Annotated in this window: 84 protein-coding genes and 2 tRNA genes (2 of these 86 cut by a window edge); 56 read left to right on the top strand and 30 right to left on the bottom strand. The window is 33.6% G+C overall.

Translation table 11 applies throughout. The features are described 5' to 3' along the window. The 4 genes in view from ACWNT5_RS14200 to ACWNT5_RS14185 are tightly spaced (at most 34 nt apart) and all read left to right on the top strand, a layout consistent with a single transcriptional unit that may run on beyond the window. Positions 1-3,252, top strand: partial view of a VCBS repeat-containing protein gene (locus tag ACWNT5_RS14200; RefSeq protein ID WP_456517699.1) — the 3' portion only. Its footprint begins 57 nt before the window's first position; the window shows 3,252 of its 3,309 coding nt (coding positions 58-3,309); its start codon lies off the left edge, out of view; the stop codon is at positions 3,250-3,252. Positions 3,253-3,274: 22 nt separating this feature from the next. Beyond that, positions 3,275-6,538, top strand: coding sequence for a VCBS repeat-containing protein (locus ACWNT5_RS14195; protein WP_456517698.1), 3,264 nt, complete (start codon positions 3,275-3,277; stop codon positions 6,536-6,538). Positions 6,539-6,572: 34 nt separating this feature from the next. Next, the gene (locus tag ACWNT5_RS14190) at positions 6,573-7,922 is read left to right on the top strand and encodes a vanadium-dependent haloperoxidase (RefSeq protein WP_456517697.1); all 1,350 of its coding nucleotides are present in this window, start codon (positions 6,573-6,575) and stop codon (positions 7,920-7,922) included. A 1-nt stretch (position 7,923) separates the two neighbouring features. Continuing rightward, the gene (locus ACWNT5_RS14185; protein WP_456517696.1) at positions 7,924-8,826 is read left to right on the top strand and encodes a GyrI-like domain-containing protein; all 903 of its coding nucleotides are present in this window, start codon (positions 7,924-7,926) and stop codon (positions 8,824-8,826) included. Between the two features lie 36 nt (positions 8,827-8,862). Here the strand turns inward: ACWNT5_RS14185 and ACWNT5_RS14180 are convergent, their stop codons facing one another. Continuing rightward, on the bottom strand, positions 8,863-9,753 hold the full coding sequence (locus ACWNT5_RS14180) for a phosphatase PAP2 family protein (protein ID WP_456517695.1): 891 nt from the start codon (positions 9,751-9,753) through the stop codon (positions 8,863-8,865). 138 nt (positions 9,754-9,891) lie between these two features. Continuing rightward, positions 9,892-9,964 (bottom strand) — tRNA-Phe (locus ACWNT5_RS14175). A gap of 205 nt (positions 9,965-10,169) precedes the next feature. Between ACWNT5_RS14175 and ACWNT5_RS14170 the strand changes: the two genes are divergently transcribed. The 7 genes from ACWNT5_RS14170 (at position 10,170) to ACWNT5_RS14140 (ending at position 17,919) form a co-directional block, all read left to right on the top strand. Further along, entirely contained in the window at positions 10,170-10,901 is a 732-nt protein-coding gene (locus ACWNT5_RS14170) for a type III pantothenate kinase (protein WP_299605727.1), read from the top strand. Continuing rightward, positions 10,898-12,145: a hypothetical protein gene (locus tag ACWNT5_RS14165; RefSeq protein ID WP_299605729.1), complete on the top strand. Its 1,248-nt coding sequence runs from the start codon at positions 10,898-10,900 to the stop codon at positions 12,143-12,145. Before ACWNT5_RS14170 ends, ACWNT5_RS14165 begins: the two co-directional genes overlap by 4 nt. A 16-nt stretch (positions 12,146-12,161) precedes the next feature. After that, a complete protein-coding gene (locus ACWNT5_RS14160) occupies positions 12,162-13,532 on the top strand; it encodes a tetratricopeptide repeat protein (protein ID WP_299605732.1) in 1,371 nt (456 codons plus the stop codon). Beyond that, on the top strand, positions 13,532-14,089 hold the full coding sequence (gene lptC / locus ACWNT5_RS14155; protein WP_299898253.1) for an LPS export ABC transporter periplasmic protein LptC: 558 nt from the start codon (positions 13,532-13,534) through the stop codon (positions 14,087-14,089). Before ACWNT5_RS14160 ends, lptC begins: the two co-directional genes overlap by 1 nt. A gap of 9 nt (positions 14,090-14,098) precedes the next feature. Then, the gene (locus ACWNT5_RS14150) at positions 14,099-14,299 is read left to right on the top strand and encodes a hypothetical protein (RefSeq protein WP_456517694.1); all 201 of its coding nucleotides are present in this window, start codon (positions 14,099-14,101) and stop codon (positions 14,297-14,299) included. After that, positions 14,299-15,567, top strand: coding sequence for a hemolysin family protein (locus ACWNT5_RS14145; RefSeq protein WP_299605737.1), 1,269 nt, complete (start codon positions 14,299-14,301; stop codon positions 15,565-15,567). The genes ACWNT5_RS14150 and ACWNT5_RS14145 overlap by 1 nt, the downstream gene beginning before the upstream one ends. Positions 15,568-15,846: 279 nt before the next feature. Further along, complete coding sequence (locus ACWNT5_RS14140) at positions 15,847-17,919, top strand: peptidylprolyl isomerase (RefSeq protein ID WP_456517693.1); 2,073 nt, start codon at positions 15,847-15,849, stop codon at positions 17,917-17,919. 80 nt (positions 17,920-17,999) lie between these two features. On the opposite strand, the gene galE is transcribed toward ACWNT5_RS14140, so the two are convergent. The 9 genes from galE to ACWNT5_RS14095 all read right to left on the bottom strand — a co-directional run bounded on the left by galE (position 18,000) and on the right by ACWNT5_RS14095 (position 36,086). Beyond that, a complete protein-coding gene (gene galE, locus ACWNT5_RS14135) occupies positions 18,000-19,016 on the bottom strand; it encodes a UDP-glucose 4-epimerase GalE (RefSeq protein WP_456517692.1) in 1,017 nt (338 codons plus the stop codon). Between the two features lie 96 nt (positions 19,017-19,112). Further along, positions 19,113-20,759, bottom strand: a complete 1,647-nt coding sequence (locus ACWNT5_RS14130) for a solute:sodium symporter family transporter (RefSeq protein ID WP_456517691.1) — start codon at positions 20,757-20,759, stop codon at positions 19,113-19,115. A 52-nt stretch (positions 20,760-20,811) separates the two neighbouring features. Continuing rightward, positions 20,812-23,991 (bottom strand): glycerol kinase GlpK, encoded by a 3,180-nt coding sequence (gene glpK / locus ACWNT5_RS14125; RefSeq protein ID WP_456517690.1) that lies wholly within the window; start codon positions 23,989-23,991, stop codon positions 20,812-20,814. A 229-nt stretch (positions 23,992-24,220) separates the two neighbouring features. After that, a complete protein-coding gene (locus tag ACWNT5_RS14120; RefSeq protein ID WP_456517689.1) occupies positions 24,221-25,981 on the bottom strand; it encodes a glycoside hydrolase family 36 protein in 1,761 nt (586 codons plus the stop codon). Positions 25,982-25,988: 7 nt separating this feature from the next. Beyond that, positions 25,989-29,372, bottom strand: a complete 3,384-nt coding sequence (locus ACWNT5_RS14115; protein ID WP_456517688.1) for a VCBS repeat-containing protein — start codon at positions 29,370-29,372, stop codon at positions 25,989-25,991. A gap of 106 nt (positions 29,373-29,478) precedes the next feature. Further along, positions 29,479-31,068 carry a RagB/SusD family nutrient uptake outer membrane protein gene (locus ACWNT5_RS14110; protein WP_299605755.1) on the bottom strand — a complete coding sequence of 530 codons (1,590 nt, stop codon included), beginning with the start codon at positions 31,066-31,068 and terminating at the stop codon, positions 29,479-29,481. Positions 31,069-31,088: 20 nt separating this feature from the next. Next, on the bottom strand, positions 31,089-34,160 hold the full coding sequence (locus tag ACWNT5_RS14105) for a SusC/RagA family TonB-linked outer membrane protein (protein ID WP_456517687.1): 3,072 nt from the start codon (positions 34,158-34,160) through the stop codon (positions 31,089-31,091). Positions 34,161-34,447: 287 nt separating this feature from the next. Further along, entirely contained in the window at positions 34,448-35,464 is a 1,017-nt protein-coding gene (locus ACWNT5_RS14100; protein WP_456517686.1) for a GntR family transcriptional regulator, read from the bottom strand. Between the two features lie 166 nt (positions 35,465-35,630). Then, entirely contained in the window at positions 35,631-36,086 is a 456-nt protein-coding gene (locus ACWNT5_RS14095; RefSeq protein WP_299605761.1) for a GAF domain-containing protein, read from the bottom strand. A 140-nt stretch (positions 36,087-36,226) separates the two neighbouring features. Between ACWNT5_RS14095 and ACWNT5_RS14090 the strand changes: the two genes are divergently transcribed. The 8 genes from ACWNT5_RS14090 to ACWNT5_RS14055 all read left to right on the top strand — a co-directional run bounded on the left by ACWNT5_RS14090 (position 36,227) and on the right by ACWNT5_RS14055 (position 46,536). After that, the gene (locus ACWNT5_RS14090; protein ID WP_456517685.1) at positions 36,227-36,643 is read left to right on the top strand and encodes an HYC_CC_PP family protein; all 417 of its coding nucleotides are present in this window, start codon (positions 36,227-36,229) and stop codon (positions 36,641-36,643) included. Positions 36,644-36,750: 107 nt separating this feature from the next. Beyond that, positions 36,751-40,449: an efflux RND transporter permease subunit gene (locus ACWNT5_RS14085; protein WP_456517684.1), complete on the top strand. Its 3,699-nt coding sequence runs from the start codon at positions 36,751-36,753 to the stop codon at positions 40,447-40,449. Beyond that, a complete protein-coding gene (locus ACWNT5_RS14080; RefSeq protein ID WP_456517683.1) occupies positions 40,433-41,725 on the top strand; it encodes a TolC family protein in 1,293 nt (430 codons plus the stop codon). The genes ACWNT5_RS14085 and ACWNT5_RS14080 overlap by 17 nt, the downstream gene beginning before the upstream one ends. A 27-nt stretch (positions 41,726-41,752) precedes the next feature. Continuing rightward, positions 41,753-42,325: a DUF3347 domain-containing protein gene (locus tag ACWNT5_RS14075; protein ID WP_299605769.1), complete on the top strand. Its 573-nt coding sequence runs from the start codon at positions 41,753-41,755 to the stop codon at positions 42,323-42,325. Between the two features lie 68 nt (positions 42,326-42,393). Beyond that, positions 42,394-43,113 (top strand): heavy-metal-associated domain-containing protein, encoded by a 720-nt coding sequence (locus tag ACWNT5_RS14070; protein WP_456517682.1) that lies wholly within the window; start codon positions 42,394-42,396, stop codon positions 43,111-43,113. Between the two features lie 3 nt (positions 43,114-43,116). After that, positions 43,117-43,815, top strand: coding sequence for a PepSY domain-containing protein (locus tag ACWNT5_RS14065; RefSeq protein WP_456517681.1), 699 nt, complete (start codon positions 43,117-43,119; stop codon positions 43,813-43,815). A gap of 2 nt (positions 43,816-43,817) precedes the next feature. Continuing rightward, positions 43,818-45,545, top strand: a complete 1,728-nt coding sequence (locus ACWNT5_RS14060) for an efflux RND transporter periplasmic adaptor subunit (protein ID WP_456517680.1) — start codon at positions 43,818-43,820, stop codon at positions 45,543-45,545. Positions 45,546-45,777: 232 nt separating this feature from the next. Further along, positions 45,778-46,536, top strand: a complete 759-nt coding sequence (locus tag ACWNT5_RS14055; protein WP_456517679.1) for a M15 family metallopeptidase — start codon at positions 45,778-45,780, stop codon at positions 46,534-46,536. A gap of 31 nt (positions 46,537-46,567) precedes the next feature. Here the strand turns inward: ACWNT5_RS14055 and ACWNT5_RS14050 are convergent, their stop codons facing one another. Continuing rightward, entirely contained in the window at positions 46,568-47,866 is a 1,299-nt protein-coding gene (locus ACWNT5_RS14050) for a hypothetical protein (protein WP_456517678.1), read from the bottom strand. Positions 47,867-48,248: 382 nt separating this feature from the next. Next, positions 48,249-49,847, bottom strand: a complete 1,599-nt coding sequence (aceB, locus tag ACWNT5_RS14045) for a malate synthase A (protein WP_456517677.1) — start codon at positions 49,845-49,847, stop codon at positions 48,249-48,251. A gap of 119 nt (positions 49,848-49,966) precedes the next feature. On the opposite strand from aceB, the gene ACWNT5_RS14040 reads away from it, so the two are divergent. Continuing rightward, positions 49,967-51,448, top strand: coding sequence for a helix-turn-helix domain-containing protein (locus ACWNT5_RS14040; RefSeq protein WP_456517770.1), 1,482 nt, complete (start codon positions 49,967-49,969; stop codon positions 51,446-51,448). Between the two features lie 18 nt (positions 51,449-51,466). Then, the gene (locus tag ACWNT5_RS14035; protein WP_456517676.1) at positions 51,467-52,333 is read left to right on the top strand and encodes an alpha/beta fold hydrolase; all 867 of its coding nucleotides are present in this window, start codon (positions 51,467-51,469) and stop codon (positions 52,331-52,333) included. 10 nt (positions 52,334-52,343) lie between these two features. Here ACWNT5_RS14035 and ACWNT5_RS14030 read toward each other — a convergent pair whose 3' ends face one another. The 8 genes from ACWNT5_RS14030 to miaB all read right to left on the bottom strand — a co-directional run bounded on the left by ACWNT5_RS14030 (position 52,344) and on the right by miaB (position 60,036). Then, a complete protein-coding gene (locus tag ACWNT5_RS14030; protein ID WP_456517675.1) occupies positions 52,344-53,117 on the bottom strand; it encodes a hypothetical protein in 774 nt (257 codons plus the stop codon). A gap of 167 nt (positions 53,118-53,284) precedes the next feature. Then, the gene (groL, locus tag ACWNT5_RS14025) at positions 53,285-54,922 is read right to left on the bottom strand and encodes a chaperonin GroEL (protein ID WP_299605790.1); all 1,638 of its coding nucleotides are present in this window, start codon (positions 54,920-54,922) and stop codon (positions 53,285-53,287) included. 83 nt (positions 54,923-55,005) lie between these two features. After that, positions 55,006-55,281, bottom strand: coding sequence for a co-chaperone GroES (locus ACWNT5_RS14020; RefSeq protein WP_219007873.1), 276 nt, complete (start codon positions 55,279-55,281; stop codon positions 55,006-55,008). A gap of 148 nt (positions 55,282-55,429) precedes the next feature. Continuing rightward, a complete protein-coding gene (gene secG, locus ACWNT5_RS14015) occupies positions 55,430-55,762 on the bottom strand; it encodes a preprotein translocase subunit SecG (protein WP_299605792.1) in 333 nt (110 codons plus the stop codon). A 9-nt stretch (positions 55,763-55,771) separates the two neighbouring features. Then, on the bottom strand, positions 55,772-56,719 hold the full coding sequence (locus ACWNT5_RS14010) for a hypothetical protein (protein WP_456517674.1): 948 nt from the start codon (positions 56,717-56,719) through the stop codon (positions 55,772-55,774). 18 nt (positions 56,720-56,737) lie between these two features. Beyond that, on the bottom strand, positions 56,738-57,247 hold the full coding sequence (locus ACWNT5_RS14005; protein ID WP_456517673.1) for an LptE family protein: 510 nt from the start codon (positions 57,245-57,247) through the stop codon (positions 56,738-56,740). Between the two features lie 42 nt (positions 57,248-57,289). Continuing rightward, positions 57,290-58,558, bottom strand: coding sequence for a sigma-54 interaction domain-containing protein (locus ACWNT5_RS14000; RefSeq protein WP_456517672.1), 1,269 nt, complete (start codon positions 58,556-58,558; stop codon positions 57,290-57,292). Between the two features lie 32 nt (positions 58,559-58,590). Continuing rightward, positions 58,591-60,036 (bottom strand): tRNA (N6-isopentenyl adenosine(37)-C2)-methylthiotransferase MiaB, encoded by a 1,446-nt coding sequence (gene miaB, locus ACWNT5_RS13995; protein WP_299605800.1) that lies wholly within the window; start codon positions 60,034-60,036, stop codon positions 58,591-58,593. A 139-nt stretch (positions 60,037-60,175) separates the two neighbouring features. On the opposite strand from miaB, the gene ACWNT5_RS13990 reads away from it, so the two are divergent. The 8 genes from ACWNT5_RS13990 to ACWNT5_RS13955 all read left to right on the top strand — a co-directional run bounded on the left by ACWNT5_RS13990 (position 60,176) and on the right by ACWNT5_RS13955 (position 70,626). Beyond that, positions 60,176-60,958, top strand: a complete 783-nt coding sequence (locus ACWNT5_RS13990) for a hypothetical protein (protein WP_456517671.1) — start codon at positions 60,176-60,178, stop codon at positions 60,956-60,958. A 196-nt stretch (positions 60,959-61,154) separates the two neighbouring features. After that, positions 61,155-63,653 (top strand): type I DNA topoisomerase, encoded by a 2,499-nt coding sequence (topA, locus tag ACWNT5_RS13985; RefSeq protein WP_299605805.1) that lies wholly within the window; start codon positions 61,155-61,157, stop codon positions 63,651-63,653. Between the two features lie 8 nt (positions 63,654-63,661). Then, positions 63,662-64,825 carry a formimidoylglutamase gene (locus ACWNT5_RS13980; RefSeq protein ID WP_299605807.1) on the top strand — a complete coding sequence of 388 codons (1,164 nt, stop codon included), beginning with the start codon at positions 63,662-63,664 and terminating at the stop codon, positions 64,823-64,825. Positions 64,826-64,935: 110 nt separating this feature from the next. Then, positions 64,936-66,303, top strand: coding sequence for a T9SS ring complex lipoprotein PorK/GldK (gene porK / locus ACWNT5_RS13975; RefSeq protein ID WP_219007881.1), 1,368 nt, complete (start codon positions 64,936-64,938; stop codon positions 66,301-66,303). A 93-nt stretch (positions 66,304-66,396) separates the two neighbouring features. Beyond that, positions 66,397-67,023 (top strand): type IX secretion system motor protein PorL/GldL, encoded by a 627-nt coding sequence (gene porL / locus ACWNT5_RS13970; RefSeq protein WP_299605814.1) that lies wholly within the window; start codon positions 66,397-66,399, stop codon positions 67,021-67,023. Between the two features lie 43 nt (positions 67,024-67,066). Next, complete coding sequence (gene porM / locus ACWNT5_RS13965; RefSeq protein WP_456517670.1) at positions 67,067-68,614, top strand: type IX secretion system motor protein PorM/GldM; 1,548 nt, start codon at positions 67,067-67,069, stop codon at positions 68,612-68,614. Between the two features lie 16 nt (positions 68,615-68,630). Next, positions 68,631-69,521 carry a type IX secretion system ring subunit PorN/GldN gene (porN, locus tag ACWNT5_RS13960; RefSeq protein ID WP_299605820.1) on the top strand — a complete coding sequence of 297 codons (891 nt, stop codon included), beginning with the start codon at positions 68,631-68,633 and terminating at the stop codon, positions 69,519-69,521. 67 nt (positions 69,522-69,588) lie between these two features. Further along, a complete protein-coding gene (locus tag ACWNT5_RS13955) occupies positions 69,589-70,626 on the top strand; it encodes an NAD(P)/FAD-dependent oxidoreductase (RefSeq protein WP_456517669.1) in 1,038 nt (345 codons plus the stop codon). Here ACWNT5_RS13955 and ACWNT5_RS13950 read toward each other — a convergent pair. Beyond that, positions 70,623-71,009 (bottom strand): DUF983 domain-containing protein, encoded by a 387-nt coding sequence (locus ACWNT5_RS13950; protein ID WP_456517668.1) that lies wholly within the window; start codon positions 71,007-71,009, stop codon positions 70,623-70,625. The genes ACWNT5_RS13955 and ACWNT5_RS13950 overlap by 4 nt on opposite strands. 56 nt (positions 71,010-71,065) lie before the next feature. Between ACWNT5_RS13950 and ACWNT5_RS13945 the strand changes: the two genes are divergently transcribed. From ACWNT5_RS13945 to ACWNT5_RS13860, 18 genes are all read left to right on the top strand, one after another. Then, a complete protein-coding gene (locus ACWNT5_RS13945) occupies positions 71,066-72,982 on the top strand; it encodes an ABC-F family ATP-binding cassette domain-containing protein (protein ID WP_456517667.1) in 1,917 nt (638 codons plus the stop codon). Between the two features lie 224 nt (positions 72,983-73,206). Continuing rightward, complete coding sequence (locus tag ACWNT5_RS13940) at positions 73,207-73,662, top strand: MarR family winged helix-turn-helix transcriptional regulator (protein WP_456517666.1); 456 nt, start codon at positions 73,207-73,209, stop codon at positions 73,660-73,662. Positions 73,663-73,829: 167 nt separating this feature from the next. Continuing rightward, positions 73,830-74,996 (top strand): efflux RND transporter periplasmic adaptor subunit, encoded by a 1,167-nt coding sequence (locus ACWNT5_RS13935; RefSeq protein ID WP_456517665.1) that lies wholly within the window; start codon positions 73,830-73,832, stop codon positions 74,994-74,996. Between the two features lie 2 nt (positions 74,997-74,998). Next, on the top strand, positions 74,999-78,223 hold the full coding sequence (locus ACWNT5_RS13930) for an efflux RND transporter permease subunit (protein ID WP_299605836.1): 3,225 nt from the start codon (positions 74,999-75,001) through the stop codon (positions 78,221-78,223). Next, positions 78,207-79,562 (top strand): TolC family protein, encoded by a 1,356-nt coding sequence (locus ACWNT5_RS13925; protein ID WP_299605838.1) that lies wholly within the window; start codon positions 78,207-78,209, stop codon positions 79,560-79,562. Before ACWNT5_RS13930 ends, ACWNT5_RS13925 begins: the two co-directional genes overlap by 17 nt. 55 nt (positions 79,563-79,617) lie before the next feature. Further along, the gene (locus ACWNT5_RS13920) at positions 79,618-79,800 is read left to right on the top strand and encodes a CPXCG motif-containing cysteine-rich protein (protein WP_299605840.1); all 183 of its coding nucleotides are present in this window, start codon (positions 79,618-79,620) and stop codon (positions 79,798-79,800) included. A gap of 194 nt (positions 79,801-79,994) precedes the next feature. Then, the gene (locus tag ACWNT5_RS13915) at positions 79,995-80,501 is read left to right on the top strand and encodes a DUF3124 domain-containing protein (RefSeq protein ID WP_299605842.1); all 507 of its coding nucleotides are present in this window, start codon (positions 79,995-79,997) and stop codon (positions 80,499-80,501) included. 316 nt (positions 80,502-80,817) lie between these two features. Beyond that, positions 80,818-81,228 carry a response regulator gene (locus ACWNT5_RS13910; RefSeq protein WP_299605844.1) on the top strand — a complete coding sequence of 137 codons (411 nt, stop codon included), beginning with the start codon at positions 80,818-80,820 and terminating at the stop codon, positions 81,226-81,228. A gap of 45 nt (positions 81,229-81,273) precedes the next feature. Further along, the gene (locus tag ACWNT5_RS13905) at positions 81,274-81,819 is read left to right on the top strand and encodes a heme NO-binding domain-containing protein (RefSeq protein ID WP_299605846.1); all 546 of its coding nucleotides are present in this window, start codon (positions 81,274-81,276) and stop codon (positions 81,817-81,819) included. Beyond that, positions 81,812-83,035: a sensor histidine kinase gene (locus tag ACWNT5_RS13900; RefSeq protein ID WP_456517664.1), complete on the top strand. Its 1,224-nt coding sequence runs from the start codon at positions 81,812-81,814 to the stop codon at positions 83,033-83,035. Before ACWNT5_RS13905 ends, ACWNT5_RS13900 begins: the two co-directional genes overlap by 8 nt. Then, positions 83,032-84,165: an FIST signal transduction protein gene (locus ACWNT5_RS13895; RefSeq protein WP_456517663.1), complete on the top strand. Its 1,134-nt coding sequence runs from the start codon at positions 83,032-83,034 to the stop codon at positions 84,163-84,165. The genes ACWNT5_RS13900 and ACWNT5_RS13895 overlap by 4 nt, the downstream gene beginning before the upstream one ends. A gap of 2 nt (positions 84,166-84,167) precedes the next feature. Further along, positions 84,168-85,211, top strand: coding sequence for a sensor histidine kinase (locus ACWNT5_RS13890; RefSeq protein ID WP_456517662.1), 1,044 nt, complete (start codon positions 84,168-84,170; stop codon positions 85,209-85,211). Between the two features lie 7 nt (positions 85,212-85,218). Further along, entirely contained in the window at positions 85,219-86,319 is a 1,101-nt protein-coding gene (locus ACWNT5_RS13885) for an FIST signal transduction protein (protein WP_456517661.1), read from the top strand. Next, complete coding sequence (locus ACWNT5_RS13880) at positions 86,316-87,485, top strand: sensor histidine kinase (RefSeq protein ID WP_456517660.1); 1,170 nt, start codon at positions 86,316-86,318, stop codon at positions 87,483-87,485. Before ACWNT5_RS13885 ends, ACWNT5_RS13880 begins: the two co-directional genes overlap by 4 nt. 3 nt (positions 87,486-87,488) lie before the next feature. Next, positions 87,489-87,809 carry an Hpt domain-containing protein gene (locus ACWNT5_RS13875; protein ID WP_456517659.1) on the top strand — a complete coding sequence of 107 codons (321 nt, stop codon included), beginning with the start codon at positions 87,489-87,491 and terminating at the stop codon, positions 87,807-87,809. Between the two features lie 5 nt (positions 87,810-87,814). Further along, entirely contained in the window at positions 87,815-88,537 is a 723-nt protein-coding gene (locus tag ACWNT5_RS13870; protein WP_456517658.1) for a LytR/AlgR family response regulator transcription factor, read from the top strand. A gap of 730 nt (positions 88,538-89,267) precedes the next feature. Next, the gene (locus ACWNT5_RS13865; protein WP_456517657.1) at positions 89,268-89,873 is read left to right on the top strand and encodes a matrixin family metalloprotease; all 606 of its coding nucleotides are present in this window, start codon (positions 89,268-89,270) and stop codon (positions 89,871-89,873) included. 259 nt (positions 89,874-90,132) lie between these two features. Then, positions 90,133-94,092, top strand: a complete 3,960-nt coding sequence (locus tag ACWNT5_RS13860; RefSeq protein ID WP_456517656.1) for a DUF6923 family protein — start codon at positions 90,133-90,135, stop codon at positions 94,090-94,092. A 129-nt stretch (positions 94,093-94,221) separates the two neighbouring features. Here ACWNT5_RS13860 and ACWNT5_RS13855 read toward each other — a convergent pair whose 3' ends face one another. Continuing rightward, a complete protein-coding gene (locus ACWNT5_RS13855; RefSeq protein WP_456517655.1) occupies positions 94,222-96,294 on the bottom strand; it encodes a tetratricopeptide repeat protein in 2,073 nt (690 codons plus the stop codon). Between the two features lie 870 nt (positions 96,295-97,164). On the opposite strand from ACWNT5_RS13855, the gene ACWNT5_RS13850 reads away from it, so the two are divergent. The 4 genes from ACWNT5_RS13850 (at position 97,165) to ACWNT5_RS13835 (ending at position 100,353) form a co-directional block, all read left to right on the top strand. Then, positions 97,165-97,461 (top strand): STAS domain-containing protein, encoded by a 297-nt coding sequence (locus ACWNT5_RS13850; RefSeq protein ID WP_299898335.1) that lies wholly within the window; start codon positions 97,165-97,167, stop codon positions 97,459-97,461. Between the two features lie 28 nt (positions 97,462-97,489). After that, the gene (locus tag ACWNT5_RS13845) at positions 97,490-97,789 is read left to right on the top strand and encodes an STAS domain-containing protein (RefSeq protein ID WP_299605881.1); all 300 of its coding nucleotides are present in this window, start codon (positions 97,490-97,492) and stop codon (positions 97,787-97,789) included. Continuing rightward, positions 97,779-99,008, top strand: coding sequence for a sugar isomerase (locus ACWNT5_RS13840; protein WP_456517654.1), 1,230 nt, complete (start codon positions 97,779-97,781; stop codon positions 99,006-99,008). The genes ACWNT5_RS13845 and ACWNT5_RS13840 overlap by 11 nt, the downstream gene beginning before the upstream one ends. A gap of 121 nt (positions 99,009-99,129) precedes the next feature. After that, a complete protein-coding gene (locus ACWNT5_RS13835) occupies positions 99,130-100,353 on the top strand; it encodes a glycosyltransferase (RefSeq protein ID WP_456517653.1) in 1,224 nt (407 codons plus the stop codon). A 77-nt stretch (positions 100,354-100,430) separates the two neighbouring features. Here ACWNT5_RS13835 and ACWNT5_RS13830 read toward each other — a convergent pair whose 3' ends face one another. The 3 genes from ACWNT5_RS13830 to ACWNT5_RS13820 are packed head-to-tail and all read right to left on the bottom strand — an operon-like array spanning position 100,431 to position 106,290. Beyond that, entirely contained in the window at positions 100,431-101,957 is a 1,527-nt protein-coding gene (locus ACWNT5_RS13830) for a glycoside hydrolase family 2 TIM barrel-domain containing protein (protein ID WP_299605887.1), read from the bottom strand. Positions 101,958-101,971: 14 nt separating this feature from the next. Next, positions 101,972-103,204: an Ig-like domain-containing protein gene (locus tag ACWNT5_RS13825; protein ID WP_299605889.1), complete on the bottom strand. Its 1,233-nt coding sequence runs from the start codon at positions 103,202-103,204 to the stop codon at positions 101,972-101,974. Beyond that, positions 103,204-106,290 carry a hypothetical protein gene (locus tag ACWNT5_RS13820; protein ID WP_456517652.1) on the bottom strand — a complete coding sequence of 1,029 codons (3,087 nt, stop codon included), beginning with the start codon at positions 106,288-106,290 and terminating at the stop codon, positions 103,204-103,206. The genes ACWNT5_RS13825 and ACWNT5_RS13820 overlap by 1 nt, the downstream gene beginning before the upstream one ends. A 203-nt stretch (positions 106,291-106,493) precedes the next feature. Here ACWNT5_RS13820 and ACWNT5_RS13815 point away from each other — a divergent pair, with 203 nt between their 5' ends. Further along, a complete protein-coding gene (locus ACWNT5_RS13815; protein WP_456517651.1) occupies positions 106,494-107,312 on the top strand; it encodes a dolichyl-phosphate beta-glucosyltransferase in 819 nt (272 codons plus the stop codon). A gap of 219 nt (positions 107,313-107,531) precedes the next feature. Here the strand turns inward: ACWNT5_RS13815 and leuB are convergent, their stop codons facing one another. The 4 genes from leuB to leuC all read right to left on the bottom strand — a co-directional run bounded on the left by leuB (position 107,532) and on the right by leuC (position 112,424). Then, the gene (gene leuB, locus ACWNT5_RS13810) at positions 107,532-108,590 is read right to left on the bottom strand and encodes a 3-isopropylmalate dehydrogenase (RefSeq protein ID WP_299605895.1); all 1,059 of its coding nucleotides are present in this window, start codon (positions 108,588-108,590) and stop codon (positions 107,532-107,534) included. A gap of 121 nt (positions 108,591-108,711) precedes the next feature. Continuing rightward, positions 108,712-110,235, bottom strand: a complete 1,524-nt coding sequence (locus ACWNT5_RS13805) for an alpha-isopropylmalate synthase regulatory domain-containing protein (RefSeq protein WP_456517650.1) — start codon at positions 110,233-110,235, stop codon at positions 108,712-108,714. 138 nt (positions 110,236-110,373) lie between these two features. Beyond that, positions 110,374-110,970, bottom strand: coding sequence for a 3-isopropylmalate dehydratase small subunit (gene leuD, locus ACWNT5_RS13800; RefSeq protein ID WP_299898368.1), 597 nt, complete (start codon positions 110,968-110,970; stop codon positions 110,374-110,376). 41 nt (positions 110,971-111,011) lie between these two features. Beyond that, on the bottom strand, positions 111,012-112,424 hold the full coding sequence (gene leuC / locus ACWNT5_RS13795) for a 3-isopropylmalate dehydratase large subunit (RefSeq protein WP_456517649.1): 1,413 nt from the start codon (positions 112,422-112,424) through the stop codon (positions 111,012-111,014). Positions 112,425-112,746: 322 nt separating this feature from the next. Between leuC and ACWNT5_RS13790 the strand changes: the two genes are divergently transcribed. The 4 genes from ACWNT5_RS13790 to ACWNT5_RS13775 all read left to right on the top strand — a co-directional run. Then, a tRNA-Met gene (locus ACWNT5_RS13790) sits at positions 112,747-112,819 on the top strand. A 1,466-nt stretch (positions 112,820-114,285) separates the two neighbouring features. Next, positions 114,286-114,534 carry a cold-shock protein gene (locus tag ACWNT5_RS13785; RefSeq protein WP_343909296.1) on the top strand — a complete coding sequence of 83 codons (249 nt, stop codon included), beginning with the start codon at positions 114,286-114,288 and terminating at the stop codon, positions 114,532-114,534. 195 nt (positions 114,535-114,729) lie between these two features. Further along, positions 114,730-115,077 (top strand): hypothetical protein, encoded by a 348-nt coding sequence (locus tag ACWNT5_RS13780; RefSeq protein WP_299605903.1) that lies wholly within the window; start codon positions 114,730-114,732, stop codon positions 115,075-115,077. A gap of 85 nt (positions 115,078-115,162) precedes the next feature. Then, on the top strand, positions 115,163-115,343 hold the 5' end (the start) of the coding sequence (locus tag ACWNT5_RS13775) for a helix-turn-helix domain-containing protein (RefSeq protein ID WP_299606361.1). 359 nt of this gene lie beyond the right edge of the window; 181 of the gene's 540 nt are visible here — the first part of the coding sequence; the start codon lies at positions 115,163-115,165; its stop codon lies beyond the right edge, outside the window.

Below are 115,343 nucleotides of genomic sequence, written 5' to 3'. Positions count from 1 at the left end.
AATCTGGAGAAGGAAAATATTATTGCAAAAAAAGAAACCTTATTTAATAAACTTACTCCACAGAAAACGAATATTCATTTTATTAATGAAGTAGATAATGAGAAAAACCTGAACATTTTTACTTATAGGAATTTTTATAATGGCGGAGGAGTCGCGATTGGGGATATTAATAATGATGGCTTACCCGATATCTACCTTACAGCAAATAAACAAGAAAACAAACTGTATTTAAACAAAGGTGATTTTGTTTTTGAAGATATTTCAAAATCATCAAAAACAATGGGAAAAAATGCTTGGTCTACAGGAGTAGTGATGGTAGATATTAATGCGGATGGTTTGTTGGATATTTATGTTTGTAATGCAGGAAATGTAGAAGGTGATGATCAAAAGAATGAGCTTTTTATTAATAATGGTGATTTAACGTTTACAGAAAGAGCAGAAGATTATAACCTTGCCGATAGTGGTTTTACTACGCATGCAGCTTTTTTTGATTATGATAAGGATGGAGACTTAGATGTGTATATTCTTAATAACAGCTTTATTCCTGTAAGTAGTTTAGGGTATGTAAATAAAAGAAATTTAAGAGCAAAAGACTGGGATATTCCGGAAATTCTAAAGGGAGGAGGAGACAAGCTATTAAGAAATGATGATGGAATGTTTACAGATGTGAGTGAAGAAGCTGGGATATTAGGTAGTCTTATTGGGTTTGGATTAGGGGTTACTATAGGAGATGTTAATGAAGATCTTCTTCCTGATATTTATGTGTCTAATGATTTCTATGAAAGAGATTATCTATACATAAATCAAGGAAATGGAACTTTTAATGAAGAAATTAAAGATTGGGTAAAACATCTTAGTCTTTCCTCGATGGGAGCGGATATGGCGGATATTAACAACGATGGGCGTCCTGAAATTTTTGTGACCGATATGCTTCCGGAAGATGATAAACGATTAAAAGAAACAAGTTCTTTTGAGAGTTATGATGTGTATAAATTGAAGAAAAGTAGGGACTTCTATAATCAATATATGCAGAATTCTCTTCAGCTCAATAATGGAGATAATACTTTTTCTGAAATAGCTTTTTACAGCGGTGTTGCTAAAACAGATTGGAGTTGGGGAGCTTTGTTGTTTGATATGGATAATGACGGTTATCGAGATATCTATGTAAGCAACGGGATTTACCATGATCTTACAGATCAAGATTTTATGAACTTTTTTGCGAATGATATCATACAAAAGATGACATTGACAGGTAAAAAAGAGGAAGTGGACTCTATCATTAATAAAATGCCCTCTACGCCAATACCTAATTATTCGTTTAAAAACAATGGAGATTTAAGTTTTACAGATGTTACAGAAAAATGGGGTTTTGATGAACCAACTTTTTCTAATGGTTCAGCCTATGGAGATTTGGATAATGACGGGGATTTAGATCTGGTAGTTAATAATCTAAATATGCCAGTCGGAATCTATGAAAATAATAGTCAGCAAAAAGGGAATAACTATTTGAAAATTAAAGTCTCTGGAAGTGAGAAAAACACCTTTGCTATTGGAAGTGTTGTAGAGGCGTATTTCAATAATCAGGTAATTAGGCAAGAGCTAATACCTACTCGAGGTTTTCAATCTTCGATAGACTATATAATGACCATTGGAATTGGAGAGAGTGATAAAATAGATTCACTACGAGTTATTTATCCAGATGGGAAATCACAATTATTGGATCAAGTAGCTCTGAATAAACAAATAAACCTAAATTATAAGGATGCCGATCAGCAATTTCAATATGTTTCTAAAAAAGAAAATCCTTATTTTGTCGAAATATCGCATAGTCTTAATGCGCATAAAGAAGATCCATATGTAGATTTTGATTATGAAGGGTTGATCTATAAGATGCAATCTAGAGAAGGCCCTGCTTTAGCCATTGCAGATGTAAATAATGATGGGAATGATGATGTGTTTATTGGAGGAGCCTATGGTCAAAAAGGAAAGTTGTATACTCAAAACACTTCTGGAAAACTAAAAGAAACTCAATTTGAAACCGAGGAGTTTTTTGAGGATGTTACAGCTATTTTTGAAGATATTGACGGAGATAAAGATTTGGATTTGGTGATAGGATCAGGAGGTAATTTTAAAGGAGCTAGAACTGGAGTTAGAAGTTATATAAATGATGGGAACGGAAATTTCTCTAGAGGTAATGTGATTAAGCCTACAAATACTAACATTTCTGTTTTAAAAGCGTATGATTACGATCAGGATGGAGATATAGATATTTTTGTTGGAAGTCATAGTGTTATCGGAGTATATGGTGTTTCCCCGGAAAGTTACCTTTTAGAAAATGATGGAAACGGAAACTTTGTAGATATCACAAGTGCAAAAGCGGCTGACATCAAAACTATTGGAATGATTACAGATGCAAGTTGGCAGGATGTCAATAAAGATGGTAAAAAAGATTTGGTTTTAGTAGGTGAATGGATGTCTCCTAAGATACTGATAAATGATGGTCAGAATTTAACCGTAGCTGCTACTGATTTAGATAAAATTTCGGGTTGGTTTAATACTGTTGAAGCAACAGATATAGATAAGGATGGGGATATCGATCTTGTATTAGGAAATAGAGGTTTAAATTCTATTTACCAAAGTGATGAAGAAAATCCAACTAAGATGTATATCAATGACTTTGATAATAATGGAACAGTAGAACAAATTGTTACCCAAACAATCAATGGTAAGGATATTCCGATTCATCTAAAAAAGGAGATTACAGGACAAATAAATGTATTGAAAAAGCAAAACCTGAAGTTTTCAGAATACGCGACTAAAGCTATTGATGAACTTTTTTCAAAAGAGATTTTAGAAAGTTCGACAGTAAAAATTGTAAACAATTTTTCAAGTTTGATCGCTTATAACGAGGGAGATTTGTCTTTTAAAATCAAAGAATTACCAAGAGAAGTACAATTATCCTGTGTCTGTGATATAGAAACAGAGGATATTAATAATGATGGTTTTTTAGATCTTATTTTAGCAGGTAATAATTACAATTTTAAACCTCAGTTTTCAAGATTAGATGCAAGTCGGGGTAATGTTTTATTTGGAAACAAAAATGGAAGTTTTACCAATCAACAAAATACTGGATTTTTGGTAGAGGATGAGGTAAGAGCGATGCGATGGATGAAAAATAAATCTGGAGAAAAGTATCTACTAGTTGGGGTTAATAACCAAATGCCAAAGCTTTTTAAAATAAACACAAAATAAGTTCTAGATTCGAATTCAGGAGATGACCAATAAAGTATTCATATTAGTATTCGGATTATCGTTTTTGTTTGCATGTAAAAAGCAACAAATTGAGCAAAGTAGTTTATTTGAAAAAATGACTTCGAAAACTACAAATGTTACATTTCAGAATACATTAAACCCAACCGATAAGCTTAATATCTTAGATTATCTTTATTACTATAATGGAGCTGGTGTAGCAGTTGGAGATATAAATAAAGATGATTTGCCAGATGTGTTTTTTACAGCCAATCAAGGAAATAACAAGTTGTATTTGAACAAAGGAAATTTTCAGTTCGAGGATATAACAGATGCGGCAGGAGTTGCGGGAAACTCTGATTGGAATACAGGAACAGTAATGGCAGACATTAATGGAGATGGATATTTAGATATATATGTTTGTGCTGTTGTTGGTTTACAGGGTTTAAAAGGAAAAAACGAACTGTTCATTAATAACGGTGATAATACATTTACCGAAAAAGCAGCTTCCTATAAATTAGATTTTGAGAATTACACTACATCTGCAACTTTTTTCGATTATGATAATGATGGAGATTTAGATATGTATTTGCTTAACCATGCAGTGCATACACAGAATTCGTTTGGTAGTGCAAAGCTTAGAAATAAAAGGAGTAATGAGAGTGGAGATAAGTTATTGCGCAATGATGGAGAAGTGTTTACAGATGTTAGTGAAGAGGCGGGTATTTTTGGAGGGGGAAATGGGTATGGACTTGGAGTAGCTACTGCCGATTTTAATAATGATGGGTATACAGATATTTATGTAAGTAACGATTTTCATGAAGACGATTATTATTATCTAAACAATGGAAATGGAACTTTTACGGAGTCATTAAAGAAAAACTTCGGTCATACAAGCCGATTCTCTATGGGTAGCGATGTAGCAGATATAAATCATGATGGATTTACTGATATTATGACTTTAGATATGACTCCAGAAGATGAAACAGTATTAAAAGCTTCAGCGGGAGACGAAACGGTAGATATGCTTCAGATGCGAATTAAAAGACTCGGATACCATTATCAGTACGCCAGAAATATGCTTCAGGTTAATAGAGGAGATCATTTTGAAGAAACGGCTTTACTTAGTGGAGTTGCAGCTACAGATTGGAGTTGGTCAGCCTTGTTTGCAGATTATGATCAAGATGGAGAACAAGACATTTTTATATCCAATGGGATTCCTAAAAGACCAAATGATTTAGATTACATAAAATATATTTCTAACGAGAAGATTCAGGAGAAGCTAAATGCCAATAAATTGGTAGATAATGATGCTCTGAATATTATGCCGTCAGGCGAGGTGCCAAATTATATGTTTCGTGGAGATAAAGGAATTACTTTTTCCAATGAATCTTCCAGCTGGTTACCACAAGAAAATACGGCTTCTACAGGAAGTGCTTATGCAGATTTTGATAATGATGGAGATCTGGATATTGTCACTAATAATATTAATGCACCGGTTTCTTTCTACAAAAATACAACAGATCAAAAATCCAATTTTTTAAAGCTTAAATTCAATTTTAAAGACAATAATAAATTTGGAATTGGAACTAAAGTAATATCTTATCATAAAGGTATTGCGCAATACAAACAATTATTTACGTCTAAGGGGTTTCAGTCTTCTTCAGAACCTATAGTCCATTTTGGATACGATACCATAGCCACCATAGACTCGTTGAAAATTATATGGCCAGATAACACAATTCAAATCGCTGAAAATATTGCAACTAACCAAAGTCTGACTATTAGATTGGTGTACAAAAGAATTGGGGTTGATTATGAGAATTTATTTCCAAAGACTAAAAAATGGTTCCGAAAAATTGATTCAGTTCCTGGATTAAATTATGAGCATAAAGAAAATAATTATACGGATTTTAATCGTCAAAAACTCATTCCTTATAAGATTTCTGATCGAGGGCCAGCAACTTCAATAGGGGACTTGAATGGAGATGGAAAAGATGATGTCTTCTTTGGTAGTTCTAAGTTGGAACCTTCAAAAATATACTTGCAAAACGATACAGGTTTTGAAGAGCAACAATCAGAAATTTTAGAAAAAGATAAAAAGAAAGAAGATGTAGTTGCAATTATTGCTGATGTAAATGGAGATACTAAAAATGATCTTCTCGTTTCTTCTGCAGGAGGCGAGTTTTATGGAAACTCTAAAGAGCTAATAGATCGATTATATTTAAATTCAGATACGGGATTGTCAAAAACAGATTTCCCTGAATTATTTGATCATGAATCGGTGATAAAAATTAATGATGTAGATGGAGATGGAGATTTGGATATATTTATTGGAGGGTATTCGGTTTCTAATGACTTTGGAAAAATACCAAATTCCTATTTGCTTATTAACCAACAAGGGAGTTTCAGTATAAAACCAAACAACAGTTTACAAGAAGTAGGAATGATAACTGATGCTGTTTGGAGTGACTTTGATAATGATGGTATAAAAGATTTAATTGTCGTTGGAGAATGGATGTCACCACATTTTTTTAAGAATACGAATGGTGATTTGGTAGATGTAACAAACAGTATGTATCAACAAAAGCTAAATGGTTTATGGCAATCCATTATTGATTTCGATATTGATGATGATGGTGATAGGGATTATGTACTCGGAAATTTTGGATTAAATACAAAACTAAATGCATCATCAGAAAACCCTTTAAAAATGTATTATGCTGATTTTGATAATAACAGCACCACAGAAACAATTTTAGCATTACCTAAGGAGGGAAAATATTATACAGCATTAGGTTTGGATGAATTATCAAGTCAATTAAATTTTCTGAAGAAAAAATTTACAACATATACTAGTTTCGCAGGAAAAACGGTAGAAGAGATTTTTGGAGAGGATGTTTTAGAAAAAGCTAAATCATTTTATGTGCATCAACTTGCATCAGGATATCTTAGAAATGATAACGGTAAGTTTTCTTTTGTGTCTTTCGAAAAGGAACTTCAATTAGCTCCTATAATGTCCATGCTAAAATTTGATTTTGATAAAGATGGAAAACAAGAAGTTTTATTGGCTGGAAATTATTTTGGAGTGATTCCATATCATGGTAGATTTGATGCATTTGCAGGAGCTGTATTGCAAGAAGGTAATACTGTGGTAAAGGCTTCAGAATTGGGGATTAATTTGAGTCAGAAATCAGTAAGAGGGCTAAATATTATTAATTTTGCAAATAAGGATTATTTGCTCATCACACTAAACAATGAAAAAGCAGAGGTTTATGAGATACTTTGATCAATCTATAAGAATAGGTAATCTATTAAAAAGTATGAAGATAGTTGTATTCGTTTCTTCCGTAATGCTTTTAAACTCTTGTCAAAAAGAAGAAAAAGAGATTCAAATTACTGCTGATGATTATCATAGGGCAGTAGATAAGATTACTGAAGTTATGGTGCATGATATTTTCTCACCACCAGTAGCCAGTAGAATATATAACTATTCCAATATTGCTGCTTATGAAGTGATTAGCCAAGAAGGGGGAAATTATAAAACCTTATCTAACCAGTTGCATGATTTGAAATCAGTTCCAGCTATCGACACTACAAAAAGCGTAAATCATAAAATAGCGGCTTTGGTAGCGTATTTAGAAGTAGGAAAATCATTGCTTTTTTCAGAGGATAGAGTTGAAGTGTATAGAGATAGCTTGTATAATTCATGGCAACTTCAAAATGAAAAAATGTTCAATGATTCTAAAGAGTATGGATTAAAAGTTGCAGAACATATAAAAACTTGGTATGCCACCGATAATTATGCGCAAACCAGAACAATGCCAAAGTTTTCTGTAAATACCGAAGACCCTTCGAGATGGCAACCTACTCCACCAGACTATATGGATGGAATAGAACCACATTGGAAAAAAATTAGACCTTCGATTATAGATTCATCCTCTCAGTTTAAACCTGCAAGATATCCTGATTTCTCTTTGGAAAAGGATACACCGTTTTATAAAGAATTGATGGAAACCTATGAAGTAGGAAATTTGATTAAAGAAGAAGGTGAAAAATCTGAAAAATTAGAAATAGCACAGTTTTGGGATTGTAATCCTTACGTATCAACCCATAAAGGACATTTAATGTTTGCTACTAAAAAGATTACACCTGGAGCTCATTGGATTGGAATATGTAAAATAGCTTGTAAAAAGACAAATTCTGATTTTGCAAAAACTGTTTTTGCTTATACCAAAACATCCATTGCCATTGCAGATGCCTTTATAAGCTGTTGGGATGAGAAATATAGAAGTAATCTAATTCGTCCTGAAACATTAATCAATCAGCATATCGATGAGAACTGGACTCCTGTTTTACAAACGCCTCCGTTTCCTGAATATACTAGTGGACATTCTGTAGTATCTGGTGCCGCATCTACTGTATTAACCAATATTTTTGGAGATAATTTTCGTTTTGAGGATGATACTGAACTTCAGTATGGACTGCCGGTACGTTCTTTTACTTCTTTTAATCAGGCAGCAGATGAAGCAGCGATTAGTAGATTGTATGGAGGAATTCATTACAGAGCCGCTATTGATTTAGGATTGGATCAAGGGCGTTCTTTAGGAGCTTTTGTAATTGGTAAGTTAAAAATGAATACTCCAAATTCTGAAGTAGTAAGTGCAAATTAGAATGAAGAAAGTTATTATTTTCTGTTTTACTATTCTGATGGTATTGGGGATATGGTATTTATTTATTAAAGAATATGACTATCAGATTACTTTTACGGCCAAAGGAACTCCAGGGAGTATATATCATCAGATCGTAGGATGGGAATCTTGGGGTAAGGATGTAAAAGCCAAAAATATTACTACCGTAGATACTGTATTGTATAGAGAAATAAAGCAAAAGGTGAATCTACCTGATACTATTTTAAATTTGAAGTGGGATATAACAAGTGTGAATGATTCAATATCAAAGATAAAAGTAGGAGTTTTTTTAGAAAATCAATCTTTGATGAATCGGCTAAGTATTCTTACTGGAGAAACTATTTTTACAAGGTCACTAAAAAAAGAATTTAAAATATTTGGGAAAGGTTTAAATAATTTTGCTAAAACTTTTAGAATAAAAATTGAAGGTGCATCGGAAATACCAGTGCTTGAATATCTCTATATTTCTTCTAATGCTAATCGATCTGGTAAAGCCGGAATGATGCTAAGAACTAATGCAGATATTTTTCCTAAAATAAAGGAAAACAATTTGAAAATAAATGGTTTACCATTTGTAAAAGTTAAAGAATGGAATGAAATAAATGATAAGATTCAATTTGATTTTGGGTTTCCAATAAAGTATAAGGACTCGTTACCAGTTAGTTCTATAATTAAGTATGCTAAAGTAGCATCTCAAAAAGCTATAAAAGCAACGTTTTATGGCAACTATAGACATAGCGATCAAGCATGGTTCGCTATTATGGAATATGCCAAAAGAAGAAATATTCTTATTGAAAAAAAACCTTTAGAGATATTTTATAACAATCCGATGCAAGAAGGAGATGCTTCGAAATGGAAGGCCGAAATTTTTATGCCTTTAAAATAAAAAAGAATTGAGTGAGAATTTTCTATTATTAATTTTTTAGAACCTGCCAATTACTCCTAGTTGTCCAGGCCCGATCGCAAGATCCCATTTAATTTTATTTTTTTTGTTGTTATAAGCATAACGTTGCTTTCTGTTCAGATAATTATCAATACCATCTACCATAACAACACTTAATACAATGCCGAGAGTGACATCAGTTAACCAATGCGCTCCTGCCCATAATCTAGAAACAGGAGAAACGAGTCCAAGTGCATAGACACCGCCTCTGACATAAGGGTTTTCAAATTGTTTTCCTATCGCATATGCTGTGGTAAAAGACAATATAGCGTGCCCAGAAGGGAAAGAGTGATAGTCTGCTTCGCTGCTGTAAAACTTGAATGCATCTTTGCCTTTTCCAGTATAAGGTCTGGCACGACCAGCAAGAGTTTTGCTTACAGTTTGTATAATTCCTCCTGCAGTGGCAGAGGCAATTAGTAATACTCCTGTTTTTCTAACTTTTTCATTTTTTGTAATAAGTCCAAAGGCATATATTCCTGTAGTTAATCCATAATTTACTAGAGGTTTTCCAAAGCGGAATCCGGCTTCTTTAACAAAGCCTGGAATATCTTCTTCCTGATCAGTGAAAAAATCATTAGCAGGTTCATCAATTAAATAAATTAGGGCAGATCCCGCAACAATACCACCAAATGTAGCCCAATCTTTTCTTTTCCATCTCAAAGGTTGAGTATATGCATTGGTTATTCCTCCAAATGCGGAAACACCATCATATTTAAGCATTTGCCAGCGAGTCATTTCTAAAGCGGATTCTTCAGTATTAGAGGAGATAGAATCTTTTTCTTTAGACGTATCTAGTTGTTCTTGGGAAAAAATACTTGTTGAAAATATAAATAAGAGGATACAATGGGATAAAGTGTATAAGCGTTGCATACTATGAGGTTTGTAAACAAAAATAATAACTTATTGGCAAAGAAGGACTAAATATTCAGAATTGCTTGTTCATTATTGATTAACGAAGTTTGATAAGGATCAAAAAAAACCCGAACGAAGTTGTTCGGGTTTTCAAGGTGGTGCCTCCAGGAATCGAACCAGGGACACAAGGATTTTCAGTCCTTTGCTCTACCAACTGAGCTAAGGCACCTTGCTGTAAGCGGATGCAAATATAGAACGCTTTTTTTAATACTCAAAAGAAAAATTTAAAAAAATCGTTTTGTATTTTTGCAAACTTATAAAATAAACTCGTAATCCGCTGTAATCTAGAAGATGTGAGGGAAGAATATTCTTAGAAAAAATATTTGGCTTCCTATAAAAATGTCTGATTACGTCGTACTATAAAAAATACATACATGAATTTAGTGATTGATGTAGGAAACACATCTATAAAAGTAGGTGTTTTTGAAAAAGACATAATGATACATAGGGAAAATCTGAAATTGAATGATTTTCAGAAGTGTATTGAGAAATTACATCAAGACTATTCATCTATAAATAAAGCTATTTTATCTTCTGTGGCTAATTTTCAAGAAAAAGAAATAGCATTTTTAAAAAATAAGTTTAATACTCTTATTTTGGATCATACTCTAAAGATGCCTTTCCAGAATTTATATGCTACTCCAACAACGTTGGGAGTAGATAGATTAGCTCTAGTGGCAGCAGCGGTTTGTCAGTTTCCTAAAAAGGATACATTGATTATAGATGCTGGTACTTGTATTACCTATGATTTTAAAAATAAAGACGAATGTTATCTTGGAGGGGCAATCGCACCTGGGATTGGATTACGATATGCTAGTCTCAATAACTACACTTCAAAATTACCATTGTTAAGTCTAGAGGTACCAAAAAATCATATAGGGGATAGTACAAATCAGTCAATTCATTCAGGTGTTGTAAATGGTATTTTATACGAAATTGAAGGAGCAATTGCCGAATATTGCAACACTTACCCTGATTTAACAGTTATTTTAACCGGTGGAGATGCACATTTTTTGTCTAAAAGATTAAAAAATAGCATATTTGCCACCTCTAATTTTTTATTGGAGGGACTAAATTACATTTTAGCTTTTAATAATAGTCAATGATAAAAAAGATTTTAGTAGTTGTTTTGGTAGTAATTACCGGTGTATCTAATGCTCAAGAAGGAACATCGTCGCCCTATTCTTTTTATGGTGTAGGATTACAGAAGTTCAAGGGGACAGTGGAAAATAAATCGATGGGAGGATTGGGTATACTTGCAGATAGTATTCACTTAAATCTTCAGAATCCAGCATCTTATGGAGAGTTGAGGCTAACTACGTATACGTTAGGAGCTAATTATAATGGATTAAACCTGGATAATGCCGCAGGAGACGATTCTTACAAGGATAATGCATCTTTAGATTATCTAGCAATCGGAATCCCAGCAGGAAGATTTGGTTTTGGTTTTGGGGTACTTCCAGTAAGTTCGGTAGGATATCAAACAAACACTTTTAATAGTGATGGTTCTGAAAGTCAGTTTTTTGGAACCGGAGGCTTGAATAAAGTGTTCATAGCTACAGGTTTTAAAGTTAACGAGAATTTAAGTGTTGGTTTAGATATTAATTATAACTTTGGAAACATTGAGAATAAAGCTATTCTGAGACGTCCCGAGTTGCAATTTGATACCAGAGAGATTGATAATTCCGATCTTTCTGGAGTAAGTTTATCTTTTGGTTTGGTCTACAAGCGACTGCTTACCGAAAAACTGGAGTTAACAACATCTTTTGTATCTACTCCATCATTTAAGCTAGCTTCAGAAAATTCTATTGAGCTTGCTACGATACAGATATTAACTAATGGATCTGAATTGGTTGTGGAAAGACAGGACTTGGAAGTAGAAGATAGGGATCTTGATCTTCCAGCAGAATTGAAATTTGGCGCAGGAATAGGAGAGCCTAAAAAATGGTTTGTAGGGGCAGAGTATACTTATTTGGATGCTAAAGATTTTGATAATAGATCTTTTACTGCGGATAATGTGGTTTACGAAAATGCATCAAAATTTAGATTAGGAGGTTATTATATTCCAAAATATAACTCCCTTACTAGTTATCTGAACAGGATAGTTTACCGTACAGGATTGAGATATGAAGAGACTGGGTTGAATATTAATGGACAAGCGATTAATGAGTTTGGCATATCTTTTGGGGTAGGTCTACCAGTAGGAAACTTATTCTCAAATGCTAATGTAGGTTTTGAGTTCGGTACACGCGGAACAACAGACGCTGGATTAGTACGAGAAGAGTTCTTTAATCTATCATTAAGTTTATCACTAAATGATAGATGGTTTAGAAAAGTGAAATTTAATTAACTACAATTATACAGCTATGAATACTAAAGTTTTATTTACGATAGCAGCAGGATTAGTTCTAGGCACTTCTAGTGTAAGTGCACAGGCTACAGACTGTGCAACTACGGCTTCTATAGCCTATGAGCATGCTAAAGTAAAAAATTGGGAGGCTGCAGAAGCACCTTTATGGAAAGTAAGAAAAGAATGCCCTACGCACAGTGTTGCTACTTTCCAATTCGGAAAAAAATTGTTAGAAGCAAAATATAAAAAGGCAACTGGTGCTGATAAAACAGCTATTGCAAATGAAATGATTGCCTTATGGAAAGAGCGTCAACAATATTTCCCAGCAAAAGTGGAATTAGGAGATATGCATTCTGATATTGGTCAGATCATGTATGATAATAATATTGGTACTAAGGAAAGTCAGTTTGCCGAGTTTAATAAGGCTTGGACAGAGGATAAAAAGAACTTTTCTAGTCCTAAAAAGGTATATACCTACTTTTATTTATTGGTAGAGCTTCAGGCTGCTGGAAAGAAAGAACTTCAGGATGTGTTCGATTTATATGATGATGTAATCGAAAAAATTGAGGATGAAGAAAGTAATAAAGCGAAAATAGTTTCTGAATTAACAGAAAAAGAAGAATCTGGAGCTGCTCTTTCTAGTAAAGAAAAGAAAAGATTAAAAACGTACGATAAAATCCTTAATAATTACAGTAAGGTAAAAGCAGGTGTGAACCAGAAACTTGGAGAGCTTGCAGATTGTAAAAACTTGATTCCTTTATATAATGGACAATTTGATAGTAAGAAAAATGATATTAACTGGTTAAAAAGTGCTGCAAGCAGAATGTCTGCAAAAGAATGTACTGATGATCCATTATTTTTCAAAATGGTGGAAGCATTACACAAAGCAGATCCATCTGCTAAGTCAGCGCTTTACCTAGGAATACTTGCGCTTAAGGATAAAAATACTTCTAAAGCGTTAGAATATTATAATCAGTCTGCTCAGTTAGAAACCAAAGCAAGTGATAAAGCAAAAGTATATTACAAGATTGCTGAGGTGTACAGAAAAAAAGGTAGCTACAGTAAAGCGAGAGCTAATTATAAGAAAGCACTAGCTAACAAGCCTTCTTTAGGACAAGCGTATTTAAAAATAGCAAATATGGTTGCAAAGAGTGCTAATGATTGTGGTACTGATGTATTTAGCAAAAGAGCGGTATATTGGTTAGCAGAGCGATATGCTTTAAAAGCCGGTAAAGTTGATGCTAGTTTAAAGAAAACTGCTGCAGGAACTGCCGCAAATTATAGAGCAAAAGCACCTTCCAAAACGGATATCTTTAATAATCCAGAGATTAAGTCTGTAAAGATTGGATGTTGGATCGGAGAAACGGTTAAGGTACCGAAACTATAATGCAAAAGAGAATTTTATATATATTAGGAAACCTTGTCACAGCTTTTGCTGTGACATTGTTTTTTTCATGTCAATCTAAAACGTCCCAAACGAATTCATATCGTATTGATGATGATGCACCTATAGCAGAGGCTTTTGAGGTTAATCTTAAATATACCGATTCTGGTAGGCTTACAGCAGTTCTTAGAACTCCAAAAATAAAAGATTACACAAATAAAGGTTTTGGATATCGTGAGTTTCCAGAAGGTATTGTTTTAGATATTATTGATAAGGATGGGAAAGTAAGTGTGGTAACATCAGATTACGCTATTTCTTATGTAGAAACAGGACTTATCGATATGCGAGGAAATGTAGATATCAAAACAGCAGATAGTACACATCTTATGGCTAAACAGCTCTATTGGGATCAAAGCATCAACTGGGTTTTTACAGATCAGCCTTATAAAAGTATACTCCCAGATGGTAATGTCAATGAAGCAGATGGTTTTGATGCTAATCAGGATTTTACTATATTGAATTCTCGCATTAATGAAGGAATAATGTTCATCGAAGAGTAAATGAATATGATGAAAATTTTTAGATTTTTTGAATTTGCTTATCTAGCTATTACTTGTTTTTTTCTATATCAAGCATATGAGGAATGGGGACAACAAGATAGTAGAAGTATTTTGTATCTCTGTTTCGCTGGAGTAGCTGTTTTTATGTTCTTCTTTAAGAGAAATTTCCGTAAAAGAATTGATGCCAATAGTAACCAGGATAACAAATAATGGAGCTACAAATTGTTGTAATTGTACTTTCTGTTATTCTCTCTGCCTTTTTTTCTGGGATGGAGATTGCTTATGTGTCTTCGAATAAGATTCATATCGAGATAGAAAAAAAACAAGATGGTTTTCTTGCTACGATTTTATCTCGATTAACAAAAAAACCTTCCAAATTTATTGCTACCATGTTAGTGGGTAATAACATCGCACTGGTAGTTTATGGATTCTACATGGGAGAGCTGTTAATGGGATTCATAAAAGGGTATTATCCGGATTTGGCAGGAAGTGTTAATTTATTGCTACAGACAATTATATCTACTTTTGTAATATTAGTCACAGCAGAGTTTTTACCAAAGGTGTTTTTTCAGATCTATGCCAATACCTTATTAAAGGTGTTTGCTGTGCCAGCCTATTTTTTTTATGTGATCTTTTGGTTTATCTCCTCTTTTGTTATCTGGATTTCTGACTTTGTTTTAAAAAAGTTTTTGAAAACTGACGGTGATGAGGTACAACTTGCTTTTACCAAAACTGAGCTTGGAGATTATATTACAGAGCAAATGGAAACTGTAGAGGAGCATGATGAAATAGATAGTGAAATTCAAATTTTTCAAAATGCGCTCGATTTTTCAGATGTAAAGTCCAGAGAGGTAATGATTCCTAGAACCGAGATCATTGCAATAGAGAAGTCAAGACCATTAGAAGAAGTAACCCAGCTGTTCATTGATACGGGATTGTCTAAGATATTGGTGTATAATAATACTATTGATGATATCATAGGGTATATGCATTCATTTGAACTGTTTAAAAAGCCGAAGTCAATCAGATCTATTTTACTTCCCGTAGTATTTGTACCTGAAACCATGTACGTAAAGGACGTTTTAAATTTGCTTACTAAAAAACACAAGAGTGTAGCTGTAGTTATAGATGAATATGGAGGTACTAGTGGGATTATTACAGTAGAAGATATCGTAGAAGAACTTTTTGGAGAAATAGAGGATGAGCACGATTCTGTAGATTTGATAGAAGATAAATTGGCAGAAAATCATTATCGTTTCTCGGCTAGAATGGAAGTAGATTATATCAATGAAACCTATAAACTAAATCTACCTGAAAGTGAATATTATGAAACCTTAGGTGGAATGATTGTAAATCATACAGAAGAAATTCCAGAGCAAGGTGATGTTGTGAATATCGACTCGGTAACGGTAAATATTATAGAAACCTCTAATACCAAAATAGAAATCGTAGAATTAAAGCTTAAGGAAGAAGACTGATTTCTATAAAACAAAATTCCTCTGGTGTAAAAATCATGTAACTTTTCTTTTTTTATTCAGAAAGCTTGTTCCAGTTGATGACTCCTTTTTTATTTGTTATATGTTTTAAAATCAGTTAATTGAATTATGTTTTTTGTGGGATTAATCTGTAATTTTTTACGGTAAAATTTCATGAAAAATAAAATGTAAAAAAAGTTGTAAAGACTTTCTGTCTTTAATTGGTAATATTCTAAGAAAATGGTATTTTCGCCCACTATATTTCAATAAATTAAACTTAAAATGGCAGTTTTAAATAAAATCAGACAACGTTCCGTTTTCTTAATTGTGATTATCGCATTAGCGCTTTTCTCATTTGTATTGGCGGATTTGATTCGAAATGGAGGAGCTATTTCTCAAAAAGCAGCAAATACTATTGCTACTATAAATGGGAAAGAAATTGATAGAACTGATTTTGCACAGAAGGTAGAAGCAGCTTCTAGAAATTTTGGTGGTGGATCTAACCTACAAACTGTAAACTATGTTTGGAATCAAGAAGTAAGACAAATAGTTTTTGATGGTCAGTTCGAAGAGCTTGGTATTAGAGCTGGTGCTGATGAAGTAAATCAGTTATTAGAAGAAGGATTAGCTAATAACCCTACCTTTCAAAACGAAGCAGGAGTTTTTGATAAAGCAAAAATGCAAGAATATGTGGCAAGTATTAAAGCCAATCCTGTAGCATACCAACAATGGATTGATTATAAGAGATCTTTAGGAAAAGGAGCTTTAGAGCAAACATATCTTAATATGATTAAGGCTGGAGTAGGAGCTACTCTTAAAGAAGGTGAGTTGGCATACAAAATGGAAAATGATGTAGTGGATATTAAATATGTTCAATTGCCTTTTACAAGTATTCCTGATACAGACGTAACAGTATCTGATGCAGAAATTCAATCGTATATAGATAAGCATCCTGATTTATATCAGGCAGAAGCGTCTAGAAATATGAGATATGTGTTCTTTAAAGAAGAACCAAGTAAAGAAGACGAAGAGCGTTTAACTGCTGAAGTGGCAGAACAAGTGGAAGCACTTAAGAAAGCAGAAAATATTGAAGAATTTATCAATGTTGATCAAAGTTCTGCTTTAAAATATAATGATCGTTTCTTGTTTAAAAAAGACTTACCTACTTCAGTTGCTGATACGTTATATAACGTACCAGTTGGAGAAGTTTATGGACCATATAAGGATGGGAAATATATTAAAATATCTAAAGTAATTGCGAATAAGCAATTACACGATTCATTAAAAGCAAGTCATATCCTAGTTTCTTGGAAAGGTTTAGGTACTGCGGGAGATACAGAGCGTACTAAAGAAGAAGCAAAAACATTGGCAGATAGCTTACTTGCTGTGGTTAAAACGGATAAGGCTAAATTTGAAACACTTGCAAAAGATTTTTCTGCAGATAATTCTAATAAGGATAAAGGTGGAGACCTAGGATATTTTGCTCCTGGTAGAATGGTTCCAGCATTTAACGATTATATCGTTGATAACAATGTTGGTGATATGGGAGTTGTAGAAACACAGTTTGGATATCATATCATTAATATCGAAGACAAGAAAAATGAGCAAAAGGCTGTAAAAGTTGGAACGATTGCTAGAGAAATTGAAGCAAGTGAGAAAACTATTAACGATATATTTACCGAAACTACAAAGTTTCAGATAGCTACTAAGGATGGAGACTTCGCTGAGAAGGCAAAAGAAAGTGAGTATAACGTTCGTCCTGTAAACAAGATTAGTGAATTAGCAGAAAATATTGCTGGACTTGGAGCTCAAAGATCTATTGTGCAATGGGCTTTTAATGAAGAGACAAAAGTAGGAGATGTGAAACGTTTTGATGTAACTGATGGATATGCGGTTGTGCAGCTGACTGGAAAAGCATCTAAAGGACTTCAAAAGGTAGAAGATGCAAGTGCTACTGTTAAGCCAATACTTATCAAGGAGAAGAAAGCGGAAATGTTGAAGAATAAAATTTCTGGTACAAGTTTGGATGAAATCGCTAAGAGTCAATCACAAGTTGTTAAAACAGCTTCTGCACTTAATATGAAGACTCCAACAATTAGTGGTGCTGGAACAGAGCCTAAAGTAGTAGGAGCAGCTTTCGCTTTAGAAAGTGGTCAAATTTCTGAACCAGTTGTTGGTAATAATGGAGTATACGTTGTAGAAGTTACTAAGAAAACACCTGCTAGCGGTTTAGATACTTATATGAGTTATGCCGCCCAAGAATCTAAAACACAAGCAAACGCTGTTAATACAAGAGTTTTTAATGCGTTGAAAGAAGCAGCAGATATCGAAGATAAAAGAGCAAACTTCTACTAGTAGAAGTATCTAACAGATAATAAAAAATCCTGAAGCATGCTTCAGGATTTTTTTATTTATACGATATAGAAAAAGGTATTTTATGCTCTAACCTTTTGTTCCCATTTCCAGGCAGATGATAATGCTTCATCTAAGCTGCTTTTAGCTTTCCAGCCTAACTCATTATTAGCTTTGTCAGTGTTCGCATAAGCTGATGTAATATCGCCTTCTCTTCGGTCTACCACTTTATAATTTAGTTTTTGATCAGAAACCTTTTCAAAAGATTGTATCACCTCTAATACCGAACTACCAGTTCCTGTCCCTACATTAAACACCTCATAATTAGAAACATTATTGTTTTTAAGTAAACGCTGCAATGCTACTACGTGTGCTTTTGCAAGATCAACAACATGGATATAGTCTCTAATACAAGTGCCATCTTCTGTAGGATAGTCATCACCAAAAACAGAAAGCTGCTCTCTTAGTCCAATAGCAGTTTGTGTAATAAATGGAACCAAATTTTGTGGAACACCTATGGGTAATTCTCCTATTTCTGCGGATGGATGTGCACCAATAGGATTAAAATAGCGCAAAGCAATAGCATTTAGATTGGGTTGTACCTTGCAGGTATCTCTGATGATTTCTTCTCCTATTTGCTTGGTGTTACCATATGGTGATTCTGCTACTTTTACAGGTGCATTTTCGGTAATGGGAAGCTCATCAGCTTGTCCATATACAGTACATGAAGAACTAAAGATAAAACTAGTTTTGTCTTTTTTCTGTAATTCTTGAAGGATATATACAAGAACACTAATATTGTTTTCGTAGTATAACAGAGGTTTTTCAACACTTTCTCCCACTGCTTTTGATGCCGCAAAATGGATAACTCCTTCAATATCATGATGACGTTTAAAAAAGTCCTGGACTTTTTCTTTTTCTCTTAGATCAAAGTTTTCAAAAATTGGTTGTTTTCCAGTAATTGCTTCAATCCCTTTTAAAACATCTGGAGAAGAATTAGAACAGTTATCTACAATAACAACTTCGTACCCTTCATTTTGTAGTTCTACCGCTGTATGCGATCCGATAAACCCTAATCCACCGGTTACTAATATTTTCATTTTTTTGTTTTCAAGAGTTTTTATTAGAACGAGTTGTAAAGTTAATACAATACACTTTATAACCGAAAGCAGATAGCAAATAAGTTTATATAATGGTTAGAATATTAGATAGGTGCTCAATACTAGTAGTGTAATCAGTCCCCCAACAGCAAAAGCATATTTCCAAGGGGTAGTGTCAATAACTTCTGTAGTTATAGGTGTATAGATATCTTTTTTGGGTTTCCACATTCCTACAATGAGCATGATAGCAACATTAATGACAAACAAAATACCCATAACATGCAAGAAGTGTGGATAGGCTTCAGCTTTTATAATAGCTAATTGATCAGAGTCTGTAATACCATTGGTAGCAGCTTCTAATAACGCCTCATTTGTGAAATGAGGTCCCAAAATAAGTAAGCTTACTAAATACATCAGTACACCGCCGATTAATACTATTTTAGCCCCAATTGCGGGCACTTTCTTAGTTAAAATTCCAATGATAACCACAGCCAGAATAGGTACACTTAAGCTTCCTAATGCTTGTTGGATATAAGAAAAAAGACCTGCTGGAGCATTGGCGATAAAAGGAGCGATGGTCATAGAAATCATGGCTACAATAAAGCCAAATAATTTACCCGCTTTTACCGTTTGGAGTTCGCTTGCATTTCGATTAAAAAATTTCTTATACAAGTCAAATCCAAAAAGTGTAGCACTACTATTTAATAGACTATTAAAAGAACTCAATACAGCTCCAAATAATACTGCTGCAAAAAAACCAAGTAATGCGGGTGGAAGCACTTTACGAACTAGTTCTGGATACGCTCGATCTGCCGAACTAAGTTCTCCATTAAATACGTTCCATGCAATAATTCCTGGGAGTACAACGATTACAGGTATTAGAAATTTTACAAATGCTGCGAGCATCATACCTTTTTGTCCTTCTTTTAAACTTTTGGCACCAAAAACACGTTGCAGTATGGATTGATTCGTACCCCAATAATACATCTGAGCAATCATCATTCCTGTAAATATAGTTCCTACGGGAATAGAGGAAGTAACCCCTCCGGTAACGTTAAATTTATTCTGATTTTCGGTCCACAAGGTATTCATACCGTCCATCATGCTACCATCTCCAATCAGCTTTAAACCAAAATAAGGGATGAGTAGTCCTCCGATTAATAATCCAATTGCATTTATAAGATCTGATACAGCAACAGCTTTTAAACCTCCAAAAATGGCATAGATGATACCTATTAAGCCTATACTCCAAACACAAAGCCAGATTGATGCAGATTGAGACCAACCTAATAAAGATGGTAAGTCAAACATGGTACTAAAGGCTAATGATCCTGAGTAAAGGATGGTAGGTAATAATACAATACTAAAAGCGATTAGAAATAAAACGGATAATATTGCTTTAGTATTTTCATCGAAACGTTTTTCTATAAATTCTGGAATTGTGGTGATACCACCCTTCATATATTTTGGTAATAACCATATAGCGGTAAGCACCATAGCAATAGCTGCCAGTGTTTCCCACGCCATTACAAGAATACCTTCGGAAAAAGCTTGTCCATTTAAGCCTACAATTTGTTCTGCGGATAGATTTGTAAGTAATAAAGAACCTGCAATCGTAATAGCTCCGAGGCTTCTTCCTCCAAGATAATATCCATCAGCAGATTTTTCATCTGTACTTCTTGTTTTCCACCAGGCATATACTGCTACTAATAATGTAAATCCAATAAATGAAAGTATTCCCATATGTTTTGTTTTTAATAGAGTTTAGAAAGCCAAGTGAGCTCTTTATTTACATTTATACAATTTCATATTCGTAATAGGTAGATGCATCTAATAATAAGAGATCTAAATATTGATTTTCTCGTTCCAGACGTTCTTCGTCCCAACCAAGATATTTTACTAGATCTTCTTGTACTACAGATCTGTATTGATGTACACTGCCAATATCAAAATATAATCTTCCTGTTCTACGAACAAAAAAGTCAGCCAGGCCATTTACCATCTCATGATGTACTCCATACCAAACTTCTGATCGTATTAATTTTTCTTCAATAGTATCATTTAAGAAATAAGAGATTTTATCTATAATAATAGTTGCCTGTTTACCATAGGTGGTAGCTAGATACCAGCCATAGTGCTCATCATTCAGACCTTTATCTTTTAACTGTTGATTAATTTCTTCTAGATATTGGTTAACTTCAGCAGTGTCCTCCAACGGGTCACTTGTTAGTTGAATATTCTGGGTGTAGGATTTAGAAAATTGCTCTCTTCTTTTACTACTCATAGTTTTTAGCACTGCATCAATGACCCGTTGCGCCATTTTACGATATCCTGTAAGTTTTCCTCCTGCAATAGAGATTAACCCTGTTTTAGAAATAAAAATTTCATCCTTTCTGGATAGTTCTGAAGGATCTTTCCCATCCTCATGAATTAAAGGTCGTAATCCAGCCCAATTAGATTCAATATCCTCTATGGTTAGATGTAGCGTTGAGAACATATTGTTTACGGCATCTAGTAGATACTGAGCGTCTTCTTTTGTCGCTACAACTCGATTTAAATTGGCACTGTAATTAGTGTCTGTGGTACCTACATAGGTAGCTCTACCACGTGGAATTGCAAAAATCATCCTTCCGTCGGGTACATCAAAATAGATAGACTGTGTAAGTGGAAACTTCTCTCTGGAAAAAACTATATGTACTCCTTTGGTAAGATGTAGATGTTTATTATTCATAGAATCATCTTTTTCTCTTAACAAATCAACCCAAGGTCCGGCTGCAGAGACGTAGTTTCTGGATTTTATAGTAAAACTTTTTCCAGTATTATGATCTAAGCATTGTAGACTTTTTATTTTACCTTCGTCATTATAGTTAAATGTTTTCATTTCACAATAATTGATGATATTCGCACCATAGGATGCTGCCTTTTTAAGAAGCTCAATAGTTAGTCTCGCATCATCGGTTCTGTATTCTGCATAATACCCGCCTCCAGTAAGTCCATTTTTATTCAGTAAAGGTTCTTTGGCTATTGTTTCTTCTATACTCAACATCTTTCGTTTATCATCTCCTTCTACATTGGCTAAAAAATCATAGACTTTTAGTCCAATAGCAGTCATCATTTTACCATAAGTTCCACCTTCTATTAGGGGAAGTAACATTTTTTCAGGAACAACCAGATGCGGCGCTAATTTATGAACGGTAGCTCGTTCGCTTCCTGATTCTTTTACTAAAGCTATTTCCATTTGCTTTAGGTATCGTAATCCCCCATGAATGAGTTTAGTAGACTTGTTGCTGGTTCCCGAAGCAAAATCATTTTTCTCTACCAAACATACTTTTAGACCTCTGGAGGAAGCATCTAATGCTATTCCTGCTCCAGTAACTCCACCGCCAATAATAATTAAATCATATTTTGTAGTTTGAGCTTGTAATAATTGTCTGTTTCTGTCCAGAATTGAAAAACGTATGGCTCCTTGTTCTTTAGCGGCAACCATTTTGGCATTCGCAGATTTCGTACGCTCCACAGCATCTTTCCAACCTGTATACTTCCGATTTCTTTCATGTTCAGAAATCTGGGGTTTGAACGTGGTATCTACAATTCTAATTTTTGATATATCTTTTTTTGTCCAAACCCCAGCTTTTATTCCTGCCAGGAATGCTGCACCTAGTGCGGTTACTTCTAACATTGCTGGGCGATCCACATCTACATTAAGAATATCCGACTGAAATTGCATTAAATAATTATTGGCAGATGCCCCTCCGTCTACCTTAAGTTCTCTCATTAATTTACCACTATCTTCTACCATAGCATCCAATACATCCCTAGTTTGGTATGCTAGGGCTTCTACAGTAGCTTTTATAATTTCGTTTTTACCAGAATCTAACGTGAGGCCATAAATTGCTCCTTTCGCATTCATGTCCCAATGAGGTGCTCCTAAACCTGCAAATGCAGGTACTACATATAGATCCTTTGCTGTAGGAGTAGATTTGCAAATCTCCTCTGTTTCTGATGCTTTGTCTATTACTTGTAATTTATCTCGTAACCACTGTACAGAAGCTCCTCCTACGAATACACTTCCTTCTAAGGCGTATTTTATGTTATCTCCAGGAAGACTGCAACATAAGGTAGTAAGTAATCCATTTTTAGATTGATAGGGTTTCTTTCCCGTATTTAGTAATAAAAAACAACCGGTTCCATAAGTGTTTTTAGCAATTCCAGATTTGTAACCTCCTTGTCCAAAAAGAGAGGCTTGCTGATCACCAGCTACTCCGTATATTGGAATTTCTTTTCCTTGATAATTGATACTGCCAAAATCTGACGAAGAATATAAAACTTCGGGAAGCATTGAATTTGGAATATTTAACTCAGAGAGCATTTTTGAATCCCATTCTAAGTTCAAAATATTATATAGCATGGTTCTAGATGCATTAGAATGATCCGTAACATGTCTCTTGCCATTGGTGAATTTCCAAATAAGCCAAGTATCAATCGTTCCGAATAATAAATCTCCTTTTGACGCTTTTTCTCTAGCACCTTCTACATGGTCTAATATCCATTTTAATTTTGTGCCTGAGAAATAAGAGTCAATTACTAAACCCGTGTTTTTGGAGACGTATTCTTCCAAACCTTTTTCTTTTAAGTTTTTACAGATATTAGAAGTTCTTTTGTCTAACCATACAATAGCTTTATGGATAGGCTCACCAGTATTTTTATCCCATACTACTGTGGTTTCTCTTTGATTTGTGATACCAATTCCTGCAATTTGGTCTACTGGTATTTTAGATTCAGATAATACCTCTTCGAATACTTCTTTTTGATGCCTAAAAATTTCTTGTGGATCATGCTCTACCCATCCTGATTGTGGATAATATTGCGTTAGTTCTTTCTGAGAGATGCCACAAATAACACCATTTGTGTTAAAAATAATGGCTCGTGTGCTAGTAGTTCCTTGGTCAAAGGCTATGATATATTTCTTATCCATTAGGCAATAGTTAGCTTTATTTATATCCGTTTTGTTTTAGTTGATTATTAGATAATCATCTTAAAAAGCTGATATTTTTACAGAAGATCAATCGGTTGATTATAAATATCTGAATTATTATATCAATTGAAAAGAGAATCATCAATTAAAAAAAATGTAATCGTTTGTATTATGTTTTATGCGTCATTTTTCTTTTCTGTTTGTTTTTGGAGGGCTAATACTGATAGTTTTAGACTTTTTCTAATCTGATTAATCCACAAACGGGAACTTTTATTTGCGACACTCCAATTGATATCATTAACTTACTTTTGCTAATTTTTTTACCAGTACAATCATAAATTTTGCAATTATAGGCGCCATAATCTCGCTCACTACTTAAAACTATTTTAGTTTCAAACTGGCCATTTATAATATCAACTTTATTAGTGTTTTCAGAAAAATCAATAGTATAATTGTCAAATACTCCAATAATGGTATGTGTTTCAGTAGCTGATTTTAGTATTGGATAATTAGCCAAAGGTCTTTGAGGAGTAAATCTGCCATTTAAGAAAATCTCCTTATGATTTCTCCAGTAGTGTGTGTAAAAGTGTATCATGGAAAGTTCTTCAGGAGACGCATCTTTAAGTAAAATAGATAGTTGCGGAACTCCAAATAAGGTATTTACTAGTTGCAAAGCCTTTATCTCCAAAGGTTCTTCCTTATGATAGGTAAACATATCACTATGTACCGCAGTATCTCCACATAACATTTTGATATCTGTAATTCGTACTCTATTCATCACAGAGTCTCCTGGACAATCGAAAGCTCTAAACATGTTTCCATATTTACGCATTGCGGGGCCAGTATATTTCTGTCGAAATTCGATGACAACTTCAGGATTTATAGCATGAAGAGAACTAATAATATCGGTCATAAGTCTATCTACAGCAATATTTACCGATGAATAATCACGTCCATTTTCTTTAGTGAGTTTTGTACTTGGATACACCTTAAATTCATCTATAAAGTCAAGTTTGAAACCATCAATTTTCCAAGCTACTAAAGCATTTACATATAAGCTAATGAGGTATGCTCTTACTTCTGGATATCTGGGATCAAAAACAGGAGCCCAACGATGTTCTTCGGTTAAAAACTTACCTTTAAACTTTTGATAAGCTTTTGATTTTTTACCACAAAATGGAACAGAGTACCATAATGCTGATTTCATACCTGTTTTATGAATGTCTTGTATGAACTTTTCCATTTCAGGAATTCGTTCTGGAAGCCAATCACCCGTATAGTCATACCCTCGATTTTCATCTTTTGTTTGCCATCCATCATCTAAGATTATCAATTCATATCCTAATGTACTTGCTATTTTACATTCCTCGATAAGATCTATAGTGTCTAATTTTTGATGATATTGATACCAGGTGGAATAAACGGGTACTTTGGCTAATTCTGGAACATTTGCTGGGATGAGATTTTGAAAACCTTCCCACCATTTTCCTACACTTTTTAGCGATGCTGAAAAATGTTGTTGACTTTGATCAATTCTTAGCTGTGCATTATAATCGGTAATTTTATGATGCCTCTCTGTAAAGAATGAGATATGACAATACATGCAATTATCCTCTTCTCGATATAATGCATTTAGTTTTTTTGTGTTTATGGCATCCGAGCATGCAAAAGTCATAACATTGCTATCATCATGCCCAAATAATGAAATGACTGGTGAGTCTACGGAAATTCTCGATTCCATATGATCTAATTCCCAGTCGTCCATAATTCTTTTGGCAAAATCAGTAGTAGGTTTCCATACTCCTTTTACATTTACTGCAGGAATTTTCCATCTAAGGGTTACTTCTTGAGGTTGAAATTCGGATGCTGAAGAGAAATTAATATTGTAAATGGTAACGTTATTTTGTTCTTCAAGTAAATGAATACTGACCTTAAAATCCTTAGATTTTTGTTGTATTTCTATAGTATGAGTAGTAATTACTTCTTTCATGTTTCCTCTATTCGTTGATATCCAAGTGTGGTTGTTTAATTGCCAGAGAGTTTCTCTTTTGATTGTTTAAGCGGTGTACTACAACACTATCATTGTTCTGGGTAGCTATAATTAGTTTCTCCTCATTTTTATTTTGGACAGAAATAATATGATTAGACTGTTTGGATACCACAAATCCACTTTCAGTATTGTGTATAGGAACGAATCCTTTGTTAGTGCCTTTTAGGTATATGCCAATGATAGCATCGTGTCTTCCGTAATTAGCCTCTGCCGAGTAGTTGTTTCCCACAATGAGAACATCTTTGTAGCCATCTTTATCAAAATCATCTACCAGAAAATCGTTTATAGGAGATTGCTGGCAGACATTCGGTAAGTAAGAAACTCTAAAAGTATTATTCCCTATGTTTTCCGCATAAATAGATTGAAATATGTTGGCATGGAACGTTTCTTCTTCTAGGTTTTCTATGCTTAATAATTCTTGAAAGCTTGTTTTTGCAAAATCATTGTAAGTAGGATATTTTTTTTTCAGGCTAACAATCTGTTTCATAATATCATCTCTGGTATGAACAGGTTTAAGAGAAATACCATCAGGAGTTTCAAAGTATTGGGCTAATAGCGGATCAATGCTTCCGTTTTGATCAAAATCTTTTTTGTAGACATACAATGGCTGATCAAAAGTAGGTTGTATGAAGCTATTCATTCCTTGATTTCCAGCAAGTATGTCCAAATCACCGTCGTTATCAAAATCTTCTAGAGCAATAGCATTCCACCATCCTGATAACTCTATAACTTCTCCATCTTTATTTTCCCATTGTACAGGGATTTCTTCTACTTTCTCGTCTTGGATATGATACATCATAATAGGCATCCATTGTCCCACTACAATTAATTCCTTGTTTTTATTATTATTTATATCTGCCCATATCGCATCAGTAACAATTCCAGTATTTGAAAATGCTGTACTGTGGACTTTTGTTAAAGTACCATTCTTGTTTGTTACTAAAAAACTAGGGGTAGAGAGCGGATATTTTCCCGGTTGCACACCTCCACCAATAAAAATATGTTGTAATCCATTTGTTACATTATTAGAGGCAATGCAGCTAGTGTTGGTTTGTATTTCTGAAAGCACGTTATATTGTTTTTCTGAAAATGAACCATTTCCATTATTTAGGTATATTCGATCCTTAAGGAGTTTTGTGCTATTTCCAGCATCACTACCACCACTACCTACATATAAATCATTATCTCCATCTTGATCTATATCTATAAATATCGAGGCTGTATCTTCATAATCCGTTTCAAATTGTTGAATAGGTTGGTATATTCCATTTTGATTTTCCTTAAAGAGAACACCTGATTTTCCTTTGCTTCCGCCAATAAAAATCTCATCACCTTTTTGAGTATCTATATTTGCTGAGCTCAAACAAGGGCCGAATGAATTAAATTGATGACTTAGTAATGATTGCTGTAGATAATCATTTAAGTAATTTTCTTCATGTAAATAAGGAAAGATAGTAAGATCCTTTTCGAAGTTTAAAAATTCTTCTTTAATAGGACGCTTATATGAGCTTTTTTTATAGTCGATAGATAAGGTTTGATTAGTGCCTATATCTTTGATCGTTTGTGAACTTTGATCTGGCCAAATTACCTGTATCGAATCTATTTTTTCTGAAGAAATCCCAAAATGTAGGATAGGTTCTACAGATGATAAATATCCTTTAACTACCGATTGATACTGTGTCTGTTTCTGTTCTTTTTCCCATAATATAATTTTGGATCCAATGCCATGCTTGTTGTTAGAAGTTCCTTTAAGTTGTATTCTAAGGAACTTTTTATTCTTTTCTGAAGTGTGGTTTTCTAGTATAGACGCGGTACTATTAATATTGTTAACGATTAGATCCAAGTCTCCATCTAAATCTAAATCCGCATAAGCAGAACCATTAGAATAGGTTTTTATACTTTTTGTCCATTGTGAAGATACATCTGTAAATTTTGTACTCCCATTATTTTGATAAAATACGTTCGAAAGGTGAATCCCAGGTAATTGATCTACTAGAGTTTTAAATTTTTCCTTGCGTGCGTTTGGTGTCCCAAAAATATTATTGTTTTCAGAGTAGTTGATAAAGTCTAAATCCGTGATATCTTTCACATAACCGTTAGTGATGTAGATATCTTTATCTCCATCATTATTATAATCTGCTATTAGCGGAGCCCAGCTCCAATCGGTACTTGCTATTCCAGAGGCAAAACCAATTTCGGAAGTTGGTAATATTTTATTCGAAACGGTTCCATTATGAAGTTGTAATGTGTTATGGACATATTGCGGTGTATATCCATTCCTTTGGGAAAGGAGATATTTATCATAATTGTTAGCTGCCAACATTTTTTTCTGCCTTTCATAATCATTTGGAAGCATGTCTAATACCAATATATCGGGTAAAGCATCATTATTAATATCTCCTACATCTACACCCATGGCATTATACGTTTGCTTAGATAGTACTTGTTGATTTATTTCATGAAATCCAAGGTGTATTCCTTGCTTATTAACACCTTTATTTAAGTAGAGTAGATCATTAGTTATAAAATCATTACTTACATATATGTCTGGCCAATGATCATTGTTAAGATCATTGATAGCCACACCAAGGCCGAATCCTTTATGAGTAATTCCTAGACTGTCAGAGATATTGTGGAAATAGATTTGATTGGTATTTGGATCTGTTGTGTTCTCTAAAAGATAATCAGACAAATGATCGGGTAGATATTTTTTGGGTATAGGTGTGTTTCTATCCCTTTTCGTATTACCATTATGTACTATGTAAGCATCTAAATCTCCATCATAATCATAATCAAAGAAAATAGTTTGTTGACTATAGTTGCCATCATCTAAGCCAAAAATTTTAGCTTGTTCTTCAAAACTTGGAATTCCTTTTTGATTTATGCCTTTGTTAATGTAAAGAAGGTTGTTACAATTATTATTACAATCAGAGCCTCCAACGTTCAAATAAATATCATCCCATCCATCAGAGTTGATATCTACAATACTAACACCAGTTATCCAAGAAGAGGTAGAGAAATTAGATACTTCGGAAATATCTTGGAATTTCATATTTCCAAGATTAAGATAAATTTTACTAGATACTTGATTTCCTGTAAAAACGATATCAGGTAATCCATCATTATTAAAGTCTCCAATACCTACACCACCACCATTATAGCAATACTGAAAATCTATGGCGTTGATCTTATCATCTTCGATAATAGTATTTTGAAACTGGATGCTTGTTTTTGATGCAGGTAGTTGTGTAAATAAATAATCCTGATTGGTTTTATTTTTACAACTAAAAAACAAAACGATAATGCAGATATGTAAGAGGATGTTTTTCAAGGAATGTTTCTGAATTTTTAAAAACCAAGCAAACTTGTGGTTAAGGTTTGCTTGGTTAACTAAAACAATTAAATATTACAATCAAACTGTGGTTTACGTATTACGGTTAGTATCCATCGTTTTGGTTTAAATTTGGATTAGCTTGTATTTCGGATAGTGGGATCCATAAAAGCTCATCCTGTCCTGTTGTAAATACTGCAGCTGGTCCAGCTAATGATTTTGGATGACGTCCTCCAGCAACTGTAGAACCTGGTCCTAAAATATCATCGGCTAATTCCCAACGAACTAAATCAAAAAATCGATGTCCTTCTCCAGTTAATTCCATGATACGTTCATCAATAATGGCTTGTTCTACTTCTTCTTTAGATAGGGTATTAGGTAATAAAGAGATTTGTGCACGTTCTCTAACTTGATTAATAAAGGGAATAGCATCTGGTGTAGCTCCATTTTCGTTTAGCGCTTCAGCGAGCATTAATAACACATCAGCATAGCGTATAATTCTCCAGTTGGTTCCCAACGTATGTCCAAAACCAGGAATTTCTGCACTAGACAAGCCTTCATCTAAACCAGCATATTTTCTGGAGAATAATGCAGGAACTCCAAGATTTTGTGCTACTTCTATACTTGGAGCAAAGTCTTCTGTAAAAGGGGCTCCACCATATCCAGTGGCTCCAGGATAGTCAAAGGCAATCGTTCTATTTCGTCTGATCACATCTCCGTTGTCTTCGAAAACTTGAAGTATGTGTGGGTTGATTACATGTCCTTGATCTAAACTTACGTGTGGAGGAGAATAGTCAATATGCCAATTAGACTGAGATCCAGTAAGTGGCGCGTCTGCTCCCCATACAAAATTGTCTTGCGCCACATACTGAAGCTCATATACTGATTCTGAATTGTTTTCTAACGTTGGGTTTGATGAAAAGTTATCCCCATAATTATCAGATGGAAGTAGAGAGTATCCTAAAGTGGTTACTTCTGTGAAATCTGCAATAGCATTTGTCCAATTTTCTAAATATAAATATGTTTTACCACGCAAAGCCAGTGCTGATCCTCTAGTAGGTCGTCCTATGTCGTTTTCTCCCCAGGACTGAGGTAGCCTATTAATAGCTTCGGTTAGGTCTGCAATGATTGCATCATTGAACATAGCAGGTGTTGCATTCGATGGGAAGAATTCTTCAGGGTTTTGAGGATCTGGTGTTTTCATGACCAGTGGTGCGGTTCCAAATAGGTTTAGTAAGTACCAATTGCAAAATGCGCGTTGAAAATGTGCTTGTCCTAATATTTCATTTTGTACATCACCCGACAACACGTTATTACTGGCATCTTCTTCAATAATTTTATTCGCTCTTGCAATAGATTGATATAACTGTGGATATAAATCCACTGCCCATCTCGAAATACCGGGTTGTCCTTCTAAAGTAGACATAGTGGTATTTTGTTGAAACGGAATCACATTATAAGCATCTGATCTAAGCATAGCACCTGTATGAATTACACGGCCCCAGAATAAAACAGCAGTAATAGGGTGGTACATTCCGTTAACAGCTAACCTAAAATCATTTTCCGTTTGGAAAAACTCTGGTTCTGCTACGTTGTTTGGATTCGAAATATTAAGATCTTCTTCATCACAACTATAATAGAATGCGACAAAAAGTAGCAACATTATAAGAGGTAGTATTTTTTTAATCGTTTTCATTAGTATATTTTTTTATTTTTTTAAAAAGACATTTGTAAACCAAAAGTAAAAGTACGTGGTCTAGGCTGTGCTCTTACGTCTAATCCTCTGTCAAAAACAGAGTCAGCACTCGTTAAAGGTGTAAAACCAAAGAATCCTCTATTGGTTCCTAATCCACTATTGTTGGATCCAATTTCGGGGTCATAACCTGAGTAATCGGTAATAGTAAATAAGTTTTGAACATTTACGAATGCTCTGGCATTAGAAACCCATTTCTTTCCAACAAGACCGGTTAAATTATACCCTATTTCTAAGGTTTTAAGACGGAAAAAAGAACCATCCTCAACAAAGAAATCTGAAGGAAGCTGATTCCCTGCAGTATCCTGTGTGGTTACTCTAGGGAGATTGGTATTAGGATTTTCTGGAGTATAAGCATCCCTTACAATTCCTAGTTTATTGTCATCTAGGAAGAAGTATCCAAAGAATTTGGTAACATTATAAATTTCATTTCCCTGAACACCATTAAAGAAAGCGCCAAGATCCCAATTTTTATAATTTACAGAAAGATTAATACCATATGCAAAGTCTGGAGTTGGATCTCCTAAATATGTTTGATCTTCATCGTTTATAATTCCATCGTTGTTAATATCAACTCTTCTAAAATCTCCAGGTTGTAATAAAGCTCTACGATCTGGATCGTTTGCTAAAAAAGGATCATTGTCGATTTCTGCTTGGTTATTATAGATTCCATCTGTTCTGAACCCAAAGAAAAACCCAAGTGGTTGTCCAACTTCAAAACGGTTTGCTCTTAATCCTTCTTCATTATAGGATGGTCCAACAATAGGATTTGGAGAATCAGTTAGTTCATTGTCAATAGCAGAAATATTAAAGCCTACATTAAAAGTTAAATCACCACCAGTATCGTAATTATACGCAGCTTCAAATTCGAAACCTTTATTATTAATAGAAGATGCGTTCTGGAATACAGGATTCACGGATCCGTTGGAATCGGGAATTGCAACTGCTTGTATAACATCTTCATTATCTCTATTAAAGTAATCTAAACTTAATTTTAAAGCATTGTTTAATAATGAGGTATCAATACCGAAATTAATGGTTGTTGAAGTTTCAAAACTTAGTGTAGGATCTACCAAGCTCGTAATAGCAAATCCAGGAATTTGTCCTGCTGCGCCGCCAACTGTAATTGGGGAATTGGGCTCTACTACAGATTGATTAGAAAAAGGATCAACATTTTGAGATCCTAATTCTCCATATCCAGCTCTTACTTTTAGGTAATTAAAAAGCCCTTCTTGATTAAAGAAATTTTCATCACTTACGACCCATCCTGCGGAGAAGGAAGGGAAGGTCCCAGTATTAAAACCATCTGCAAATAACGAAGTTTCATCGCGTCTTACGATAGCCGTAAGTAAATACTTTTGTTTGTAATTGTAGTTAACACGTCCAAAAACGGAGAACAATTTATTATCAAAACGTCCACCACCTGAATTTATAATATTATCAGTAAACTGTGCGATATTGGTTATGTTGTTACTTGGTAGTCCTTCCGCATAAATTGCCAGTGTGTTTGTTGTAATATCTTGGCGAGCACCTCCAGCAAGAAGGTCAAAGTTATGATCACCAATACTTTTTTTGTAATTCAGTGTTGGTTCTACGTTAGTGGCATAGCGTTCTCCTCGCACTTCGGTAAGGTCATTGAGGGGATTTGCATTAACTTCACTATCTATATTACTCTGAAAAAATGTAGGTTGGAAAGTGTTTCGATAAAAACTTGTATACTCAGTTCCGAAATTAAGTTTTGCAGTAAGTCCTTCTATGATTTCATAGGAAATATTTATGTTGCCTAAGAAATTGCGTTCGATATTTTGATCGTCAACTAATTGTGCATTAGCAAATTTGTTAGTTCCTCCAATTCCAAATACGGGATCACTAATCGCTTCAAAACCTCCATCGTTTTCTGAGGCAAAAGGACGAATTATAGGAACTGTTCCTCCTTGATTTCCGAAGGCATTATTTCGCGTAAATCGGTTTTCAGAAAAACCAAATGATTCTTGGATTTTTAGTTGACCTAATTTGAATTCACTATTTAAGCGAGCGTTCTTTCGATTAAACTCCTCACTTATAAGAAGTCCTTCTTCATCATAATAATTGGCACTAAAAAAGTACTTAGAATTCTCACCACCTCCAGAGATATTGAAACCAAAATCTTGAATGGTTCCCATATTGATGGTTAGATCTTGAAAATCTGTATTGATGCCTGGATCAGGAATATCACCTGGTTGGCCGTCATTAATTCTTCGTTGATTTAGAAAAGCAATATACTCTGGACCATTAAGTAGATCCAATCTTTTGGATTGTGTGTTAACACCACTTCTTACATCTATATTTACTGTAGGACTGGCATTTTGTTTCCCTCTATTGGTAGTTACGATAATAACTCCATTAGCAGCTCTGGATCCATAGATTGCTGCAGAAGTTGCATCTTTTAATACTTGAAGATTGACAATATCTTTAGAATTTAGATAGTTGATATTGTCTGTAATAGTACCATCAACAACATACAAGGGAAAAGAATTGGTTAAAGAACTAACACCTCTAACAAATACATTGGCTGGACTACCAGGAGCACCACCGGCAGTTTCGACCTGTACTCCTGCAAGTTTTCCTTGCAAAGCTGCAGTTGGGTTGGCAGTTACTACTTGGTTGATGTCTTCAGATTTAATCTGAGATATTGCTCCCGTAACATCTCTTTTGGATTGTGACCCGTATCCTACAATAACCACTTCGTCCAATGCTGCAGCATCTTCTTGTAATAAAGCATCTATTGTCGTTTGACCATTTACAGGAATTTCCTGAGCGATAAAACCAACATAGCTGAAGATAAGTATAGCATCAGGAGCTACATTGTCTAAAGTGTATTTTCCGTCAAAATCTGAAGTTGTTCCATTGGTGGTTCCTTTTACCAAGATATTTGCTCCCGGCAAAGGACCGTTAGGTTCTGTTACTGTTCCAGAAACAGTTTGTTGCGCATACATTAAGGTAGTACTTAATCCAAGCAGCAACATCATTATACGATTACATATTTTTTGCCTCATATGATTTGTGTGTTTGTTAATGATTTTCTGTCTTTTCGACAAAATTTGAGTAAAGAATACACTATGCTATGATACTCTATGCTACTTTACAAAAGTAGAATATTTATTTTTATATCAAAATTTTATTGCGCTATATTTTGAATTATTCGTAATTAAACATGTAAAAAATTAGATATATGAAATAGTTTAAGTTGATGTTTAATAAGACATGCTAAATTTAAAAGAGAGGTGTATTCCCTTTGTAGTATGGTTCGAAAAGGAAGGTAAAACTAAAATAGATTATGGATCTATAAAGAGTTTCTTTGTCTTAAATAGGTTGGTGTAATTTCTTTGATAGGATTGCCTTCTTTTACAAAATGAGCAGCTTTTTTGGCCATTAGCGTAAAATCGGTGGAGATCGTAGTGATACCTCCAAAGGCAATTTCTTTCACAATATTATCATCATGAGCAAGAATACCAATATCTGCTCCAATTCGATACTCCATTTTTCGAGCATCTTTTAAAACCTTCCACAGTTGAGTATCACTGATAGAAAAGTAGGCAGTACTTTTCTTAAGTGTATTCGGTTCATAACTATCCAATACAATTCCATTGATTTGATAATTATCAACATATCTATTAAAAGCTGCTAAAATCTCTGGAGGGAAGTCAGAATTTTTTTTAAAGAATAACACAAATCTGTCATACTTTTTTATCTGTGGAGTAAGTTCTTCTAATTTTTGATAGGTAATATCTTCAAATTCCTGCGAAACATAAGAATAGTCTTTAGGCATTTTTAGGTAACGATCCACAATTAATAATCGATCTGATGGAATCTGCTTTAGCATGGCAGGAACTTCTTTTTCTTGTATCGGGGCGATTACATACATTCCGTATTTACGAGATATATTGTCTAAGATTGTTTTAAATAAACTAAGATTATTATGATGAAAGAAGACATCAATATGGTATTTTTTACCAAGTTCTTTTCTAAAGGTATTGTAAAAATCTTCTTGAAAACTATGAAATGCAAATAAAATCAATGCTACTTTTAGGGTAACATTCGTTTCTTCACTAATAATATAATAACCTTTTAGATTTTTGGATTCTACAAGCCCTCTTTCCTTTAGCTCAGTATATGCTTTTACAAAAGTTTTTCGTGCATATCCGACTTCTGCAACCATTTCATTAATAGAAGGAAGTTTATCTCCTACTTTCAATACCCTAGCATCAATTGCATCTATAATACCGTTCACAATTTGCTCGTGTTTTGATAAGCTATTGATATCTTGTAGATCGTATATTTTTTGAAGTAATGGAGACATAATTATAGTAAGCTTCTGATACGTATAAAATTAAACTTAATTCATAGATTCCAAAAATTTTACTTGTTGGATTAGTTTTTGTTATAGGTATCTAAGCTTCATTACTTCTCACTTACAAGAAGAATTGATTATTGAAGTTTATGTATCTAGAAAGTAAAAACTACTATTATAAAATTTTAGCAACCTCTTGATTTACAAACTCAAGAAATCTTTCGTCTTTTTCTGTAAACGGATCTGGAGTTTCCGAATCGATATCTATTTGACCAATATTTTCACCATCCTTAAACAGGGGAATTACGATTTCGGATTTTACTGTAAAGCTACAAGCAATATAATTATCCTGAGCTTGAACATCGGGAACAACAAAATTCTCATTCGATACTGCTACTTGTCCACAGATTCCTTTTCCAAAAGGTATTATTTCATGATCTGTTGGCTCACCAACATAGGTACGAAGCTTTAATTCCTCCTTATCACCATTTCTAAAATAGAAACCAACCCAATCATAATAATCAATATGATCATTCAGTAATTTACATACTTCATGAAGGCGATCGGTTACATTTTTTTCTGAATTATCAAGTATATTAACAACTTCTGGCTTTAATTTTTCAAATGGCATTCCTTACAATTTTTCCGGCTAAAATATCTAAAATATTTAAGATTGACAGATTTTTAGAATGGTATTGTTTTGTTAAAAGTTTCTAAGGGAAATGTAAAAAAACAGCAATTCTTTAAATATTATGTATTTTTGTTTTATCAATGAAAAATATTTTTCAGAAAATATCATCTCTTTTATTAGCATCTTTAGTGCTTATTTCTACGTTTTCTTTTACTGTAGAGAAACACTATTGCGGTCGTTTCTTAGTGGATGTAGCAGTATATTCAAAAGCCAAAGATTGTGGTATGGATATGATGAACCATGACGATTCATCAGATGATCATGTGAAAAAAAAATCCTGTTGTAAAGACGAAATAATAGTTTTAGAAGGTCAGGATGAACTCAAAGTATCATTTGATCAATTAGAATTTTCTGATCAATTATTTATAACTTCTTTCTTTTATTCTTTTGCAGATCTTTTCCTTTTGCAAAAGGAAAAAGCATTTATTCCAAAAGAGTATTCTCCTCCCGAAAGGTATAAGGACATACAAATCTTATTCGAGACTTTTTTAATTTGATTTAGACTGTTATTGTTTGTTGGACAAAACTAGGTTTTGTTTGATACGAATCTTTGGTTGTTTTATAGCAAGCAAATAAAACTGATAATAGACTAAATTATATATGTATGCTTAACAAATGGATTAAGTTTTTTATAGAAAATAAATTTATAGCGTTACTACTTCTGTTTATTTTTATAGGCTTTGGGTTGGTATATTCTCCTTTTTCTTCTGATTTAGACGTCTTGCCAACCGATCCCATATCTGTAGACGCAATTCCCGATATAGGGGAGAATCAACAAATCGTTTTTACAGAATGGAAAGGAAGATCCCCACAAGATATAGAGGATCAAATAACATACCCTTTAACGAGTGCTTTATTAGGAGTTCCTGGTGTTAAAACCATTCGTAGCTCTTCTATGTTTGGAGTGTCTTATGTATATATCATTTTTGAAGAGGATGTAGAGTTTTATTGGAGTCGTAGTCGAATTTTGGAAAAACTAAACTCTCTACCTAATGGCTTATTACCTTTTGGAGTTCAACCTTCTTTGGGGCCTGATGCTACAGGTTTAGGGCAGATATTTTGGTATACGTTAGAAGGAAGAGACGTAGATGGTAACGTAACAGGTGGTTGGGATCTGCAGGAATTAAGAAGTATTCAGGACTATTATGTTAAATATGCTTTATCCTCGTCTTCTGGCGTTGCAGAAGTAGCTTCTATAGGTGGATATGTACAAGAATACCAAATTGATGTAAATCCTGAATTACTAAAACAATATTCCATAGAATTACAAGAGGTGGTAAACGCGGTTAAAGAAAGCAATCGTGATATAGGAGCACAAACTTTGGAAATTAATCAAGCAGAATATTTTGTCCGAGGCTTAGGATATATTAAGTCAATAACGGATTTAGAAAATGCGGTAGTGCGTTCTAAAGATTATGTGTCTATCCGTATAAAAGACATTGCAAAGATTTCACTTGGACCAGCTTCAAGACGCGGTATCTTAGATAAGGAAGGAGCAGAGGTTGTTGGAGGTGTAGTAGTAGCAAGATATGGTGCTAATCCAATGGAAGTAATAAGTAATGTAAAGAACAAAATACAAGAACTAAGTTCTGGATTACCGTCAAAAACACTAAAAGATGGAAGAACTTCTCAGGTAACCATTGTGCCTTTTTATGATAGATCTGAATTGATAAAAGAGACGTTATGGACATTAAAAGATGCTTTAACGCTGGAGGTACTAATTACCATACTCGTAGTGTTAATGATGCTACTGAACTTACGTGCCTCTATCTTGATTTCGACCTTATTACCTGTGGCAGTTTTAATGGTTTTTATCATGATGAAAATTTGTAAGGTAGATGCTAATATTGTAGCCCTATCAGGTATAGCAATTGCTATTGGTACTATGGTTGACGTTGGAGTCATACTTTCAGAAAATATTATTAGACATATTAAGGGGAATAAGGGCGAATTACCTGTGAATACAGTTGTTTATAATGCCACTACAGAGGTGTCAAGCGCAATTTTAACCGCTGTATTAACAACGATTATAAGCTTTGTGCCTGTTTTTATGTTGATAGGGGCCGAAGGAAAACTTTTTAGACCATTGGCTTTCACCAAAACCATGGCACTAATTGCAGCTATTGTAATTGCATTGTTCTTAATACCTCCTTTTGCAGCGTTTTTGTTTAAAAAACGTTCCATAACAAAAGGAATAAATTATCTAATTCAATTTGGTCTTATTATTCTGGGTTTGGTAAGTGTTTTTAATAATTTGTATTTGGGTATAGTGCTTATTGTCTTTGGCCTCGTTCAAATACTTTACAGCACAGAAAAGATTTCAAAAAAAACCACAAATAACATCTATATCCTTATTTCTGGGATTACGGTTGCTTTTCTGTTAGCTATACATTGGAGACCTCTTGGAATTGATAAAAGTGTTTTTTGGAATTTGATTTTTGTTGTGCTCCTATGTGCAGGGTTATTGGGAAGTTTCTTTCTGTTTCAGAAGTATTACGTTCGGATGTTGAACTGGGCACTTCGTAATAAGCTATTGTTTATGTCGCTGCCGATAACGATTGTAATTTGTGGGGTTATTATTTTTCAATCTTTAGGTAAAGAGTTTATGCCTTCGCTTAATGAAGGAACGTTCCTTTTAATGCCTACTTCATTGCCGCATGCTGGAGCCGATGAAAATAAAAGAGTGCTGCAACAACTTGATATGGCAGTAGCAAACATTCCGGAGATAGCAACAGTAGTTGGTAAGGCAGGAAGAGTGAACTCTGCACTTGATCCAGCTCCCTTATCGATGTATGAGAATGTTATCATTTATAAATCCGAGTTTGCTACCAATGCAGAAGGAAAACCGCAAAGGTTTAAAATAAATAATGACGGACTTTTCGAATTAAAAAATGGAAGTTTTGTTGCTAGTCCTAATGCAACAAAAGAACAACTAATTCCTGATAAGGATGGAGCATTTTATAGAAATTGGAGAGCCCATATAAAATCCCCAGATGATATTTGGGAAGAGATTACCAAAGTGACCAAATTACCAGGAGTTACTTCTGCTCCAAAATTACAACCTATAGAAACCAGGTTAGTGATGCTTCAAACAGGAATGCGATCACCGATGGGAATAAAAATACAAGGGCAAGATCAAAAATTAATAGAGAGTTTTGGATTGCAATTAGAAACTGTTTTAAAAGAAGTTAAAGGAATTAAAACGGAGACAGTTTTTGCTGATAGAGTAGTTGGTAAACCTTATCTTTTGATAGAGCTCGATAGAAATCGTATAGCCAAGTATGGAATATCTGTAGAAAAGGTTCAAAAAGAGCTGGAAGTTGCTTTAGGAGGTAAAAAAATCTCACAAACGGTAGAAGGTAGAGAACGATATGATATCAGAGTTAGATACCCTAGAGAACTAAGAGCTAATCCAGAGGATATAAAGAATATATACATTCCAATTCAGCAAGGCACTTCCGTTCCTTTAAGTGAACTAGTGACAATTAGATATGAAAAAGGCCCTGAGGCTATAAAAAGTGAAGATACTTTTTTAGTTAGTTATGTGTTGTTTGATAAAGCAGATGAGTATGCAGAAGTAGATGTCATACAAAATGCAAAAAAAGTGTTGCAAGAGAAGATAAATAGTGGTGAATTAATAAAACCAAAAGGAATCAATTATAAGTTTACTGGAACTTATGAAAATCAACTACGTTCGGAAAAATCACTTTCTATTATTGTTCCTTTAACCTTACTTAGTATTTTCTTGATCTTGTATTTTCAGTTTAGGTCTATAACAACTTCTCTGATGGTGTTTATGGGGGTTATCGTATCTTTTGCAGGAGGTTTTTTAATGATTTGGTTATATGGTCAAGGTTGGTTTTTGGATATTGATATATTTGGTGATAATCTAAGATCTTTGTTTCAAATACAGAAGATAAACCTAAGTGTAGCTGTATGGGTTGGTTTTATTGCATTGTTTGGAATTGCTACCGATGACGGAGTTATTATGGCAACATATCTAACACAGACTTTTAAGAAAAATCATCCTACAACTATCAAAGCAATTCATGAGTCTGTCATACAAGCTGGTGAAAAGCGAATACGACCATGTTTAATGACAACAGCAACTACCATTTTGGCGTTGCTTCCAATACTAACATCAACGGGAAGAGGAAGTGATATTATGATCCCAATGGCAATACCAAGTTTTGGTGGAATGTTTATCGCTTTGATTACCTTGTTTGTAGTGCCAATTTTATTTAGTTGGCAACAAGAATTTGTATTAAAAAAAGAAAATAGGTTAAATGAAAAAGACGCATAAAAAGAATAAAATGAATTTAGGAAAGATAACTTTTTTTCAAAATATGATTCCTTGGATAACTCTCAAAACACTTATAAGTTGTGGTTTGTTGTTTTTATTCTTTCAAGAGGTAAAATCGCAAACGCTTCAGGATTATTTAAAAGAAGCAAAAGAAAATAATCCCGAGTTAAAAGCCTTTCGGAATGCCTTAAAAGTTAGTAAAGAAAGAGTTAATGAGGTAGGAGGACTACCAAATACAACTATCGGAACAGGGTATTTTGTGAGTGAACCAGAAACTAGAACAGGTGCACAAAAAGCAAAGTTTAGTGCACAACAGCGTATACCTTGGTTTGGTACTATCAAAGCCAGAAAAGAAACAGCATCTCTAGAGAGTGAGGTTTCTAAGAATGAACTAGAAATTGCGATTAGAAAAATTACCTTACAAGTAGAGCAAGCGTATTACAATTTATATGAGCTAAAAGCAAGACAAAATGTATTGACTAAACAAGAAGAATTGTTAGACACCTATATAGAGATTGCGCTTAAGGAAGTTGAAAATAATAGAGCTTCAACCATAGATGTATTAAAACTAAATATTGCGAAAAATAATCTTCAAAACGAAAAGGAAATTTTAAAGGGTGAAATTCTTACTTCGGAAACCGTGATGAATCAACTTTTGCATAGAGATGGCTTTGATCCTCTAATTGTGCCTGACAATCTGTTTATTCCAGATGAAGAACCAACCATGATGCTAGATGATATTACATTTCATCCAGAATTGATGACCTACGATTTTTTGAATGATTTGTTAGATAAAAAAGAAGATGTGAATACTAAAGAAGCCTTGCCATCAATTGGAGTAGGTTTGGATTATGTCATAGTTGAAGAAAGACCAAATATTGATTTTTCGGATAATGGAAAAGATATAGTAATGCCTTCTTTATCACTCTCGATACCTCTTTTTTCTAAAAAATATTCTTCTAGATCTAAACAATACGAACTCCAAAAAGAAGAGGTATATCAAAAAAGAGAAGCTTCGCAAAATAGTTTAGAAAATATGATGGAAAAAGCAATAAACAACAGAATTACAGCTCGAATTAATTATGATACTCAGCAAAAAAATATCGAACAAGCAAAGCAAGCCGAGCAAATTATTGTATCAGGTTATGAAACTACCCAGTTAGATTTTGAAGAAATACTGGATGTACAGCAGATGCTATTGAATTTCGAAAACGAGAAAGTGAAAGCAATAGCTCAATATTTTAAACAAACAGCAATTTTAAATTATTTAAGATAATATAAACCCTTAATATAAAATATAGTCATGAACAGAATAACGTATAAAGTATTAGCGCTCGTAATAATAGGACTTATGATTTCCTGTGCAAAAGATAAAAAAGAATCAACAAAAAACATAGAAGATACTCCTATAAAGGAAGAAGTAAGTGTAAAAGAGGATAAAGATCTGGATCTTACATCATCAAAAAGCGAAGTGGTTTTTAGCGATGAAAAAATTACCAAATTGTATAATCAATATCTTTTGTTAAAAAAACAATTAGTGAACTCAAAATCAAAATTAGTACAAAAAGAAGCTAAGAAATTAGGGGAGTTGATAGATGATTCGGATGAAAATAAACAATTAAAGGCAACTGCAAAGCTTATTTCTCTCACGAAAGAGATTAAAAAGCAGAGAGATTTTTTTGTTACGCTAACAGAAGAAACTGAAAAAATAATAGGTGGAGCGACTATAACCTCTGGAAAAGTGTATAAGCAGTTTTGCCCGATGGCTTTCGGAGGAAATGGAGGATATTGGTTGTCTAATTCTGATGAAGTTCGTAATCCTTATTACGGGAATGAGATGCTTATTTGTGGTAAAGTAGATACAACCATACAGTAAAAACTATAAAATGCTTTTTTGCGGAGTTAGGAGGATAAATTTTTAAATGATTACCAAAATTTAAAAGTGTGAAAGTAAAGTATCATATAGAAGGGATGACCTGTAATGGATGTCGAACTCAAGTAGAACAAATACTGAATTCGTTAGCTGAGGTAAAAGAAGCCCACGTACATCTTGAAACGAGAGAAGCATCTTTAGTTTTGCATAAGCCTTTGGATATTGATAAGGTATTAAAAGAGATGCCTAAAAAGTACACCATAACTGAAAAGAAAGAAGATAAGTCAAATGCTAATCATATTGTTGCAACGGAAAAGACAAAAACCAGGCAGTTATTTCCTCTTTTTTTAATTCTGGGGTATATAACAATGGCATCAATATTATTGAATTATAAACAATGGGATGCTGATAATTTTATGATGGATTTCATGGGATTATTCTATATTGTATTTAGCTTTTTTAAGCTATTGGATTTATCAGGGTTTGCTAAATCTTTTGCGATGTATGATCCGCTCGCAAATAAGCTTTCCTCTTATGCTTGGGTATATCCCTTTATCGAAATTGGTTTAGGGCTGATGTTCCTGATGCGATTTAATATTCAGATAGCTTTATTAGTTACGATAGTAGTTTTAGGTATTACCACATTTGGAGTAACAAAAGTTTTATTGGATAAAAAGAGTATTCAATGTGCATGTTTAGGAACGGCATTAAAGCTACCCATGACGAAAGCTACATTTATAGAAAACGCTATCATGCTTGTTATGGCATTTTTAATGCTTTTTAATAGGTAATGTATGGTTAAAAGAAAAACAGCAATATGGATTAGAAAAGCACATCGCTACTTAGGATTGTTTCTTGGAATCCAATTTTTGATGTGGACAATAAGTGGATTGTATTTCAGTTGGACGGATATTGATGAAATACATGGAGATCATTTTAAAAAAGAGCAGGAAAAGATAGTCCATAGCAATTTAAAAGGATTGGATATTATTACTTCTAGAATGGAAGTTTCTGCATTAGAATTGAGAACGATTGCTAATAAACCATATTATTGGATTAATGATAGCATTCTGGTAGATGCATCATCTGGATCCATAAAGCCAGAAATTTCTGAGGAAGAAGCCTTAAAAGTTGCAGAAATGCAAATGCGTGACGATTTACAAGTAATCTCGGTCGATTATATAACTGAAGTCGATAAGCATCATGAATATAGAGGTAGGTCTTTACCAGCCTATGTGATTAATTATAATCATCCCGAAAATGTAAAAGCGTATGTAGCGGCTTTAGATGGATCATTTCAGCGAGTACGACATCAATCTTGGAGATGGTTTGATTTTTTATGGATGACACATACTATGGATTACGAAGGGAGAGATGATTTTAATACATCAGTATTACGAATCTTTTCTCTATTAGGACTTATCACAGTAATAAGTGGCTTTGTATTGTGGTATGTCTCATCTAGTACGATTAGAAGAATGATAAAAAAATAATTATGGAGAAGAAAAGTGCCATTTATTTGATAGTAGTATTATTTGTTGGAGTTGGAATAGGGTATCTACTTTTTGGAAGCTCCTCCCACTCGAACTCGGATCATGCTCATGATGAAAATACTGAAGTGGCTGATCAAATTTGGACGTGTTCCATGCACCCTCAGATTAAGCAATCAGAAGCTGGTGATTGTCCAATATGTGGAATGGATTTAATTCCTACTACAAATATGACAGCTGATTTGGATATAAATCAATTTAGAATGACAGAAAATGCTATGGCATTAACTAATATTCAAACATCTATTGTAGGAGATGGAAGTGAGAACTCCCAAGAGATAAGACTATCTGGTAAGATTGAAGAAAATGAAGAAGAGACAACAGTGCAGGTTACTCATTTTACAGGTAGGATTGAAAAACTTTTGGTAAATGCAATCGGAGAAAAAATAGCTAAAGGACAAAGAATTGCTCTAATTTATTCTCCAGAACTAGTGGCTGCACAACAAGAATTATTAACTGCTGCAAAGCTTAAAGAACAGCAACCTGAATTGTATAAAGCAGTAAGAAATAAATTAAAACTTAGAAAGCTATCGGAGAACCAAATTAATCAAATAGAATCTTCGGGTAATATTATGGAAATGTTCCCCTTGCATGCGCAAGTTTCAGGGATAGTTTCTGAAAAAATGGTCGAGGAAGGTAATCATATAGAAAGAGGACAAGTATTGTATAAGCTTTCAAATTTGAATACGGTATGGGCGAATTTTGATGTATACGAAAATCAGATTTCTTTAATAAAAAATGGACAAGAGGTCAATGTGATTACCAATGCATATCCAGATACTAAGATAAAAGCAAAAATTTCCTTTATAGATCCAATTCTTAATAAAGTTTCCAGAACGGTTAGTGCTAGAGCTGTATTAACTAATAAAGATGCTATGTTTAAGCCAGGAATGTTTATTGAGGGAGTTATTGCTGTCTCTAATAACAATGATGAAAAGGATAACATAATAGTCCCTAAAAGTGCGGTGCTTTGGACTGGGAAACGCTCATTAGTATATGTGAAAAAGGAGGCTATAACACCAGTTTTTGAAATGAGAGAAGTAGTATTAGGGAACTCGAATAGTGATTCCTACCAGATCTTGTCTGGATTACAGAAAGGAGAGGAAATAGTTACTAATGGAACCTTTACTGTAGATGCTGCGGCACAATTACAAGGAAAAAAATCAATGATGAAATTAGGAATCAATCAAAGTGATTCTACAAAAGATATAGATTTTGAAAAAGTCTCAATATCCGTTGATTTTAGAAAATTGTTCAATCAAGCATTGTTGTCTTATTTTAGTCTCAAAGATGCGCTGGTGGCTAGTGATGCGAATCTTTCTGCCACTTTTTCGGAGAAAATGTTATCCCAATTAAAGAATCTAAATATTTCAGAATTGCAAGATGATGAGTTAGAGTATCTACAAAACCTTAAAAAGCATTTACAAGGTATTTCTGATAAAGAAGATCTAATACATCAAAGAGCTCATTTTAAAGATCTGAATGAAAATTTAAATCGTCTAATCCACAAAATCGGGAATACTACTGAAACAATCTACATACAAAAATGTCCTATGGCTAATGATAATAAAGGAGCCATTTGGTTAAGTAAAGAAAAAGAAGTTAGAAACCCTTATTTTGGTGATGCAATGCTTGCTTGCGGTAGTGTAATCAACACTTTAGAGCACTTGTAGCTTACTTAGAATTATTATGTTTAAAGCTTTGATTTGTAAAATAATACAATTTTATTTTAATGGTTAAGCAAAACGACGTATCTTTAATTTAGGGAAATATTGGATTACGTTTTTTAAGAGATTACAGTTATTACTAATTGTGCATTATGTTTTTACAGAAAAGGCATTAAATGCGCAACGATTTTTTATGTGATACTCAAGCAAATAAATGTGATCAGAAAAGATTGGGAATATGATTAAAAAACTACTTTTTATTACATTTTTATCCTTACTATTTTCATGTAAGGAAACGCCTGTACAGACAGTGACTAGTGCGAGTACACTAGCATTGTTAGAAAAATCTAAAGCTATTCAGTTACGAGCAGAGAGAGTCGAACAGCATATGAAAGTTTGGCAAGATTCATTGGATCGATTCGGAAGTTCAGAGAAGTCTAAAGTACAGTTTAAAGACGATGAATTTGTAAATATAGAAGAGCTTTCTAACTTTTTTGTATTGGATATGAAATATGCTACAGAGGATAACTTTCTTAAAAAGGCGGTGTATTCTTGTGCTAAATGTTTTGTAAGAGGAGTTGTAGCAAAAGCATTGATTAATGCCAATAAGGACTTTATGGAAAAAGGATATAGAATCAAGCTTTTTGATTGCTACCGTCCTCATAGCGTACAAAAGAAGATGTGGAAAATATTTCCTAATCCAGGTTATGTGGCAGACCCCAAAGGAGGATCAATTCATAATAAAGGAGCTGCGGTAGATATTACGTTAACAGATTTACAAGGAAATCAATTAGATATGGGTACTGATTTTGATCATTTTGGGAAAGAAGCACATCATTCTTATAGAGCGTTGTCGGATGAAGTCCTTGCTAATCGTAAGTTGCTAAAAGAAACTATGGAAAAGCATGGTTTTTCTACCATACGAACCGAATGGTGGCACTATAATTTTAAAAACAAAAAGTTTAAGATTGCTGATTTTAAATGGAAGTGTGGTTGATAAACTTATGTAACTGCATGACTTAAGAAAGTTATCGGTTATAGGGAGTTTCGTTGATCCAATGAAATCCTCTATTGATTAGTAAAAATTCATCTCTTTCTTTCTTTGTAGTAATTATTTTAAGATTATCACATTTATAAGTTCCTTCAAAAATGTATAAACTATCTTCTATTTTATAAGAAAAACTTCTTATATCAGTACTGTCTGTGTAAGAAATAAGATTGAATGTTTGTGATGTTGAATCTGTTTCTTCTTTAAGGCGAATAAACTTCTCATTCATTAATTGAATATTACTAAATCGTTTATCGACTATTAAGCGTTTCCATCGAATAGTATCAGTAGTTAGTGGGGGTATAGTGTCATTATTGTTAATAAACTCTTTTACTTCAAATATGCCAAAAAGAGCTGATTTGGGAGCTTTTTTACCCCATAGTTTTTCACCTTCAAAAGATTCCTCGATATTAGTATAAAACAGATATCCAATAACTAAAATTTTAATTGATAACATAACAATTTTCCACTTCTTTTTTTGAAAATATTTTGGTATTTTTTTTGGTTCAACAGTTTTATTAAGAAAGAAGAAATTAAGTACGTTTTTAATATCTGGAGCTATTAAAAATAATCCCATAACTGTAAGCAGACCACTATACAATTTTACAGGGATATCATAACTCATGTTCATCATAAATATATTAAACATCACACCAACTACCATAAAGGCGCCTAGAAGTGTCGTTTTTCTGAAGATTAGGAATACTCCGGCAAGAATTTCTGCATAACCTGAAAATCTAGTATAAGTATCACTATATTCCATAAAGTTCCACATCAACCCCATCGGGGATTGATTCCCAAAAGGTTTTATAAGATCTACATTTCTTAATTCTGAAAATTGAAGAGTAAAAGCTTTAGAAAAACCATAAGAGAACATAATTGTAATTAAGTAGTATCTAACAATAGTTGTAGTATATAGTAAAAGCTTATTGTAGTTTGATCTTTTTAAATCAATAAAACTCCATATAATTGTTGCAATTACAGAAATGCATAAATATATAAATAGATAAACGTAATCAGCTGTCGTATCTCCACTTCCAGTTGGATCTAAAGATATTTCATAGGTGATGTTTAGAATATTTCTTCCAGTCCAAAGACAAAGTTGTTCAAGTCCATCGTAATAAAAGTAGAAGATGTTTGGGAGTCCAGGAATTAAATTAATGTAATAAAATGGAAATGGAAAAATATTCAGAAAGAGATAAACAAAAAAGAATCTGAAAATAATTTTTGTAGGCAACTTCCAGTGGCCTGAAGTGTTTAAGGTTTGTTTGACAGCCATTTTATTGATAATTTACTGTTTGTTTATTATATGTGCCTTAAAAAAGAAATATGTTACCCTAATTTGACGTTTTTCTTTGTAATTGAAGGTTAGATTACATTTCAGTAGACATTATTTATTACTAATCTACCATAAAAATTAGATTAACTTGATGGTTTATAGTTGTTCGTTTTCGTTGACATGAACGATTTTACCATTACAGAATTAATAAATTATAGTTTTACAAATTCTATTGAAAAAAGCAACATCCGCATAAAGCGGATGTCGTACGAGCACAATTATAAAATCGGAAAAAATTAGAATTGTTCAGTTTCTGTGTTTGTTAGCCAACTCTTTCAAATAATAGTTGAAATTAGTTTACGGTCAGAAACATATCATCTATCTATAAGTATTTATAGGCTTGTGTGGTCAAGAATTCTTCAAATCTCTCATCAGTTACTAGTTTATAGAAAATCTGAACTGCATTTTGATAATTTTTACCATTAAAAAGATCTGTTCCAGCTTGTTTCTCCACAGTTTTTAGTTCATCTTCAAAAAGCATATGGAACATATTGGAGTTCAATCGTAAACCATTGTCTAGTTTCACCTCATTTTTAAGCCATTGCCAGATCTGCGTTCTACTGATTTCTGCTGTTGCCGCATCTTCCATTAAGTCGTACAATGCTACAGCACCATTTCCTCCTAACCAGGTAGCAATATAATGAATACCAACATTGATATTTTCTCGAATTCCTCTCTCGGTGATCGTTCCCTGTGGGATTTCTAAAAGATCCTCTTCGGTAACAACTACATCATTTCTTTTTACATCTAACTGATTAGCTTCTGGCATATGCATATCAAAAACTTGCATAGCTAAAGGAACTAGTCCAGGATGTGCTACCCAAGTTCCATCATGACCATTCTTTACTTCACGTTCTTTATCTGCTTTCACTTTTGCAAAAGCCTGATTGTTTCGCTCTTCGTCATTTTTGATCGGAATTTGAGCTGCCATACCGCCAATGGCTAGTATATTTCTTTTGTGACACCTTTGGATCACTCTTTTGCTATATGCATCCATAAATGGACTGGTCATCGTAACCTGAGCTCTATCTGGAACTACAAAATCTTTATGATTTCTCAGTTTTTTGATATAACTGAATATATAATCCCATCTACCACAGTTAAGTCCTACGATATGCTCTTTTAAAGCATAAATAATTTCATCTAATTGAAAACTTGCTGTAATCGTTTCTACTAATACAGTTACTTTAATTGTAGCATGCTCTAATCCTAAGTATTCTTCTGTGAAATCAATTACATCATTCCACCAAATTGCTTCTGTAAAATGCTCCAATTTTGGAATGTAATAGTAAGGCGCAGTACCATTTTCTTTTAATCGCTTATTATTATGAAATACATAAAGAGCAAAGTCAAATATAGAAGCACTAATTTCTTTACCTTCAATTAATAAGTGTTTTTCATTAAGGTGTAAACCTCTTGGACGTACAATTAAGGTAGCAACTTCTTCATTAAGTTGATAGGTTTTGTCTTTTTTAGGATTATAAAACGAAATAGTTTTGTTGACGGCGTCCTTCAGGTTTTTTTGACCTTGTAAGCAGTTTTCCCATAATGGAGCATTACTGTCTTCAAAATCTGCCATAAATGTTTTGGCACCTGAGTTTAACGCGTTGATGACCATTTTTCTGTCCACCGGACCGGTAATTTCTACCCTACGATCCTGAAGATCGGCTGGAATAGGAGCGGCGCACCACTCGCTATTACGGATCTCTTTCGTGTTTTCCGGAAAAGCTGGATAAGTTTCTAAATCAAACAACTGCTGTTGCTGTTCTCTGTTTCTTAAAAGTTCTAATCGTCTTTCGTCAAAACGATTATGCAAAGCCTCTAAAAAAGTTAAAGCACCATCCGTTAGAATTTCTGGATGATAATTTTTCACCTCTTTCGTAAAGCTAATTTTCTGACTTAGGTTTGTTTGAGTTTCCATAACTATATCGTTTGAGTGAACAATATTAAAAAAAAGTTTTTGATAAAACAAGCGAACGTTCGCTAAATGTGAATTTTTTGTTTTTGAAAATTTTCGCAGAAATCCCTACTTTTGGTTTTATGGCAATAGCAGAAGAATATATTAGACTTATTTTTGGTCTGAAAATCAAGCAGATACGAACAGATAAGGATTTATCACTTTTTGGTTTATCTAAATTAAGTGGATTGTCTAAATCGTATTTAAATGAAATAGAAAAAGGAAAAAAATATCCGAAAACGGATAAAATTATAAAACTAGCTGAAACTTTAGAGGTGCCTTATGATAGTTTGGTTTCTCTAAAGTTGGATAAAAATCTTGCGCCTATTGGAGAGATTTTGCAATCCGGAATTTTGGATGAAATACCACTTGAATTATTTGGTATTCAGCAAAGTGATCTTATTGATATCATTGCAAACGCACCTTCTAAAGTAAATGCTTTTATTAGTACTATTATAGAAATAGCGCAGCATTATAATATGAGTAGAGAGGGGTTTTACCTAGCTTCTCTACGATCTTATCAAGAAGCACATAATAACTTTTTCAAGGATCTAGAAGATACAGCAGTGCGTTTTGCAAATTCATATCAGTTGGATTTATCTGGTAACATTGGTGCTGCAGAATTGGAAGAAATCCTGATAGAAGAATATGGATATACCATAAATACAAAAGGAATACCGAAACAGGAAGAGTTGGATAATTTGAGGTCAGTGTTTGTTCCTACTACGAAAACATTATTATTATCGGATAGAGTGGATGAACCTCAAAAAACATTTATCTATGCAAAAGAATTGGGGTATCAGTATATGAATATTACCGAAAGGCCTTACACTTTCTCATGGATACGTTATGATAATTTCGAAGAGGTGTTACATAATTTCTATGCGTCCTATTTTGCTGGAGCTCTTATTATTCCGAGAAATCATCTCAAGGAGCATCTTAAGGAACTGTTTAGTGAAAAGAAATTTTCTGAAGATGCATTTCATAAGATAATGAAGTTGTATAATGCTTCGCCAGAATCGTTTTATCAGCGTTTAACCAATGTCTTGCCAAAGGATTTTGGAATGCAAAATGTGTTCTTTTTAAGATTTACGCATAAGAAAGGAATTGAACGATTTAATTTGGTAAAAGAATTGCATATTACGCATCAACAACAGCCGCATGCTAATGAGATCAATGAGCATTATTGTAGAAGATGGATGGCGATTAAAACGTTACAGAGAACTGCAAATAATAATCTGCCATATTCATTTGATATACAGATATCAGATTATGCAGATACAGATCAGCAATATTTAGTGTTTACTTCGGCAACCAAAGATCCATTTAGAAAAGACTACTATCGTAGTATAGGAATAGGTTTTCTAATCTCTAATGCCTTAGAAAAGAAGATCAGCTTTGTAAATGACTCTAAAATACCAAAAGTAAAGGTAGGTGTTACCTGCGAATCGTGTTCTATTGCAGATTGCGAAGTAAGAAAAGCACCTCCAAAACGTTTGTTGTCCAAAGAAAGGTTTAGAAGAACTTCTCAGTTAGTAGCGGATATAGTTAAAGAGTATTCTTAATCTTATCAACTACAAAACATGAATAATACCTTTTTTGTAGAACACGAAAAACAAGGTAAATACATACAACTATCCAATACGAAAGCTTTTGTTTTTGATAAAGGAGAAGGAGTTCCTATTGTTTTCTTTCATGGTGTTCCCGCATCGTCATTTTTATATAGAAAAATCATCAATACGATTGCTAATAATGGAGTGCGAGGTGTTTCTTTTGACTTGTTAGGAATGGGATTGTCTGATAGACCATTGGATTATGATTATAGTTGGACAGGTCTTGGGAATTGGTCGGTAGAGGTTATAGAAAAATTAAAATTAAAGAAATTTCATGTAGTACTTCATGATATTGGTGGTCCTGTGGGGAGTGAAGTGATTTCTAAAATGCAAGATCGAATTTTATCAGTAACCATTTTAAATACACTTTTGGTAAGCTTACCTCAATTTAGGAAACCATTCCCGATGGGATTTTTTCCGATACCAGGAGTTGGGGAGTTATTTATTGCAACTACAACACCCTTTTTATTACAAAAGCTAATGCATCTTAGAGGAATTTATAGAAAAGAAGCTTTTGGGATTGAAGTGGCTAAAACGTACCTTCAGTTTTTAAAAGGGAAAGATAAAGCCAGGTCTTTTTTAAAAATAATGAGAAGTTTTGAGCCTACAGCTGCCAAAGAAAATCTTTATATCTCATCCTTAAAAAATCTTGATGTTCCTAAACAATTAATTTGGGGTATGAATGATAAAGGACTTACCTATGAAAAGTATGGTGTTCCGATTAAAAAAGCTTTAGAAATTGAAAAAATAACAAAAACAGAGGGATCTCATTTTTTACAAGAAGACTTTTCAGAAATAATAGCAGCTAAACTGTTAGAGTTGGTACAGCAAGCATAGTTATACATACTTATTTTATAAAAGTAGTACTTAATTTATCCAAATATTGAGCTGTTGTTTCCTTAAGGTAAACACCCATGGCAATAGCAGCTTTGTCTAATAAATTTATTTTAAAGAATGTATAATCAAAATGATGGGATGTTCCACTCGTTAAATCCTGACGTTTTTGCGATAATATTTCGCATTCAGACCTTGAAATATTATTAACTCCTCCTACATCGATATAATTTCGTAGTCTTTTTTCTGTAGTGATTAAAGCATCTTCTAGAATTGACAAGCTCGTAGCGGCATCAGCAAGGATCTTTCGCTGGATGTTTATCTGATCGATAGCAATCTCTTTATCAGATTGTATTTGTTTGTCAGTTTTTTCTACCGAATAATAATCTTTATCGATATCTCTGTTAAACTGTTTAATGGTTTCTAAGTGAATCATCGCTAGTACTCGCATTTCAACGATTACTGCTTCAAATTTTGATTGAAGCATACTGTAGTATTTACGTTCCCTAGCAAGGCTTCCTTGGTCATGCGGATCTTTGGCAACTAAGAAAAAATCCAATACTCCTTTCTCAACTTCATGGTCAATAGCTCTGGTTTTGGTAAGCAATTGTGAAAAAGGTTCTGCTTTTAAATTGAATCTTTTGGTTAATGCCAAAATTTCATCCAGAGATTCTGTGGTGGATGCCTGAAACCTGTCATCATCTATAGGAGAAGGTTGAGGTTTTGTGGGTTTAGGTTTGTTGTCCTTTCCGTCTTCTTCAAACAAATCATCATATAAGCTCGACATAGAATATTGAAAGTTACTATTGGTTAATTTCTGTTCTAATATTCAAAGATACTGTTTTATAAAAACAATCCCTGTTTCAAAAACTTTTGAAACAGGGATTGTATATTTTTTAGTGAATGGTAGATGCTACCAAAATCACTAAATTATTTTCGATTTCGTCTTGCGATCTACATCATTCCTGGCATTCCACCACCCATTGGAGGCATTCCTCCTCCAGCTGGAGCATCTTCTTTAATGTCAGTCAAAGCACATTCTGTAGTAAGGATCATTCCAGAAACAGAAGCAGCATTTTCTAATGCTACACGAGTTACTTTCTTAGGATCAATAATTCCAGCCTTTAGCATATCTACATATTCTTCAGATTTTGCATCATATCCGAAATCATCTTTTCCTTCAAGAACCTTAGAAATTACAACAGAACCTTCTCCACCTGCGTTTTCTACGATTGTTCTTAATGGCGCTTCGATAGCACGGTTTACGATTTGTACTCCAGTTGCTTCATCCGCATTTTCAGTTTTTACACTGTCAAGAACTGATTTTGCTCTTACTAAAGCTACACCACCACCAGCAACAATACCTTCTTCTACTGCAGCACGAGTTGCATGAAGAGCATCATCTACACGATCTTTCTTTTCTTTCATTTCTACTTCAGAAGCAGCACCAACATATAATACAGCTACACCACCAGCTAATTTAGCTAAACGTTCCTGTAATTTTTCTCTATCGTAATCAGAAGTAGTAGTCTCGATCTGAGATTTGATCTGATTTACTCTATTCTTAATTAAGTCTTCGGCACCAGCACCGTTAACAACCGTAGTATTGTCTTTGTCAATAGCTACTTTTTCTGCAGTACCTAAATGCTCAATGGTAGTATTTTCTAAAGTAAATCCGCGCTCTTCAGAAATTACTGTTCCTCCTGTTAAGATCGCGATATCTTCTAGCATTGCCTTACGTCTGTCTCCAAATCCTGGAGCTTTAACCGCAGCAATTTTTAATGCTCCACGAAGTTTATTTACTACTAACGTAGCAAGAGCTTCACCATCTACATCTTCAGCAATGATTAAAAGAGGTTTACCTGTCTGAGCTACTGGCTCAAGAATTGGTAATAAATCTTTCATTGCAGAAATTTTCTTGTCAAATAACAGGATATATGGACTTTCTAATTCTGTAGTCATTTTTTCGCTATTAGTAACGAAATATGGAGAAAGGTATCCTCTATCAAACTGCATTCCTTCAACTACGTCTACGTAGGTATCTGTACCTTTAGCTTCTTCTACAGTAATTACTCCTTCTTTTCCTACTTTACCAAAAGCTTGTGCAATAAGATCTCCAATAGTCTCATCGTTATTAGCAGATATAGCAGCAACTTGCTTGATTTTATCAGAAGAACTTCCTACTTCTTTCATCTGCTTCTCTAGGTCAGAAGTGATAGCTTCTACAGCTTTATCAATTCCTCTCTTAAGATCCATTGGGTTCGCACCCGCAGCAACATTTTTCAATCCTTCTTTTACGATTGCTTGTGCTAAAACGGTAGCGGTAGTAGTACCATCACCAGCAAGGTCGTTTGTTTTAGAAGCTACTTCCTTTACCATTTGTGCTCCCATGTTCTCAAGAGCATCTTCTAATTCTACTTCTTTAGCAACAGAAACTCCATCTTTTGTTACAGTTGGAGCTCCAAAAGATTTGCTAATGATTACATTACGGCCTTTAGGTCCTAATGTTACTTTTACTGCATTGGCTAATGCATCCACACCACGTTTAATACCGTCACGTGCTTCTATGTCAAATTTTATGTCTTTTGCCATAATATTTTAATTTTTAAACTTCATCCTATCACCATTTTTAGATAGGAAATATTGAAATTTTGAGTTGTGTTTTGATTGAATTATTAAACGATTGCTAGGATATCATCCTCACGCATAATTAAATAGTCTTTACCATCTAATTTTAATTCAGTGCCAGAATACTTTCCGTAAAGTACAGTATCACCAACTTTTACAGTCATTTCGTGATCTTTTTTACCGCTACCTACAGCAGCTACTTTACCTTTTTGTTGTTTTTCTTGTGCTGAATCAGGGATGTATAATCCTGATGCCGTTTGCGTTTCCGCTGGAAGTGGCTCAATTACCACACGATCTGAAAGAGGTTTAATATTTACTCCCATTATGATTAGTTTTGTATTTTAAAATTTAAACGAATTATTCGATGCTGTGTAATTCAGAAATTATGCCAGCTACTTGATACTGACAAATTGAAATAAAAAATGCCGACTGTATGACAAGTCGGCATTTTTTATAGTTGGATTAACCTTATTATTCTTCAGGTGTGTCATCTATAACAGGTGTGTCAGGTGTATCCTGAATTACCTCTACATCGTTAGTATCAACAGTTGGATCCTGACCAGCATCACCACCCATTAAGTCTACGTTAGATAAAAGAATAAGCGCTAACAATAAAGTAGCTAAAGCCCATGTGCTTTTGTCTAAGAAATCTGTGGTTTTCTTTACTCCACCTAACTGCTGAGTTCCACCTCCACCAAAAGAAGAAGAAAGACCTCCTCCTTTAGGATTTTGTACCATAATTACTACCACCAATAAAAAAGAAACGATGATGATAAGTATTAAAAATATTGAAAACGTTGTCATTATATATTGTTATTTATTTTCTTGTAATTTTTTGATTGCTCGAATTTGGTCTGCAAAGAAACCACTTTTTTCGGGATTTTTCAAAATTAATATTTTGTAGGCCTGAATTGCCTTTTTGTACTTTTTCTGAGCTAAATAAACACGTGCCAGAGTTTCTGTCATTAACTCGTCTGGAGCAACCATATGTTCATTTGCTAAATTGCGTGATGGGGCATTCTTTTCTGCTGGTTTTATCTTAGGATTGTTAGCTATAAATTCATCTATTAAATGGAATTTATGGTCCTGCTTATTTGGCTTTTCATTTTCAGTTTGCTGATCCTGATCCTTAGGATTTATAGTCGAATCAGTTTCTCGATCTATAGGTAGTGCTGATGTTAGTTTTAACCATTCCGCAAACGAATGAGATTCTTTTTTGTTGAAATCGAAAGGTTTGTCGATTTCTAATGCCGTTTCAGCAGCACTTTTTTCTTCTTCAGACACTTCATCAATTTCATTTTTTTCTGATTGCTCTATGATCGTTTCTATAAGAGTAATATTGTTATCAATCGTCGTGTCTTTTGATGAAAACAAAGAAGGATCTAAAACTTCTTCTGCTTCTTCAATATTCATATCAACAGCGTCATCCATAGACATTCTTGAAAGTGCCTTGATTTCCTGAGGATCTACTACATCTATTTCGTTTTTACTTTTCTTTTCTACCGTTTTTTGGATGTTAGTGTCAAAAAGCTCAGAAGTAATGAAATCAAATAATATCGCTCTGTCAGTGGTGTAAGCTGCAGTGGTCTTTAATTCCTGATTATATCTAAAATCTTCGTTTTCTTTTAATCCTTTAAGTAACAAGGCTCTTACAGGTTGAAAATATGGAAACTGCTGAATAATTTTTTCCAGATTCTCTGTGTGCTCTTTAGTGATTAAAGAAGGGTTTTGAAATAAGTATGTGAGCTCTTTGGTGTTCAAAAATGAGGATTTACAAAGTTACCATTTGGCTAAAGTAGCATTAAGAATATCTTGAGTAATTCGTTCATAAATTACCTGAATAGCCTCGTCTCTAACTGCTGTCTCCGCTTCGGTAGCAGGATAGTCAAAAAAGAAAGAAAAACGTTGCTCCAAATCTTCTTCAGGATTTTTGGTGTCATAGAAACGAACATTCACTGCGATTGTTAGTCTGTTCTGCGCTGCGGTATTGGCAGAAGTAGCGTTGGTAGGTGCTACATAATACTGCACAATTTCTCCTTCATAAGCTAAATCTCCATTGGATGTTACTAGATCTAAATTAGTTTGATTAAGGATTATGTCTTGTAATTGATTTGTGAAAGTTTGATCAATACCTGGAATTATAATGGAAGCTTGATTTTGGAAAAAATCTACTTGAAATGTTTTAGTGTCTGGAGATATGTTAGTTCCTGTGAAAGAGTAAGCTCCACATCCTTGGGTAATAAAGATTCCGACGAGTGCTATGATTGTGTATTTGATTTTTTGTATCAAGGGATGTTGTTTTAATAATTTACGAATTCCAAATATTTTAATTTAGAGGTCATATTGTTTGATCTTTCTATATAATGTTCTTTCGCTAATTCCTAGTTCTTCGGCAGCCGCTTTTCGTTTTCCACGATGGCGTTCTAGCGATTTTTTAATGAGTTCTAGCTCTTTATCATGTAACGAAAGGGTTTCTTCTTCTTCAATTTCTTCAGCAAAGTGATATTTGTCTTCTTCCTTTATAGATGATGTTTCAGCAGGTGTTATTTGTAACACTTCTGCAGTATGTTCTGTTATTGGTTCTTCAAAAGGTATTTCAGTTTCTGCTTTGTCATCTCTATAGATTTTTCTAATGAGTCCTTCATGTTCCTTTTGTACTTGTTGTGAATTCCCGCTTTGCATTAATTCCATAGTCAACTTTTTGAGATCATTAAGATCATTTTTCATATCAAAAAGCACTTTGTACAAAATTTCTCTTTCATTGCTAAAATCACTCTCTTTCTTGCTGGAAGAAACAATAGCTGGCAAATTACTTCCGATGTCAGGCAAATATCCTCGTAATGTATTGGCAGATATCGTTCTGTTTTGTTCAAGGACTGATATTTGCTCGGCAATGTTGCGTAATTGCCTAATATTACCACTCCAATGATACTTTTCTAGAAGCTGTACTGCAGCTTCTTCTAATCGTATGGTGGGCATTTTATATTTAGTAGCAAAATCAGAAGCAAATTTTCTAAATAGTAAATGAATGTCGTTTTCACGATCTCGTAAAGGGGGAAGTAAGATTTCAACAGTACTTAAACGATAGTATAAATCTTCACGAAATTTTTCCTTCTTGATCGCTTCGAACATGTTTACATTGGTGGCTGCAACGATACGAACATCCGTTTTTTGTACTTTAGAAGAACCTACTTTGATAAACTCTCCATTTTCTAAAACTCTAAGTAATCTAACCTGAGTAGTTAGTGGTAATTCTCCAACTTCATCCAAAAAAATAGTTCCTCCATCAGCAACTTCAAAATAACCGCTTCTAGTAGAGGTTGCTCCTGTGAAAGCTCCTTTTTCATGACCAAACAATTCACTGTCGATAGTTCCTTCTGGAATAGCTCCACAGTTTACGGCTATATATTTACCGTGTTTTCTATGAGATAAGGAATGTATAATTTTAGGAATACTTTCTTTTCCAACACCACTTTCTCCGGTAACTAAAACCGAAATATCCGTAGGAGCTACCTGAATAGCTTTTTCTATAGATCGATTTAGTTTAGGATCATTTCCTATGATTCCGAATCGTTGTTTTGTGGCTTGAACTGATTCCATTAATACAATTATATTAGTTGGTTGTTGTTTGTTTAATTATTGTCAGAATATCCTACAGCTTCTCCAATTAGCGTTGCACTCGTGCATTCATCTACTCTTACCATTACAAAATCACCAACTTTATAGTCTCCTTTTGGGAAAACGGCAACAGTGTTTTGTGTAGTCCTTCCACTCCAATGTGCATCAGATTTTTTAGATGCTTTTTCGATAAGAATTTCTACAGTTTTTCCAATAAATGCTTGGTGGCGATACTCACTATGAGCTCTTTGTAATTCGATAATTTCGGCTAATCGTCTTTTTTTAACTTCTTCTGGAATATCGTCTTCGAGCTTTCTGGCTGCTAATGTTCCAGGACGTTCAGAATAAGCAAACATAAATCCATATTCATATTTTACATATTCCATTAAGGATAAGGTATCTTTATGGTCTTCCTCTGTTTCTGTAGGGAAGCCTGTGATAATATCCTGAGAAATAGCGCAGTCAGGAATCAGACGTTTAATATTATCGATTAGATCAAAATATTCCTGACGTGTGTGTAAACGATTCATTTCTTTCAGAATACGATCGCTTCCACTTTGTATAGGTAAATGAATGTATTTACAAATATTCTTATGTTTTGCCATTACTTCGATAACATCCATCGTCATGTCTTGTGGATTCGAAGTAGTGAAACGAAGTCTTATTTTAGGGTGCTTTTCAGCGACCATATCCAGCAATTTAGCAAAATTCACTGCTGTTGCTTTTTGAAAATCACTAGCTTTTTCAAAGTCTTTTTTCAGACCTCCACCATACCATAAGTAACTATCTACATTTTGACCCAATAAGGTGATTTCTTTGAAGTTTTTAGCAACAAGGTCATCTATTTCTTCTATAATGCTCTGTGGATCACGGCTGCGTTCTCTTCCTCTAGTAAAAGGAACTACGCAAAAAGTACACATATTATCACATCCTCTGGTTATGGATACAAAAGCGGATACTCCATTGCTTTGTAAGCGAACAGGAGAGATATCGCCATAGGTTTCTTCTTTGGATAAAATAACATTCACAGCATTGCGTCCAGCATCAACTTCTTCAATAAGATTCGGAAGGTCTTTGTAAGCATCTGGTCCTACAACAAGATCTACAATTTTCTCTTCTTCCAAGAACTTACTCTTAAGTCGCTCCGCCATACAACCCAGAACGCCTACTTTCATTCCAGGATTGATTCTTTTAACAGCATTGTACTTTTCTAAACGTTTTCTAACGGTCAGTTCTGCTTTTTCTCGGATCGAACAGGTGTTTACCAATACTAAATCTGCATCTTCTAGATTTTGTGTGGTATTAAACCCTTCTTTAGCTAGGATGGAGGCTACAATTTCACTATCACTAAAATTCATCTGACATCCATAACTTTCTATAAAAAGCTTTCTGGTGTTTCCTTCTTTTTTATCAAGTGACAATGCTTGCCCTTGTATCTTTTCATCAATAATCTTCTCCATGTGTTATAATATCCTTGCTAATTCAATTCAAATAGTGTGCAAAGATACTTTTTAAAACAATATATGACAAAGTGGCAGGGTAATATTTGTTTAAATATTTATATTTGAGAGAACTAATAAACTAAATCCATCATTATATATGAATTCCAATCAACTCTTCGAAAGAATAGAAAACTCCAAAAAACCAGAATTTGGTGATATTTTATCTAAAAGTTTTGAATTATATAAGAAAGTGTTTTCTAAGGGTATCGTACATGCATTGATAATGTTTGCGTTAGCAATTCCTTTTATACTTGCTGTTTATCTTCCTCTTTTACCTTTCTATATAGATATGCTTCAAAATGCGGGTGATCCATACTATCAACCAACATTTTTAGAAGGTTTCTCTGTTGTTATGATTATCGTTTGGGTGATAGTAATATTTGCATTGTCATTCATTATGCAAGTTTTAAATATATCTATATATGGTCATTTTCTTAAGGTAGTTAAGAATGAAGATCTTGGTTTGACGGAAGAAACAGGAGGTTATTTTACGATAGCAAAGAAATATTTTGGTAAAATTATTTTAATTTCTCTTGCTAATATGGGAATATCAATAGTAGCAATGTTGGCTTGTTACTTTCCTCTTTTCTACGTGATAGTGCCCTTACAGTTAGTGATTCTTATATTTATCTTTAATCCTGAAATGAGTGTAGAAAATATTATAAAAGCAGCTTTTAAATTAGGAAATAAATATTGGTTTACTTTTTTCGGATTAATCTTTATCTCTGGATTACTTTCTGCACTTGGAATCATATTGTGTTATATAGGTGTCATAGCAACATTGTTTTTTTCTTATGTAGTGATGTATTATATGTATAAAGATACCATTGGTTTTGAAGAGGAAAATAAATCCGAAAGCTGGAATGTAATCGTTGAATAATAAAAAATAAAACCTGCAGTTCTGCAGGTTTTTTTAATATAATTTTTTGTGAAAAAATTTTGATCTCAAAAAATTCATATACTTTTGTTCTCAGAAAATCCCTTATTATAAGGTAACCACCAACTAAAAATGTTTATTAGAAGTTCCATCTGTCAACTAATAAATGTCAATTATCAACAGATGAAAAAAGAGGATTATGGCTAAGAATTTAGTGATTGTAGAGTCACCAGCTAAGGCAAAGACAATAGAGAAATTTCTTGGAAAAGATTATACCGTAGCTTCGAGCTTTGGGCATATTGCGGACCTGCCTGCAAAAGAACTAGGAGTAGATGTAGAGGAAGGTTTTAAGCCGAAATATATCGTTTCTAAGGATAAGAAAGATGTAGTGAAAAAATTAAAAGATCTTTCTAAAAAAGCAGAAATGGTTTGGCTGGCTAGTGATGAGGATCGAGAAGGAGAGGCAATCGCTTGGCATTTGGCAGAGGAATTAAAATTAGATAAAAAGAGGACCCGCAGAATTGTTTTTCATGAGATTACCAAAAAGGCGATTCTAAAAGCGATAGAAAATCCGAGGACTATTGATTATAATCTAGTAAATGCGCAACAAGCTCGAAGAGTGTTAGATAGGTTGGTAGGTTACGAGTTATCTCCGGTTTTATGGAGAAAAGTAAAAGGTGGGTTATCTGCCGGTAGAGTACAGTCCGTTTCAGTGCGATTAATTGTAGAAAGAGAACGTGAGATCATAGATTTTAAACCTACTCCTTCTTATCGAATTGATGCGGAATTTTCTAATGAGAAAGGGAAGTCTTTTAAAGCGAAACTTCCTAAGAATTTTGCAACAAAAGCTGAGGCTGAGGTTTTCTTGCAGAAAAATTTAGGCGCTGGATTTAAAGTAGCTGATTTAACTACAAAGCCAGCTAAAAAATCTCCTGCACCACCGTTCACCACTTCTACATTGCAACAGGAGGCTTCTAGGAAATTATATTTTTCTGTAAGCAAGACCATGACCATGGCACAGAGATTATACGAAGCTGGACTTATTACTTATATGAGAACAGATAGTGTAAATTTGTCTACTGAAGCTCAGAATAGTGCCAAAGCAGAAATAGTTTCGGCGTATGGAGATGAATATAGTAATCCAAAACAATATAAAGGAAAGTCTAAAGGTGCTCAGGAAGCGCACGAAGCGATAAGACCTACGGACTTTTCAAGACATACTGTTCCTGTTGATTCTGATCAACAACGATTATATGAGCTTATTTGGAAAAGAGCAATAGCTTCGCAAATGAGTGATGCTAAATTGGAACGAACAAATGTGAAAATTGGAGCGAACTCTCATTCCGAACAGTTTACTGCTAATGGAGAAGTAATAAAATTTGAAGGCTTTCTAAAAGTGTATTTGGAAGGTAATGATGATGAGGATGAAGAGCAAAGCGGTATTCTTCCTGCAATGAAAGTGGGAGAGAGTTTGTTTAATAATTACATCACCGCTACCGAAAGATTTACAAGACCACCAAGTAGATATTCTGAAGCCGCTTTAGTTAAAAAACTAGAGGAATTAGGAATCGGTCGTCCATCTACATATGCGCCAACAATTTCTACAATACAAAATAGAAAGTATATCGAAAAAGGTTCTAAGGATGGAGAAGAGAGAGGGTATGTGCAGATTACACTTTCTGGTGATTCGATAAAGGAAAAAAATCTTAAGGAAAAAGTAGGAAGTGATAAAGGGAAATTAATTCCTACCGATGTTGGGATGGTGGTGAATGACTTTTTGGTAAATCATTTCTCTTCTATCTTAGATTATAATTTTACGGCAAAAGTGGAGCAAGACTTCGATGAAATTGCCGAAGGTCAGGAAGATTGGACTCAAGTAATGAAAGAGTTTTATGAAGAGTTTCATCCTAGAGTAGAAGATGTTGCACAAAATGCAGAGCGTGAAGTAGGGGAAAGAATTCTTGGAGAGGACCCTGAATCTGGAAAACCGGTAAGTGTTCGCCTTGGAAAATTTGGACCTATGGTTCAGATTGGTACTGCTGAAGATGAAGAAAAACCAAGATTTGCGAGTTTAGCACCTGGACAAACATTAAGTAATATAACTTTTGAAGAGGCAATGGATTTATTTCAGTTGCCAAAAGAATTAGGTAATTATAAAGGAGAAGCGGTAAGTGTGAATAATGGACGTTTTGGACCGTATGTGAAATTTGGAGCCAAATTCGTTTCTTTGGATAAAGGAGAAGATCCATTAAGTACATCTTTAGAAAGAGCAATCGAATTAATAGATGCTAAAGAAAAAGCCGATGCTCCAATATATACATATGAAAATTTACCTGTGCAAAAAGGAACAGGTAGATTCGGACCATTCATAAAATGGAATGGGATGTTTATCAATGTAAATAAAAAGTACGATTTCGATAATCTTTCTGATCAAGATATCATTCAGCTTATAGAAGAGAAAAAGCAGAAAGAGATTGATAAAGTAATCCATAATTGGGAAGAAGAAGGTATTCGAGTTGAAAAAGCAAGATGGGGTCGTAGTAATATTATAAAAGGTAAGACTAAGATTGAATTACCTAAAACGGTAGATGCTACTAAGCTTACTTTAGAAAAGGTGAAAGATCTTATCGAGAAAAATGCACCCAAGAAAAAGACTGCAAAAAAGAAAACAACAAAGAAGACTGCTAAAAAGAAATAATAAATTTTATGTCCTTAGAATTTCTTTCGCCAGTTAGTGAAATAGTGGCAGCACATGTTGCATTGCTTCCAGATCAATCTTTAGGTAAACAAATTAATATTCATACGATAGCAGATGGTGTTCCTGATCTAGATAAAGTTGATATTGCAATAATCGGTGTTAGAGAAAATAGGAATGACATTAATTATCTAGGAGAAGGATTGCATTTTGATACCATTAGAACTTCTTTGTATGAGCTTTTTCCTGGTAATTGGGATACATCTATTGTTGATCTTGGGGATATTCAGCCAGGAGAGGAGGTAAGTGATACGTATTTTTTAATGAAGGATATTCTTGGAATGCTTCTTCAGAAAAATGTAATCCCCTTAATTATTGGTGGAAGTCAAGATCTTGTTTATGGTCAATATAGATCTTTTGATATTCTGGAGAGAATGGTGAATCTTGTGAATGTCGATAGTAGATTTGATTTAGGAAATACTTCGCAACCCATAAAAAACAATTCTTTCGTTGGAAAAATCATAGTAGAACAACCTTATAATCTTTTCAATTACAGTAATATAGGGTATCAAACATATTTTAATTCGCAAGAAGAGATTGATCTGATCGAGAAATTATATTTTGATGCATATCGATTAGGAGAGGTGATATCCGATGTTACTATTGTGGAACCAATCATGAGAGACGCGGATATTGTTGCTGTGGATCTTGGGGCGATGAGTTCTACGTGTTTGGATTATAAGTATGCTTCTCCTAATGGTTTTAATGGAAGAGAAATATGTGCAATCGCAAGATATGCTGGTATCAGCGATAAAGTAAAAAGTTTTGGAGTGTATGAATTTAAAAATTTTAAGCATGAAGAGACAGCAGCTTTACTGATTGCTCAAATACTTTGGTATTTTGTAGAAGGGGTGAATTATAGATCCAATGAGTTGAATATTAAGAACAAAACGAGTACGTTGCACTATAATGTTCCTGTCGAGGATGAAGTTTTGTCGTTTTATAAAAGCCCAAAAACAGAAAGATGGTGGATAGAAATACCATTTATTTCATCTGGGAATAATAAATTAAAAAGACATACGTTATTACCTTGCACATACAACGATTATGAGCGTGCTTGTAATCAAGAAATACCTGAAAGATGGTATAAGGCAAAACGAAAAAACGAAGTTTAACATTTTTATTAGGGAGAATTAAGGTTTTTTTTAGAAAAAAATTGTTTTTCTGAAAATAAATAAATAGGTTTACCACCTTAAATCTCGAAGATCTTAACCTAAAACACGTTATGAAGAAATTTGTATCACTCTTTGCTATTGTAGCAATGCTATATAGTTGTGGTGGCGGAAACCGCGGAGAACTAGTTGGAGTAAAGGGTAAAAAATGGCATCCAGAGAAACCTTATGGAATGGCCCTCATCCCCGGAGGATCGTTTATTATGGGTAAATCAGACGATGATAAGGCAGCACTTGCTAATGCGCCTACAAAAACAGTTACCGTTCGATCTTTCTACATGGACGAGACTGAAGTTACCAATAGTGAGTATAGACAATTCGTTCGATGGGTTCGTGATTCTACCGTAAGAATGAAATTAGCTATCATGGCAGATGAAATGGGTAAAACTCCAGGAGACGATGGTATCGGAGAATACGCGTTTTTAGATGCAAATACCGAAGACATGTCTGTGTATGAAAAGTATGTTTATGATAACTATAGTGGAACTGGAGAAACAGGATACGAAGGTCGTAAGCTTAATAAAGATATAGATATTGAATGGGATACAGAAGATTATCCAGATGAGTTCTATACTGAGGTTATGGATTCATTATATATACCATTAGAGGAATCTTACAATGGTAGACGTACTTTCGATGTTCAAAACTTCAAATTCAGGTTTACTTGGATGGATATCCAGGCTGCAGCACGTGCTAAAAAAGGTAGAAGAAAAGATTTCGTAAAAGAAACTGTTATAGAAGTGTATCCTGATACTACCGTTTGGATAAAAGATTTTAACTATTCTTATAATGAGCCAATGCACAATGATTATTTCTGGCATAGTTCTTATGATGATTATCCGGTAGTAGGAGTTTCATGGGAGCAAGCAAAAGCTTTTTGTACTTGGAGAACTATAGAAAAGAATTCATATCAGAAAAAACGTAATAAGGAGTTTGTAAACTATTTTAGATTACCTACGGAGGCTGAATGGGAATATGCGGCTAGAGGTGGTCTGGAGTCAGGTACATATCCTTGGGGTGGTCCTTATGCCCTAAATGATAGAGGATGTTTCTTAGCAAACTTTAAACCTCTTAGAGGTAATTACGCTGCGGATAATTTCCTTTATACAGTAGAAGCAAAAACATTTGAGCCAAATGATTATAACTTATATAATATGGCAGGAAATGTTTCTGAGTGGGTGCAGTCATCTTATGATCCTGCAGCCTACGAATATGTATCATCAATGAACCCAAATGTTAATGATGATCAGAACAAACGAAAAGTTGTACGCGGTGGATCTTGGAAAGATGTTGCTTATTTCCTACAGGTAAGTACTCGAGATTACGAATACGCGGATTCAGCTAGAAGTTATATCGGTTTCAGAACGGTACAGGATTATATGGGTACTGACGTCACTGGAGAAGATAATACCCGAAATTAGAATAAGTCCCAAAATTTATCTATCAACCCTAATTACTAACCCTTTTTTTTAATTTAATATTTAAAAAATTTAAAAAAACTAAACACATTTATTATGGCAAATTCAAAATCAAGCAAGAAGTTAATGAACATGGTATACGGTCTCGGAGCGGCTGTAGTAATCCTTGGAGCTTTATTTAAAATTATGCACTGGCCTTTTGGTAACGAGATGTTAATCATCGGTCTTATTACAGAAGCATTAGTATTTACAGTTTCTGCATTTGAACCTGTAGATGACGAGCTAGATTGGTCTTTGGTTTATCCAGAATTAGCTGGAGGATCTAAAAGAGACAAGAAAGAAAAAGAAACTCCAGAAGGATTATTATCTAAGAAATTAGATGAAATGTTGAAAGAAGCTAGATTAGATACTAGTTTAATGACTAGTCTTGGTGAAAGTATTCGTAATTTCGAAGGTGCTGCAAAAGGAATTGCTCCTAGTGTAGACGCTATCCAAGGAACTAAAAAATATAGCGAAGAAATGGCTGCTGCAGCTACTCACTTAGAGTCTTTAAATAGTTTATATAAAGTGCAGTTAGAATCTTCTGCTAAACAAGCTGAAGCAAATCAGGCTATCGCGGATAATGCAAAAGCTTTAGAAGAGCAAATGAAGAGCTTGTCAAGTAACCTGTCTTCTCTTAACGGAGTATATGGTGGTATGTTAAGTGCTATGAACAGAAGCTAGTATTTAACATTAATTAAAATTATAACTACCAAAATATAGAAATATGGCAGGAGGAAAATTATCACCAAGGCAGAAGATGATTAATCTTATGTACTTGGTATTTATTGCGATGATGGCATTAAATATGTCAAAAGAAGTATTATCTGCATTCGGTTTAATGAATGAGAAATTGACTTCAGCGAATACTATTGCTACCGAGCGTAATTCAGCATTTATGACTGGTCTAGCCGAAAAAGTTTCGGAACAACCAGAGAAATACACTCCATTAAAAGAAAAGGCTGATCAAATTAGTAGCTTTTCTAATGAATTTAATACGTATGTAGAGCAATTAAAGTCTGAGTTATTGGAGACAGCTGATGATCCAACAGATTATGAAACCATGGATAAACCAGATGCATTAGATACTAAATTCTTTGAAGGAGGTAAAACTACTGCGGCTGCAACAGAGTTCTTAGAAAAGATTAAAACTTATAGAGAAGGAGTTGTTACTGCTATCCGTTCTGTAAAGGAAGTTGATGGTCAGGTAGCTACAGATGTAGAGACTACTTTTAATACTGAAAAAGTAAAAGATAGAGATGGAGTTTCTAAAGATTGGTTAAACTACAATTTTGAAGGATTTCCTTTAGTAGCTTCTATCACTAAGCTTACACAGATGCAAGCAGATGTTAAGACTACTGAGAGTAAAGTGCTTTCTGCTTTATTAGCAGGTCAGCAAGCTTCAGAACTTTCATTTAGTAACTATGAGGCAATTGTTGTGCCAGATAAGACTGCGTTTTTCAGTGGTGAAAAATTTAAAGGACGTATCGTGTTAGGACGTTTTGATGCTACATTAAAGCCTACTAAAGTGATGGTTAATGGAAAAGAGCAATCAGAAGTTCAAAATGGACAGATAATGCTTGATTTTCCAGCTGGAAATGTAGGTGAAAGAGAAGTAAAAGGTGAATTACAATTTAAAGAAGGAGACTCAACAGTAACTATTCCTATTAAAAGTTCTTATGCTGTAATTCCTAAACCAAATTCAGCTGTAATTTCTGCAGACAAAATGAATGTGGTATATAGAGGGGTTCAAAACCCAATGACAATCTCTATACCAGGAGTACCTTCAGTAAATGCTACTGCACCAGGACTTAAGAAAGTGGGTGGAGCTGGTAAGTATATAATGAACGTAACAGCTATTAAAGCTAGAGAGGTTGCTATTAAAGTAAGTGGAAAATTACCTAATGGTAGCTCTGTAAGTGATAGTAAGAAATTTAGAATTAAAGATATTCCAAGACCTGTTGGAACTGTTAGAGGGGAAGACGGAAGTATTAAAATGTCTAAAAGTGGTTTAGATAAAGCGTCTATCGGTGCGATTCTTCCGGATTTTGATTTCGACATTAAGTTAGATGTTACAAGCTTTAAGTTTAAAGTAAGTGGACAGCCAACGATTAATGTAAGAGGTCGTAGATTAGATTCTAGAGCAAAATCAGCATTGAAAAAAGCGAAAAGAGGATCTACAGTTCAGGTAATGGATATCAAAGCTCAGCTTAAAACGAATAAAGGATATAAGTTAAAGAAAATATCTCCAGTCATCGTTGAGCTAACGAACTAAAAGTAAACTAATAATTATGAATTTGAAAAATTTATTATTAACCGTTTTTAGCCTATTCGTGACAATGTTCTCGTTTGGTCAGGCTAACATTTTGAATGCTGGAAGCCCAGAGGATATTGGGAAGAAGACAATCGAACAAATTCAGTTAGATAATGACCTTCCGTTAGAGTATGGTTATGTTGATGAGCGTGATGTATTGTGGGCAAAGACTACTTGGGAAACTATCGACTTAGACGAGCGTATTAATTTCCCTTTGTATTACCCAATTGATACCGTTAACATTGGTTCAGATAGAAGAGCATTATATGATATTTTATTAGCTAATGTTAAAAACGGGAAAATTAAAAAGATTTACGCAGATTCATATTTTACAGAAACACGTACGCTAAGTGATCTAGATGGTACATTATCTAAAATAGATACGTTAGATTTAGGATATGAGCAGTATAATGCTGGTGAGCCAGTGGATCCTCAGTATATTGAGACTACTACAATTGGCGCTGCAGATATATCAGAGTATAAAATTAGAGGATATTGGTATTTTGACAAGCGTCAAGGAGAATTAAGATACCGATTACTAGGTATCGCCCCAGTAGCTCCGGATGTTAACTTCCTTAATGATGATGAGCCAGATATGGTTCCATTATTTTGGGTGTGGTATCCTGATGTAAGAGAGATTTTACATAAAGCGAAAGCATTTAATAGGAAAAATACTTCTATGCCTTTTACTTATGATCATATTTTAAATGCAAGACGATTTAGTTCGGTCATATATAAAGAAGATAATATTCAGGGTGACCGAGAGGTGAATGAATATATTATAGACAATGCTTTAATGCAATTGTTAGAAAGTGAACGAATTAAAGAAAGTATCAGAAATTTCGAAATGGATATGTGGAGTTATTAAACTCTAATGTTTCTAATATAATATTGAAACGCCCAACTCTTGTTGGGCGTTTTGTTATTTTTAGTGTATGAAAGATTTTATAATTGTTGGTTTTGGATTAGCAGGATTGTCTTTTGCAGAAATACTTGATAGAAATCAAAAGTCTTATGTGGTTTTTGAGAATAATTCAGAGCTATCTTCAAGAGTGGCTGGAGGGTTATATAATCCAGTAATTTTGAAGAGATTTACACCAGCATGGATGGCTTCGGAGCAATTGGCTTTAGCATTATCTGTATATAAAAATGTAGAAAAACAACTTAAGGAATCTTTTATCACAGAACTTCCAGTATTGCGAAGATTTAATACTGTAGAAGAACAAAATTTATGGTTTACAGCTTGCGACAAGCCCATATTGAATGAATTTCTTTCTTCGGATTTAGTCAAAAATGAAAATGTAGCTTTAGATATCCCATTCCAATTTGGTCAAGTAAAACATACAGGAAGAATTGAGGTAAAGAAAATGTTGTCTTCTTATCTAAGTTATATCGAGGCTAGACAACTATTGTTTAAAGAATCTTTTGAGCACAGTGCCTTAGATGTTCAAGAAGACTATGTTAGTTATAAAGGGATAAGAGCTAAGAATATCATTTTTTGTGAAGGTTATGGATTACGAAACAATCCATTTTTTAACTACTTGCCCCTGCAAGGAAATAAAGGAGAATATATTATTATTAAGTCCAAAGGTTTGCAATTACAGGAAGCCGTAAAGTCTTCTATATTTATTATTCCTTTGGGTGATGATCTTTATAAGGTGGGAGCTACATATAATCGAGATGATAAAACTTCGGTTGTTACTGAGTTGGCTAAAGAAGAATTACGAATGAAATTAGATCGTTTTCTAAATGCGGATTATGAAATAGTTGATCAAGTAGCTGGTATTAGACCAACAACAAGAGATAGAAGACCGTTTGTGGGAACTCATAGAGAGCAGCTAAACTTGCATATAATTAATGGATTAGGAAGTAGAGGTATATTAATTGGTCCGTATGCCGCAAAAGGGTTATATGATTATGTAACAAAAAGTACCCCTTTACATATTGAAATAGATATTAAAAGGTTTGATTAAGATACTGTTTTCTTTTTTCCGTAATGCATAAACAGATTAATCCAGATATTACGAGATAATCTAAGGATAACAGGAAAAAATACGATTAACGTACCGACGATGATAAAAAAGCTTTGTAATAAATTAAATTTTAGAATAAGATTTCCTATGACAAAAGCGGCTACCGCAAATGCAATTCCCACTCCATAACTAACGTACATGGCTCCATAAAAAAAAGAAGGTTCTATTTTATATTTTGTATTACAGTGGCTGCAACGTTCGTGCATCTGAAAAATCCTTCCTAACTTATAAGGGTTTTGTTCTTTATACATACTCTCATTTTGGCAAACAGGACAAGTGCCAGTGAAGATGCTATATATTTTAGTTCCTTTTAAGAAGCTCATAGTACTTTTATTCTATTACAAAATTAATCATCTTTGCACAAAATATTCTAAAGCTGATGTTAAACATACACAACCTTTCTATTTCATTTGGAGGAGAATACCTTTTCGAAGAAATAGCATTTAGATTAAATGCAGGAGACCGAGTAGGACTTGTTGGAAAAAATGGCGCAGGAAAATCCACAATGCTTAAAATCTTATCCAAAGAGCAAGAGCCAGATTCAGGGCAAATTGCTATGGATAAAGACGTGAAAATAGGGTTTTTAAAACAAGATATAGATTTTGTTTTAGGTAGAACGGTGTTAGAAGAATCGTATGAGGCTTTTACAGAAATAAAGAAAATAGAAAGAGACATTGATAAGATCAATGCTCAGCTGGCAGAACGTACAGATTATGAAAGTGAAAGTTATAATCAGTTAATTACAGATCTTAGTGATTTTACACAGCAATATGAGATTTTAGGCGGTTATAACTATCAGGGAGAGACAGAAAGAGTTTTACAAGGTTTAGGATTTCTTCGAGAAGATTTTGATAAGCTTACCGACACCTTTTCTGGAGGTTGGCGTATGCGAATAGAGTTAGCGAAATTACTATTGCAAAATAATGATATCCTGTTGCTCGATGAGCCTACTAACCATTTAGATATAGAATCAATTATTTGGTTAGAGAATTTTTTAAAAAATTATGCGGGAGTTGTGGTAATCGTTTCTCATGATAAAATGTTCCTAGATAATGTTACCAATAGAACTATTGAGATTTCTCTTGGACGAATTTATGATTATAATAAGCCTTACTCTAAATATTTAGTGTTAAGAAAAGAAATCAGGGAGCAACAACTTGCTGCACAAAAAAATCAATCTAAACAGATCGAACAAACTGAAAAATTAATCGAAAAGTTTAGGGCAAAAGCTACCAAAGCCTCTATGGCGCAATCTCTGATTAAAAAATTAGATAAAGTAGAGAGAATAGAGGTAGACGAAGATGATAATGCCGTTATGAACATTAGTTTTCCTGTAAGTGTGCAACCTGGTAAGGTGGTTATTGAAGCTGAAAGTGTAGGTAAAAACTATGGAGAGAAAGAAATTTTAAAAGATATAGATTTACTAGTAGAACGTGGTTCCAAAACGGCTTTTGTAGGTCAGAATGGTCAAGGAAAATCCACTTTAGCCAAAATTATTATTGATGAAATATCTCATACAGGTTATCTTAAGCTTGGGCATAATGTGCAAATTGGATATTTTGCTCAGAACCAATCAGAGTATTTGGATGGAGAGTTAACCATTCACGATACAATGATCAATGCTGCCAATGAAAAAACTCGTAGTAAGGTTCGAGATATGCTGGGAGCTTTTTTGTTCAGAGGTGATGACGTAGAAAAAAAGGTAAAGGTACTTTCTGGTGGAGAACGAAATAGATTAGCCTTATGTAAAATGCTACTAGAACCTTTTAATGTGTTGGTAATGGATGAGCCAACAAATCACTTGGATATTAAATCTAAAAACATATTAAAAGAAGCATTAAAAAATTTCGAGGGCACCTTAATTCTGGTATCTCACGATAGAGATTTTTTACAAGGATTGACTAACACGGTATATGAGTTCAAAAACAAGCAGATTAAGGAGTATTTGGGGGATATCGATTACTACTTAGAGCAAAGAAGAGTAGACGATCTCAGAGATATCGAAAAGAAGGATAAAGAATCTAAAACTGTTTCTGACACCAAAGAAAGTGCGAAACAATCTTATGAAAATCAGAAAAAACTAAAATCGCTCAATAATCGATTGAGTAATATTGAATCTAAGATCAATAAGATAGAAAAAGAAATCAAGGATATAGATGTAGAATTAGCGATTAACTATGATCAAACAATAGCAGAACCCGATTTTTTTGATAAATATCAAGCAAAAAAAGAAGAATTAGCTTCTTTAATGGATAGTTGGGAGTTAATACAAGAAGAAATTGATGCTTTAGCATAGAATTAACTTTCTACGTAAATTTCAAAAAAAGTTAAAAAATAGAATCCTAATTTGTCATTCTTATATCGTAATTGGTGTTTTATTAAATATCCTTGAATTTGAGTGTGTTACCTTAATGTTAAGCCTAAATAACCGATATACTGTGGTGTAATTTTTATCGTTAGTATCAGGTACAAATGGATATTTATAGATATTTTTGTACCGTAAATTAAATTATACAATGTATGAATGATACCAAAGCAATTGATTTAAATGCGCACGCTTTGTCTTGGATTGGAAAGATTCACTACGACTTTGGATTTTTAGTTCAAAAAGCGTTTGGTGAAAACGGATTGGATTTATCAAAGGAACAATGGAGTGTTCTGAAACGCCTCAATGTAAACGACGGTCAATCACAAAATGATTTAGCTTTTATTACGCATCGAGATAAAACATCCATGACCAGATTAGTAAATACGATGGAGAGTAAGGATCTTGTAGTAAGAAAAAGTGATGAAAACGATAGACGAGTTAATCGAATTTTCCTTACCGATTATGGTAAAGAAGTTATTGAAAAAGTGACGCCTATTATGTATGATCTTATTCCTGCAGTACAAGAAAGCTTAACAGAAGAGGAGATTGAAAATCTAATCAACACTTTGAAAAAAGTGAAAGCCAAAATAGCAGAAATAGCAGGTTAATATATAGTTAGTCCTAAAAATAAATTAAAAAAGACATCTGAGATATAGATGTCTTTTTTGTTTTTATGTAGGAAATTTATTTTATGAGTTCTTTAACTGGAACCCAAGTTAGTAGTTGATAGTTTTGTGCAGCTTATCATATTGTAAGTTTAAACAATTAAGTGTGTATGAGAAATATAATACTTTCTATTCTTGGTATATTATTGATAGTTGTTGCAGTATTTGCAGCAATGAAGATTGTCGATAGTAAGACCAAAATAAAACCAAAAGCTGCAAAAGTTATAAAAACAGTTTTTGTAGATACTGTACAAAACGGAACTGTACCTATAAAGATATCTGCGAATGGCAATCTTACTGCAAAGAGGAGATTAGAGCTCTTTTCGGAAGTACAAGGTGTTTTTAGAGGAGGTGCTAAGCTTTTTAAAACCGGACAGCCTTATCAAAAAGGACAAAAATTAATAAGAATTGATGCTTCAGAATATTACGCTTCAGTACAATCTGCCAAGAGTAATTTATATAACTTAATTACTTCAATAATGCCAGATTTGCGTTTGGACTACCCAGATATCTATGATAAATGGCAAGCGTATTTAATAAATTTTGATATTAATAAAGTAACTCCAGAACTTCCGGAAACCACTTCCGAAAAGGAAAAATACTTTATCACAGGACGTAATATTTATAGTACTTATTACAATGTAAAAAATCTTGAGCAGCGGTTATCTAAATATACTATTTCTGCACCATTCTCTGGTATTTTAACAGAGGCATTGGTTACAGAAGGAACTTTAATCAGGCAAGGGCAGAAACTTGGAGAGTTTATAGATACAAGTGCTTATGAAATAGAAGTGGCTATAAGTAAAGAATATTCAGATTTATTAAAAATTGGAGAAACTGTTGAGCTTTCTAACTTAGATAAATCGAAGGAATATCAAGGTGTTGTAACCAGAATTAATGGAAGTGTAGATCAGGCTACTCAAACCATAACCACATTTATAGAAGTAAAAGATCCTTCATTAAAAGAAGGAATGTATTTAGAAGCAAATTTAAATGCAAGAAAAGCTGAAAATGCAATAGAGATCGATAGGAATTTGTTACAACAAAATAATAAAGTCTTTGTGGTTAGGGATAGTATTTTAGATGTGATAAATGTGCAACCTGTATATTTTTCGGATAAGAAAGTCATTCTTACAGGAGTTCCCGATGGTGATGTGATATTAAATAAACCTGTTCCAGGAGCTTACGCTGGAATGTTAGTTAAGATATATCAATCAAAAAAAAATAAACAAGGGGCAAAAGGTAATAATATCATTAGTACAAATTCAAAACAGTAACTATGCGTAAGATTATTTCTTATTTTATTAGATACCATGTTGCTGTAGATGTTATTGTAATTGCGTTTATAGTATTTGGGATTTTTGGAGCGCTTTCTCTTAAGTCTTCTTTTTTTCCACTAACAGATTCCAAGAATGTTAGTATTAGTGTAATATATCCAGGAGCTTCGCCATTAGAAGTTGAAGAGGGGATTATTCTTAAGATCGAAGATAATCTTAAAGGATTAGCAGGAGTGGAAAGAGTAACTTCTACATCCAGAGAAAATAGCGGTAGTATCAATGTAGAAATCGAGAAAGGAAAGGATATCGATTTTATGCTACTCGAAGTTAAAAATGCTGTAGATCGAGTACCTACATTTCCAACAGGAATGGAGCCTATAGTGGTGTCGAAGCAAGAGGCCATTAGGCAAACCATTAATTTTGCGGTAAGTGGAGATGAAATACCTTTAAGTACACTAAAACAAATCGCCAGACAGATTGAAAATGATCTAAGAGGAATTGAAGGAATTTCTCAAATTGGTATTACAGGATATCCAGATGAAGAAATAGAGATAGCAGTAAATGAAACAAGTTTATTAGCGTATCAGTTGAGTTTTAATGAAGTGGCTCAAGCAGTAAGTCAAGCTAATATTTTGACTACTGGTGGTACTATTAAAACAAATGCAGAAGAATATTTGATCAGAGCGAATAATAGGTCTTATTATGCTAGTGAACTTTCTAATTTGGTAATTAGAGCAGAAGCATCGGGTAGAACTATTAGACTTAAAGACGTTGCTGAGATAAGAGATCGTTTTTCCGAATCACCAAACGCATCCTACTTTAATGGAGATTTAGCGGTTAACATTGAAATCACAAGCACCAATACCGAAGACCTAATTTCTTCTGCAGAAAAAACAAAAGAATACATTACCGAATTTAATGAGAAGTATACCAATGTTCAGTTAAACGTAATTAGCGATCGTTCGATCACCTTAGTGCAGAGAACCAAATTGCTTACCGAAAACGCCATTATCGGAATGATATTGGTATTAATATTTTTATCATTGTTCCTAAATACACGATTGGCATTTTGGGTAGCTTTTGGACTTCCGATAGCATTCTTAGGAATGTTTGTGTTTGCAGGTTATTTTGATGTAACCATTAATGTATTATCTCTTTTTGGGATGATTATTGTAATTGGTATTTTGGTTGATGATGGTATCGTTATAGCAGAAAATATCTATCAACATTATGAAAAAGGGAAAAGTCCTATTCAGGCTGCGATAGATGGAACTATGGAAGTGATACCACCGATCGTTTCTGCCATTATTACTACAATATTAGCGTTTGGAATCTTTTTGTTTCTCGATGGTCGTATTGGAGATTTCTTTGGAGAAGTTTCCGTAATTGTAGTACTTACCCTTACCGTTTCTTTGGTAGAAGCACTGATAATTTTACCTGCGCATTTAGCGCATTCAAAAGCACTAAAAGCAGAAGATAATAAACCAAAGAAGGGGATCGCTAAACTCTTCTCCAAGCTAAGAGATATTAATAAGTTTGGAGATAGAATTATGAGATGGCTTAGAGATAATATTTATAGCCCAATGCTCGGTTTTTCTTTAAAGAATAAGATTTTTACCTTTTCTATTTTTCTAGTGATTCTGATCCTTACAGGAGGAAGTATTGGAGGAGGAATTGTAAGAACAGCATTTTTTCCACGTATAGCTAGTGATGTAATCTCCGTGGACTTAGGAATGCCTAACGGAACCAATGAGAAAATTACAGATTCTATCATTTCTATGATCGAAGAGAAAGCTTGGATCGTAAATAAAGAGCTTAGCGAAGAATATTTGGGAGGAGAAGATTATGAAGGGAAACAACTTTTCGAAAATATTATTAGAAGTATTTGGTCATCTTCAAATGCATCATTAAGAATTAATATGCTACCAGGAGAAGAGCGACCTAATGTGCTAAATTCTGGATTAGTAGCCAATCGTATTCGTGAAAAAGTAGGTCCGGTTTTTGGAACCGAACGATTAATTTTTGGATCGGGTGGAAATTTTGGAGGAAGTCCAGTTTCTGTTTCTCTTTTAGGAAGTAATATCAAAGAATTAAAAGCAGCAAAGCAAGAGTTTAAGACGATATTAGAAAATGATTCTCGATTAAAAGATGTAGCAGATAATGATCCAGCAGGTATTAAAGAAATAAAAATAGAACTTAAAGAGAATGCATATGCTTTAGGACTTAATCTTAGAGATGTGATGGCTCAGGTAAGAGGTGGTTTTTTTGGAATACAAGCACAACGATTCCAAAGAGGTCAGGACGAAATACGAGTTTGGGTGCGATATGATAGAGAAAACCGATCTTCTATTTTAGATCTGGATAATATGCGAATTTCGACACCAACTGGAGCAAGAATTCCGTTAAACGAAATTGTAAATTATTCTATAGAAAGAGGCGATGTTGCAGTCAATCATTTAGATGGGAGAAGAGAAGTACAAATTTCGGCAGATTTAAAAGATCCGGAAACAACAAGTTCTACGGATGTGTTAGAAGAAATTAGATCCGAAATCATGCCAGACATTATTGCAAAATACCCTACAGTTACTCCATCATACGAAGGGCAAAATCGAGAGGCAGGTAAGTTTTTAGGATCTCTTGGGCCAGTTGGTTTAACAGCATTGGCCTTAATCTATATCACTATCGCTTTTACTTTTAGAAGTTATAGTCAACCTTTATTATTACTTCTGTTGATTCCATTAAGCCTACCAGCTGTGGCATTTGGACATTGGATACACGGATTTCCAATTAATATATTATCCTTATTAGGAATCATTGCTCTTATCGGTATTATGGTTAACGATGGTTTGGTACTGATAGGTAAGTTTAATAGTAATTTAAGAGCAGGAATGACTTTCGATAATGCGATTTACGAAGCTGGTAAATCAAGATTTAGAGCAATTTTCCTTACCTCGTTAACTACTATAGCAGGATTAGCACCATTAATTTTTGAAGAAAGTAGACAAGCTAAATTCTTAATACCAATGGCAATTTCAATAGCCTATGGGATTGGATTTGCCACCGTACTTACCTTATTAGTTTTACCATTGTTTTTATCGTTTAGTAATACCATTAAAGTAGGAACTAAATGGTTAGCTACCGGTAATAAAATAACAAAAGAAGAAGTAGAAAGAGCTATCAAAGAACAAAAAGAGGAACAAGAAGAGCAATATGAATTACAACCATAAATCACTGATTACATTTATCTTGTTGGTGGTAGTTGCAGGTAGTGTTGCTGCCCAAAAACTAACAAAACAAGAAGCAATTCGGTTAACATTAGAAAACAATTATGGAATTCTAATAGCAACCAATACTATCGAAACTGCTAAAAACAATAAAGGGATTCTAAATTCGGGATACCTTCCAACATTAACAGGAAATGCTGGAGCTACTTATCAAGAAGCATCTTCCAATACGTCATTCCAAGGTGCCATCGATCAAAATACGGGTTTACCTAGACCAGATATCGAAATTGAGGGAGCGGAAACGCAGCGTTATAACGCATCTTTAAATCTTAACTATACATTGTTTGATGGATTAGGAAGATACTATAATTATAAAAGATTAAAAGAGCAATACAATCTTACAGAGCTACAAGCACGAGAAACTATAGAAAACACCTTGTTACAATTATTTACGGTATACTATGAAGTGGCTAGACTTACAGAGAATGAGCAGATTTTGGAAGAAACTCTACGTATTTCAAAAGAGCGGGTAACCCGATCGAATTATCAGTTTGAGTATGGACAAAACACAAAACTTAATGTATTAAATGCCGAAGTAGATGTCGCTAATGATAGTATCAATTTAATAAATACGAGACAACAGTTGACCAATACCAAAAGGGATTTAAACGTAATCGTAGATAATGAGTTAGAAAAACAATTCTCTGTAGATACGATAGTGAAGTTTATCTCTAGATTAGAAATGGATAGTTACATAGAAAAATCTATAGAAAACAACGTCACCTTATTACAGAATGAAAGTAATATTCGTATCAGTGATTACGATATTAAGGTAAGTAAATCTGGATATTTACCAACAATTGGCTTGAATGGATCTTATGGCTGGAATGAAAATCGAAATCCACCATCTGCGTTTTTTCCAGGGAATGTTGCAGATACCTATACCTTATCAGGAGGAGTAAGTTTAAGTTGGAATCTATTTGATGGAGGAGGAACGATTACAAGAGTAAAAAATGCTAAAATAGCTTTAGATAATCAGGAATTAGCAAAGTTACAAGTAGAACAGCAAGTTAAAAGGGATATTGCCAACGCTTTAGGGAATTACGAAAACCGACTGAAAGTGTATGAAATACAACAGCAAAACGTAGTGACGAATCAGAATAATTTTGAGCGTTCGAAAGAGCGTTTCAAGTTAGGGCAGATTACTTCTATAGAGTTTCGACAAGCACAGATTAATCTCATAAATGCAAAAACAAATAAAAACCTGGCTAAATATGATGCTAAGTTAGCAGAATTACAATTATTGCAACTTACAGGTCAGTTGCTAAATATTGAATTTTAAGCAATTCGAAGTATTTTTGATAATAAAAGATCAAAAAATAACAACATATAATAGTATGTTCGAACATTTTTTTCAATGTCCCTACTGCTGGGAAGAAATATCAATGTTATTAGATCCTTCTATTACATATCAGGTATATGTAGAAGATTGCGAAGTATGCTGTAATCCTATAGAGATACATCCGCGTTTCGAAGAACAGGTATTAATAGCCTTCGAAGCGTTGAATATAGAACAATAAATACCTTTTGTTTACCAAACAGTACAAATTAGCTCTTGTTATTTCATTACACATTCCTTTAATTTATGATATTAAAATCACAACAAAAGTTTATCTTTAAGAACTACGGTAATATCATTCTGAAGAGTAACATAAAAACAGTTTTTCAAATTTTTTATGTGTTCTTCTAAATCAAAAAAATAGTAAATAATAAAATGAGAATTTTATACACATTAATCATAGTTTTTGCTTTTTTAAGTTGTGATGAGAATAAAGAAAATAGATCTTTAAATCCCGAAAACTGGGCTAAAAGAAAGGTAACATCACAATTAAGTGATTCTTTAAACTATGGAAAATCATATTTGTCAGTTTATTCTCAGATTTACAGTATTAATGAACATAAGATCCATAATCTTACCTCAATGGTTAGTTTAAGAAATACCAGTGATTTGGATACAATTTATATTTTAAGAGCAGAATATTATGATACAAATGGTAAATCAGTGAGGAAATATTTTGATCATTCAATTTATTTGGCTCCAATGGAAACCACGGAAATCGTAATCGATGAAATCGATATATCCGGAGGAACAGGCTCCAATTTTATTTTTGAATGGAAAATACCCAAAGACTGCCCAGAACCACTTTTTGAAGGGGTGATGACTTCTACATTAGGACAGCAAGGATTGTCTTTTACCACACAGGCTAAAAGAATAAAATAACACGCACTTATCTAGAACATCTTTTTTTTAATAGCCTAAATATTTCTATTTATTGATCTTCACTAAAAATATGTAGAAGACTGCGAAGTATATTGCAACCACTTTGAGATGTATCCAGGTTTCGAAGAACAGGTGTAAATTCCCTTCGAAACGTTGAAAATTGAGCAATAATCCACCGAATTTCCATTCGTCGACAGTAAATTACCATTCGTCTACAGTTAAAATGATTCTAACGACATGTAAGGGATTACCTCGTTAAAATTATTGAATTTTACTAAACAGGAGCGAATTCCCGTAAGTTTAAAATTAAAACCTGATGAGAAATTTAAAAATTTTATTAATAGAAGACGACGAGATCGAAAGAATGAAATTTACAAGAGTGTTAAAAAAAAATAACTACGCTTGTAAATTGGAAGAAGCTACTAACGGTGAAGAAGCTGTAGAAATTTTAGAAGATGAAACCAAAACTCCGGACCTAATTTTATTAGATCTGAACATGCCAAAAATGAATGGCATCGAGTTCCTAAAAAGTCTAAAATCCAACAGTCAATTAAAATATGTTCCGGTTATCATTTTAAGTACATCAAATAATCATCAGGATCTTAAAAGGTGCTACGAGGAAGGGATTGCGGGATATTTAGTAAAACCATTAAAGTACGAAGATTACGTAGAAAAGATAAAAGCTTTGATAGAATATTGGGGAAAAAATGAGTTAATTTCTGTTTAAAGTACCAGAAAACTCGTAAATTAACTAATCTCTAAACAACATATTATGAAAGGAATCGTATTTACAGAGTTTTTACAATTAGTCGAAGATAAATTTGGTCTGGAAATGGTAGACCAAATTATTGAGGAATCCAACTTACCATCTAATGGAGTGTATACTGCCATAGGAACTTATGAGTTTTCAGAAATGCTTAGTCTGATTACCAACCTTAGTAAGAACACAAACATAAAAACAGATGATTTGCTACTTACCTATGCCGAACATTTTTTTGGAGTACTGGCTGGTGGTTATCCTCAACTTATAGAAAGATATACAGACCCTCTAGATTTATTAGAATCCATTGAAAATCACATTCATGTAGAGGTAAGAAAAATATACCCTAGTGCAGAGCTCCCTACTTTTGAGGTATTGGAAAGAACTCCAGACTCATTAGCGATGATTTATAAATCTAGTAGAGCTATGTATAGTTTTGGACTAGGACTCATGCACAAAACATTTGAACATTTTAACAAAAAGGCTGTCATTACTTGCGATAAATTAAAAGATGATGGGACAGAAGTTAAATTTATGATTCAAATGACTAATGGGTGAAATTAAACCAGACATATTGCAGCGAGCGCTACAAAGAGAAAAAGCAGCTCGGAAACAAGCAGAAGGAATTTTAGAGGATAAGTCCAGGGAGTTATACAATGTTGCTCAAGAATTAAAAACAGTTAATGAGCAATTAGAATCGGTCTTAGCAAAGAAAAGTTCAGAGCTTCAAGGAATGTTTCATAATCTTGTTGATGCCTACGTGCTCATGAAGGTAAATGGAGATATTTTGGAAATGAACGATGCAGCTAAAGAACTATTCGGATACGATCCTAAGAATGAAAAACTAAATGTGATTTCTCTGATTCATAAAGAGGATATCAATTATGCGATGGATTCTTTTCAGGAGCTTGTTACCGAAGGATTTTTTACAGATTATGTGGCTAGAGCAGTAACGAAAGACAATGGTGTACGTATCGTGCATATTAATGGTAGTGTAATCAAAGATAAAAATAATGAAGTAATCGCGGCTCAAGGTATCGTAAGAGATATTACAAGCCAGATAGAAGCACAGCAACTAAAAGAAGAATTACTTAGGAATCTCGAACAAAGTAATAAAGAGCTAAATGATTTTGCACACGTGGTGTCACATGATTTAAAATCACCACTTCGTAGTATGAATGCTCTGATTACGTGGCTTAAAGAAGACTATGAAGATAAACTAGACGAAGGAGCTATGAAATCATTCGATTCATTACTCAATAAAATTGAAAAAATGGATCATATGATTGATGGAATTTTAAGCTATTCTAGTATTGATAGAAACGAAAAGGAAAAACAGAAAGTTAATCTTAATAAAATTGTATCGGATATATTAGAAATGATTTTCATCCCAGAAACTTTTAGTGTAAATATCCATGATATGTTACCATTAGTAATGGGAGATAAGTTTAGGTTTCAGCAGTTATTTCAGAATATTATTAGTAATGCTATAAAATATAATGACAAAGAAAAAGGTGTTTTAGATATCAAATGTAGAGAGATTGGTGACTTTTGGGAGTTTACGCTTGCAGATAACGGACCAGGCATTCCAAAGGCGTACCATCGTAAAATTTTTGAGATTTTTCAAACAGCACAGGATAAAACAAAGTCTACTGGAATTGGATTATCGATCGTAAAAAAGATCGTTAATATGTATGGAGGAGAAGTACAAGTTTCATCCGAAGAAAATAAAGGAACAACATTTTTATTCACTCTTAAAAAAACCTCTAAATGAAAATTCAACAATACGAAAGAAGTAATAAAGGAGAATGGGTAGCTACCCAATCCTATACCGAAAAGTTACAGAACCCATTGGTTTTAGTATTTGGAAATCGTTTCATCTTAGAAAAAGAACCGATTTTAGAAGAGGTATCAAAACTTTTTGGAACCAGTGAAATAATTATAGGTTCTTCTGCAGGCGAGATTTTAGGAGCCAATGTTACTGATAATACGATTTCATTAACCGCAATAGAATTCGAAAGAAGTACCATAAAACTAAGTCGTCAAAATATTTTGGATAATGATAAGGATACCTTTGAAACAGGAAAAAAATTAGCAGCTGGATTACCAGCAACCGATCTAAAACATATTTTTATTGTTAGTGAAGGAAGTTTTGTAAATGGTTCTGCCCTCATTGATGGTATCGAAGAAGTATATAAAGACATTCCATGTACTGGAGGATTGTGTGGTGATGATGCAAGGTTCGAAAAAACACTAGTCGGATATAACGAAAAGCCCAAAGAAGGAGAAATTGTTGCAGTTGGATTTTATGGAGATACCTTACAGATTACGAGTGCTCAATATGGAGGATGGAATCCATTTGGTCCCGAAAGAATTATTACAAAATCAATAGATAATATTTTATACGAGTTAGATAATCAACCAGCGCTGGATTTGTACAAAAAATACTTAGGAGATAAAGCATCAGAATTGCCACAGTCCGCTCTTTTATATCCACTAAGTGTGAAAACGGAAGGACGTAAAGAAGCAATCGTAAGAACGATACTAACTATCGACGAAGAAAAAAATGCCATGATTTTAGCGGGAGATGTACCAGAAGGATCTGTGGTGCAGTTGATGATGGCTAATATCGATAAAATTGCAGAAGGAGCTTCTAAAGCCGCAGAAATTGCTATGGAGTCTCGTGATAAAGATCCACAATTAGCACTATTGGTAAGTTGTATCGGAAGAAAATTGGTAATGGATCAACGAGTAGAAGAAGAGATTGAGGAAGTCATTGAAGAGGTAGGTAAAAATGCAGCGATTACAGGTTTTTATTCTTATGGAGAGTTAGCACCTTTTAGTAATAGTACAAGATGCGAACTCCATAATCAAACAATGACCTTAACCTTATTGAGTGAATAACAATGAATTCATTATTGAAGCGACAGATAAGAAAACACTTATCTGAAGAATTAAAAAATAATCCTGAGATACAAAGCTTTTTAGCCGCAATCGAAGGTTCATATAACACCTACGAAGAGCAATTTTCGATGCTGCAAAGGGCGATGTCGATAAGTTCACAAGAGTTGTTTGACGCTAATAAAAGACTAACAGAAGAAGCCAAACAACAGCGAATGGTGATAAAAAGATTGAATGATGTTATAAAAACACTTCAATCTATAGGTAACAAAGAAGTAACCAAAGAAATCAAAGATCTTACAGGAATTGAGTTAGCAACATTAATCGAAGAACAAGCGGCCAAGATTTCTGCCTTTGAAAAGCAAAGGGCAAAGATGCTTAGGGATTTAGAAAAAAGTAATGAAGAACTTACAAGCTATGCACAAGTAGTATCGCATGATTTAAAATCGCCTCTGCGCAATGTAAGTGCCCTGATTTCTTGGATAAAGGAAGATGCTGAGCAAATGGGAGGAACTGCATTAAGTCATCTCGCTCATATCGAAAAGAATATAAGTAAGATGGATAATATGATCGGAGGCATTTTGGAATATTCGCTGGTCGACAAAAAGGATAAAATTGTAAATCTGGTAGATTTAAATGTATTGATATATCAAACTATTGAGTCACTACACGCTCCAGATTTTATAGAATTTAGTATAGATAATAGGCTTCCTACAATAAAAAAGGATCCGCATAGAATCAAGCAATTATTTCAAAACTTGATTAGCAATGCGATTAAGGGAATGGATAAGGAAGAAGGGTATATCTATATTGGATCCAAAGAAGAAGAAGAGTATTGGGAATTTTACATAAAAGACAACGGAAAGGGGATTCCGGAAAAGTATCACACAAAGATTTTTAAAATGTTTCAGAGTATTGACTCCACAAAAGAGTCAACTGGAATTGGATTATCTATTGTTAAAAAGATCATAGATTACTATGAAGGAAAAATTTGGTTGGAATCTGTCGTCGGTGAAGGAACTACCTTCTACTTTACGATAAAAAAATGAAAAAAGTATGTTAATAAATTCTACAGACCCCCATAATGTAGCAAAAACAATTAAAGAAAAATCAAAAGGTCGAAACGTTGTACTATCAATACCAGATAATTATCCGGTAGATGTCGAAATGCTTATCGAAGAATTAAACAAGCTCGATGTGCAGTTCATGGGAGGAATTGTTCCCAAAATCATTTATCAAAATATGGTGTTAGATGAAGGTGTGGTTGCTAATTTTTTAGACCACGTAGTAACTCAGTTTGTGATAGAAAACATTAGAGAAAAAGATTTTACTGTTCCTCACATTCCATTTGAAAGAGAAAAAGATTATTGCGCTTTTACCATGCTAGATGGTTTAACTGGTAATATATCCCATTATTTATCAGAAGTATATCGAGTGCTTGGTAATAATTGCCTCTATCTAGGCGGAGGTGCCGGAAGCCTTACTTTGGAACAAAAACCTTGTGTTTTTAGTAATGAAGGTTTTTTTATGAATGCAGCCATAACCGTAGTTTATGAAGGTTCCGGTAGTCTAGGTGTGCAACACGGATGGGAAAAAATTGAAGGTCCTATAATCGCTACAAAAACCGATAAAAATGTAATACAAGAACTGAATTGGAGAAATGCTTTCGAGGTATATAAAGAAATCGTAGAAGCAGATAGCAATAAAGAAATAGGTAAAGAAAATTTCTTTGATATTGCAAAATCATATCCGTTTGGTGTTGTAAAAGATAACTCGGAATGTATCGTAAGAGACCCTATTGCTACAAATGAAAAAGGAGAATTAATATGTGTGGGTGAGGTATTTAATAACACCGTTGTGGATGTATTAAAAGGAAATCGATGTAGTCTGGTAAAGTCTGCAGAGAAGGCCGCGAAAATGGCCATTGAGAATTTTTCAAACCCCAAGTCTGGAGTCATCATCGATTGTATATCTCGTGCACTGTTTTTAGAAGACGAGTTTCAAAACGAATTAGATACCGTAGTAGATTTGTTGAAAGAGCAAAATGATCAAATGTTCATTGGTGGAGCATTAACATTAGGAGAAATATCTTCTTTTAATGGGTATTTAGAACTTTTTAATAAGACTATTGTAGTCGGACTATTTGGTAAAAAATGAGTGTAAATATCAACAAACATATCGCAGACATTCTTCAGCTCTACGAGTTTTCTATGTCCATAGGAAAGACGCTAGATTTTCATAAGAATTGTGATAACTTTCTGAAGCTATTGTTGGCGAGAAAAAACCTAAGTGGTTGCTGTGTAATCTCCAAAGAAGGAGATGACTTTACTAGATCTTATGCATATCCTGATGGATTGGTAGATGATAGAATGATAGAGCATAGTGGATTCCTTACAGATTGTTTTAAGGATGACACTATAAAAACCGGTATGTTTGAAGATAATACGAAAGAAATGGTTTCTTCCTGTAGAACACAAGGTTCCTGGTTGTTTTTTAACTTAAAAAACGATAAGGGATTGATGCTCATGAATCATAAAGGAACCCCATTTAATCAGGTAGAGATTAATCAGTTAACACCGATTATGGAAAAATTCTCGATTTCTCTAAAAGCCTGTGAATCCTTTATGAGAAGAGATAACTTACTAAAGAGATTAACAAAGCAAAATAAAGAGCTAAGAGAATATACACAGGTGATTTCGCATGATCTAAAATCTCCACTAAGAAATATTGTTACTTTGATTGCCTGGACCAAAGAAGATGGAGAAAATCTTCAGGATGATGTTATGCAAAACTTAGAAAGTATTGAGGATAACATCGAGAAAATGGATAACCTTATAAAGGGATTACATGCATATTCTACGATCGATAAGTTCGAAGAAAATGATAAAGAGATTGAGGTTACTCTATTTTTGGACGGAATTATAGAATCTTTAGAGGTCCCCGACAATATAGAAATCATGGTAGATAGTAATATCTCTACTTTATCGATACACCCAACACTCTTTCAAAACCTGTTTCAACATTTAATAAGTAATGCGGTCAATAGCATTGACGAGGAAAATAAAAAAGGAAAAATTAGTATTAACATAAAAGGAGAAGAAACACAACTAAAATGTAGCGTTCAGGATAATGGAAAAGGAATACCAGAAAAATATCAAGAACGGGTTTTTGAACTATTCGAAAGCATAGATTCTAAAAAGGAATGCGTTGGAATTGGATTACCAATCATTAAAAAAATTATCGATTATTACGATGGTGATCTGCTATTAGAATCAGAAGAAGGTAAAGGAACCACATTTAGTTTCTCTTTAAAAAAAGAATGAACTATGAACGAAGCCCCAAATTTGTCGTACATTAAAGAATTATCAGCCGGATCAGAAGAATTTGAAGAAAAAATAATCGGATTGCTCAAAAGAGAATTTCCTGAGGAAAAAAATGAGTTTCTGAATAATTATAACAGTAGTGTATTTAAAGCAGCAGCAGAAAATGTTCACAAACTAAAGCATAAGATCGGAATGCTTGGTTTTGAAGATGGATACGAAACTACGATCGCCTTTGAAGAAGGCTTACTTAAGGGAGAATATTCCTTATTTTCAAAATTTATGCTTATTTTAGACTCCATTGATGAATTTCTTAAAAATTTATAGGGAGAATGAATTGTATTATTATAGACGATGAAGAAGCAGCAAGGTTAATTATGGGTCAATTATGCAGACAAGTTGATGGTCTGGATGTAATTGAAGAATTTCCCAACGCCATTCAAGCTATCAAATTCTTGAATAAAGAGTCTATAGATCTTATATTTTTGGATATTCATATGCCTGATTTTACAGGGTTTGATTTTATTCAAACCCTTAAGAATCCACCTAAGATTATTCTAACTACTTCAGACAAGAATTTCGCTTTAGAAGCTTTTGAATATGAGTGTATTGTAGATTATCTAATCAAGCCTGTAACCTTACCCAGATTCTTAAAAGCTATTCAAAAAGCGGAAAGTACTCCTGCTTTAGATGTTTCTGCATCTTCATCGAGTACTGGAGAAGCTAAAGGCACAGGTTCTGAAGAAAATGATCTTTATATTAATATTGATCGTAGATTAATTAAAATAGATATTCCTACTATTAATGTGATAGAAGCCAAAGGGGATTATATTCTTATTAAAACAGAAAAGCAAAATTATACAGTACATTCGACTTTAAAAAAGATCGAAGAAAAACTTCCTGAAGATGTTTTTTTAAAAGTACATCGATCTTATGTGATTAACTTTAAGAAAATCATAGATATAGAAGATAACAGTGTATTAATTGCCAAAGATGTGATTCCTGTGAGTAGATCTAAGCGTCCTGAATTAATGAGACGATTAAATCTTCTATAACAGCATCAAAAAATATATTTTTTATTTAGATCGTGTTCTACACGATCTTTTTTTATGCTTAATGGTAAACTAACTTTGGAGTAGTCGACTCGATCAGTTTAAAAACACATGATTTTGGTCTAATAGAAACTATAAACATATATTCTTATGATAAAATAGTTGTAGTTTTTGTTTTGGAAAAGCATCTTCCCCTTTTCTACCTAACAAGTTGGCCTCATCATTATCATTACTTCTTTTTAAAGGATAGAAGTCAAAAGTCCTCCAGTGACTGAGATAGTAGAAATAAAAAAATGTATGCATCTATTCTAGTATTAAAGTATCTCTTTTGTATAAATAAACGTACTATAAACTTTTCATTATCCTTAATTCATCTTGAAATTGTTCTTTTAAATGATTGAAATTATCGTGCAGTTCGAAGATCGTTTACTAGAATTACTTGTATATAAAAACAGTTTGTCGAATTTATAAAATCGATGGTTAAACAAGACGAATGCCATTTACCGAAAGTTTGCTGCTGTTAAACAGTTAATTACTACCATAAATCGAGTTTCGACGAAAATTTTCGTACACAATAACTTACATTTCGTCGATAAATATCTACCGTTCATCGAAAAATATAACCGTTAATCGGTTATATAAGTAATTTCATTGTAGGAAAAATATGGTATGCGCACTTTATGATTCCACGTTCTATTTTTTATTTACTAATAACCCTAAAAAGACATTTGCTATGAGATATTTACTGTTTTTATTTTTACTGTTCTTATTACCTTCATGTGCTGTAGAAGACGACTACGTTCCAACATCTATAGAACCAATATTTATGGATAATCCATCAGCAAAATTATTAGTTGATATTATCTATGTAGTTCCTTCAAAAAACCACAATCAGTCAAAGTACGCAATAGACGAAACTAGATTTATGGATTTTATCAATGGTTGTTTTTTTAATAGACATAACATTGGTTTCGAGATGGGAGAATCCAGAGTTCTTATTAATAGCGAGTTATACGATCTTAAGGATAACAGAGATCAAGAATCCTCGGTATTCAATACAGAAACTCAGGATTCTTATAGACAAGATAGAATGAATATATATATCATTCCAAGAACAAATACAGTTGCTATTGCAGGAATTGGACTAAAGCAAAGAGCATTAATAACTGATGAATTTTTATTCACTACGACTGCTCCACATGAAATAGGGCATGCATTAGGACTTTCTCACAAAGAGGTAGAAGGAAACATTATGTGCAGAGTAAAACCTTACTTACGTAAAGAATTTGATAGTGATCAAGTAGATACGATGTATAATAAGATTTTAAGTATCAACTAACCTAATAGATATTATTACTGATAAACCTAGTAATTAATATAAAGAGTATAATAAAATAATGTGTTTCGATTTTTATGTTTACCTAAAACGGTAGGATTTTGATCTCTTCCTACCGTTTTTTAAATTGTTTTAAGCACATTTTACCTTTATCGAGGTCAGAAAACCACTCACCTAATCAACAATACCATTCATCGAGTAATTCTTTTTAGAGGCTTCATCTTCAATACTTTTGAGATATAGAAACCAAATATTTAAAGCCGTGAAAAATACTATTACCCTTTTATTAGCCTTAATTTGCTTCGCAGCAAATGCCCAACAAACGTTCGAATGTAACGATGGAACTTTTTACCAGGTAATCTCTGGATCAATGAAAGCCTACGATCCTATTACAGGTTCTTATTCTGAAGCTTTACATTCTTATGATACTTATAACGCTGGTGGTTATAACGTAGTGGATAACTACTTATATGCTATTAAGAAGAGTGATAAACACTTATTACGTATCGCAAAAGATATGGTGATAGATTTAGGAGCAGTTGCTCCAAACGGAACTACAGTTTTTGGAGGTGGATATGCAGCTGATGTAGATCCAGATGGTAACTTGTGGGTATTCCAAAATAATACAAAAAGAACTTTCCATAAAATAATAAATCTTAAAGATTATGATGGTAGTTATTCGCCACAATTCGAGATTGTAGAAGCAGATGTTACTGCGCCTAGTACGTGTGCAGATATCGTTTATGTCAATGGAGCTTTTTACGGAGGTAGTAGAGGTAAGATTTTTAAATGGGATCTATCTTCAGGAACTCCTGTGTTTTCTAGTAAATCGGTAGCCAATTTACCATCCAGCACATTTGGAGCGGCTTATGCGGATTCAGCTAATAGATTATATTTCTCAGATAATAACGGAGGTTTATATTTAATCAATGATTATGAGGGAGCTAATCCTTCGGCAACTCTTTTAAATTTAACAGAAACTACCAATTCCAATGACGGTTTTAAATGTGCAAGTGGTATTTCTCCTTTAGATAAAGACGCAGATGGAATTTTGGATTCTATGGATGCAGACTGTGATGGTGATGGAATATCAAATATAGTAGAGTGCAATGGTATGGATCCTTATGGAGATATCGACGGAGATGGTATGTTTAATTATTTAGATAATGACATTAGCGGTAATGGAGATAATGTAGTACAAGATGCATTTGATAGAGATGGAGATGGAATTCCAGATTTTTTAGATATCGATTCTGATAATGATGGTATTTATGATATCGTAGAAGCAGGTGGAGGAGCTAATGATACTAATAATGATGGTATTTATAATAATCAAGATACAAACTATCAGGATACAGATAATGACGGTATCGCTGATACCTATGATGTAGATCAGTTAGGTATAGAATTTATTCCTTTGGATACAGATAATGATCAGGTATATGACTGTTATGACGTTGATTCAGATAATGATGGAATTATAGACCTAATAGAAGGTCAGGAAGAGAATTCCTTTTTAGGGCTTTCGGGTAACGATGAAGATGTTGACGGAATGGATGATAACTTCGATCCTGATTTTGGTGGAACTACAAATGGAACTGTAAATACGGACAACACAGATGCGTATGATCATTTAGATACGGATTCTGATAATGATGGGATTTCAGATCATATAGAAGCTTATGATAGTGATGGTGATGGTGTAGCAGAAACGGTAGCTTCTGGAGTAGATTCGGATAATGATGGATTAGATGATCACTTTGATCAACGAAAAACAAAATTTGACCCTCAAAACGGTGGCCAAACACCAGCTAGTTTTCCTATACCAGCAATTTGTGATCGTTATAACTATTTAGGTGAATTTAATGCTAACGGGAAGCCATTATATCTAGACGGACAAGATGTGGTTTCTCAGGAAACTCTAGATATGATAAATAATGCATTGCCCGAAGGATATCCAGTTCCTGATTTTAATCCTCATTATATCTCATCAGGGTATGATACGGATGTGGTAGTACAAGAAAATGCAGAAGTTTGGATAACCTTCGTAGGAGAGGGAGCTGGATATAAAAATACACTTGGATTCTATACGTATGATGCAGACAACCCATATACTACCGTTCCGCAGCCAGAAGATATTACCATAATATTCCCAAATGTATCTGCTGTAGGTAGCGGAGGCGAGTTAGAAATAGGGGATAAAGTAAAAATAGGAAGTTTTCCTCCTAATACAGGTATTGGATGGGTATTATTAGCAGATGCATGGAAAGATGGATGTGTAGATACAGGAAACTGGCAATTATACTCTAATCCAGATTACAATCCAGAAAGTAATGAAACTTTACGATACCATAACGTGTTGCTAAACGATCCAGATTCTAATAGAATCATTCTTGGATTCGAAGATATTAGAAGAGATTATGCCTCTTGTGATCAGGATTTTAACGATGCTTTATTTTATATTACTGCAAGTCCAAACTCAGCAATGAAAACGGATAATTATGCAGATATTAATAGTGCCACAGATGTTACATCGGCAAATGATGGAGGATTAGAAAGTAACGGAGATTTAGCTAGCTTAATTGCTAAGCGTAACTTTAATAGAACAAAATCTAATTCGATTTTTAATACTAAAAAATCGCAGAGAAGCTTTCAGCCAGGACTAGTTTCTTATAATTCAAAAAAGAATGGAAACTTAAGTACATATTTCCCTGCAACAGGAGTGTTAGGATCTGAGTCGGCCTATGTGTCTAGCCCAGAAGATCTATTAGAAATTACAAATGCAAATACAGTATTTTCAGTTGATTATTATAATAACGAAAAAAGAGTGGCAGCTGCTTTAGCAACTTCTACTACAGGTAAGATATATGATCATTCTAAAACAATCTGTGATCGTCTTAACGGGTCTAAATTGTTAGATTTAAGAACTGTAGCTATCAGAAACCATACGATTATTAGTACGCGAATTGAGAGAGCTTCTGGTGAGATTGAGTACGCACTTACATTCTCGATCAAAGAAGGAGAATCAGAAAATGAAATTTATAGCCTTTGGAATATAGATAGCTATCCAGAAGGAGATTATACCAATTTCCAGGTGTGGGGCGGTTCTGTAGCACAAGTAGCTAATATTGCGAATCATATTTTAGATACTTTTATAGCAGAAAAGCCAATGAGAAGTCACGAAGTAGCTGATAGAATTCCGACAGTGTATGTAGAAAAAGGAAACTATACAAATGGAGAACTTACATTAAGTATAGTAAATACAACAGGAGCTTCTTCGATGGACTTTAATGGAAATATTAGAAGAACTGAATTATCAGCAGAAGTACAATTGAACCAAGCAATAGCATTGTCTGGCGAGTATAGAGAAGAAATCAAAGTAGCAACAGGATTCTTATTCGATATCGGATTCTCAGTAAATGGAACAGAATCTACGCAACTAGATGCATTATACCTTGCAGATGGTCCTTGGGGAATTGATTATACAGAAGAAGGAGTGGTTATAGAAACATTCGAAGTGTTAGAACAAATAGAAGGAGCTACAGAAGAGAACTATACGATAGAAAGAGGCATTGCAGTGAGCGGAGAAGTAAAAGAAACAATGAATATCTTTAGAAATATTGTAGCAGGAGAAGGTACATTGAATGTAGAAGCTTATGATGCATTACAATTCCAAATGAATACAGACAGAGACATTGAAGTAATCTTAGTAACAAAAGATCTTGTAGATTGGAATAATAGATTAAGATATACTGTAAAAGCAGGTGCTAAAAGTAAAATGCATACAATAGCTTTCTCAGATTTTGTGAATGGACAAGGAGCAAGTACAGAAGTTATAGATGTAAGAAGTATTGTATTCTCTGTACAAGGAGACTATCAAAACTTCGAACTGTTTGATGTCGCTATTACAGAAGTAGCATTTACGAACAGCTCTGTACTAAGTGTAGATGAGTATGAGATTGAGGATAAGCTTACCAAAGTAATGAATTATCCAAATCCATTTCAGATGACCACTTCTATTAGAGTGCCTGAAACAATGCAAGGAAATATTCAAATTACAGTAGTTGATATGCTAGGAAGAGTAGTAAGAAATGAACAACTAGAAATGGTAGCTCCTAATGTAGCTAGATTCGACGGAAAAGAGTTAACAGCAGGAGTATATAAGTATATCGTATCCGATGATCATAAGAAAAGTTACCAAGGAAGTTTTATGAAAAAATAGAGTATTGATTTCGGTTGGGTTTTTGGGGTCTACTAAGAATAGCGAGGATAGGTGTTGTTTCCTCGCTATTTTTTTATGCTTTATTCCTTATGGAAATCTTTTAATTTTTTATTCGTAATGGTAATCAAATTACAATCTTAATTTTTCAATCTTTTTATTAAAAAGCGGTTTTTCTAAGAAGTACCATTTTAGTTTAAAACCAATTTCAGTAAATTCAAAACCGGCAGCAGTTGCAGAAGCTATATTACTATACTTTCCATAAATGTGAGCCATAAATCTTTCAGAAAAATGATGACCAATTTTTCCTTCTGCTCTAAAGGTAGTAGAAGCAGGATCTTCTTCTACAAACTGGCGTCCTACAGCTGCACTTAAACTATAAAACCAATCATTATTCTGGTCATTCAACAATTCAGCAAAAACTTCTACTAAATGAAATGATGACGGACTGAAATAAATGGTTGGTACTTGATCTTTAAAAGAAATATACTGATAATTAATACCGGTTTTTAGAACAGGTCTGTTTAAAATATTATAGTATAATGAAGTGAACAATAAATTTCTAGTATTATCATCGGATTGAGTTGTATATATGGCCTGAGTATACCATCCTAAATTAATGTTGGTACCAAGGTTATAATTTATGGAGTAATTATTCATGATAATTTCTCTATCAATAAGATCTGCATTAAAATTTTGTAATTCTCTTTTGTAACCAAAATCTAAACTCTGAAGTCTGAAAGGTTTGGTGCTAATAATCACTTCACCAATGACACCTGTATAACTGGTTATATTTGCATCAGATGCATTAAATCCAAGATTTGCTTTTAATCCTATCCTGCCTCCAAATTTATAATCCAACCCAATTAGAGCTTCTTGGGACTCGGCTTTACTACCTGTTTCAGTATTTTCTGTAGTTCTAAAAGAATAGCTACCTCTTATTTTTAGTTTTGGAGATAGTGGTATTTCGGTATTAAAATTAGTACTTATGGCTTCATTATTGCCATTATCAAAAGTATATGCCGTCCTATTTTCTATAAAAGGAGTATGAGATTTTTTTAAGGTAGCGATTAGTTTTTCTGCATCGGGTTGTTTTGGATAAAAGAATAAAGTTTTAAAGGCAAATTCATAAGACTTCATGTCTAAACCAGATGCTCTATATGCATTGGCGATTCCCAAATTACCATCGAATGAACTTTCACTTTTAGCAAGAATTTTTTGATATTGATCCAGACTCAGTCCAAAATCACTAGTATACATTCCTAAAGTAGCTCGTAAACTTAAAAGGTTAGTACTTTCTGGATATTGTTTTTCAAATTCTAATAATGTGCTCTTTGCTTCTTTAAACTTTTTATTCCAGAATAAGGCCTGGATATAGCGTTCGTAGGATGATATCAGAAGATTCTCGTCTGACGGAGATAATTTTTTCGCTTTAAGAAGTGCTTCACTTGCCTGTTCTAATGCTTTCTTTTCTTTAAATCTTTTGTGAGATACTAACGATAGTCCTTGTAAAGAGGTAATACTATCTTTAGGGTTTGTAGCGATTGTATGGTAAGCTTTTTCTGCATTATCATACTGTTCTAGAATGATATAGATATTAGCTTGATTTAGCAAGGTGTCTTTATCTTCAGGGAAATCATTTAGATTTTGCTCTAATAGGTTTAATGCTTCTTCGTATTCTTTATTCTGGGATAGTGTGAAAGCATATCCTAGTCTAATGTATTTTCTAGAAATTAGCGCATTTGGATTTCCTGCTTGTATCGATAATGCTTTATTCACAGTCTCCAGCGCTTGGGGATATTTTTTTAGGTTAGAAAGCGTATTGGCGTATCCTAGTACCGCTGCAAAACTAGTATTGTTTTCTTCCACTATAGTTTGATAGTAGGTTTCCGCTTTTTCATAATTCTTATTCCATAATAAAGACTCTGCATAGTTTAGTTTTATTTCATAGTCATCTGGATATATACTTTTTAGTTCTGTAAAAAGAGCAACTGCTTTTTCCGATTCTCCTAATAGTCCTACGGCGCGCCCATAACATAATTTTGCAGTTCTGTTATCGGGATAATTTTTAAGGATACCTTCAAAAAAGGACTTGGCTTCTTGGTAGCGACCATTTTCTAGATAACCAAACCCTTCTTTCATATCTTGACCATTGGTCAAGGTTATTATAAAAAGAAGGAAAACCAAAAGTATTTTTTTGTTCATATACCGTATTTGGAATAACAAGTTACTAATATTTTTTGAAGATAAATTCTCCTTATAATATAATACTTGTAAGTTAGGTTTTTGAGTTAATATTAAAAATATAAACGCACTTTTTTTGAGGGAATATTCAACTTTAAATTACGGAATTCTCCCTTTTTGAAAAAAAAGACTCAGTTTTAAATGTTAAAAAAAGAGGTAAAAAGAGGTTTTTTCTGCTTTTAAAAGTTAATTAAATGTTAATTTTATCGATTAAAGGCATTTAAAACCGTTGTAATACATAGTGTCTTGCTAAAACCTTATTAAAATTACGGTTTTACAGTATTTATTTAAAAGATAATACATTTAACTTTACAGTAAGTTGATTCATAGTTATTTATGCTCAACTCAGTCGTCATAAATTAAAAGAATAAATCTTCGGTTGCCCTTCGAAGAAAGTAGAAATTAAAATGATTAATTTATAACAACAACAACACTTTTACCTTGTTTTTTACAACAAATAAAAGCAAGGCCCCAAAATCTTAAACAACAATGAATACAATCCACATCATTATTCCTTTTCGCGACACATAGTTTTATAGGATCTAGCAAAAGTTTTGGAATGAAGAAATCCTTTACTAAAGTGCTTTTGAAGAACGTATATGATTTAAAAATATATGTTATGTATTCTTTAAAAAACTTTTAGACCAATCTATGATAGTATATAGTTCTATTGCACAATACCATAGATGTTTGTTTTAAAATGGCGCTGATGGTAAATACTTCATCTAATGATATTTGTCATTCGTCGATCATAAAAAGTATCTGGTCTAAAACAAGAGAATATTGTAGAAAAGAATAAAGATATTGAGAGTAATCAAAAACTAAATTATTATGGCCCTAAAAATAACACACCGATACGGAATTTTTGAACTAGAAGGAAATGTAGTAGGTAAAAACGCTTTATCTGTAAAGAATCATTTCGAACAATTAATGCTTTCGTCAGAGCAAATCGTATTATCCTTGGATAAGGTAAAGAGGATTGATACGCAAGGAATCCAAGTGCTTAGCAATTTATACAGAAGAGCAGTTAAAAACAATAAGATATTCTATTTGATTGGAGCAGAGAATGCCATTATAAAAAAGGCCTTTGGTAAAGTAAATTATGTTATAAGAAAGGAGTCTCTGTAATTATTACTAATCCCAAAATTAGCCCCAAATGGAATTAGAAATAAATAATGTAAGAGGACGCATGGAAGTAGTAGGAGATTTTACTTCCGAGAATGTCCATAAGGTAAAAGATCATTTTAATTACTTATTAGATCACTATGAAGAAGTAGTAATGTGTCTAAAAAAAGTAAAGAAGATAGATAAAAAAGCTTTACAGGTGTTACAAGGCATTTATGCCAAAGCGCAGCGTAGAAAGAAAGTATTATTTGTATTAGGAAAGAAAAATAAGAAGGTGTTTATGACCTTAAAATCAAATAAACTCAACCATATTTTTAGAAATGACTATTAGCACATTGGTTCCAAAACTAACATCAGAGCAAAAATTTATGCTTAGTGTTATCGTAGTGAATGCTGGGAATTATCTGTATAACTTATTGTTAGGAAGAATTCTTGGTCCAGAAATGTTTGCAGATGCAGCGTTGTTGATCACTTTTTTGTTAGTGTTATCCTTTGTTGCTATGACTTTTCAATTAGCTACGGCTAAATTTTCAGTACTATTTGAGAATGCTACTTTTAAAAGTTTCATTGCTCTTATTTATAAATATGCAGGCATTACGGGTATTGTGATTGGAGCTGCCATGGTTGTATTTTCAGGAGAGTTACAGCAATTATTTAATACTAAATCTTCTTTGATGTTTACCATTTTTGGATTGGGAGTACCTGTGTACTTTATCATGAGTGTAAATCGTGGTTTTTATCAAGGTACCAAACGATTCGAAAAACTTGCCTGGACCTATCAGGGAGAGATGTTTAGTAGATTAGCCATTACACTTTTATTGATTTTTACCATCACTACCGTAAGCTCATCAATTTTAGTAGTCATAGGAATCTTTGCATCCTTCTTTTTTGGGTTATTACCATTTAAGAAAGAACACTTTGTGCTTAAGGTAAAGAATGTACTAAGTAAAGAGCAGTCTAGTCAGATCAGTAAGTTTTTTGTGCTTACTGCATTTTATGAGTTGACTCAGATCATTATTAATAATAGTGATATCTTATTAGTGAAGCATTATTTCCCAGAATATGATGCAGGATTATACGCGTCTTTAGCATTAATCGGACGTGTGGTCTACTTTGTTACCTGGATGTTTGTAATGCTATTACTACCAGCGGTTATAGAAAAGAAAAAACTAGGAGAAGCTACTGCACCAATTTTGGTTAAATATGTTGGTTATGTAGTAGGGCTGGCATCTGTCGTTGTTTTAGGATGTTATCTATTTCCAGAATTAGCGATTCATTTATTATTTGGTGATGCATACCTATCTATGGCTCCTTTATTATGGAAATACGCTGTAGCAACAGCATTATTTGCGGTGTCTAATATATTCGCGTACTATTTTTTGTCTTTGGATCAATATATGCCTGTAGTCGTTTCTGGTTTATTAGGAATTTCACAGATTTTACTCATCGTATTTTTTCATAGTTCTTTATTAGAAGTGGTGGTTGTGCAGATAATTGCGATGGCAGTTTTATTAGTAATTCAGTTGATATACTTCTTTTTTAAAAAGTAGTAAAGAAATAGATGAAAGAAGTAAAAATGTTATTGATCGAAGTAAAACGGTAACCCAACGAATATTAAAAGACAAATAGATAAATAAAAAAGAAATTTACATCAACATACAATCAAAACACATGAAATTAGCAATCGTAACAGCATATCCACCAAGTAAGGTGACTCTAAATGAATATGCATTTCATTTAGTAAAACATTTTAGACAGCAAGCAGAAATTACAGAATTAGTTTTATTAACTGATATTACCGAAGAAGAAGCAAATTTAGATTTTGAAACAGAAGGTTGTAGCGTTATTGTAAAACAATGTTGGAAATTTAATAGCTATAAGAGTATTAGAACTGTCATGAAAGCAGTTAAAGAGACAAAACCTGAAGCTATTTTATTCAACCTTCAGTTTATGAAGTTCGGAGATAAAAAGATAGTTGCGGCACTAGGACTGCTATTACCGTTCTTATGCAAAATGAAAAAGATACCAACGATTGTCTTATTGCATAATATCATGGAACAGGTAGATCTAGGCAAAGCTGGTTTTACAAACAATGTTTTTTTAAAAGCAATTTTTAATTTTATTGGAACAGTCTTAACAAGGTTTGTTTTAGCTTCTGATCGTGTTGCAGTAACGATTAGTAAATACGTAGAAATATTAGAGAAAAAATATAACGCGAAGAATGTGGTTTTGATTCCTCATGGAACTTTCGAAATCCCCAAAGAACCGTCGTACGAATTACCAGAAGGACCATTGAAAATTATGACTTTCGGAAAGTTTGGGACTTATAAAAAAGTAGAAATCTTAATCGATGCTGTTAAAAAAGTGAGAAAAGAAACCGGAGCGGATCTGGAAGTGGTTATCGCTGGAACCGATAACCCGAATACACCTGGGTATTTAGAAAATGTACAAAAACAATATCAGGATACACCACAGCTAACATTTACAGGTTATGTAGAAGAAGAAGATGTGCCAGTAATTTTTGGAGAAAGTGCTATGGTAGTATTTCCATATACATCTACTACTGGAAGTTCTGGAGTACTACATCAGGCAGGAAGCTATGGGAAAGCAGTGGTAATGCCGGATTTAGGAGACCTTAGCATATTAGTAAAAGAAGAAGGATATAGAGGAGAGTTTTTTGATCCTCAAAGTACGGATAGTTTGGCTACAGCAATACAAAAGATCGTGGTAGATAAAGCATATAGGAATCAATTGGCAAAAGCAAATTATCAAGCAGCTACCGCATTTCCAATGAGTAGGATAACTAAAATGTATATCGACTCATTTAAAAGTATTAAAAACGGAAAAAGTAAGAAAAAGAAAGAGGAAAAAGAATTACAAGGAATATCGGTTTAAGTACTGTCATTGTCTTAATAGAATGACTTAAGCCATAATAATTAAGTGTTTTGATGTTTTTTTCAAAAAGATGTTTTTCAATAACTAATAAATTGGAAAGCATCTTTTTTATTTCCATCTGCATCAATAAATCCAAAATGCTTTTGTGCATTTTTTCTCCAAGGCAATCTTCCAACTACATCTGTTGGGATTTTATTAAAATCATACAATGTCCAAGATAAATAGTGTAATTCATGTTGTTGGATGATTTTTAAAAATGCTTCATGGTACGCTGCCTGATCTTCTTCATTATTCCCGAAAGGAGCCCACAACCCTTTGTCAGAAGACAACCCAAATTCTTGTAATACTAAAGGTTTTTTTAAAGAAGATATAGTTTTAAAGATATCCTGAAACTGAGTCAAATCTTTATAATAATGAAAAGATACAATATCCACATCTTCACTCAGAATATCTGCAGTTTCTATAGAAGACCAACCAATGGTTATGGGATGTTCTGTATCTATAGTGCGTATTTGATGAATCATTTCTTTTAACCAGGCAAGAACGGTTTCTTTTGTTCTGCTTTCAAAATCAAGATTAGGTTCGTTTTTTATATCCCACATAAGAAGCGCTGGGTGCTCTTTGATACTACTTACGATTTGCTCAGCGTGTCTATGCGTAAAGGTCCAATCGTTTATATCATAATTACCATAAAAATCAAAGAGGGTAAGTACGACTTTTAGACTATTCTTTTCTGCCAGATCCATCACTTCTTTTAGCTTTATGAGTTTGTCTGCTAGTACATATTCTTTTCCAAAATCTTCGTAAGGAACAAATATTCTGATGGTATTTAATCCAGCATCGTTGATAATTTTAAAATCCTTTTGGATAATATCAATATCAAATTCTTCACCAAACATATTCCATGGAGTTTCTTGCGGATAATAATTGATACCTTTTATTTGATAAGGTTTATTGTCTACGATGATTTGATTTCCTCGAACATATGGAGATTCTTTTTGTGTATTGGTGTCAATAACTGTGATATTAGGTTGTTTTACAATATGTCGTACTCTCCAAAACCCATCCTCAAGAAGCATTGCAATTTTGTAACTCGATATAGAAGTAGTTTCATATTGCAAGTTGTTTTCTTTAAAACTTTGGGTGTAAGATCTTACGTTTTGATCTTCAAATACTACTAGCTGCCCATCTGCGCTATAAAAGTCCAGAGCAAGATGATGATCTAATGTAGTACTCAAAATTTGCACGTCATTTGTCTTATTAAAATGAATTCCATCAACTAAGTTCTTTCGGGCACTTTCGGTATAAAAATCAAAAATACCTAAGGAGTCATAAGTAGCATATCCTACGTTTCTAACGTACCACGAATTCACATAATCTTTTTGGATATCATACATGGTTTGTTTTTCGATCGGTCGTGCAGGATTTATAGTGTCTTTCCATTCGACTTTGGGAATATACGCTTGCTTATTTTTCACACCGATATGTAGCATCATAGAACGATCTGCACCAGTACTAAGAAATGATAACGTTTGACTTATTCCAAAAAGGATTAAGGCATTTATAGCAATAAATGATGTGATGATGAAAGACCTGTATATCATTTTATTCTTTTTCTTCATTCTAATTCGATGCGATCATATTTTTTATGTACTCCCATTCCCTTGATCTCTAAGGTATAAATTCCCTTTGGAAAGAAATCCTCAGATACGTAAAAATTCACAAATCCTTTGGATGAAAATTCAGTTAACTTTTCAATTAATTGATCATTCTGATAGATATCCAAAGTGATTAGAGCTCCATCTGGTATGATTTGATCCATGAAACTTACAATAGGACCAATTTCTATAGTTCTATTTTGTTCTTTAAAAATGACCTTATAATCAGAAACGGCAGCTTCAAAATTTAGTTCGATACTATTGCTTTCTGCCATTTCAGGAATAAAAGCCTGAGCATTCCAGGTGGATTTTTGATCAGGATGCACCATAAAGCCTCTTGCTACACCATCTATGGTAGTTCCTGAGGTACGTAACCTTTCTTTATTGTCCTTTAGAATACTAAATTCTACAATACGACCATCACTGATAATATTCCCAAATTCATCTTTTATTGTTGAGGTAAAAAATTCTGCAATTTGATTGCCGTCAGCATAATTATGTTTTGTGTTCACAAATAATTCAAAATCCTGTCCTTGAGAAGGAAATACATCTAATGAAAACTCTTTAGAAGGGATGTTATCCAAATTTGCACTTACCAGTATTCTTCCAGATTTTTCATAGGAAAATATGTTTTTCCAAACGATAAAATCTTTACTGTAAATATCATCGTCAATTTCTTTGTCTAAGAATTGATGTTTGACGACGATTAGAGTGCTATCCTTCACAGGATTATCATAGCGATCTGAAGCAATGATGGAAAGCATACTGTAATCAGTACCTCCTGCAGTAATGCTTGGAGGACCTAAGTAGGATTCTAATGGTTCTTTTATATCAGTCATCGCAGTAATGTAGCATTCTCCAGTATATATGTTTTTTTTGTTTTTAACGAGATGATAATTAAGTATTCCTCTCTTTTTAGATACAAATTCTGGGATTTTAAAAACTACAAAATCATGTTGTTTTTCTGGTGTAAGTAATGTAGTGCCATAAGAACTTTGGATTGCTAATACCAAATTTTCTATGGTATCGTATTTAAATTTTAAAACGATTTCTTCTCCGGCGGTATATTCATCTTTTGCATCGAATAGAACAATTTCCTTATCCATAACAGTATCCGTATGGGTTGTGTGGATCGTAAATCCAAAAACCAATACAATTGCAACTAATAGATATGGATAAATATTTAATTTCATTAATAAGGAGCTCCGATATAATTGTTTATTTCTACTTTTATATAATCATATCCTTTGCCTTCGATAGGGATGAGGATATAATCATCTTGTTCAATTCGTCTATTAGGTGTTACTTTATGACTGATTGCTTTATTAGGTAATCCATTTATATAAATATTTTCCATATCCTGACTTAAGGAATTGATACATTCTAACTCTTTTAATTCAAATTCGAACACCTTTTTACGTTGAGGTCGGATACCTTCTCTTACATACGAATGATCAACCCAAATGAGTTCTTTATTGCTATTGTAATAAGAAATAATTAATTGAGGTATAGTAACTTCTTGTAAACCGGAATTGAATAAAATACCTCTAACTTTCTTGTCACTTATTTTAATTTCAGAGATCGATAGTCCTTTGTACAAATCAGTGGTAGCAACATTTCCTGCGCATTGCAAATTAAAAGTGGTCGGTATATCAGCGAGTTCAATAGCTGTAAATTCATCTGGGTTAAAAGTTTTAGGTTTATCAGAATTCATCCAAGCAATTCCTTCAAAATTAACTCTAAAACTGGTAATCTCTTTAGGTACAAGTTTGTGTTTTATTTGATCTTTAGCATTATAAATAGCTAATTCTTCATTTTCCTTATTGTATAAAGTTGCTTTTATAACTACGTCTGCAGGCACATTGTCAACATTTTGTATCTCACCTACAATGGTATAGGTAGTGTCATTCTGAATTAGATTGGCTTTCAGAACCTCCAGCACTGGTTGTTTCAATACATCTTCATGGAAAGTTTGTTCAGAAGAGATTCGTCTTCTTCCATGGTTATAGAATTGTGTTTTGTTTTGCGAAAACAATTGATCCGGTGGAATATCAAGATCATAATTAGGAGGTTTTACAAACCACTTTCCTTTATGCTTCACCAATTCATGATAAAATACTTTATCAATACGTTCTAATGGAGTAATCCAGTAGGTAGTAGCTTTGGCTTTTGCTGTACTATCTGTTTGTTCCAAAATATCAACAGTAATCTCATCCATTTTGGCATAAGAACTTAATAAACCATCCGTTACTGCTATTTCTAGCATATATTGTTCTTCCTTTTTATCACTTTCGGGATCTATATAGCTGTAAGCTCTTTTAAATTCTTTGAAATCCAGCGCATCATAATAGGATTTGACTATGTTTTCTGGACTAATTTGTGTGGCATTTTTGAGATAGAAAATATAAAAACCAAAAGCTATCACACCTAAGAGAAAAACAACCCAAATATGTTGTAGACGGATCATATAATTTTTAAAGTCATCATATTGAATACGATAATTATAAAAGTCAAGGAGACTTCGTTCTTTTGTTTTTAAGGCTCTTATCCAAATGAATTGTATGTTGATGATAAAGGCAATAAGTACAGTAGTTACAGGAATAAGTCCCCACATTAATTTTAGAGGTAATGCCACATCATCTTTAGGGATGATATTAGGAATGGGTGGAACATTTAGTTTTTCCCATACCATAATCCCGTTTTCTAGTTGTCTTAGACGTTGCCAACCACAGAAGAAGAGAACTGGATCATAAAACTTATCATTGGAAAATACGTATTTGAGATTGTATTTCTCTGGTACAGTTAAGAATTGCTGTAAAGAGCCAATGCCTTCTACGCCTCTAAATTTAGAATTCTCTAATCGTTCTACGGCTCTCGATGTTAGTTCGGGAAGTCTTCTTGCAGAGTGGTAGTTACCATCTACGGTCATGGCATTCGTTTGCGCAGAAAGCCATGCCATCTGATCGCCAAACCCCAACGGAAGGTATCGCCAGTGATCGTGTTGATCTTGTTTTAGGAAATTTAAGATAGGAAGCATTTTAATTTTCTGTGGCTGCGAAGGTCTAAAATAACCCAAACTCATCGTAAAAATGCAGACAAAAATATAAGCTCCAGCAAAAGCTCCTCCGAGGATTCGGTGATACACGCTTCCAAATTTTTGTTGAATTTTATTTTTTATATCACCTTCGATAAATCGATAACAAAATTCACCGAATATAGGAAGTGCCATAATAGAACCCCAAAGGGTAAATCTATCCAACGTAAGAATATTAAAGGCATTATCCCCCAACATCATTTTTGGGATTGGAGTGGTGCCACCAGTTCCTAGAATACTTAATAAGGTAAGTGAAAGGCCAAAAAACAGGTATCGTTTACTATAATATCTATAAAATAAATAGGGGAAAATAAATAAAATGATACCCCAAGGAATTGTGAAAAACACCAATCCAGAAGAAGTAACTTCTAAGAAATTATCTCTTGAACCATGAGGAATAGGAACCTGGGTGATAGGATTGTTTTTGGTATTAATCCAGTAGGGTAGGATACAAAAAATAATAAGAAGTAGAGAGCCGAAACCAAAACTTACAATTCTCCAAAACAGCTTAAAGAAAGTTTGTAGAAAATGTTTAAATCGCACTGCACGATAGGAATCAACCTTGTCTTTTGCACTATCCATGATTACCATACCGATTAACGGAAAGATAAAAAATACCATTCCAAAAATAGGTGTCACATGATGCGAGGTAACAGTTACAGCTAACAGACTAAATGCTCTAATTAAATAGGTATACTTACCAGTTTTGATCCATAAATATATTTCGGGTAATGCGTGCATTAAAACGGAAACACCAACAATACTTGGCAGTTGTCCGAAGATATGAAGGGTTTCTACAAAAGAAGATGAAAATACTGCAACAAGAGCAGCATAACCCGCTACATTTCTTTTACCGGTTATTAGAAGAGAATATCGATATACTCCAGTTATAAAAAGCAAAATAGCAATGAAAGCCACAGAAAAAAGACCAAATTTAAGTCCGCCGATTAATGAAAACAGTCCAATGCTTTGATGTACCAGCGGAGGATATCCCTGAACAGTAAAACCGGTATACCAACTATAACTCCATGGATCGAACCAGCTATTGGCATAGTGATCGGCAAAGAAAAGATGGATTAAGGCGTCATAAGTAGTTTCTATGGTAAAGAAGATACTAGATCCATGGAATAAGATTCCAATAAGTATTGCACTAATTAAATATTTGTTTGTGTTTTTTTTATCCATCCAATTACCGTAAGCGGAAACTTCCCTTTAAATATAACGGAAAGTTTCCTAAAACTAAATATACAATAAAGCTTTTGGTTTCGACGAGTGGTATGTCTTTAGAAAAAAACCATTCGTCGATAGCTTTTTTTCAGTGATCGAAATAGTCCAATTTTTGGTGCTTCTTCAGCATACTTTTGAATTGAAACCCAAAAGAATGTATCATGAAAACTGGAATTATTATACCATGTTATAACGAGGAAAAAAGATTAAATAAAAATGCGTTTATCAAATTTGTACAACAAGAGAATGAATATTATTTATGTTTTGTGAATGATGGAAGTAAGGACAACACCATCCAAGTGCTAAAAGAAATACAAGAAGTAAATCCATCCAAGGTGAGTATTATAGATATGAAAAAAAACGGAGGCAAAGCTGCCGCTGTAAGATCAGGATCCAGATATTTTTACAGTAATCATCATATAGATTATATAGGTTTTATAGATGCTGATCTCTCTACTGATTTTGAAGATTTTGGAGATTTGGTAAAAACTTTGGAAATAAATAATGAATTGAATTTTGTATTTGGCTCTCGAGCTAAAAATGCATCTAAAGCCATAGAAAAAGATAAGATACGAGCGCTGATCTCTAAAGTAATAAATATATTAATTGTTTTGATCGTGGGTTTGTCCATTAGCGACACACAATGTGGAGCAAAAGTTTATAAGGCAGAATTAGTACCTATTCTATTTACCGAGAGCTTTTTGAGTAAATGGCTTTTTGATGTAGAAATGTTTATTAGAATGAAACGGTATTTTGGAAAATCCAAAATAACCAAAGCGATATATGAACAGCCTTTAAAAAGATGGGTGCATATGGAAGATTCTAAATTAGGGTTGAAGGATTCTTTAGAAATTCCATATCGGTTAATCTTGATTTGGTTTAATTATAATGTGATATCAACATTTACCATTAATCCTTCTATTACTTATGAGCCTTTGTTGGAAATATATGGAAATACAACGCAGCCAATTGCAGCATAGTATTCTTCAATAATCAAGAATAAAAAAAGAGAAATAATTATCTAATACAAAATTATACTATATGAAATAGAAAATTACATAAGTTGAGGTTGCGGTAAGGTACTGTTTGTAGAATATTAGTAAATAATGGGTTAAGTAAATAAGAAATGGAGTTTTACCGCAAGCATAGTTAAAGTGAAAACCAGCTAACTTTTGGAACGGGTTAGCTGGTTTTGTAATTTATATGTGTTTCACCAACCAATCTCCAACTTCACTGGTTTTGTAGGCTTTAGCATCACCAGCTAAATCTTCGGTAACAATCCCTTCCTCTAGAGACTTATCTACAACATTTTTAATAGCTTGCGCTTCTTCCTGAAGCCCAAAAGCAGTTTCGAACATCATAGCAGCAGATAATACGGTAGCTAATGGATTGGCGATATCTTTTCCTGCGGCCTGTGGATAAGATCCGTGAATTGGTTCGAATAAAGATGTTTTTTCTCCAAGGGATGCGGAGGGCATCAACCCCATAGATCCAGATATTACAGAAGCTTCATCGGTAAGAATATCTCCAAATAGATTTTCAGTAATTAATACATCATAAGAATTTGGCCATTGAACTAATCTCATTGCAACAGCATCTACAAACTCGTAGCTAACCTCCACTTCTGGATAGTCTTTTTCCATGGCTTGTACCGTTTCTCTCCACAAACGAGAGGACTCTAATACATTAGCTTTGTCTACACAACATAATTTTTTGTTACGAGCCATTGCCATTTCAAACCCTTTTTTGGCTAATCGCTTTACTTCTTCACGGGTATACGTACAAGTATCATAAGCTGTCTCGCCATTGTCTTCTCTTCCTCTTTTTCCAAAATAGATACCGCTAGTTAATTCACGTAAGAAAACTAAATCAGTTCCTTCTATACGTTCTTGTTTTAAGGGAGATTTATCTATTAATGACGGAAATGTAAATGTAGGACGTACATTAGCGAATAATCCAAGTTTTTGACGCATTTTTAGTAATCCTTGTTCTGGGCGTACTTTTGCTGAAGGATCATTATCAAATCTAGGATGACCAATAGCTCCAAACAATACAGCATCTGCGTTGGTGCATATTTCATGGGTTTCATCAGGATAAGGTTCTCCTACAGCATCAATAGCAGCTGCACCCGTTAATGCGGATGTCCAGTTAATTTTGTGGTCGTATTTCTTTGCAACGGCATCACATACTTTTACAGCTTGATCGATTACTTCGGGTCCAATACCATCTCCGGCAAGTAGCGCGATATTTAATTCCATTTTGTTAATTCTAATTTATAGTAATTTACTAGTTATGTCATACTGAGCTTGTCGAAGTATTATATTCTAATTCCAAATCGTCTTCGACAAGCTCAGACTGACAATTTGGTTTTATATATTATTATAATTCAATAATGTTCAGCATTTTTTCTGTTGCTTTTATTGCGGAAACCGTTTGATCTGAATCTAATCCTCTGGTGGCAAATTCTTTGCTTTCGGTTTTCCAGGTAATTACTGTTTCACACAAGGCATCAGAATTACTTCCTGGTGGTATTCTTACTGCATAATCAATCAATTTAGGAAGCTTTTTATTTTTTCGTTGATATACTTTAGCTAAAGCATTCATGAAAGCATCGTACTGACCATCACCTTGTGCATGTTCTTCGATTACTTCATCATCCAATTTAATAGCCAACGTGGCAGAAGGGTTTAAGCCTTTTGCATGATTGAGAACATAAGATTTGATTTTTACCTTTTTGGTGTATAGGTTACTATCTAGTACATCGGAAATAATATAAGGTAAATCCTCTTGAGTCACTACCTCTTTTTTATCTCCTAGTTTAATGATTCTCTGTGTTACTTTCTTGATGTCCTCTGGACTTAGTTTTAGTCCAAGTTCCTGAAGGTTTTTTTCGATATTCGCTTTTCCAGAAGTCTTGCCAAGGGCGTATTTTCGTTTTCGTCCAAAACGCTCTGGCATGAGATCATTAAAATAGAGATTATGTTTATTATCGCCATCAGCATGTATTCCGGCTGTTTGGGTAAACACGTTATCTCCAACTACAGGTTTATTGGCTGGAATTTTAAACCCTGAAAAGGTTTCTACCAATTTACTTACCTTATATAAAGCTAATTCGTTTACGTTAATATGCACTTCAGGAAGATAATCGTTAATCACTGCAACGACACTTGCTAATGGAGCATTTCCTGCTCGTTCACCCATACCATTCATAGTAAGGTGTAATCCATTAACACCAGCTTTTACACCTTCTATTGCATTGGCTACCCCTAAATCATAATCATTGTGGGCATGAAAATCAAAGTGCAAATCAGGATATTTATTTCTTAAGGCCGACAAATAAGTGTTTGTTTCAGAAGGAATCAGAACTCCCAATGTATCCGGTAATAAAACTCTTTTTACCGGTTGTGTAGCTAAAAAGTCTAAAAACTGATATACATATTCTGGAGAGTTGCGCATTCCATTACTCCAATCTTCTAGATATACATTAGTAGTAATCCCTTCTTCTTTGGATTTTTTGAAAACTTCTGCGATATCTTTAAAATGTTCATCAGGAGTTTTTTTTAACTGATACGTAAGGTGATTTAAAGATCCTTTGGTCAATAGGTTTTGCACTTTAGCTCCAGTATCTTTCATCCATTGGATAGATTTACCACTATCCACAAAAGTTAGTATCTCTACCTGATCAATGTACCCGTTGTTGGTTGCCCAATCGATGATGTTTTTTACCGCATCAAATTCACCTTTTGATACCCGAGCAGAAGCCACCTCGATACGATCTACTCCTAATTCTTCTATCAAAAGTCGCGCAATGGTTAGTTTTTCTGAAGCAGAAAAGGATATCCCAGAGGTTTGTTCTCCATCTCTGAGGGTAGTATCCATAATTTCGATTGATCGTATACTCATATTCAGCATCTTTTGCGTTAGGGATAGTAGCGGCATCCTTTTTTACTTCTGGTCTAGAAGTCTAATTTTGTATTAAGACGTTTCTACAATAAGAAAAAAAGATATAGCGTATAGCCCGCTCGAACGCCCAAACTCTAATTAAAAAGGACGTGCAGCAGCAAATTCTTGAATCTCTGATTTCATTTTTGTGAGATAGTCAATATCATCATATCCATTAAGCATATTCTCTTTCTTGTAACTATTAATCTCAAAGGATTCTGACGCTCCAGTAGCTTTGATAGTAATGGTTTGTTCTGGTAAACTTACTTCTATTTCAGTTTTAGGATCTGCTTCGATGGCACTGAAGATTTGTTCTAAAAACTCTGGACTTACCTGAACGGGTAATACCCCAATATTTAAACAATTACCTCTAAAAATATCTGCAAAGAAACTAGAGACTACACATCTAAAACCATAGTCATAAACTGCCCAAGCAGCATGTTCTCTAGAAGACCCTGAACCGAAGTTTTTACCACCCACTAGTATTTTACCACTATAGGTAGGATTATTTAATACAAAATCTTCTTTAGGGGTATCATCATTATGATATCTCCAGTCTCTGAATAAGTTGTCTCCAAAACCTTTACGTTCGGTAGCTTTTAGGAAACGAGCTGGTATGATCTGATCTGTATCTACATTTTCTATTGGTAATGGAACCGCTGTAGATGTTAGTATGTTGAATTTATCGTATGCCATTTTAATTGCGAATTATATCGATTAAGAATTTCGAATTCGATTTATGCTAATGTTTGTTCTTTTAAAAGTGTTCTAGGATCTGTTACGACACCAGTTACTGCAGTGGCAGCAGCCACTAGTGGGCTAGCCAATAAAGTTCTGGATCCTGGTCCTTGTCTTCCTTCAAAATTTCTGTTGGAGGTGCTAACAGCAAGTTTTCCTGCAGGGATTTTATCCGCATTCATTGCTAAACAAGCTGAACATCCAGGTTCTCTAAGTGTAAATCCAGCTTCTTTTATAATGTCTAGTAAACCTTCTTCTTTGATCAGGTCTTCTACTTCATGAGATCCTGGAACTAACCAGGCTGTAATGTTTTCTGCTTTCTTTTTTCCTTTTACAATAGAAGCAAAGGCTCTAAAATCTTCGATTCTACCGTTGGTACAACTTCCTAAGAATACATAATCCACAGGTTTGCCAATCATAGCGTCACCCTCGTTAAAATCCATATATCCTAAAGATTTTTTATAGGTGGCAACACCTCCTTCTACAGCAGATGCATCCGGAATATGATTGGTAATTCCTATTCCCATTCCTGGATTCGTACCATAGGTAATCATAGGTTCTATATCCGCACCATTAAAAGTTAGTTCTTTATCAAAGACTGCATCCTCATCGGTATGAAGTGTTTTCCAATATTCCATAGCAGTATCCCAAGCTTCACCTTTGGGAGTTAGTGGCTTGTCCTTTATATATTCAAATGTTTTGTCATCAGGAGCTACCATTCCACCTCTTGCACCCATTTCGATACTAAGATTACAAACCGTCATACGACCTTCCATGGTCATATTTCTGAAAACATCTCCCGCATATTCTACAAAATAACCTGTGGCACCAGAAGTGGTTAGCTGAGAAATTATATATAAAGCAACATCTTTTGGTGTTACCCCAAAACCAAGATCACCATTTATATTGATCCTCATTTTTTTAGGTTTAGGTTGCATGATACATTGTGTAGATAGCACCATTTCAACCTCTGATGTTCCTATTCCAAAGGCAATAGCTCCGAAAGCTCCATGTGTTGAGGTGTGTGAATCTCCACATACAATAGTAGCACCTGGGAGTGTAATTCCGTTTTCAGGACCTACTACATGAACAATTCCGTTTTTTTTATGTCCTAATCCCCAATGCGAAATACCCCATTCGGCTGCGTTTTCTTCTAAGGCTTTTAGTTGATTCGCAGAAAGCGGATCTTCTACTGGTAAATGTTGATTAATAGTTGGAGTATTATGATCTGCGGTTGCAAATGTGCGTTCTGGATATAAAACTGTATTCCCTCTACTTTTTAATCCTAAAAATGCTACTGGGCTAGTTACTTCATGAATGAAATGACGATCAATAAAAAATACATCGGGTCCATTTTCTATTTTACGAACTACATGGGAATCCCATACCTTATCAAATAATGTCTTACTCATTTTTACGATCTTTTCTGCAATACAATCGATGCATTTAGCATCTTGTTGTTAAAATGTTAAAAAGGAGGTAAATTTACGAGTTATGGAAGATATCAGCTAATAAAATGGTAAAGTAAGGAGTAGTTTTAAACATATCTCAAAATTCGCTTAAATTTTAGATGATTTGATAAAAAAGATAGAGGTTTTGGGAAAAACCAATATTTTTTGTTTTGGTATTTGATTTAAAATCAGGTTGTAAGAAATGATAGGATAAAAAAAATGTTACTTTTTGTTAATTATCCTTTGTAAAGCTAAAAAAGGTTGTATATTTGCCGTCCAATAGCGCGGGATAGAGCAGTAGGCAGCTCGTCGGGCTCATAACCCGAAGGTCGCAGGTTCGAGTCCTGCTCCCGCTACTAGTAACCACTTCATTTTGAAGTGGTTATTTTTATTTTTAGACTTTTTTTGAGTTGTAAAAACTATTTTTTAACAATAGAGCATGGTTTTGGAGCATGGTTTGTGTTACTTTTTAGATCTAAAATTGATCTCATTTTAAAGTGGGGTGCTGTTGATTTATTTTATGTGCTTTTTCAGTTGATGATTTAAGTTGTTGTTTATCAGTTTGTTTTGTTGTTCTGTTTCTTTATTCCTGATTAAGATTTTTGTTTTTGAATAGGACATGGTTTTTTTGCGAACTTCGGGGAGGTATTCATTAGAGTACTGCTTGAGAATATGTAAATTGTTTGAAATTATGGTTTGTAAGGTCAAGAAGGATTAAGGTCAAAAGTTGAATACAGCATAAATATTCTTGTTAATCGAAATGTGAGAACTTTATACTTTTTATGAGATATAAAATTTTGCAAAGATTAGTTTTTACTCTAATAATTTAGTATTCGGTTTGCTGAAATAATATTGGAATAAAAATCTAAGATGATGTTTCTGAAAAATGGTTAAAACCGATTGATGTCTGTTTTTTCAATTTGGAAAAGGAGTAATTTGAATATTGTACAGGAAAATAAGCAGTGTAAATTAATAGGTGTCTCAAGAGTGTTTGAACTTTACATGTTTAATATTTCACTATTCTTATTTTTGGAATTCTTCTTCTACAGATAAACTTAGATTATTTTTTTTAACTTTATATGAAGTAAGGTTTTGAGTTTAAATGATCAAATTATATTACTGAAATTTGATAAGTCAACAGATATATTGGGATGCATTTATAATGTCTTACAATATTATACCACTTTTTAAAGTATCAATATTTAACATATGATTTGGAGATAATAACTAAATTAAAAGTATCTTTAGGGTGATAAAATTCGTAAAGCTTCAAATTAATCTTGTTTTTTCAGATTCACTATTCTTTTATTGCTCTCTTTTTTTCTCGGCAATAGTGCAAAAAACAATTTTAAGGATAACAACGTAGATTTTAGTATTGTTTCCAACGTAGAACAAGTTTTCATAATTGAATATTCCTGTTTGTTTCTCCATCCATATTACGTTAATATGTTATCTCCGAATTATAAGGGGATAGGCTTAAAACAAAAAGTTGATAGTATCAAAAATCAAAAATTTTCAAAAAGAACAAACTCTGAGTTTTCAAAAACATTGAGAAACAAGGTTAACAATTATTTCAAAACAGATTAAATCGACAAGCATACAAATAACAGCATGATCTTTAAAAATATCGTAATACTTGCGGTTTTTTAGCATTAATATTGGTATTGCTTCCGATACAGCTAATGAATATGAAATACCCTATCATACAAAAAGAACATTTTTTTCAGCCATTATGGACATATTAGAATTTTGCGAAAGTTGGGAAAAATGCAAGTCATACATAGAATCCAGATACAATTTTAAGATAATAAATTAAAGAACAATGAATATTATAAAACAAACATTAAATAGAATAATAAATAATAATTACAAAGTAATGAAAGAAGGAACAGTAAAATTTTTCAATACTGCCAAAGGATTTGGCTTTATTAAACTCAAAGATTCTGATGAAGATATTTTTGTACACCAAAGCGGTATTATAGATGAAATTCGTGAGAACGATAACGTAAAATTTACGATGGAAAGAGGTCAAAAGGGAATGAACGCAGTCAATGTTGAATTGATTAAATAACAAGTCCTACCTCTCTAAAAATGTTGAAAAGCCATCTATTGAAGATGGCTTTTTATGTCTTATATCCTATACTGACAATACACTTAAATGTTGAGTATCTAATATCTAATCTCAAATATAATAGAGGTGTTGTGATCGTATGAGAATGCTTAAAAATATGTTCCCAAAGTAAAACTCCGTACAAAAAACAAAAAAATGACAATACAGATAAAACTTTCCTTAATAGCACTGATTTTTTTTACCATTGGCTATTCCCAAGAAATAAATCGAATAGAACAACTAGAGGGAGTGTATCAAGGACGTATTAAAGGAGGTTATTCGTTTTGTTATAAAACCGTATCTGGATTTGATGAGATATTGGTTTTTAATGAAATTTTGTCTGTTATACTTAAAAAATATCCATTACATACGGATAAAAATATTGGAGAAAATTTTATCATCTCGTTTACCAAGGATATAATTATTGAGAAAAAAAAGAGTAGAGAAGTGTCAACCATATTACGCTTACAAAAGCTTGTACCTGGACAATATCTTCGAGAATGATATAAAATCCTAATTCCTACCGTATAAATAAATACCTTACATATAAACGATTACAAATATGAGTACAAAACTATTCATAAAATACATGGTTAGTTTACGATGCAAACTGATGGTCAAAGAAGAGTTAAAAAAACTTGGATTGCATTATTTGGTTTTAGAATTAGGTGTGGTTGAGCTCTTGGAAGATATAACTAAAGACCAACGCCTTGAACTGAAGAAAAATCTAAGTAAATCTGGCTTAGAACTGATGGAAAATAAAAAAAGCA

The sequence above is a fragment of the Aquimarina sp. 433 genome (genome assembly GCF_054054605.1).
This window is presented reverse-complemented; position numbering and strand designations above follow the sequence as displayed.

What these genes read in the sequence shown, in the direction of transcription:
- ACWNT5_RS13895 (WP_456517663.1), top strand. Translation starts at nt 83,032, where the DNA reads ATGAAAATTCAACAATACGAAAGAAGTAATAAAGGAGAATGGGTAGCT.
- ACWNT5_RS13825 (WP_299605889.1), bottom strand. Translation starts at nt 103,204, where the DNA reads ATGAAATTAAATATTTATCCATATCTATTAGTTGCAATTGTATTGGTT.
- leuD (WP_299898368.1), bottom strand. Translation starts at nt 110,970, where the DNA reads ATGGCATACGATAAATTCAACATACTAACATCTACAGCGGTTCCATTA.
- ACWNT5_RS14110 (WP_299605755.1), bottom strand. Translation starts at nt 31,068, where the DNA reads ATGAAAACGATTAAAAAAATACTACCTCTTATAATGTTGCTACTTTTT.
- ACWNT5_RS13980 (WP_299605807.1), top strand. Translation starts at nt 63,662, where the DNA reads ATGTCCTTAGAATTTCTTTCGCCAGTTAGTGAAATAGTGGCAGCACAT.
- ACWNT5_RS14145 (WP_299605737.1), top strand. Translation starts at nt 14,299, where the DNA reads ATGGAGCTACAAATTGTTGTAATTGTACTTTCTGTTATTCTCTCTGCC.
- ACWNT5_RS14195 (WP_456517698.1), top strand. Translation starts at nt 3,275, where the DNA reads ATGACCAATAAAGTATTCATATTAGTATTCGGATTATCGTTTTTGTTT.
- ACWNT5_RS13840 (WP_456517654.1), top strand. Translation starts at nt 97,779, where the DNA reads ATGACTATTAGCACATTGGTTCCAAAACTAACATCAGAGCAAAAATTT.
- ACWNT5_RS14170 (WP_299605727.1), top strand. Translation starts at nt 10,170, where the DNA reads ATGAATTTAGTGATTGATGTAGGAAACACATCTATAAAAGTAGGTGTT.
- ACWNT5_RS14105 (WP_456517687.1), bottom strand. Translation starts at nt 34,160, where the DNA reads ATGAGGCAAAAAATATGTAATCGTATAATGATGTTGCTGCTTGGATTA.
- ACWNT5_RS13815 (WP_456517651.1), top strand. Translation starts at nt 106,494, where the DNA reads ATGAAAACTGGAATTATTATACCATGTTATAACGAGGAAAAAAGATTA.
- porM (WP_456517670.1), top strand. Translation starts at nt 67,067, where the DNA reads ATGGCAGGAGGAAAATTATCACCAAGGCAGAAGATGATTAATCTTATG.
- ACWNT5_RS13875 (WP_456517659.1), top strand. Translation starts at nt 87,489, where the DNA reads ATGAACGAAGCCCCAAATTTGTCGTACATTAAAGAATTATCAGCCGGA.
- glpK (WP_456517690.1), bottom strand. Translation starts at nt 23,991, where the DNA reads ATGGATAAGAAATATATCATAGCCTTTGACCAAGGAACTACTAGCACA.
- ACWNT5_RS14040 (WP_456517770.1), top strand. Translation starts at nt 49,967, where the DNA reads ATGGCAATAGCAGAAGAATATATTAGACTTATTTTTGGTCTGAAAATC.
- ACWNT5_RS14090 (WP_456517685.1), top strand. Translation starts at nt 36,227, where the DNA reads ATGAAAAATATTTTTCAGAAAATATCATCTCTTTTATTAGCATCTTTA.
- ACWNT5_RS14065 (WP_456517681.1), top strand. Translation starts at nt 43,117, where the DNA reads ATGGTTAAAAGAAAAACAGCAATATGGATTAGAAAAGCACATCGCTAC.
- ACWNT5_RS13930 (WP_299605836.1), top strand. Translation starts at nt 74,999, where the DNA reads ATGCGTAAGATTATTTCTTATTTTATTAGATACCATGTTGCTGTAGAT.
- porN (WP_299605820.1), top strand. Translation starts at nt 68,631, where the DNA reads ATGAATTTGAAAAATTTATTATTAACCGTTTTTAGCCTATTCGTGACA.
- ACWNT5_RS14130 (WP_456517691.1), bottom strand. Translation starts at nt 20,759, where the DNA reads ATGGGAATACTTTCATTTATTGGATTTACATTATTAGTAGCAGTATAT.
- miaB (WP_299605800.1), bottom strand. Translation starts at nt 60,036, where the DNA reads ATGGAGAAGATTATTGATGAAAAGATACAAGGGCAAGCATTGTCACTT.
- ACWNT5_RS13870 (WP_456517658.1), top strand. Translation starts at nt 87,815, where the DNA reads ATGAATTGTATTATTATAGACGATGAAGAAGCAGCAAGGTTAATTATG.
- ACWNT5_RS13805 (WP_456517650.1), bottom strand. Translation starts at nt 110,235, where the DNA reads ATGAGTATACGATCAATCGAAATTATGGATACTACCCTCAGAGATGGA.
- ACWNT5_RS14120 (WP_456517689.1), bottom strand. Translation starts at nt 25,981, where the DNA reads ATGAAAGAAGTAATTACTACTCATACTATAGAAATACAACAAAAATCT.
- ACWNT5_RS14150 (WP_456517694.1), top strand. Translation starts at nt 14,099, where the DNA reads ATGAAAATTTTTAGATTTTTTGAATTTGCTTATCTAGCTATTACTTGT.
- ACWNT5_RS13885 (WP_456517661.1), top strand. Translation starts at nt 85,219, where the DNA reads ATGTTAATAAATTCTACAGACCCCCATAATGTAGCAAAAACAATTAAA.
- ACWNT5_RS14050 (WP_456517678.1), bottom strand. Translation starts at nt 47,866, where the DNA reads ATGGCTGTCAAACAAACCTTAAACACTTCAGGCCACTGGAAGTTGCCT.
- porK (WP_219007881.1), top strand. Translation starts at nt 64,936, where the DNA reads ATGAAGAAATTTGTATCACTCTTTGCTATTGTAGCAATGCTATATAGT.
- leuC (WP_456517649.1), bottom strand. Translation starts at nt 112,424, where the DNA reads ATGAGTAAGACATTATTTGATAAGGTATGGGATTCCCATGTAGTTCGT.
- secG (WP_299605792.1), bottom strand. Translation starts at nt 55,762, where the DNA reads ATGACAACGTTTTCAATATTTTTAATACTTATCATCATCGTTTCTTTT.
- galE (WP_456517692.1), bottom strand. Translation starts at nt 19,016, where the DNA reads ATGAAAATATTAGTAACCGGTGGATTAGGGTTTATCGGATCGCATACA.
- porL (WP_299605814.1), top strand. Translation starts at nt 66,397, where the DNA reads ATGGCAAATTCAAAATCAAGCAAGAAGTTAATGAACATGGTATACGGT.
- groL (WP_299605790.1), bottom strand. Translation starts at nt 54,922, where the DNA reads ATGGCAAAAGACATAAAATTTGACATAGAAGCACGTGACGGTATTAAA.
- ACWNT5_RS14165 (WP_299605729.1), top strand. Translation starts at nt 10,898, where the DNA reads ATGATAAAAAAGATTTTAGTAGTTGTTTTGGTAGTAATTACCGGTGTA.
- ACWNT5_RS13935 (WP_456517665.1), top strand. Translation starts at nt 73,830, where the DNA reads ATGAGAAATATAATACTTTCTATTCTTGGTATATTATTGATAGTTGTT.
- ACWNT5_RS14075 (WP_299605769.1), top strand. Translation starts at nt 41,753, where the DNA reads ATGAACAGAATAACGTATAAAGTATTAGCGCTCGTAATAATAGGACTT.
- ACWNT5_RS13900 (WP_456517664.1), top strand. Translation starts at nt 81,812, where the DNA reads ATGGGTGAAATTAAACCAGACATATTGCAGCGAGCGCTACAAAGAGAA.
- ACWNT5_RS13940 (WP_456517666.1), top strand. Translation starts at nt 73,207, where the DNA reads ATGAATGATACCAAAGCAATTGATTTAAATGCGCACGCTTTGTCTTGG.
- topA (WP_299605805.1), top strand. Translation starts at nt 61,155, where the DNA reads ATGGCTAAGAATTTAGTGATTGTAGAGTCACCAGCTAAGGCAAAGACA.
- ACWNT5_RS14055 (WP_456517679.1), top strand. Translation starts at nt 45,778, where the DNA reads ATGATTAAAAAACTACTTTTTATTACATTTTTATCCTTACTATTTTCA.
- ACWNT5_RS14035 (WP_456517676.1), top strand. Translation starts at nt 51,467, where the DNA reads ATGAATAATACCTTTTTTGTAGAACACGAAAAACAAGGTAAATACATA.
- ACWNT5_RS14140 (WP_456517693.1), top strand. Translation starts at nt 15,847, where the DNA reads ATGGCAGTTTTAAATAAAATCAGACAACGTTCCGTTTTCTTAATTGTG.
- ACWNT5_RS14020 (WP_219007873.1), bottom strand. Translation starts at nt 55,281, where the DNA reads ATGGGAGTAAATATTAAACCTCTTTCAGATCGTGTGGTAATTGAGCCA.
- ACWNT5_RS13780 (WP_299605903.1), top strand. Translation starts at nt 114,730, where the DNA reads ATGACAATACAGATAAAACTTTCCTTAATAGCACTGATTTTTTTTACC.
- lptC (WP_299898253.1), top strand. Translation starts at nt 13,532, where the DNA reads ATGCAAAAGAGAATTTTATATATATTAGGAAACCTTGTCACAGCTTTT.
- ACWNT5_RS13830 (WP_299605887.1), bottom strand. Translation starts at nt 101,957, where the DNA reads ATGATATACAGGTCTTTCATCATCACATCATTTATTGCTATAAATGCC.
- ACWNT5_RS14030 (WP_456517675.1), bottom strand. Translation starts at nt 53,117, where the DNA reads ATGTCGAGCTTATATGATGATTTGTTTGAAGAAGACGGAAAGGACAAC.
- ACWNT5_RS13915 (WP_299605842.1), top strand. Translation starts at nt 79,995, where the DNA reads ATGAGAATTTTATACACATTAATCATAGTTTTTGCTTTTTTAAGTTGT.
- ACWNT5_RS14100 (WP_456517686.1), bottom strand. Translation starts at nt 35,464, where the DNA reads ATGTCTCCATTACTTCAAAAAATATACGATCTACAAGATATCAATAGC.
- ACWNT5_RS14080 (WP_456517683.1), top strand. Translation starts at nt 40,433, where the DNA reads ATGAAAAAGACGCATAAAAAGAATAAAATGAATTTAGGAAAGATAACT.
- ACWNT5_RS14000 (WP_456517672.1), bottom strand. Translation starts at nt 58,558, where the DNA reads ATGGAATCAGTTCAAGCCACAAAACAACGATTCGGAATCATAGGAAAT.
- ACWNT5_RS13880 (WP_456517660.1), top strand. Translation starts at nt 86,316, where the DNA reads ATGAGTGTAAATATCAACAAACATATCGCAGACATTCTTCAGCTCTAC.
- ACWNT5_RS14060 (WP_456517680.1), top strand. Translation starts at nt 43,818, where the DNA reads ATGGAGAAGAAAAGTGCCATTTATTTGATAGTAGTATTATTTGTTGGA.
- ACWNT5_RS13910 (WP_299605844.1), top strand. Translation starts at nt 80,818, where the DNA reads ATGAGAAATTTAAAAATTTTATTAATAGAAGACGACGAGATCGAAAGA.
- ACWNT5_RS13955 (WP_456517669.1), top strand. Translation starts at nt 69,589, where the DNA reads ATGAAAGATTTTATAATTGTTGGTTTTGGATTAGCAGGATTGTCTTTT.
- ACWNT5_RS13945 (WP_456517667.1), top strand. Translation starts at nt 71,066, where the DNA reads ATGTTAAACATACACAACCTTTCTATTTCATTTGGAGGAGAATACCTT.
- ACWNT5_RS13905 (WP_299605846.1), top strand. Translation starts at nt 81,274, where the DNA reads ATGAAAGGAATCGTATTTACAGAGTTTTTACAATTAGTCGAAGATAAA.
- ACWNT5_RS14160 (WP_299605732.1), top strand. Translation starts at nt 12,162, where the DNA reads ATGAATACTAAAGTTTTATTTACGATAGCAGCAGGATTAGTTCTAGGC.
- ACWNT5_RS13865 (WP_456517657.1), top strand. Translation starts at nt 89,268, where the DNA reads ATGAGATATTTACTGTTTTTATTTTTACTGTTCTTATTACCTTCATGT.
- ACWNT5_RS13835 (WP_456517653.1), top strand. Translation starts at nt 99,130, where the DNA reads ATGAAATTAGCAATCGTAACAGCATATCCACCAAGTAAGGTGACTCTA.
- ACWNT5_RS14185 (WP_456517696.1), top strand. Translation starts at nt 7,924, where the DNA reads ATGAAGAAAGTTATTATTTTCTGTTTTACTATTCTGATGGTATTGGGG.
- ACWNT5_RS13855 (WP_456517655.1), bottom strand. Translation starts at nt 96,294, where the DNA reads ATGAACAAAAAAATACTTTTGGTTTTCCTTCTTTTTATAATAACCTTG.
- ACWNT5_RS14190 (WP_456517697.1), top strand. Translation starts at nt 6,573, where the DNA reads ATGAAGATAGTTGTATTCGTTTCTTCCGTAATGCTTTTAAACTCTTGT.
- ACWNT5_RS13845 (WP_299605881.1), top strand. Translation starts at nt 97,490, where the DNA reads ATGGAATTAGAAATAAATAATGTAAGAGGACGCATGGAAGTAGTAGGA.
- ACWNT5_RS13820 (WP_456517652.1), bottom strand. Translation starts at nt 106,290, where the DNA reads ATGGATAAAAAAAACACAAACAAATATTTAATTAGTGCAATACTTATT.
- leuB (WP_299605895.1), bottom strand. Translation starts at nt 108,590, where the DNA reads ATGGAATTAAATATCGCGCTACTTGCCGGAGATGGTATTGGACCCGAA.
- ACWNT5_RS13920 (WP_299605840.1), top strand. Translation starts at nt 79,618, where the DNA reads ATGTTCGAACATTTTTTTCAATGTCCCTACTGCTGGGAAGAAATATCA.
- ACWNT5_RS13990 (WP_456517671.1), top strand. Translation starts at nt 60,176, where the DNA reads ATGAATTCCAATCAACTCTTCGAAAGAATAGAAAACTCCAAAAAACCA.
- ACWNT5_RS14180 (WP_456517695.1), bottom strand. Translation starts at nt 9,753, where the DNA reads ATGCAACGCTTATACACTTTATCCCATTGTATCCTCTTATTTATATTT.
- ACWNT5_RS13925 (WP_299605838.1), top strand. Translation starts at nt 78,207, where the DNA reads ATGAATTACAACCATAAATCACTGATTACATTTATCTTGTTGGTGGTA.
- ACWNT5_RS14085 (WP_456517684.1), top strand. Translation starts at nt 36,751, where the DNA reads ATGCTTAACAAATGGATTAAGTTTTTTATAGAAAATAAATTTATAGCG.
- ACWNT5_RS13785 (WP_343909296.1), top strand. Translation starts at nt 114,286, where the DNA reads ATGAATATTATAAAACAAACATTAAATAGAATAATAAATAATAATTAC.
- ACWNT5_RS14095 (WP_299605761.1), bottom strand. Translation starts at nt 36,086, where the DNA reads ATGCCATTTGAAAAATTAAAGCCAGAAGTTGTTAATATACTTGATAAT.
- ACWNT5_RS13890 (WP_456517662.1), top strand. Translation starts at nt 84,168, where the DNA reads ATGAATTCATTATTGAAGCGACAGATAAGAAAACACTTATCTGAAGAA.
- ACWNT5_RS13950 (WP_456517668.1), bottom strand. Translation starts at nt 71,009, where the DNA reads ATGAGCTTCTTAAAAGGAACTAAAATATATAGCATCTTCACTGGCACT.
- aceB (WP_456517677.1), bottom strand. Translation starts at nt 49,847, where the DNA reads ATGGAAACTCAAACAAACCTAAGTCAGAAAATTAGCTTTACGAAAGAG.
- ACWNT5_RS13850 (WP_299898335.1), top strand. Translation starts at nt 97,165, where the DNA reads ATGGCCCTAAAAATAACACACCGATACGGAATTTTTGAACTAGAAGGA.